At 63.1% G+C, this 112,408-nt stretch carries 108 protein-coding genes, 1 tRNA gene, 2 rRNA genes and 1 pseudogene (2 of these 112 cut by a window edge); 57 read left to right on the top strand and 55 right to left on the bottom strand.

The features are described from left to right. Together NKJ12_RS11165 and NKJ12_RS11160 are read left to right on the top strand one after the other, a co-directional pair. On the top strand, positions 1-65 hold the 3' end of the coding sequence (locus NKJ12_RS11165) for an Hsp20 family protein (RefSeq protein ID WP_023675270.1). It extends 361 nt beyond the left edge of the window; the window shows 65 of its 426 coding nt (coding positions 362-426); its start codon lies beyond the left edge, outside the window; it ends in the stop codon at positions 63-65. 63 nt (positions 66-128) lie between these two features. Next, entirely contained in the window at positions 129-386 is a 258-nt protein-coding gene (locus NKJ12_RS11160; RefSeq protein ID WP_023675269.1) for a BQ00720 family protein, read from the top strand. A gap of 111 nt (positions 387-497) precedes the next feature. Here NKJ12_RS11160 and ptsN read toward each other — a convergent pair whose 3' ends face one another. The 6 genes from ptsN to lptC form a co-directional block, all read right to left on the bottom strand. Continuing rightward, positions 498-962, bottom strand: a complete 465-nt coding sequence (gene ptsN / locus NKJ12_RS11155; RefSeq protein ID WP_023675268.1) for a PTS IIA-like nitrogen regulatory protein PtsN — start codon at positions 960-962, stop codon at positions 498-500. A gap of 59 nt (positions 963-1,021) precedes the next feature. After that, the gene (gene hpf, locus NKJ12_RS11150) at positions 1,022-1,606 is read right to left on the bottom strand and encodes a ribosome hibernation-promoting factor, HPF/YfiA family (protein WP_352506601.1); all 585 of its coding nucleotides are present in this window, start codon (positions 1,604-1,606) and stop codon (positions 1,022-1,024) included. Positions 1,607-1,897: 291 nt separating this feature from the next. Next, positions 1,898-3,424, bottom strand: a complete 1,527-nt coding sequence (rpoN, locus tag NKJ12_RS11145) for an RNA polymerase factor sigma-54 (RefSeq protein WP_352506602.1) — start codon at positions 3,422-3,424, stop codon at positions 1,898-1,900. Between the two features lie 197 nt (positions 3,425-3,621). Next, a complete protein-coding gene (lptB, locus tag NKJ12_RS11140) occupies positions 3,622-4,440 on the bottom strand; it encodes an LPS export ABC transporter ATP-binding protein (RefSeq protein ID WP_023718959.1) in 819 nt (272 codons plus the stop codon). Further along, the gene (locus tag NKJ12_RS11135) at positions 4,440-5,048 is read right to left on the bottom strand and encodes an LptA/OstA family protein (RefSeq protein WP_254816816.1); all 609 of its coding nucleotides are present in this window, start codon (positions 5,046-5,048) and stop codon (positions 4,440-4,442) included. Before NKJ12_RS11135 ends, lptB begins: the two co-directional genes overlap by 1 nt. After that, positions 5,035-5,748 (bottom strand): LPS export ABC transporter periplasmic protein LptC, encoded by a 714-nt coding sequence (gene lptC / locus NKJ12_RS11130; RefSeq protein ID WP_352476407.1) that lies wholly within the window; start codon positions 5,746-5,748, stop codon positions 5,035-5,037. Before lptC ends, NKJ12_RS11135 begins: the two co-directional genes overlap by 14 nt. Positions 5,749-6,053: 305 nt before the next feature. Between lptC and sppA the strand changes: the two genes are divergently transcribed. The 4 genes from sppA to lhpI all read left to right on the top strand — a co-directional run bounded on the left by sppA (position 6,054) and on the right by lhpI (position 8,786). Then, positions 6,054-7,010, top strand: a complete 957-nt coding sequence (gene sppA, locus NKJ12_RS11125; protein ID WP_352506604.1) for a signal peptide peptidase SppA — start codon at positions 6,054-6,056, stop codon at positions 7,008-7,010. Positions 7,011-7,091: 81 nt separating this feature from the next. Beyond that, positions 7,092-7,376 carry an integration host factor subunit beta gene (locus NKJ12_RS11120; RefSeq protein ID WP_023675261.1) on the top strand — a complete coding sequence of 95 codons (285 nt, stop codon included), beginning with the start codon at positions 7,092-7,094 and terminating at the stop codon, positions 7,374-7,376. Between the two features lie 47 nt (positions 7,377-7,423). After that, positions 7,424-7,756, top strand: coding sequence for a LapA family protein (locus NKJ12_RS11115; protein WP_352649557.1), 333 nt, complete (start codon positions 7,424-7,426; stop codon positions 7,754-7,756). A 52-nt stretch (positions 7,757-7,808) separates the two neighbouring features. Next, a complete protein-coding gene (gene lhpI / locus NKJ12_RS11110; protein WP_352506605.1) occupies positions 7,809-8,786 on the top strand; it encodes a bifunctional Delta(1)-pyrroline-2-carboxylate/Delta(1)-piperideine-2-carboxylate reductase in 978 nt (325 codons plus the stop codon). A 71-nt stretch (positions 8,787-8,857) separates the two neighbouring features. Here the strand turns inward: lhpI and NKJ12_RS11105 are convergent, their stop codons facing one another. Both NKJ12_RS11105 and NKJ12_RS11100 read right to left on the bottom strand, forming a co-directional pair. Further along, positions 8,858-9,226 carry a VOC family protein gene (locus NKJ12_RS11105; protein ID WP_352506606.1) on the bottom strand — a complete coding sequence of 123 codons (369 nt, stop codon included), beginning with the start codon at positions 9,224-9,226 and terminating at the stop codon, positions 8,858-8,860. Between the two features lie 85 nt (positions 9,227-9,311). Continuing rightward, positions 9,312-9,995, bottom strand: coding sequence for a helix-turn-helix transcriptional regulator (locus NKJ12_RS11100; RefSeq protein ID WP_352506607.1), 684 nt, complete (start codon positions 9,993-9,995; stop codon positions 9,312-9,314). 123 nt (positions 9,996-10,118) lie between these two features. On the opposite strand from NKJ12_RS11100, the gene NKJ12_RS11095 reads away from it, so the two are divergent. From NKJ12_RS11095 to olsB, 7 genes are all read left to right on the top strand, one after another. Continuing rightward, positions 10,119-10,427, top strand: coding sequence for a hypothetical protein (locus NKJ12_RS11095; protein ID WP_352702665.1), 309 nt, complete (start codon positions 10,119-10,121; stop codon positions 10,425-10,427). Between the two features lie 266 nt (positions 10,428-10,693). Next, a complete protein-coding gene (locus tag NKJ12_RS11090; protein ID WP_352506609.1) occupies positions 10,694-11,755 on the top strand; it encodes an RsmD family RNA methyltransferase in 1,062 nt (353 codons plus the stop codon). Continuing rightward, positions 11,756-12,619 carry a TrmH family RNA methyltransferase gene (locus tag NKJ12_RS11085; protein ID WP_352476400.1) on the top strand — a complete coding sequence of 288 codons (864 nt, stop codon included), beginning with the start codon at positions 11,756-11,758 and terminating at the stop codon, positions 12,617-12,619. It begins immediately after the preceding gene. Positions 12,620-12,645: 26 nt separating this feature from the next. After that, positions 12,646-13,122 carry a signal peptidase II gene (gene lspA / locus NKJ12_RS11080; RefSeq protein ID WP_352506692.1) on the top strand — a complete coding sequence of 159 codons (477 nt, stop codon included), beginning with the start codon at positions 12,646-12,648 and terminating at the stop codon, positions 13,120-13,122. Between the two features lie 51 nt (positions 13,123-13,173). After that, positions 13,174-14,163 carry an acrylyl-CoA reductase (NADPH) gene (acuI, locus tag NKJ12_RS11075; protein WP_352506610.1) on the top strand — a complete coding sequence of 330 codons (990 nt, stop codon included), beginning with the start codon at positions 13,174-13,176 and terminating at the stop codon, positions 14,161-14,163. A gap of 85 nt (positions 14,164-14,248) precedes the next feature. Further along, positions 14,249-16,537, top strand: a complete 2,289-nt coding sequence (locus tag NKJ12_RS11070) for a hybrid sensor histidine kinase/response regulator (protein WP_352506611.1) — start codon at positions 14,249-14,251, stop codon at positions 16,535-16,537. Between the two features lie 149 nt (positions 16,538-16,686). After that, the gene (olsB, locus tag NKJ12_RS11065; protein ID WP_023675251.1) at positions 16,687-17,562 is read left to right on the top strand and encodes a l-ornithine N(alpha)-acyltransferase; all 876 of its coding nucleotides are present in this window, start codon (positions 16,687-16,689) and stop codon (positions 17,560-17,562) included. A 107-nt stretch (positions 17,563-17,669) separates the two neighbouring features. On the opposite strand, the gene grpE is transcribed toward olsB, so the two are convergent. After that, positions 17,670-18,305 carry a nucleotide exchange factor GrpE gene (gene grpE / locus NKJ12_RS11060; protein ID WP_352506612.1) on the bottom strand — a complete coding sequence of 212 codons (636 nt, stop codon included), beginning with the start codon at positions 18,303-18,305 and terminating at the stop codon, positions 17,670-17,672. A 240-nt stretch (positions 18,306-18,545) separates the two neighbouring features. Between grpE and NKJ12_RS11055 the strand changes: the two genes are divergently transcribed. Both NKJ12_RS11055 and NKJ12_RS11050 read left to right on the top strand, forming a co-directional pair. Then, entirely contained in the window at positions 18,546-18,746 is a 201-nt protein-coding gene (locus tag NKJ12_RS11055) for a hypothetical protein (RefSeq protein ID WP_254816803.1), read from the top strand. A 125-nt stretch (positions 18,747-18,871) separates the two neighbouring features. After that, a complete protein-coding gene (locus NKJ12_RS11050) occupies positions 18,872-19,894 on the top strand; it encodes a fatty acid desaturase (protein ID WP_254816802.1) in 1,023 nt (340 codons plus the stop codon). A 127-nt stretch (positions 19,895-20,021) separates the two neighbouring features. Here NKJ12_RS11050 and NKJ12_RS11045 read toward each other — a convergent pair whose 3' ends face one another. The 6 genes from NKJ12_RS11045 to cysG all read right to left on the bottom strand — a co-directional run bounded on the left by NKJ12_RS11045 (position 20,022) and on the right by cysG (position 25,751). Continuing rightward, on the bottom strand, positions 20,022-20,642 hold the full coding sequence (locus NKJ12_RS11045; protein WP_352506613.1) for a DJ-1/PfpI family protein: 621 nt from the start codon (positions 20,640-20,642) through the stop codon (positions 20,022-20,024). A 126-nt stretch (positions 20,643-20,768) separates the two neighbouring features. Next, on the bottom strand, positions 20,769-21,305 hold the full coding sequence (locus NKJ12_RS11040) for a DUF934 domain-containing protein (RefSeq protein WP_254816801.1): 537 nt from the start codon (positions 21,303-21,305) through the stop codon (positions 20,769-20,771). 209 nt (positions 21,306-21,514) lie between these two features. Further along, the gene (locus NKJ12_RS11035; protein ID WP_352506614.1) at positions 21,515-22,279 is read right to left on the bottom strand and encodes a phosphoadenylyl-sulfate reductase; all 765 of its coding nucleotides are present in this window, start codon (positions 22,277-22,279) and stop codon (positions 21,515-21,517) included. Next, positions 22,254-23,924, bottom strand: a complete 1,671-nt coding sequence (locus NKJ12_RS11030; protein WP_352506615.1) for a nitrite/sulfite reductase — start codon at positions 23,922-23,924, stop codon at positions 22,254-22,256. Before NKJ12_RS11030 ends, NKJ12_RS11035 begins: the two co-directional genes overlap by 26 nt. Before the next feature lie 73 nt (positions 23,925-23,997). Next, positions 23,998-24,303 (bottom strand): DUF2849 domain-containing protein, encoded by a 306-nt coding sequence (locus tag NKJ12_RS11025; protein ID WP_352702663.1) that lies wholly within the window; start codon positions 24,301-24,303, stop codon positions 23,998-24,000. Beyond that, positions 24,300-25,751 carry a siroheme synthase CysG gene (cysG, locus tag NKJ12_RS11020; protein ID WP_352702660.1) on the bottom strand — a complete coding sequence of 484 codons (1,452 nt, stop codon included), beginning with the start codon at positions 25,749-25,751 and terminating at the stop codon, positions 24,300-24,302. Before cysG ends, NKJ12_RS11025 begins: the two co-directional genes overlap by 4 nt. Positions 25,752-26,187: 436 nt before the next feature. Here cysG and NKJ12_RS11015 point away from each other — a divergent pair, with 436 nt between their 5' ends. Further along, complete coding sequence (locus NKJ12_RS11015) at positions 26,188-26,637, top strand: baeRF12 domain-containing protein (protein WP_352506618.1); 450 nt, start codon at positions 26,188-26,190, stop codon at positions 26,635-26,637. A 177-nt stretch (positions 26,638-26,814) separates the two neighbouring features. On the opposite strand, the gene NKJ12_RS11010 is transcribed toward NKJ12_RS11015, so the two are convergent. The 5 genes from NKJ12_RS11010 to NKJ12_RS10990 all read right to left on the bottom strand — a co-directional run bounded on the left by NKJ12_RS11010 (position 26,815) and on the right by NKJ12_RS10990 (position 32,711). Next, the gene (locus NKJ12_RS11010; protein ID WP_254816795.1) at positions 26,815-27,567 is read right to left on the bottom strand and encodes an SDR family NAD(P)-dependent oxidoreductase; all 753 of its coding nucleotides are present in this window, start codon (positions 27,565-27,567) and stop codon (positions 26,815-26,817) included. A gap of 61 nt (positions 27,568-27,628) precedes the next feature. Further along, a complete protein-coding gene (locus tag NKJ12_RS11005) occupies positions 27,629-29,881 on the bottom strand; it encodes a transglycosylase domain-containing protein (protein ID WP_352702658.1) in 2,253 nt (750 codons plus the stop codon). Positions 29,882-30,306: 425 nt separating this feature from the next. Next, entirely contained in the window at positions 30,307-30,558 is a 252-nt protein-coding gene (locus tag NKJ12_RS11000) for a hypothetical protein (RefSeq protein WP_352468327.1), read from the bottom strand. A gap of 43 nt (positions 30,559-30,601) precedes the next feature. Further along, entirely contained in the window at positions 30,602-31,222 is a 621-nt protein-coding gene (locus tag NKJ12_RS10995) for a ribonuclease D (protein WP_023675237.1), read from the bottom strand. 103 nt (positions 31,223-31,325) lie between these two features. Next, positions 31,326-32,711 (bottom strand): M20/M25/M40 family metallo-hydrolase, encoded by a 1,386-nt coding sequence (locus NKJ12_RS10990; RefSeq protein ID WP_352702656.1) that lies wholly within the window; start codon positions 32,709-32,711, stop codon positions 31,326-31,328. A 443-nt stretch (positions 32,712-33,154) separates the two neighbouring features. On the opposite strand from NKJ12_RS10990, the gene polA reads away from it, so the two are divergent. Then, positions 33,155-36,103 carry a DNA polymerase I gene (gene polA, locus NKJ12_RS10985; RefSeq protein WP_352702653.1) on the top strand — a complete coding sequence of 983 codons (2,949 nt, stop codon included), beginning with the start codon at positions 33,155-33,157 and terminating at the stop codon, positions 36,101-36,103. Between the two features lie 109 nt (positions 36,104-36,212). Here the strand turns inward: polA and NKJ12_RS10980 are convergent, their stop codons facing one another. Further along, positions 36,213-36,617, bottom strand: a complete 405-nt coding sequence (locus tag NKJ12_RS10980; RefSeq protein ID WP_023675234.1) for a Fur family transcriptional regulator — start codon at positions 36,615-36,617, stop codon at positions 36,213-36,215. Positions 36,618-36,824: 207 nt separating this feature from the next. Here NKJ12_RS10980 and NKJ12_RS10975 point away from each other — a divergent pair, with 207 nt between their 5' ends. The 3 genes from NKJ12_RS10975 to NKJ12_RS10965 all read left to right on the top strand — a co-directional run bounded on the left by NKJ12_RS10975 (position 36,825) and on the right by NKJ12_RS10965 (position 40,201). After that, the gene (locus tag NKJ12_RS10975) at positions 36,825-39,026 is read left to right on the top strand and encodes a caspase family protein (RefSeq protein WP_352702651.1); all 2,202 of its coding nucleotides are present in this window, start codon (positions 36,825-36,827) and stop codon (positions 39,024-39,026) included. Positions 39,027-39,128: 102 nt separating this feature from the next. Then, positions 39,129-39,509, top strand: a complete 381-nt coding sequence (locus tag NKJ12_RS10970) for a hypothetical protein (RefSeq protein WP_352702648.1) — start codon at positions 39,129-39,131, stop codon at positions 39,507-39,509. Next, complete coding sequence (locus NKJ12_RS10965) at positions 39,506-40,201, top strand: DUF4760 domain-containing protein (protein ID WP_352702647.1); 696 nt, start codon at positions 39,506-39,508, stop codon at positions 40,199-40,201. Before NKJ12_RS10970 ends, NKJ12_RS10965 begins: the two co-directional genes overlap by 4 nt. A 160-nt stretch (positions 40,202-40,361) precedes the next feature. Here NKJ12_RS10965 and NKJ12_RS10960 read toward each other — a convergent pair whose 3' ends face one another. Further along, positions 40,362-41,444: a trypsin-like serine peptidase gene (locus tag NKJ12_RS10960; RefSeq protein ID WP_352702645.1), complete on the bottom strand. Its 1,083-nt coding sequence runs from the start codon at positions 41,442-41,444 to the stop codon at positions 40,362-40,364. A 307-nt stretch (positions 41,445-41,751) separates the two neighbouring features. Here NKJ12_RS10960 and NKJ12_RS10955 point away from each other — a divergent pair, with 307 nt between their 5' ends. After that, positions 41,752-42,924, top strand: a complete 1,173-nt coding sequence (locus tag NKJ12_RS10955; RefSeq protein WP_352702643.1) for a S1 family serine peptidase — start codon at positions 41,752-41,754, stop codon at positions 42,922-42,924. 66 nt (positions 42,925-42,990) lie between these two features. Here the strand turns inward: NKJ12_RS10955 and NKJ12_RS10950 are convergent, their stop codons facing one another. After that, on the bottom strand, positions 42,991-43,341 hold the full coding sequence (locus NKJ12_RS10950; RefSeq protein WP_254816784.1) for a hypothetical protein: 351 nt from the start codon (positions 43,339-43,341) through the stop codon (positions 42,991-42,993). A 189-nt stretch (positions 43,342-43,530) separates the two neighbouring features. On the opposite strand from NKJ12_RS10950, the gene NKJ12_RS10945 reads away from it, so the two are divergent. Continuing rightward, positions 43,531-43,860, top strand: coding sequence for a DUF2934 domain-containing protein (locus tag NKJ12_RS10945; protein ID WP_352506629.1), 330 nt, complete (start codon positions 43,531-43,533; stop codon positions 43,858-43,860). A gap of 55 nt (positions 43,861-43,915) precedes the next feature. On the opposite strand, the gene NKJ12_RS10940 is transcribed toward NKJ12_RS10945, so the two are convergent. From NKJ12_RS10940 to NKJ12_RS10905, 8 genes are all read right to left on the bottom strand, one after another. Next, positions 43,916-44,608 carry a substrate-binding domain-containing protein gene (locus tag NKJ12_RS10940; RefSeq protein WP_352506630.1) on the bottom strand — a complete coding sequence of 231 codons (693 nt, stop codon included), beginning with the start codon at positions 44,606-44,608 and terminating at the stop codon, positions 43,916-43,918. A 117-nt stretch (positions 44,609-44,725) separates the two neighbouring features. Further along, positions 44,726-45,772 carry an L-glyceraldehyde 3-phosphate reductase gene (gene mgrA, locus NKJ12_RS10935; RefSeq protein WP_352506631.1) on the bottom strand — a complete coding sequence of 349 codons (1,047 nt, stop codon included), beginning with the start codon at positions 45,770-45,772 and terminating at the stop codon, positions 44,726-44,728. A gap of 130 nt (positions 45,773-45,902) precedes the next feature. Next, positions 45,903-47,051, bottom strand: coding sequence for a Gfo/Idh/MocA family protein (locus tag NKJ12_RS10930; protein ID WP_352506632.1), 1,149 nt, complete (start codon positions 47,049-47,051; stop codon positions 45,903-45,905). Between the two features lie 12 nt (positions 47,052-47,063). After that, positions 47,064-47,810, bottom strand: a complete 747-nt coding sequence (locus NKJ12_RS10925; RefSeq protein WP_352506633.1) for a sugar phosphate isomerase/epimerase family protein — start codon at positions 47,808-47,810, stop codon at positions 47,064-47,066. 74 nt (positions 47,811-47,884) lie between these two features. Beyond that, a complete protein-coding gene (locus tag NKJ12_RS10920) occupies positions 47,885-49,015 on the bottom strand; it encodes an ABC transporter ATP-binding protein (protein ID WP_352506634.1) in 1,131 nt (376 codons plus the stop codon). Positions 49,016-49,020: 5 nt separating this feature from the next. Then, the gene (locus NKJ12_RS10915) at positions 49,021-49,956 is read right to left on the bottom strand and encodes a carbohydrate ABC transporter permease (RefSeq protein WP_352476375.1); all 936 of its coding nucleotides are present in this window, start codon (positions 49,954-49,956) and stop codon (positions 49,021-49,023) included. Next, positions 49,949-50,842 carry a carbohydrate ABC transporter permease gene (locus NKJ12_RS10910; protein WP_352476374.1) on the bottom strand — a complete coding sequence of 298 codons (894 nt, stop codon included), beginning with the start codon at positions 50,840-50,842 and terminating at the stop codon, positions 49,949-49,951. The genes NKJ12_RS10915 and NKJ12_RS10910 overlap by 8 nt, the downstream gene beginning before the upstream one ends. 107 nt (positions 50,843-50,949) lie before the next feature. Further along, on the bottom strand, positions 50,950-52,188 hold the full coding sequence (locus NKJ12_RS10905) for an ABC transporter substrate-binding protein (RefSeq protein ID WP_352506635.1): 1,239 nt from the start codon (positions 52,186-52,188) through the stop codon (positions 50,950-50,952). A 392-nt stretch (positions 52,189-52,580) separates the two neighbouring features. Between NKJ12_RS10905 and NKJ12_RS10900 the strand changes: the two genes are divergently transcribed. From NKJ12_RS10900 to NKJ12_RS10890, 3 genes are all read left to right on the top strand, one after another. Further along, positions 52,581-53,630, top strand: a complete 1,050-nt coding sequence (locus NKJ12_RS10900; protein WP_352506636.1) for a LacI family transcriptional regulator — start codon at positions 52,581-52,583, stop codon at positions 53,628-53,630. Between the two features lie 322 nt (positions 53,631-53,952). Continuing rightward, complete coding sequence (locus tag NKJ12_RS10895) at positions 53,953-54,381, top strand: YybH family protein (protein ID WP_352476371.1); 429 nt, start codon at positions 53,953-53,955, stop codon at positions 54,379-54,381. 416 nt (positions 54,382-54,797) lie between these two features. Beyond that, positions 54,798-56,516 carry an adenylate/guanylate cyclase domain-containing protein gene (locus tag NKJ12_RS10890; protein ID WP_352702640.1) on the top strand — a complete coding sequence of 573 codons (1,719 nt, stop codon included), beginning with the start codon at positions 54,798-54,800 and terminating at the stop codon, positions 56,514-56,516. 192 nt (positions 56,517-56,708) lie between these two features. Here NKJ12_RS10890 and gnd read toward each other — a convergent pair whose 3' ends face one another. The 6 genes from gnd to NKJ12_RS10860 form a co-directional block, all read right to left on the bottom strand. Continuing rightward, a complete protein-coding gene (gene gnd / locus NKJ12_RS10885; RefSeq protein WP_352506637.1) occupies positions 56,709-58,133 on the bottom strand; it encodes an NADP-dependent phosphogluconate dehydrogenase in 1,425 nt (474 codons plus the stop codon). A 139-nt stretch (positions 58,134-58,272) separates the two neighbouring features. Beyond that, the gene (locus NKJ12_RS10880) at positions 58,273-59,910 is read right to left on the bottom strand and encodes a copper resistance CopC/CopD family protein (protein WP_352691115.1); all 1,638 of its coding nucleotides are present in this window, start codon (positions 59,908-59,910) and stop codon (positions 58,273-58,275) included. Positions 59,911-59,962: 52 nt separating this feature from the next. Then, positions 59,963-60,481 (bottom strand): YcnI family copper-binding membrane protein, encoded by a 519-nt coding sequence (locus tag NKJ12_RS10875; RefSeq protein WP_352691117.1) that lies wholly within the window; start codon positions 60,479-60,481, stop codon positions 59,963-59,965. Positions 60,482-60,506: 25 nt separating this feature from the next. Beyond that, positions 60,507-61,043: a copper chaperone PCu(A)C gene (locus tag NKJ12_RS10870; RefSeq protein ID WP_352691119.1), complete on the bottom strand. Its 537-nt coding sequence runs from the start codon at positions 61,041-61,043 to the stop codon at positions 60,507-60,509. 99 nt (positions 61,044-61,142) lie between these two features. Beyond that, positions 61,143-61,499, bottom strand: a complete 357-nt coding sequence (locus tag NKJ12_RS10865) for a DUF2946 family protein (protein WP_352702638.1) — start codon at positions 61,497-61,499, stop codon at positions 61,143-61,145. Positions 61,500-61,618: 119 nt separating this feature from the next. Next, on the bottom strand, positions 61,619-62,521 hold the full coding sequence (locus NKJ12_RS10860) for a GntR family transcriptional regulator (protein ID WP_352476364.1): 903 nt from the start codon (positions 62,519-62,521) through the stop codon (positions 61,619-61,621). 256 nt (positions 62,522-62,777) lie between these two features. Here NKJ12_RS10860 and NKJ12_RS10855 point away from each other — a divergent pair, with 256 nt between their 5' ends. The 5 genes and pseudogenes from NKJ12_RS10855 (at position 62,778) to NKJ12_RS10835 (ending at position 69,300) form a co-directional block, all read left to right on the top strand. After that, positions 62,778-64,283 (top strand): UxaA family hydrolase, encoded by a 1,506-nt coding sequence (locus NKJ12_RS10855; protein ID WP_352702636.1) that lies wholly within the window; start codon positions 62,778-62,780, stop codon positions 64,281-64,283. Between the two features lie 315 nt (positions 64,284-64,598). After that, entirely contained in the window at positions 64,599-65,594 is a 996-nt protein-coding gene (locus tag NKJ12_RS10850) for an ABC transporter substrate-binding protein (RefSeq protein WP_023675208.1), read from the top strand. 104 nt (positions 65,595-65,698) lie between these two features. Next, positions 65,699-67,252 carry a sugar ABC transporter ATP-binding protein gene (locus NKJ12_RS10845; RefSeq protein WP_352702634.1) on the top strand — a complete coding sequence of 518 codons (1,554 nt, stop codon included), beginning with the start codon at positions 65,699-65,701 and terminating at the stop codon, positions 67,250-67,252. Positions 67,253-67,413: 161 nt separating this feature from the next. Beyond that, positions 67,414-68,213 (top strand): annotated as a pseudogene (locus tag NKJ12_RS10840) (ABC transporter permease). A 70-nt stretch (positions 68,214-68,283) separates the two neighbouring features. Then, the gene (locus NKJ12_RS10835) at positions 68,284-69,300 is read left to right on the top strand and encodes a zinc-binding alcohol dehydrogenase family protein (protein ID WP_352702632.1); all 1,017 of its coding nucleotides are present in this window, start codon (positions 68,284-68,286) and stop codon (positions 69,298-69,300) included. A 12-nt stretch (positions 69,301-69,312) separates the two neighbouring features. On the opposite strand, the gene phnF is transcribed toward NKJ12_RS10835, so the two are convergent. Further along, positions 69,313-70,056 (bottom strand): phosphonate metabolism transcriptional regulator PhnF, encoded by a 744-nt coding sequence (phnF, locus tag NKJ12_RS10830; RefSeq protein ID WP_352702631.1) that lies wholly within the window; start codon positions 70,054-70,056, stop codon positions 69,313-69,315. A gap of 133 nt (positions 70,057-70,189) precedes the next feature. On the opposite strand from phnF, the gene phnG reads away from it, so the two are divergent. The 11 genes from phnG (at position 70,190) to phnE (NKJ12_RS10775) (ending at position 80,035) form a co-directional block, all read left to right on the top strand. Further along, a complete protein-coding gene (gene phnG / locus NKJ12_RS10825) occupies positions 70,190-70,651 on the top strand; it encodes a phosphonate C-P lyase system protein PhnG (RefSeq protein ID WP_352691125.1) in 462 nt (153 codons plus the stop codon). Further along, complete coding sequence (gene phnH, locus NKJ12_RS10820; protein WP_352506648.1) at positions 70,651-71,262, top strand: phosphonate C-P lyase system protein PhnH; 612 nt, start codon at positions 70,651-70,653, stop codon at positions 71,260-71,262. The genes phnG and phnH overlap by 1 nt, the downstream gene beginning before the upstream one ends. A 1-nt stretch (position 71,263) precedes the next feature. Then, a complete protein-coding gene (locus tag NKJ12_RS10815) occupies positions 71,264-72,376 on the top strand; it encodes a carbon-phosphorus lyase complex subunit (RefSeq protein ID WP_352506649.1) in 1,113 nt (370 codons plus the stop codon). Next, positions 72,373-73,284, top strand: a complete 912-nt coding sequence (locus tag NKJ12_RS10810; RefSeq protein ID WP_352506650.1) for an alpha-D-ribose 1-methylphosphonate 5-phosphate C-P-lyase PhnJ — start codon at positions 72,373-72,375, stop codon at positions 73,282-73,284. The genes NKJ12_RS10815 and NKJ12_RS10810 overlap by 4 nt, the downstream gene beginning before the upstream one ends. Next, positions 73,281-74,057, top strand: a complete 777-nt coding sequence (gene phnK, locus NKJ12_RS10805) for a phosphonate C-P lyase system protein PhnK (protein ID WP_065009749.1) — start codon at positions 73,281-73,283, stop codon at positions 74,055-74,057. The genes NKJ12_RS10810 and phnK overlap by 4 nt, the downstream gene beginning before the upstream one ends. 211 nt (positions 74,058-74,268) lie before the next feature. After that, on the top strand, positions 74,269-74,976 hold the full coding sequence (gene phnL, locus NKJ12_RS10800) for a phosphonate C-P lyase system protein PhnL (RefSeq protein WP_352702628.1): 708 nt from the start codon (positions 74,269-74,271) through the stop codon (positions 74,974-74,976). Beyond that, on the top strand, positions 74,973-75,590 hold the full coding sequence (locus tag NKJ12_RS10795) for a DapH/DapD/GlmU-related protein (protein ID WP_352702626.1): 618 nt from the start codon (positions 74,973-74,975) through the stop codon (positions 75,588-75,590). The genes phnL and NKJ12_RS10795 overlap by 4 nt, the downstream gene beginning before the upstream one ends. 221 nt (positions 75,591-75,811) lie before the next feature. Continuing rightward, positions 75,812-76,660 carry a phosphonate ABC transporter ATP-binding protein gene (gene phnC / locus NKJ12_RS10790; protein WP_023721975.1) on the top strand — a complete coding sequence of 283 codons (849 nt, stop codon included), beginning with the start codon at positions 75,812-75,814 and terminating at the stop codon, positions 76,658-76,660. An 87-nt stretch (positions 76,661-76,747) separates the two neighbouring features. Next, positions 76,748-77,656 (top strand): phosphonate ABC transporter substrate-binding protein, encoded by a 909-nt coding sequence (gene phnD, locus NKJ12_RS10785; protein WP_023721976.1) that lies wholly within the window; start codon positions 76,748-76,750, stop codon positions 77,654-77,656. Between the two features lie 52 nt (positions 77,657-77,708). Next, entirely contained in the window at positions 77,709-78,665 is a 957-nt protein-coding gene (gene phnE, locus NKJ12_RS10780; protein ID WP_031194926.1) for a phosphonate ABC transporter, permease protein PhnE, read from the top strand. 2 nt (positions 78,666-78,667) lie between these two features. Beyond that, complete coding sequence (gene phnE, locus NKJ12_RS10775) at positions 78,668-80,035, top strand: phosphonate ABC transporter, permease protein PhnE (protein WP_352702624.1); 1,368 nt, start codon at positions 78,668-78,670, stop codon at positions 80,033-80,035. 23 nt (positions 80,036-80,058) lie between these two features. Here phnE (NKJ12_RS10775) and NKJ12_RS10770 read toward each other — a convergent pair whose 3' ends face one another. The 3 genes from NKJ12_RS10770 to NKJ12_RS10760 form a co-directional block, all read right to left on the bottom strand. After that, the gene (locus NKJ12_RS10770; protein ID WP_352702622.1) at positions 80,059-80,910 is read right to left on the bottom strand and encodes a sugar phosphate isomerase/epimerase family protein; all 852 of its coding nucleotides are present in this window, start codon (positions 80,908-80,910) and stop codon (positions 80,059-80,061) included. 178 nt (positions 80,911-81,088) lie between these two features. Next, the gene (locus NKJ12_RS10765) at positions 81,089-82,276 is read right to left on the bottom strand and encodes a Gfo/Idh/MocA family protein (RefSeq protein WP_352702619.1); all 1,188 of its coding nucleotides are present in this window, start codon (positions 82,274-82,276) and stop codon (positions 81,089-81,091) included. 154 nt (positions 82,277-82,430) lie between these two features. Beyond that, on the bottom strand, positions 82,431-83,486 hold the full coding sequence (locus tag NKJ12_RS10760; protein ID WP_254816745.1) for a sugar phosphate isomerase/epimerase family protein: 1,056 nt from the start codon (positions 83,484-83,486) through the stop codon (positions 82,431-82,433). A gap of 391 nt (positions 83,487-83,877) precedes the next feature. Here NKJ12_RS10760 and NKJ12_RS10755 point away from each other — a divergent pair, with 391 nt between their 5' ends. The 5 genes from NKJ12_RS10755 to NKJ12_RS10735 are packed head-to-tail and all read left to right on the top strand — an operon-like array spanning position 83,878 to position 87,970. Further along, entirely contained in the window at positions 83,878-84,765 is an 888-nt protein-coding gene (locus NKJ12_RS10755; protein WP_023675190.1) for a sugar phosphate isomerase/epimerase family protein, read from the top strand. A gap of 55 nt (positions 84,766-84,820) precedes the next feature. Further along, a complete protein-coding gene (locus tag NKJ12_RS10750; RefSeq protein ID WP_254816744.1) occupies positions 84,821-85,990 on the top strand; it encodes a mandelate racemase/muconate lactonizing enzyme family protein in 1,170 nt (389 codons plus the stop codon). 1 nt (position 85,991) lies between these two features. Beyond that, positions 85,992-86,708 carry a FadR/GntR family transcriptional regulator gene (locus NKJ12_RS10745; protein WP_254816743.1) on the top strand — a complete coding sequence of 239 codons (717 nt, stop codon included), beginning with the start codon at positions 85,992-85,994 and terminating at the stop codon, positions 86,706-86,708. Between the two features lies 1 nt (position 86,709). Beyond that, positions 86,710-87,690: a hydroxyacid dehydrogenase gene (locus NKJ12_RS10740; protein ID WP_254816742.1), complete on the top strand. Its 981-nt coding sequence runs from the start codon at positions 86,710-86,712 to the stop codon at positions 87,688-87,690. 40 nt (positions 87,691-87,730) lie between these two features. Next, the gene (locus NKJ12_RS10735) at positions 87,731-87,970 is read left to right on the top strand and encodes a hypothetical protein (RefSeq protein WP_352702617.1); all 240 of its coding nucleotides are present in this window, start codon (positions 87,731-87,733) and stop codon (positions 87,968-87,970) included. A gap of 158 nt (positions 87,971-88,128) precedes the next feature. On the opposite strand, the gene NKJ12_RS10730 is transcribed toward NKJ12_RS10735, so the two are convergent. Next, positions 88,129-89,424 (bottom strand): amidase, encoded by a 1,296-nt coding sequence (locus NKJ12_RS10730; RefSeq protein ID WP_352702616.1) that lies wholly within the window; start codon positions 89,422-89,424, stop codon positions 88,129-88,131. A gap of 117 nt (positions 89,425-89,541) precedes the next feature. Here NKJ12_RS10730 and NKJ12_RS10725 point away from each other — a divergent pair, with 117 nt between their 5' ends. Continuing rightward, positions 89,542-89,889: a GFA family protein gene (locus NKJ12_RS10725; protein WP_352702614.1), complete on the top strand. Its 348-nt coding sequence runs from the start codon at positions 89,542-89,544 to the stop codon at positions 89,887-89,889. Between the two features lie 100 nt (positions 89,890-89,989). On the opposite strand, the gene NKJ12_RS10720 is transcribed toward NKJ12_RS10725, so the two are convergent. Further along, positions 89,990-91,210 carry an MFS transporter gene (locus NKJ12_RS10720; RefSeq protein ID WP_352702612.1) on the bottom strand — a complete coding sequence of 407 codons (1,221 nt, stop codon included), beginning with the start codon at positions 91,208-91,210 and terminating at the stop codon, positions 89,990-89,992. Positions 91,211-91,301: 91 nt separating this feature from the next. On the opposite strand from NKJ12_RS10720, the gene NKJ12_RS10715 reads away from it, so the two are divergent. Continuing rightward, the gene (locus NKJ12_RS10715) at positions 91,302-92,273 is read left to right on the top strand and encodes an AraC family transcriptional regulator (protein WP_352702609.1); all 972 of its coding nucleotides are present in this window, start codon (positions 91,302-91,304) and stop codon (positions 92,271-92,273) included. Positions 92,274-92,306: 33 nt separating this feature from the next. Here the strand turns inward: NKJ12_RS10715 and NKJ12_RS10710 are convergent, their stop codons facing one another. The 8 genes from NKJ12_RS10710 to NKJ12_RS10675 all read right to left on the bottom strand — a co-directional run bounded on the left by NKJ12_RS10710 (position 92,307) and on the right by NKJ12_RS10675 (position 99,586). Beyond that, positions 92,307-92,588, bottom strand: coding sequence for a hypothetical protein (locus NKJ12_RS10710; protein ID WP_352702608.1), 282 nt, complete (start codon positions 92,586-92,588; stop codon positions 92,307-92,309). 247 nt (positions 92,589-92,835) lie between these two features. Next, a complete protein-coding gene (locus NKJ12_RS10705; RefSeq protein ID WP_352702605.1) occupies positions 92,836-93,939 on the bottom strand; it encodes an ABC transporter ATP-binding protein in 1,104 nt (367 codons plus the stop codon). Continuing rightward, positions 93,939-95,042, bottom strand: coding sequence for an ABC transporter ATP-binding protein (locus NKJ12_RS10700; RefSeq protein WP_352702603.1), 1,104 nt, complete (start codon positions 95,040-95,042; stop codon positions 93,939-93,941). The genes NKJ12_RS10705 and NKJ12_RS10700 overlap by 1 nt, the downstream gene beginning before the upstream one ends. Continuing rightward, positions 95,039-95,260 carry a hypothetical protein gene (locus NKJ12_RS10695; RefSeq protein ID WP_352702600.1) on the bottom strand — a complete coding sequence of 74 codons (222 nt, stop codon included), beginning with the start codon at positions 95,258-95,260 and terminating at the stop codon, positions 95,039-95,041. Before NKJ12_RS10695 ends, NKJ12_RS10700 begins: the two co-directional genes overlap by 4 nt. Beyond that, the gene (locus NKJ12_RS10690) at positions 95,257-96,216 is read right to left on the bottom strand and encodes a carbohydrate ABC transporter permease (RefSeq protein ID WP_352476335.1); all 960 of its coding nucleotides are present in this window, start codon (positions 96,214-96,216) and stop codon (positions 95,257-95,259) included. The genes NKJ12_RS10695 and NKJ12_RS10690 overlap by 4 nt, the downstream gene beginning before the upstream one ends. Before the next feature lies 1 nt (position 96,217). Continuing rightward, positions 96,218-97,123, bottom strand: a complete 906-nt coding sequence (locus tag NKJ12_RS10685) for a carbohydrate ABC transporter permease (RefSeq protein WP_254816733.1) — start codon at positions 97,121-97,123, stop codon at positions 96,218-96,220. A gap of 92 nt (positions 97,124-97,215) precedes the next feature. Further along, positions 97,216-98,532 (bottom strand): ABC transporter substrate-binding protein, encoded by a 1,317-nt coding sequence (locus NKJ12_RS10680; RefSeq protein WP_352448404.1) that lies wholly within the window; start codon positions 98,530-98,532, stop codon positions 97,216-97,218. Between the two features lie 358 nt (positions 98,533-98,890). Further along, entirely contained in the window at positions 98,891-99,586 is a 696-nt protein-coding gene (locus tag NKJ12_RS10675) for a TetR/AcrR family transcriptional regulator (RefSeq protein WP_502901422.1), read from the bottom strand. A 109-nt stretch (positions 99,587-99,695) separates the two neighbouring features. Between NKJ12_RS10675 and NKJ12_RS10670 the strand changes: the two genes are divergently transcribed. The 3 genes from NKJ12_RS10670 to NKJ12_RS10660 are packed head-to-tail and all read left to right on the top strand — an operon-like array spanning position 99,696 to position 102,196. Next, on the top strand, positions 99,696-100,892 hold the full coding sequence (locus NKJ12_RS10670; protein ID WP_352702598.1) for a Tm-1-like ATP-binding domain-containing protein: 1,197 nt from the start codon (positions 99,696-99,698) through the stop codon (positions 100,890-100,892). A gap of 11 nt (positions 100,893-100,903) precedes the next feature. Beyond that, positions 100,904-101,743: a phosphoenolpyruvate hydrolase family protein gene (locus tag NKJ12_RS10665; RefSeq protein WP_352702596.1), complete on the top strand. Its 840-nt coding sequence runs from the start codon at positions 100,904-100,906 to the stop codon at positions 101,741-101,743. Between the two features lie 24 nt (positions 101,744-101,767). Beyond that, positions 101,768-102,196 (top strand): cupin domain-containing protein, encoded by a 429-nt coding sequence (locus NKJ12_RS10660; RefSeq protein ID WP_352702594.1) that lies wholly within the window; start codon positions 101,768-101,770, stop codon positions 102,194-102,196. On the opposite strand, the gene NKJ12_RS10655 is transcribed toward NKJ12_RS10660, so the two are convergent. Continuing rightward, complete coding sequence (locus NKJ12_RS10655) at positions 102,193-103,380, bottom strand: M24 family metallopeptidase (protein ID WP_352702592.1); 1,188 nt, start codon at positions 103,378-103,380, stop codon at positions 102,193-102,195. The genes NKJ12_RS10660 and NKJ12_RS10655 overlap by 4 nt on opposite strands. Before the next feature lie 363 nt (positions 103,381-103,743). On the opposite strand from NKJ12_RS10655, the gene NKJ12_RS10650 reads away from it, so the two are divergent. The 6 genes from NKJ12_RS10650 (at position 103,744) to NKJ12_RS10625 (ending at position 109,560) form a co-directional block, all read left to right on the top strand. Beyond that, positions 103,744-105,354: an ABC transporter substrate-binding protein gene (locus tag NKJ12_RS10650; protein ID WP_352702590.1), complete on the top strand. Its 1,611-nt coding sequence runs from the start codon at positions 103,744-103,746 to the stop codon at positions 105,352-105,354. Positions 105,355-105,625: 271 nt separating this feature from the next. Further along, the gene (locus NKJ12_RS10645; protein WP_352702588.1) at positions 105,626-106,612 is read left to right on the top strand and encodes an ABC transporter permease; all 987 of its coding nucleotides are present in this window, start codon (positions 105,626-105,628) and stop codon (positions 106,610-106,612) included. Beyond that, entirely contained in the window at positions 106,609-107,439 is an 831-nt protein-coding gene (locus NKJ12_RS10640; RefSeq protein ID WP_352702585.1) for an ABC transporter permease, read from the top strand. Before NKJ12_RS10645 ends, NKJ12_RS10640 begins: the two co-directional genes overlap by 4 nt. After that, a complete protein-coding gene (locus NKJ12_RS10635) occupies positions 107,436-108,269 on the top strand; it encodes an ABC transporter ATP-binding protein (protein WP_352702583.1) in 834 nt (277 codons plus the stop codon). Before NKJ12_RS10640 ends, NKJ12_RS10635 begins: the two co-directional genes overlap by 4 nt. Further along, the gene (locus tag NKJ12_RS10630; RefSeq protein ID WP_352691525.1) at positions 108,266-109,057 is read left to right on the top strand and encodes an ATP-binding cassette domain-containing protein; all 792 of its coding nucleotides are present in this window, start codon (positions 108,266-108,268) and stop codon (positions 109,055-109,057) included. The genes NKJ12_RS10635 and NKJ12_RS10630 overlap by 4 nt, the downstream gene beginning before the upstream one ends. Then, positions 109,054-109,560 (top strand): L-2-amino-thiazoline-4-carboxylic acid hydrolase, encoded by a 507-nt coding sequence (locus NKJ12_RS10625; RefSeq protein WP_352702580.1) that lies wholly within the window; start codon positions 109,054-109,056, stop codon positions 109,558-109,560. Before NKJ12_RS10630 ends, NKJ12_RS10625 begins: the two co-directional genes overlap by 4 nt. Before the next feature lie 563 nt (positions 109,561-110,123). Here NKJ12_RS10625 and NKJ12_RS10615 read toward each other — a convergent pair. From NKJ12_RS10615 to NKJ12_RS10605, 3 genes are all read right to left on the bottom strand, one after another. Next, positions 110,124-110,200: transfer RNA gene (locus NKJ12_RS10615), tRNA-Met, on the bottom strand. A gap of 130 nt (positions 110,201-110,330) precedes the next feature. Further along, a 5S ribosomal RNA gene (gene rrf, locus NKJ12_RS10610) occupies positions 110,331-110,445 on the bottom strand. Positions 110,446-110,541: 96 nt separating this feature from the next. Beyond that, a 23S ribosomal RNA gene (locus NKJ12_RS10605) occupies positions 110,542-112,408 on the bottom strand; it runs 940 nt beyond the window's last position.

Here is a 112,408-nt window from a genome sequence, read left to right as displayed (position 1 = left end):
TCGATCTCGATCGGCCGGAGTCCGAACGGCTGGTACGAAAAATAAACATATCGGTGAAAGACTGATTTTTGCCGATAGCTCTCATGCGGGATGGCCTTGAGCGGCGTCTCGCGGCAAGGAGGCTTGAAATGACCAGAACTAACGAAAATATCATCATGACCAGCGGCGAATTCGCCCATCTCGGCGAAGGTTCGGTCGCCTATCTCAGGAAAGTGTCGAGCGACGATCTGCGCGGCCGTTTCCCGGGCCTCGGCGAAATCGCGCCCGGGCTGGAACTGTGGGCCCTGTTTGCCGCCAATGGCCAGCCGATCCTGCTTTCGGACGCTCGCGACCGGGCACTGGCTGGCGCGCTGGAAAACGATCTGACCCCGGTCGCTATCCACTAACGTCGTTATCCACTGACAACGGCGCCATCAACTGACAAATATGGCGCGGCGATCTGGTTGGAAACGGACAGGGCCGTACACGGCGGCCCTTCAAGGGATTTAATCAAAACCTCAGGCGGCGTGCGAGGCCTGCGTGTCCGACAGCAGCGCGTGGATGGCTACGGCGTCGCGCGTGCCTCTGATCTTGGCAACCGTGTCGGCATCGCGCAGCACCCGCGCGATGCGCGACAGCGCCTTGAGATGGTCGGCGCCGGCACCTTCGGGAGCCAAAAGCAGAAACACCAGGTCGACCGGCTGATCATCGAGGGCCTCGAAGTCCACCGGTGTCTCCAGCCGGGCAAAGACACCGGCGATCCGCTTCACCCCAGCCAGCTTGCCGTGCGGAATAGCGATGCCGTTGCCGACGCCGGTCGAGCCGAGGCGCTCGCGTTGCAGGATGGTGTCGAACACCTCTCGCTCCGGAATACCGGAAATCGCCGCCGCCCGTTCGGACAGCAATTGCAGCAGCTGCTTTTTGGAGTTCGCCTTCAACGCCGGCATGATTGCCGGAACGCTGACGAGATCGCTCAGATCCATGCTTGAAATCCCTTGTTCGCCTGCCGTCGCCAGTCCCCACGCTCGCGTGCAGCTGGTTTTTACCCCTGCGCGACCTTGGCCGTGGACGGGTCGATCCAGCCGATATTCCCGTCCGGCCGGCGATAGACGATATTGAGATGGTCGTTTCCGGCATTGCGGAAGACCAGGACCGGGCTGTCCTTGGTGTCGAGTTCGATCACCGCTGACGCCACCGACATGGTCCGCAGCGTCATGGTCGATTCGGCGACGATGGCCGGCGCGAAATTCTCCGGTATGTCCTCCTCGTCGTCGGTAAGCGGCGCCATCACCGTATAGGCGACGTCGGTGAGCTCGCCGTTGCTATTGCCTGAATTGTGCGACTTCAGCCGGCGTTTGTAGCGCCTGAGGCGTGTTTCCAGACGGTCTGCCGCGGTATCGAAGGCAAGCGTTGGATCCTGGGCATCGCCGGTCGCCTGCAGCGAAGCACCGGAGTCCAGCCGGATCATGCAATCGGCCGTGTAGCGCGACCCCGATTTGACGACTACGATTTGCCCTGAAAAGCCCCGATCGAAATATTTCCCGATCACTTCCCCGACACGGTCGTTGATGCGCGTACGGAACGCATCGCCGATATCCATGTGTTTTCCCGATATGCGCAGTGTCATCTGAAAACTGACCTTCCTTGCTCAGGCTTCAAACTGTCCCGAGTTTATACTCGTGGTCCGCGCGCACAAGCTTTTGCGGCGTCACTTGCGCCGATTTTAGATCCGAACTTTCCGGTTGATCACAAGCCGCCTTCTTGGCCGTCCCGTGGCCTACGTCGTGACGGACCATCTCTCGTGCGGGCATCGGCGAACTCAAATCCACTCGCTAGCCCGTCTCATGCGGGCGGGCTTCTAGCCACTTCGTTGCCGCTTGTCAATGAACTGCGAAAGCTGTGGAAATTCCGTCGGAGCTCAACGGCCGGCGCTGGCCAAAGCGCGTTTTTCGCGCCGCCGCTGCACCGAAGAGGGTATGTTCATGCCTTCCCGGTATTTGGCCACCGTGCGTCTGGCAATGTCGACGCCGCTTTCCCGCAGCATGTCGACGATGGCATCGTCGGAAAGCACATCGACGGCTTTCTCCTCGTCGATCAGCTGCTTTATGCGGTCGCGCACCGCTTCCGACGAATGCGCATCGCCGCCACCTGACGAAGCGATCGAGGCGGTGAAGAAATAGCGCAGCTCGAACACACCGCGCGGCGTCAGCATGTATTTGTTTGCCGTGACCCGGCTGACCGTTGATTCGTGCATGCCGATGGCGTCCGCCACCGTACGCAGGTTGAGCGGCTTCAGGTGCCGCACGCCGTGGACGAGAAAAGCGTCCTGCTGGCGCACGATCTCAGAGGCCACCTTGAGAATGGTCTTCGCCCGCTGGTCGAGGCTGCGCGTGAGCCAGTTGGCGTTCTGCAGGCATTCGGCGAGGAAATCCTTTTCCGCCTGGTTTTTCGCATGTGGCGTGACCTGGGCGAAATAGATGTGATCGACCAGCACGCGCGGCAGCGTCTCGGCATTGAGCTCGACCGTCCAGCTGCCGTCATTGGCTGCGCGCACCTCGACGTCGGCCACGACTGCGTCGCTGGCACCGCACGAAAATGCCATTCCTGGCCGCGGGTCGAGCGCCCGGATCTCGGCCAGCATGTCGAGCAGATCCTCCTCGTCGACGCCGCAAATCCGCTTCAGCGTCTGGAAATCGCGCCGTGCCAGGAGTTCGAGATTGGCGATCAGCGCCTTCATCGCCGGATCGAGCCGGTCGCGCACGGCAAGCTGCAGCAACAGGCATTCGGCGAGGTCGCGGGCGAAGATGCCGGCGGGCTCGAATGTCTGGCAGACCGCCAGGACCCTTGCCACCGCCGTGGCGTTCGTGCCGAGGCGGGCCGCGATCTCGGCCATGTCGGCACGCATGTAGCCGGCCTCGTCGAGGCCGTCGGCAAGCTCGCTGGCGATCAGGCGGGCCGCCGGATCGGCAAAGGCGAGCGCTACCTGCTCGCCGACATGGTCGCGCAGCGTGATGGCAGCCGCCGCCATGTCCGCGACGTCAAAGCCGTCGGAGGAAGAGGTGGAACCGTTGCCGGACGCCGATTTCCATTGCGCCGTCAGGTCGGGCCCCAGCCGCTCGCTCGTACCAGGATCATCGGGAAACAGGTTTTCCAGCGATGTATCGAGCTTTTCCGAGATCGCCTCGGCGCTCCACGCCGTCTCCGCTTCGAACCAGTCGCCGTCGGCAGCTGGTTCTGGTGCAGCGTCGCCCTTCTGCGCCTGGTCGCTGGCGGCGTCCTCCTGCGGTTCGGCACGTTCCAGCAGTGGATTGCGTTCGATCTCGTCGTCGATGAAGCGTTCCAGCTCGAGATGGGTGAACTGCAGCAGGCGGATTGACTGCATCAGCTGCGGCGTCATCACCAGCGACTGCGACTGTCGTAGCTGTAGTTTTGCCGCCAACGCCATGGTTCGGTTTCAAACGCTCCGTCTACACACCCGCACTGCTGGAAGGAATTTTCCAGGCCAGCATAGAAACTGGCCCGGCTTTTGCTTGTCAAGGCGAGGAGCGGTAAAACTCGCCTGCCGACACGTTTTCAGGCAGAAAATTGAAGAAAAAGCTGCTGGACTACGCCGGAAATCCCGCTCGAACCGGAATTTCGCACTTAGAGCGTAAATCCCTCGCCGAGATAAAGCCGCCGCACATCGGCATTTGCGACTATCTCGTCGGCCCGGCCATGGGTCAGCACCTGACCGGCATGGATGATGTAGGCGCGGTCGATCAGGCCAAGTGTCTCGCGGACATTGTGGTCGGTGATCAGCACGCCGATGCCACGTGCCGTCAAATGGCGCACGAGCTGCTGGATGTCGGCGACGGCGATCGGATCGATGCCGGCGAACGGTTCGTCGAGCAGCATGTAGGCAGGGCGGGTTGCCAACGCACGGGCAATTTCGAGGCGTCGCCGCTCACCACCGGAGAGCGACAGCGACGGAGCCTTGCGCAGATGGCTGATGTGAAATTCCTCGAGCAATTCGTCGAGCAGCCGCTCACGCTCCTTGCGGCTCTTTTCGACCACTTCGAGCACGGCCCGGATGTTTTGCTCGACATTCAGGCCGCGAAAAATTGACGCTTCCTGCGGCAGGTAGCCAATGCCGAGACGGGCGCGGCGATACATCGGCATCGATGTGACGTCGAAACCGTCGATTTCGATGGTGCCTTCATCGACCGGCACCAGGCCGGTCACCATGTAGAAACAGGTCGTCTTGCCGGCGCCGTTGGGGCCGAGCAGCCCAACCGCCTCGCCGGCGCGCACGCCCAGCGTCACGCCGCTGACGACTTTGCGGCCCTTGTAACTTTTGGTCAGCCCTTTGGCGATCAAGGTTCCCTTGAACTTTGCCGCTTCGACGGTGACCCTGGCCGGTGCCGCAAGTTTGCTGGCGGCGCGCCCTGGAAGACGCGCCAGCAGCGACGATATGCCGGTCATCAGGGTTTCGCTGCTCCAGACTTCGCCGGCGGCGTGATCGACATCATGACGCGGCCGCCGCAAGCGTCGACCTGGGCAAGGCCGCTCTTCATCTGCACGGTAAGCTTGCAGCCGACAAGCACGTTGTCGCCTTGCGAGAGCACGACCTTGCTGCCCGAAAGCACCAGCACTTCGGTCTTCATGTCGAAGGTGCCGCGGTCGCCGGTGGCAACCTGATCGTCCGATTTGATGTAGACCTTATCGTCGACCTCGAGATGGTCGATGTTGGCGGATCCGGTCATTGCCGCGGCACCCGCGGGCTGGGCGCCTTTGGCGGCGCCTGCATCCCTGACGTAATAGACCGTCATTTTGCCGGCCTTGAGCACGGTTGGACCCTGGACGACGTTGACGTTGCCGGTGAAGACGGCGACGCTTTCCGCCTGGCGCACCTCGAGCTTGTCGCTTTCGATCTGGATAGGCTTGTCGCCCGACAGCCTGAGGCCGGACATTTGGCTGGTGGCACTGGATTGCGCCAGCGACGGCGCCGTCCCGAAGGTCAGCCCCAAGGGCAACCCAAGCGTTAACGCCGAGATCGCGGCGAGGCGCCGTGCCGAACTACTGAACCGCATTGGTCTCTCCGCTCTTTGCCTCTGCCGCCTTCAAACTGGCGGGATCGATGTCGACGCGCACCTTGTTCTCGAAAATCAGGACCTTGCCATTGTCCTGGACCGACATCGAATCCGCCCTGATCCGCGACCCGCCGCGGCTGACATCGACAGGTTCGCTTGTCTTCATAGTGCCTTCGGCCATGTCGAGATAGACTGATTTAAATTTTGCCACCACGCCATCCGTGGTCGACACGGTCACGTCGCTGGTCAGGCTGAATGTGTTGCCGTCGCGATCGTAGGTGCCGTGCGCAGCACCGATGGCGGCGGTGTTGTCGGCCGCAATCGGCAGCTTGGCCTTGATACCTTCCAGATCGATGATGCCCTGTTTGCTGACATCCTGTATGGCGCGGAGCGCTGTCATCGAATAGGGCAGGTTTTGCTTGGTGAAGCCGTTGAGCTTGGGATTGGCCATCACCAGCTTGCCATCGGCAAAGGCGCCGCCGTCGGCCTGCACCTCGATTGCAGCGGGTGCCATGAGATAGGAATAGACCGGAAACGCGACCGCGATCACGGCGGCGACCAGCGGTACGGCCAGCTTCAGGATCCGGACCCGGCGCGAATGACGCTGCGCAATGTCAAACGCGTCGACCCGCGCCCGGCCTGCGGCCTTGGGAGCCAACTCCGTCTCGGTGTTGGTCGGTTCGATTGGTCCCGCTAACATGACTGCTTCTTCTAAACCCCTGCCCGCCAGGCCGCCCTATAGGTGGGATGCCGGCGCCCTCAAGCAAGCAAAAGCCGAGGAAAACCGCAAAAATGTGACAGCCGCCCCTGTACAACGAAAATGGCCCCAGCGCAGCCTGTACCTCATACCAGATATAGGCGCACAGTGTTAGAGCCTGTGGAACGCGACAGGTTGAGGCTTGCCGCGAATGCCTGAGGCCTTTGTCGCAAGCCCGTCAGGAAACGGTAGCCGGGCGCGAATGGTTGCTTTAAAAGCATCTGCTCCCACCGACTACGAGGCTGACCATGGCATTGAGAGCCGACGACCTGATCGACCGCCGCCGCTTGCGCCGCAAGCTGACATTCTGGCGTACCGCGGCGATTATCGTCGCCGCAGCCGGGCTGATCGCCTTTTCGGCGTGGATCTATGGTGACGACTTCACCAGCGCGGCAGTCGACCACATCGCCAAGGTCAAGATCGAAGGTACCATCACCGAAGACGAAGAACTGATCAAGCGGCTGGAGGCCATCCGTCAGTCGCCGCGCGTCAAGGCTGTGATCCTGTCGATCGATTCACCCGGCGGCACCACCGTCGGTGGCGAGTCGATCTATGAGGCAGTGCGCAAGCTCGCCGCCGACAAGCCGGTGGTGGCCGAGGTCGGCACGCTCGCGGCTTCGGCGGGCTACATGATCGCCACCGCGGCCGACCATATTGTCGCACGCAAATCCTCGATCGTCGGCTCGATCGGCGTGCTGATCCAGTACCCGGACGTCAGCGGCCTCATGGACAAGCTCGGCGTCAAGCTGGAGGAGGTGAAATCCTCGCCCTTGAAGGCGTCGCCTTCTCCCTTCAAGCCGACCAATGACGATGAGCGCGCCATGGTCCGCAAGCTCATCCTCGACAGCTACGACTGGTTCGTCGGCATCGTCGCCGAGCGCCGCAACATGACCAAGCCGGAGGCGCTGGCGCTCGCAGACGGGTCGATCTTCACCGGCCGGCAGGCGGTCGCCAACAGATTGATCGACGCGGTCGGCGGTGAAGCCGAAGCGATCGACTGGCTTGCAGGCAAGGGTGTCGATGCCAAGCTCAAGGTGCTGGAATGGAAGGACACGGAAAAACGCGGTGGTTTCCTGTTCTCCAAGGCGATGGCGCAGACCGTCGGCGCTGCGCTTGGCCTGCCCGGCCATGGCGGCGACGTCCTTCACGAAATTGGAGCGGACCGCTTGTTTCTTGACGGTCTCGTTTCCGTCTGGCACCCTTGAGGAACCGCTTGGGACGAGTGAAAAACCAAATAAAATCATTCTGATAATTTCGGCGGCACTGCTTTCACGGGGAGCCTTTTCATGATCAAATCCGAACTTGTTCAGATCATCGCCACGCGTAATCCGCATCTTTTCCTGCGCGACGTCGAAAACATTGTCAGCGCTATCTTCGATGAAATCACCGACGCGCTTGCCGAGGGCAACCGGGTCGAGTTGCGCGGCTTCGGCGCGTTTTCGGTGAAAAACCGCCCTGCCCGCACCGGCCGCAACCCGCGCACCGGCGAATCCGTGGAGGTTGAGGAGAAATGGGTACCGTTCTTCAAGACCGGCAAGGAATTGCGTGAAAGGCTGAACGGAGGCAAATAGGCGCGGCACGCGCCACCGCTCCTGCCTTTTCTTCCGAACGGAAAAACATGTTCAATCGCTTCATTCTCATCGTGGTTTTCGTGCCGCTGGCCGTCATCCTGATTGCGCTGGCCGTCGCGAACCGCGAACCGGTAGCCTTCACACTCGATCCGTTCAATCCCGGCAATCCGGCGCTGACGCTGACCGTGCCGCTCTTCATTTTCCTGTTCCTGGCGCTGGCTATCGGCATGATCGTCGGCAGCCTGGCGACCTGGATCAAGCAGGGCCGCTACCGCAAGCTGGCGCGCCAGCGCGGCGCCGAGGCCGAGAACCTGCGCCAGGCGGTCAGCCGCGCGCCCACCGCGTCGCAGAGCCCAGTCTTGCCGAAGCCGACGAACTGAGCCGCGGCTCGGGCCTGAGGCACAACCGGCCTAGTCCTCCACGGAGCCTTTCATGCTGACCATTTCCGCCGCCGAGGTCGACCGCGCGCTGACCTTTTCCGGGCTGGTCGAGACGTTACGCACCGCCTTTCGCGATGGCGCCGTGCAGCCGGTCAGGCACCATCACACTGTCGAGCGGCCCGATGGCGCCGCCTCGACGCTGCTTTTGATGCCGGCCTGGACCGACTTCAACGCAGCCGGCACCTCGGCCGATGGCCATATCGGCGTCAAGATCGTCACCGTGTCGCCTGACAACAATGCTGTCGGCAAGCCCGCGGTGATGGGGCTTTACCTCTTGCTCGACGGCGCCACAGGCGAGCCTCAGGCCTTGATCGATGGCCAGAGGCTGACACAGTGGCGCACGGCCTGTGCCTCGGCGCTGGCTGCCTCCTATCTGGCCCGCGAGGATGCATCGCGGCTGCTGGTGGTCGGCGCCGGCGCGCTGTCGCCATTCCTTGCAAAGGCTCATTCGGCGGTGCGTCCGATCAAGAACATCCGCATCTGGAACCGCACGTCGTCGAATGCCGAAAAGGTCGCGGCAAAATTGCGTGCCGAGGGTTTTGCGGCCGAAGCAGCAGGCGATCTCGACGCCGAACTCGGAAAGGCCGATATCGTATCGTCGGCGACCATCACCACCATGCCACTGATCAAGGGCGCACTCTTGAAGTCCGGCACCCATGTCGATCTGGTCGGCGGCTTCACGCCGGCGATGCGCGAAAGCGACGACGACGCGATTGCACGCGCCCGCGTCTATGTCGACACCCGCGCCGGCGCCACCAAGGAAGCCGGCGATATCGTCCAGCCGCTGGCCTCCGGCGTTCTGAAGCCGGAAGCCATTGTCGCCGACCTCTATGAACTGGCGCGCGGCCAGAAAAAAGGCCGGCAGAACGACGACGAGATCACGCTGTTCAAGTCGGTCGGCGCAGCCCTCGAGGACCTCGCCGCCGGCATTGCCGTGTATCGGGCAAGCGAAAGGGGAGTAGGGGAGTAGGAACCGCACTGATCGTGCGGCGCCGCGCCAGCTATGTTTCCTGTCACGTACTCCCCTACTGCCCTACTGCCCTACTCCCTTTGCCAATAAACCCGCAGCCGGTGGCTGTCGGGATCAAGCGCGACGAAGGTGCGGCCGAAATCCATGTCGGTCGGCGTCTGCAGAATTTTCAGCCCGCGGCCGGCCCACTCGGCATGGGTGGCGTCGACGGCACCCGGCGTGTCCAGCGCAAAGACGATCTCGGCGCCGCCGCCCGCTGCCGCGGCAGCCGGCTCCACGGTGTGACGCGACCAGAGGCCGAGCTTGAAGCCGTTGTCGAGCACGAACAGCACGAAGGTCGGCGAGGTCTCGACCGGTTGCCGCCCAAGCAGCGCGCTATAGAAGGCGCCGCTTTGCTCAGGCTTGTCGACATAGAGGATGACGAAATTGGGCGGTGTCATGAATTGCTCTCCAGATGGTTTCGACTGGAGGACATAGCGTATGCCACTGCCAGATTCTGGCAGCAGTCTCAACTGAGCAGCAGCCTTAGCTTGGCGTGTCGAGCGTCGCCCGCCATTCTTTGAGCAGCACCTGACGGCGGCGCGGATAGCGCATCTCGGTGGCGTTGAGGCCGGATATCCGATCGGCGCGAAAGTGCCTGAAATCCTGGCGCATCTCGCACCAGGCCGCGACGACGCGCACCTTGTCGAAGAAGCCGAGTGCGAACGGCCAGACGGTGCGCTCGGAGGCAGCGCCGCCGGCGTCGCGATAGACAAAGCTCAGCTTGCGCTCCTCGCGGATGGCCTGCCGCACCACGCCGAGATCGATGCCTTCTGTGACCTCGGTGCGCGACCCGACCAGCAGCGTCGAGGCATCGAGTTCCTCGCGCAAATCGTCCGGCAGCACCGCCGCGATCTTGGCCAGCGCGTCGGTGGCGGCGTTCGCAAGCCGCCAGTCCGGCTGCTTGGCCACCCAGCGCGAACCGAGAACGATCGCCTCGATCTCCTCATCGGTGAACATCAAGGGCGGCAGCATGAAACCTGGCCTGAGCACGTAACCCAGCCCCGCCTCACCCTCAATCGGCGCACCCTGCCCCTGCAGCGTGGCGATATCGCGATAGAGCGTGCGGATCGACACACCCATTTCGTCCGCGAGGCTGCGGCCGCTGACCGGCCGGCGATGCCGGCGCAGGATCTGGATCAGGTCGAGCAGGCGTTCGGCGCGGGACATGGATCGCAACCCGGTTTGATGGATGCCCAATTTGAATGGACGATAGTGCGCCTGCCCTTTCGACGGCAAGCAAGACGATCGCCGACCGGAACGTCTGCGCCCTGACGCCGTTGTCTGGCCATTATGGATATACGCGGTTTTCTGTTGTTCTGGTCGGTTTTGACCGCCATCGTCGCGGCGCTCAGCCTTGGGCCGTCTTTCGCCCATGTGCTGGAATCGGTGCCGCGGCTGACCAGATGGCGGCCTTCGCTCTGGCGTGAAACCACTGTCTTTAACGCTCAGTTCCAATTCTTCGCGATTATCGGCGCACCGCTGGACCTGGCGGCAATCGTCTGTCCGGGCCTCCTCGCCTGGATGCTGCGCAGCGATCGTCCGGCATTCTGGTGGGTCTTGGCCGCCACCGTGCTCTACCTGCTAGCGCTTGGGGCGTGATTTGCGCTGGTCAAACCGGCAAACGATGTCCTGGCCACTTGGGTACCTGGACCGATCCCAGGCAATTTCGAAACCATCCGGAGCCGCTGGGAAACCGGCCATATGGTCGTCACCGGCTTCAAGGCCGTTGGTTTCATAGCGCTCGCAATCGGCCTGCTGTCGATCAGGCGCGGCTGATCCGGCTGCGCACGTCGGCAGCCCTTTTGTTGCGCCGGTCAATGTGCTGTGGCAGAAGCGGCCAAGCCGCCGTCCGGAGATGCGCCTTCTTGAAACCTTTTCGCGACAGACGCCGCGACAGCCGACCGCCCGCAAAAGGCGGGGCGGAGCATGTCCGGCGGCGCGACGCCAGCCCAACCGCCGGTCCGGAGCCTAAACCGCAAGACCGGTCCGAGCCAAAAGCCGCGCCGCGCATGCTCTCGCGCCGCGATGGCGCGCTGCCCGCCGAACATCTGCCGCTGATCCTCGAAGTCGGCCCCAATCAGGACTACGCGCTGCTAGACAGTGGTGCCGGAGAAAAACTCGAGCAATACGGCCCCTACCGCATCGTTCGGCCGGAGGGCCAGGCGATCTGGCAAAAGGCATTGGCGGCCAGGGACTGGGAACGCGCCGACGCCATCTTCACCGGCGATACCGACGAGGAAGGCATCGGCCGCTGGCGCTTCCCCAAGACGCCGCTCGGCGAGACCTGGCCGATGAAGCATGACGGCATCGACTATCTCGGCCGCTTCACTTCGTTTCGCCATGTCGGCGTCTTTCCCGAGCAGGCCTCGCACTGGGACCACATGGCCGGACTGATCGCGGCGGCAAAACGGCCGGTGAAGGTGCTGAACCTGTTCGGTTACACCGGCCTTGCCTCCCTGGTGGCGGCGCATGCCGGCGCCGAGGTCACCCATGTCGATGCTTCCAAGAAGGCGATCGGCTGGGCACGCGAAAACCAGGAGATGGCGGGCCTATCGAAAAAGCCGATCCGCTGGATCGTCGACGATGCCGTGAAATTCGCCGAACGCGAGGAGCGCCGCGGCAGCCGCTACGACATCATCCTGTTCGACCCGCCCGCCTATGGCCGCGGACCGAAAGGCGAGGTCTGGCAGTTGTTCGAGGACCTGCCGGCGCTGACCGATATCTGCCGCGCGATCCTGACGCCGAAGCCGCTCGCCGTGGTACTGACCGCCTATTCGATCCGCGCCTCTTTTTTCGCGATCCATGCCCTGATGCGCGACACCTTCGCCGGCATGGGCGGCACGGTCGAGTCGGGCGAATTGATCATCCGCGAGAAATCTGCCGGTCGGGCGCTTTCGACCTCGCTGTTCTCGCGCTGGGTGGCCTGAATGAGTGCGTACGAACGGCACGCAGGCGCGCCAGGGCAGGTGAAGGAAGTCACCAGCCTCGCCAACCCGCTGATCAAGGACATCAAGGCGCTCGCGCTGAAGAAATTCCGTGACCAGCAGAATGCCTTCATGGCCGAAGGCCTGAAGCTGGTCATCGACGCGCTCGATCTCGGCTGGTCGATCAGGACATTGGTCTTCGCCAAGGCCGGACGTGGCAACGCGGCAGTCGAAAAGGTCGCGGCGCGCACGGTCGCCGCCGGCGGCACGGTACTTGAAGTCTCGGAAAAGGTGCTGGTCGCCATCACCCGCCGTGACAATCCGCAAATGGTCGTCGGCGTGTTCTCGCAGAAATTGCTGTCGCTGAAGGACATCCGCGTCGAGGACAGCGATGTCTGGGTAGCACTCGACCGCGTTCGCGACCCCGGCAATCTCGGCACCGTCATCCGCACGGTCGACGCTGTCGGCGCCAGGGGCGTCATCCTGGTCGGCGAGACCACCGATCCCTTTTCGGTCGAGACGGTGCGCGCCACAATGGGCTCGATCTTCGCCGTGCCCGTCGCCAAGGCGTCGCCCGAGGCTTTTCTCGCCTGGCGAACGAGCTTTCCCGGCCTCGTCGCCGGCACTCATCTGAAGGGTGCGGTCGACTACCGCTCGGTCGATTTTTCAAAAGGCCCGGTGCTTTTGGTGATGGGCAACGAGCAGCAAGGCCTGCCTGACGAGCTTGCCGCAAGCTGCGACAAGCTGCTGCGGATACCGCAGGCCGGCCGCGCCGATTCGCTCAACCTTGCGGTGGCCACCGGCGTCATGCTGTTCGAGATCCGGCGCGACGCGCTGAAGCTCGGCCCGGAGGACGCCAGATCGTGACATCTCAAACCGTGAAACTGCAAACCATGAAGTCCTGGAGGCCGTACGCTCTTCTGGTCGTCGCCGCGATAGCGCTCGACCAGTGGCTGAAATACCTGGTCGAAACCGGCCTCGCCTTTCAGGAACGGCTCGACCTGCTGCCGTTCCTGGCGCTGTACCGCACCTACAACACCGGCATCGCGTTCTCGCTGTTTTCGTCCTTCGGCGACACCGGCCTGGTGGTCGTCGCGGTTCTGGTGGTCGCTTTCGTGCTCTATCTTGCGGCCCGCACGCCGCCCGGCCACCTGCTTGCCCGCATCGGCTTCGCACTGATCGTTGGCGGCGCGCTCGGCAACCTGATCGATCGCGCAATCTACGGCCATGTCATCGACTATGTCCTGTTCCATACGCCGGTCTGGTCCTTCGCCGTCTTCAACCTCGCCGACGCCTTCATTTCCGTTGGTGCCGTGCTGGTCGTCTTCGATGAGCTCATTGGTTGGCGGCGCGGAATGTCGAGCGATTGACCTCACTCGCCTGGCGCCGCACATTCTGATCTGCAAGCCCGAGGAGAAAACATGCCCGAAACCTTCAAAGCCATCCTCGTTTCGCGCGACGCCGAGAAAAACCAGTCGGTCGCGGTGACCGAGCTTACAGAGGCAGACCTGATGGAGGGCGACGTCACCGTCGCGGTCGAGGCGACGACGGTGAACTACAAGGACGGCCTTGCAATTACCGGCAAGGCGCCGGTAATCCGCCGCTGGCCGCTGGTGCCGGGCATCGATTTCGCCGGCACAGTCATCTCGTCCTCCAATCCTGACTGGCGCAAGGGTGACAAGGTCATATTGAACGGCTGGGGCGTCGGCGAGACGCATTTCGGCGCCTTTGCCGGGCGCGCCCGTGTCAAAGGCGACTGGCTGGTGCCGCTGCCGGACGGAATGAGCCCGCACGATGCGATGGCGATCGGCACCGCCGGCTACACCGCCATGCTTTGCGTCATCGCGCTGGAGCGCCACGGCATCGTGCCCGATCGTGGTCCGGTGGTGGTGACCGGCGCTGCCGGTGGCGTCGGCTCGGTCGCGATCTCGATCCTGTCCAGCCTCGGCTATCACGTCATTGCCTCGACCGGCCGCGCTGCCGAAAGCCCCTATCTGATCGACCTCGGCGCCGCGGAAGTGATTTCACGCGACGAGCTTGCGCAGCCGGCAAAACCGCTCGCCAAGGAACGCTGGGCCGGCGGCGTCGATGCCGTCGGCAGCCACACGCTGGCCAACGTTCTGTCGATGACCTCCTATGGCGGCGCCGTCGCCGCTTGCGGCCTCGCCGGCGGCATGGACCTGCCGGCCAGCGTCGCCCCCTTCATCCTTCGCGGTGTCTCGCTGCTCGGCATCGATTCGGTGATGGCGCCCAAGGCGGTCCGCCTCGAGGCCTGGCGCCGCATCGGCACCGATCTCGATCACGCAAAGCTTGCCAGTCTGTCGACGAGCATCGGCTTCGACGGCATCATCGGCGCCGCGCATGACATCGTCGAGGGCAAGATCCGCGGCCGTGTGGTGGTGGACATGTGAGCCTCTTGGGGAAAAAGAGCGCGACCGCTAAAATTCGAACGATCAATCACAACCTTCGATAAGCTCTGTCTGGCAGGAGTTCCGTATGATTGCGGAACCCGGCATCAGAGCGGCGGAACCAGCCGAACGGGCCGACGGGACGGCCCCCGATACGCCAGCACGGCAGCTTGTCGCCGCGCCACCGCTGGCGCCGGAATTGCCCGACGCCAACCGCGAAGGCCTGTCCTTCCTGACGCTGGTCGCCATCGTCGTGCTGGCGGGCCTGTCGCATTTGACCGGAGCGCCGATCTTCATCACCATCGGCCTTTTGGCGACAGCCATGGCCGGGCTCGCCATGCATCTGCGCAACAGGCGCACCGAGCGCCGCGCAGTGGCCCTGCTCGATGCCACCACCGCCCGCAGCCGCGCCGAAATCGAGACGCTGGCCGACCGCATGTGGGAGATGCAGGAGAGCGAGGAGCGCTTTCGCGGTCTGATCGATGCACTCGGCGATCTCGTCGTCCACCGCGACCGCGACGGCCACATTGTCTACGCCAACAAGGTTTTCGCCGACCTTGTCGAAACCGACCAGCGCGAGCTTGCCGGCAAGGCCCTGGCCGAACTAGGCATCGATGTCGGCATCGTCCCCGACGCCGCCTTTTCCGACCATGAATGCCTGAGTTCCACCGACGTCGCCATTCGCACGCCGGACGGTCCACGCTGGTTCTCTTGGATCGAGCTGTCGGTGCGCGACAAGGACAGCGGCGCCGTTTCGCATCGCGCCATCGCCCGCGACATCACCGCCCGCAAGCGCGCCGAATCCTCGCTGATCACCGCCCGCGAGCGGGCCGAATATGCGAGCCAGGCCAAATCGCGTTTCCTCGCTACCGTCAGCCACGAGATCCGCACGCCGATGAACGGCATCATGGGCATGGCCCGGCTTCTCGCCGACACCAGCCTTTCGCCCGAGCAGCGGACCTATGTCGGCGCCATCTCGACCTCGGCCAGCGCGCTGCTGGCGCTAATCGAGGACCTGCTCGACTACTCCAAGATCGAGGCCGGCCGCTTCGATCCCGAACCGCAGCCGATGTCGGTGCGTGAGATCGCCGACAATGTCGTCGAGCTTTTGGCGGCGCGGGCTTTTGCCAAGGATATCGGCCTCGGCTGTCATGTCGAACCCGACGTGCCGCAGCTGATCACCGCCGACCCCGGCAGGGTCAGGCAGGTGCTGCTCAACCTCATCGGCAACGCCGTCAAGTTCACCGACAGCGGCGGCGTCCTGGCAAGCATCGCCCGCGTCCGCACCGAAATCACCGACCGCATCCGCTTCACCATCACCGACACCGGCCCCGGTCTGCGCGAGGAGGACATGGAGCGTATCTTCGAGGACTTTGAACAGGCTGACGGCACCTCGACCCGTGCGCATGGCGGTGCCGGCCTCGGTCTTGCCATTTCCAAGCGCCTGGTGACCGCCATGGGCGGCACCATCTCTGTGTCGAGCCGCCTTGGTCAGGGATCTGAATTCGTCTTCGAGATTCCCGCTATTTCCGCCGTCGAGGCGCCGCAGATCCGCGAGAACCCGCTGTCGGGCCGGCATGCGGTGATCGTGTCGAAGAACCCGGTCGAGGCCGAAGCCATCGCCCGCACCATTCGCGCCAATGGCGGCACGGTCGATCTGGCCACCGCCGCCGCCCAGGCCACCGCTTTCGCCGAGGGCTGTGACGTGCTGCTGATCGATGCTGCCATGGAGCAAAGCGACGGCAGGCTGCTCAGGCGCCTGCGCCAGAGCGGATTTGCCGAGTGCGAGGCAGTGACGCTGATCGCGCCGACCGACCGCGGCATGCTTGGCGAATTCCGTGCCAATGGTTACGCCACCTTCCTGGCGAGGCCGGTGCGCGGCGAGACACTGCTGCGCGTGCTTTTGACCAGCCACGCGCCGGTCATCGCCGAGCCGCAACTGCAAAGGCGCGGCGCGCAGGCGGGGCATGCCATTGGCGCCCGCCAGCAGGGCCTGTCGGTGCTGATCGCCGAGGACAACGACATCAATGCCATGCTGGCCCGCGCCACGCTGCTGAAGGCCGGGCATCGCGTGAAAGTGGTCGGCAACGGCAAGGCCGCGGTCGAGGCGGTCATCAGCACCGGCCACAAGCACCGCTACGACGTGGTGCTGATGGACTTGCACATGCCTGTCATGGACGGCCTGGACGCCATCGCCGCCATCCGCCGCCATGAGGAGGAGACCGCGGTGCCGCCGGTGCCGATCATGGTGCTGTCGGCCGACAGCCAGGAAAAGACCCGCCACGCCGTGCTCGCTCACGGTGCCAGCGGCTTCGTCACCAAGCCGCTCGACCCCGATGCCCTGGTTCATGCCGTCGAGGGGCAAGTGGCCGCCTGAGGCACAACATAGACGGTTGATAGATTACCCAGCCGACGAAGTATTGCCCGCAGAGCCGTATCACGGTACTGTCACAATCCTGTTGCACCTACACCGTATCCCCGTGCCAAGAGGGATGGCTCGAAGGAGAATCACTCGTGCATACAGTCATGCCGGAATGTGATGCTCGGCCGAACGCCAGCGGGCCTTTGCTCGTCGGCCGGAACGCCGATGCCGTCATAAAAGGCGCATCGCTCGGCCGCATCGGCAATCTCGAAGTGCGGCTCGCCCGCAACGAGGCCGAGATCGCTGCCGCGCAGGAAGTGCGCTACCGGGTGTTCTACGACGAGCTTGGTGCCAGGAAGGACCTGTTCCAGATGCAGGACCGCCGCGATGCCGATCGCTTCGATCCCCTCTGCGATCATCTGCTTGTGTTCGATACTTCGCTTTCCGGCCCCGAGCATCGCCGCATCGTCGGCACCTACCGCCTGCTGCGGCAGGAGATTGCCGCAGCGGCCGGCGGCTTCTATTCCGAAGGCGAATTCGAGCTGACCAAGCTGATCGCGCGGCATCCCGGCCAGCGGTTCCTCGAGCTCGGCCGCTCCTGCGTTCTGCCGGAATACCGCTCGAAGCGCACCATCGAGGCGCTGTGGCAAGGCATCTGGGCCTATATCAACCATTACGGCATCGGCGTGATGACCGGCTGCGCGTCGTTCCACGGCACCGTGCCGGCGGCACATGCCGAGGCGTTGACCTATCTTGCCCACCACTGCCGGACGAATTCATCCTGGGACGTGCGCGCCGTCGCCGGGCGCTATTGTTCCATGGACCTGATGCCGATCGAGGCCGTCAACACCAAGGCGGCGATCGCCGCGATGCCGCCGCTGGTCAAGGGCTATCTGCGCGTCGGCGCGCGCATCGGCGACGGCTGCGTCATCGACCGTGAATTCTCGACCGTCGACGTGTTCGTGGTGATGCCGGTCAAGGAGATCGGTGCCCGCTACGTCAATTATTATGGCGGAGAAGCGCAGCGGTTTGCGGCCTGAGTAGGGGAGAGAAGGCAACGGCCGGAGTAGGCAAGTGCTCTGCTCTATTTTACCCGACGTAGCGGTATTCCCTACTCCCGTACTGCCTATTCCCCTACTCTCCTAACTTACGCATCCTTCTCAGCTTGCTCATTCACCGGCCCCGGCTCCACCGGCGCTTCGCTCGCCACATGCTTGGGGCCGCCCTTGGCGACGCCGACCATGGCCGGCCGCAGCACACGCTCGCCGATCGAATAGCCGGGCTGCACGACCTGCACGACTGTGTTGGCCGGTACGTCGGGATTGGGCACCTCGAACATCGCCTGGTGGAAATTCGGATCGAATTTCTCGCCCTCGGGCTCAAGCTTCTTCACGCCGTGACGTTCAAGCGCCGACAGCATGGCGCGCTCGGTGATCTCGACGCCGTCGATCAGCGCCTTGAAACCGGCATCGTCCGAAGCCTTGGCCTCCTCCGGGATGGCATCCAGAGCGCGGCGCAGATTGTCTGACACCGAAAGCATGTCGCGGGCAAAGTTGGCAACCGCATAGGCGCGCGCATCGTGCACGTCGCGGGCGGTGCGGCGGCGCAAATTCTCCATGTCGGCCGCGACGCGCAGCGCGCGATCCTTCAGCTCTTCGTTTTCCTTCAGAAGCCGCACAAGCGCTTCATAGTCGCTGTCGACGCCGCCTTCCCTTGGCTCCGCGGCAGCCTCGGTCTTCTCGGCTTCATCGGGCGCGCGTTCGTCTTTTGCCTGGTCGCTCATCGCCGTTTCCCGTCATTTTCGAATGGTGTGGATTTGCGCCCGATATCGAGGTTTGGCGGCCAAAAATCAAGGGGCAAGCGATACTGCAGCCGCTGGCCACGGCTTGAGGGCGAACAGCGGAGACTTTTCGATTTTAATTCAAACTTTACCGTATCCGACGGCTTTGCTTGCCAGGCTACTACAATGCGGGAACCATTCCTCCTGTGGAAGAGTTTCGAAGCCGACACAGGATTTTGGAAGATGTCCCGCACCAATGGCGAAAAGCACGACGCGCTCGCCGTCGATATCCGGCGCCAGCTCGGCAATGAGACCACCAAGCGCTTCCTGCGCACCCTGCCGGCATTCCGCACGGAGACGGATATTCCCGACCGCCTGAAGAAATTGCTCGACCGCCTGGATGGCATCGAAACCAACATGGTCGCAGGCGGGCGCCGTCGGTAGGCGCCGTTGCCGGCGACGCGCCCGGCGACTGTGGCCGGGATTCGTCGCATCGCGCGACATTTACCCGCAGTAACTTTGCGTGATCTCCGTCTTGCGGCAGCGCCCTGCTCCGCCTATGTTTCATGATGAACATGATTTCCCCCGAAGCTGTGGCAAACAGCAAGCGCGCCTGGTTGAAAATCCTGTCGCGCTATAAAAAGCCCGACAGGCGTCGCAGCGCCGTCGAACTCGCCATCACCCTCATCCCTTTCGCCACGCTGTGGGCATTGTCCTCGGCCGCCTATGCCTATGGCCATTGGTGGGGTCTGGTCCTCATCCTTCCGGCCGCCGGCTTTCTGGTGCGGATCTTCATGATCCAGCACGATTGCGGTCACGGCTCCTTCTTTGCCAATCGCTATGCCGACGACTGGATCGGCCGTGTGCTTGGCGTGCTAACGCTGACGCCCTACGATTGCTGGCGCCGCGCCCACGCAACCCATCACGCCAGCGCAGGCAATCTCGACGAGCGCGGCACCGGCGACATCAAGACACTGACCGTCGCTGAATACCGGCAACTGTCGTGGCGAGGCCGGCTCGCCTATCGCCTCTATCGCCATCCGCTGGTGATGTTCGGCCTTGGCCCGATATGGATTTTCATGTTCGAGCAGAGACTGCCCTTGGGCATGATGCGGGGCGGTTTCACCCCCTGGGTGTCGTCGATGTCGACCAACCTCGCCATCGCCGTCATCGCCGCGCTGCTTATCTGGTTCGTTGGCCCCGGCGCGTTTCTGGTCGTGCATCTGCCGATCGTCATCCTCGCCGGATCGGCCGGCATCTGGCTGTTCTATGTCCAGCATCAGTTCGAGGAGACGGAGTGGACAAAGGACTCAGAGTGGGAATTCCAGCACGCTGCCCTGCACGGTTCGTCCTATTACGACCTGCCGCCGGTGCTGAACTGGATCACCGGCAATATCGGCGTCCACCACGTGCACCACCTTTCGGCCAAGGTGCCGTGCTACCGGCTTCCGGAAGTGCTGAGGGACTATCCGGAATTGCGTGAGATCGGCCGCGTCACGCTCCTCGACAGCCTGCGCTGCGTCAAGCTGGCGCTGTGGGACGAGACCCGCAGCAAGCTGGTATCGTTCCGCGAAGCGCGGATGGCCGTGTAGGCGCACCGCCGCACCTAAGGCGCGTCGCGCTCGACCAGCCTCATGCGACGCGCTCTTTATCGCAAAACCGCTGAACACACTTTTGCGCGACATGCGTTAGGGGTGCGGCAGGCTCCAAATTCCGAGCTTAAGCCGCCTGGCGTTGGTCGCGCATCAGGATCTCGCCTTGGCGGATCTCGGTGGCCAGCACTTTCAGGCATTCGCGCATGAACGCGGCAAGGCCCGGCCAGCCCTTGGCCGACACCAGATTGCCGTCGACATGGGCGCCGGTCGGCGCAACATCGATATAGATGCCGCCGGCCAGCGTGACTTCCGGCTCGCAATATTGCAGTGCCGCGACTTCGCGGCCGCGCACCACGCCGTCGACTGCGATCAGGATCTGCACGCCGTGGCAGATGGTGAAGATCGGCTTTCCCGTCTCATGGAAATGCCGCACCAGCGCCTGCACGCGTTTGTCGATGCGGATATATTCCGGCCCGCGCCCGCCCGCCGCGTGGACGGCATCGTAGTCGGCGGGATTGACCTCGGAAAACGTCTTGTTGAGGATGTAGTCGTGGCCGAGCTTTTCCGTATAGGTCTGGTGGCCCTCGAAGTCGTGCAGCGAGGTCTTCAGGATATCGCCCGCCTTCTTGTCGGGGCAAACGACATGGACGGTGTGGCCGACCGCATGCATGGCCTGTTCAAAGACGAAAATCTCGTACTCCTCGCTGAACTCGCCAACGAGCATCAATATCTTCTTGCCAGCCATATCCTCCCTTGTGGCCACATTTATTCGGATCACGAAACAATGGGCCTATCCTAAGGCGGAGAGGCGCAAAAAGGCTGAATCGGGAATGTGGTCCGACCAGACAGGCTTCTGGCCCTCTGGAGCAGATCAGCCGGGGCGCACCCGCCGCCAGGAATATTTCGGGCCTTTGGGCTCCGGCTTCACCGCCGGCTGATAGAACAGCGGCAGTCCGCCTGTGCGGCCTTGCTCGAGCCGCTTCAGCAGCACCGGGTGCGAGATCTCGAATTCGTCGAAGCCGAGGCGCAGCATATGCGGCAGCTGGTCGATAAGCACCTGCCCGGTGGCGCGCATGGCGCCGGTGAAGTGGTAACGGCTGCGCAGCAATTCGCCCTTGGAGAACGAGCGGCCGTCATTGAACGCCGGAAAGGCCAGCGCCACCAACGACAGCTGGTCGAGCAGGCCGGCGATCTTGTCGAGCTGGTCGCCGGGCTGCAGCAGCACGCCGATGCGTTCCTTCGCCGACCGCCGCACCTCCGGATCGAGGCCGAGAAACGCCTGCAACGGCAGGATGAAACGGCCATTGCCGACCAGCGCCTCGGCGCTTTCGGCATGAACCCACTCGTCCTCGCGGAACCCATCCGGTGTCCACAGCCGCGTGCCGTTTTCGGCTATCAAGTCGCTCATCAAGAAAATTCCCAAGTCCAAAGAGTCTAAAGTGCGAAGCACCTCAGGGTGCGTTGAGATTCAGGTCAGGCCGAGCCGGAGCCGAAGGCGGGCGCGAAGCGACCAAACTGCGTTGCTTCCGAAAACCGGAGCGGAGCGTACTCTTTGGTACGCGAGCACCGGAAGCGCAGGAAGCCGCCATTTGCAGGCCGGCTGAATATCAATATGCCCTAAAGTGAGGCGTCAGTCAGCGACCTTTCCAAACCCGACAAGTGGATGCCGCATTCGGTCTTGGCGTGCCCGGCCCAGCGGCCGCTGCGCGCGTCGTCGCCCGGTTGCACCGGCTGCGTGCATGGGAAGCAGCCGATCGACAGATAGCCATAGGCGACCAGCGGGTTTTCACGCAGCGCATGCGCGCGCATGTAGCCGGCCTGGTCCGATGTCGTCCAGTGCGCCAGCGGATTTATGCGGATGCGCGAGCCGACCGCCTCGAACACCGGGAGCGCTGCCCGGGTCGCCGCCTGGAAGCGCTTGCGGCCGGTGAACCAGGCGCGGAACGGCTCGACGCCGCGCGCCAGCGGCTCGACCTTGCGCACGTCGCAGCAGGCGTCGGTGTCGGTCTCGTTCAGATTGCCGGTCGGGTCGATCCTTGCCAGCGCCGCATCGTCGGGCCTGATCACCCGGATATCGGTCAGCCCGAAATCGGCGGCCAGCGCGTCACGATAGCCGAGCGTCTCCTCGAAATGCTTGCCGGTGTCGAGAAAGATCACCGGCAGCGTGCGGTCGATCTCGGCGATCATGTGCAGCAGCACCGCCGAATCCGCGCCGAAGGACGAGACGGCGGCGATTTCGCCGTGAAAGAATTCCCGGGTTGACCGCTCGATGATCTCCAGCGGCTTCAGATGGCCGTAGAGCGCGTCGAGACCCGCCGCTTGGGCGGCGATGCCGGCCTCGACGTCGACAATACGGTCAAGCGGCCTTGGCTTCGCCAGCATAGAGCGCCTCCTTGAACGGCGCAGGACCGACACGGCGGTAGGCGTCGATGAATCTTTCGTTTCTGTCCAGCCGAAGCCCGAGATAGGTCTCGACGATCTGCTCGATGGCATCGGTGATCTCTTCCGAACTGAAGCCGCGGCCGATGATCTCGCCGACCGAGGTGTTCTCGTCGGCCGAGCCGCCGAGCGTCACCTGGTAGAGCTCGGCGCCTTTCTTCTCGACCCCGAGGATGCCGATATGGCCGACATGGTGATGGCCGCATGCATTGATGCAGCCGGAAATCTTCAGCTTCAATTCGCCGATCTCGCGCTGGCGCTCCAGTGAGGCGAAGCGCCGCGAGATTTCCTGCGCCACGGGAATCGAGCGCGCCGTCGCCAGCGCGCAATAATCGAGGCCGGGGCAGGAGATGATGTCGCTGATCAGGTTCGAATTGGCCGTCGCCAGCCCGATATCGACAAGCGCGTCATAGACCGCCTTGAGGTCGGCCCGCGCGACATGCGGCAGGATCAGGTTCTGCTCGTGGCTGACGCGCAGCTCGTCGAATGAATATTTTTCGGCAATGTCGGCGACCGCTTCCATCTGGCTGTCGGAGGCATCGCCCGGCGTCTCGCCGATGCCCTTGAGCGAGATGGTCACCGCCGCGTAGTCGGGATGGCGATGGGTGACCACATTCTGGTCCAGCCATTCGGAAAAGCTCTTGGAGTCGAGGCGGGCAAGCTTGACCGCCTCGTCGCCTTCCGGCCGATCGACAAGCGGAGGCGGCGCGAAATAGGCGTCGATGGCGCGGATGTCTTCTTCCGGCAGCCTCAGCTCGGCGTCCTTCAACGCCTGCCATTCGGCCTCGACCTGGCGGGTGATCTCCTCGACGCCGGTCTCATGGACCAGGATCTTGATGCGCGCCTTGAACTTGTTGTCACGACGGCCGTAGAGGTTGTAAACGCGCAGGATCGCCGTGCAGTAGGACAACAGATCCGCTTCGGGCAGGAAATCGCGGATCTTCTTGGCGACCATCGGCGTGCGGCCCTGGCCGCCGCCGACATAGACGGCGAAACCAAGCTCACCGGCGGCGTTCTTCTTCAGGTGCAGGCCGATGTCATGCGTCTGGATGGCGGCGCGGTCGCGCTCGGCGCCGGTCACCGCGATCTTGAATTTTCGCGGCAGGAACGAGAATTCCGGATGCACCGACGACCATTGACGCAGGATTTCGGCATAGGGGCGCGGATCGGCAACCTCGTCGGCGGCGGCGCCGGCGAAGTGGTCGGCGGTGACGTTGCGAATGCAGTTGCCGCTGGTCTGGATGGCGTGCATCTCGACGCTTGCCAGATCCGCCAGGATCGCCGGGATGTCCGACAGCGCCGGCCAGTTGAACTGGATGTTCTGGCGCGTCGTGAAATGCCCATAACCCTTGTCGTATTTGCGGGCGATGTGGCCGAGCATGCGCAGCTGCTTGCTGTTCAGCGTGCCATAGGGCACCGCGATGCGCAGCATATAGGCATGCAGTTGCAGATAGACGCCGTTCATCAGCCGCAGCGGCCGGAACTGGTCCTCGGTGATCTCGCCGGCAAGGCGCCGCGCGACCTGGTCGCTGAACTCGGCGACGCGGGCTTTGACGAAATCGTGGTCGAACTCATCGTAACGGTACATATTCAGATCTTTCCGGGCGCGTCCGCCCGTTATTTTCTTCGTTCGAGCATGATCGGGATCATGCTTGTGTCATCTATGCCGCGCGCGCGGCATGCGGACGGGCCTGCTTGCCCAGATCGTTGCGGGTGGTTGGGCCGGCGGCACGGATCTTTTCGCGCAACCGGACCGCTTCGACCGTGCCGTTGGCCACGGTCACGTCTATCAGGTTGACGTCGACCACTTCGTTGGCGGCGGAGGCCTTGGCGCCGATCGCCTCCAGCCGGTCCTCGGCCGCCTTGTCATGGGCGATGTCGGCATGGTCGATGGTCTCGGCCCAGCCGCCATTGGCGTACCAGACGGCTATGCCGTCGGCGAGGCGGTTCGCGGTCAGCACTTTCATTGGCTCACTCCTTGCGCCGCAGCACGGGCCACGCTTTGCTGCCTGTGTGCCGCCAGCGGCTCGGACCGTTCGAAATTGGCGCCGGCCACCGCGTCGCCGATGATGGTCATCACCGGGCCGCTGAGGTCGGCGCGCGCCTCCAGCGACGGCAGGTCGGCGAGTGTGCCGTGGAAACGGCGGCGGTTGGCAAGGCTGGCATTCTCGACCACGGCGACGGCCGTATCCGGCGACAGGCCGGCTTCGATCAGCCGGCCGGCGACCTCGGCGGCGACCGAGCGGCCCATATAGACGGCGACCGTCGCGCCGGAAATGGCGAGCTTTGCCCAGTCGGGCAGCGAATTGCCCTTGAGGTCATGGCCGGTGGTGAACACCATCGACGACGACACGCCGCGCAGCGTCAGCGGCAGCTCGAAATCGGCGGCGGCGGCGAAGGCGGCGGTGACGCCCGGAACCACTTCGTAGGCGACGCCGGCATCGCGAAGCGCCGCCATCTCCTCGCCGGCCCGGCCGAACACCAGCGGGTCGCCGGACTTCAGCCGCACGACACGCTTGCCGGCGTGGCCAAGCTCGACCAGCAGCGCATTGATCTCGGCCTGGCTCTTGGAATGGCAGCCCTTGCGCTTGCCGACCGGCAGGCGCTCGGCATCGCGGCGGCCCATGGCGACGATCGCCTCCGGCACCAGCGCGTCATGGACGATCACGTCGGCTTCCATCAGCAGGCGATGGGCGCGCAGCGTCAAAAGGTCCTCGGCGCCTGGACCGGCGCCTACAAGCGCGATATGGCCCGATGCCGGTTCTTTCGAAAGCAGCAGGCCGACGGCCGCATCATGCGCCTGCGAAAGCTCGCCGGCCTCGACAGCGCGGGCTGGCGCGCCGCCAAAGAAATCGCTCCAGAAGCGGCGGCGGGCATCGCCCTTCGGCAGCAGTCTTTCGGCGGTATCGCGAAACGAGGCGGCGAGCGCTGCGAGCGGACCGAGCGACGGCGACAGCATGCGGTCGATGCGGCTGCGCAGCATCTGCGCCAGCACCGGGCCGGCACCTTCCGTGCCGATGGCAATGGCGACCGGCGCGCGGTTGACCAGCGCCGGCGTGAAGAAATCGCATAGCTCCGGCCGGTCGACGGCATTGACCGGAATGCCCAGCCGGCGCGCATCCCCGGCAACGCGGCGATCGAGCGCCTCGTCGCCGCTGGCGGCAAACACCATCACCGCACCATTGAGATGTGCTGCATCATAGGCGTCGGCGATGTGGGCGGCCCCCGTCTCGGCGATAAAGGCCAGCAGCTCCGGGCTTGTTTCATCGCTGATGATGCGCAGCACAGCGCTCGACTGCCCGAGCAGCCGCGCCTTGGCCAGCGCTTCCTCTGCGCCGCCGACAATGGCTATGGCTTCGCCCTCGACCCGCATGAAGACGGGAAAGGCATTGAGCTTGGGCGTGGCTTGCGGCATGACGAGCGGAATCCTGGAACCTTTTGTCAGTTCTACGCGGGGGCGCGAAAAACCAGAAGGCACCCACTCGCGCATCGCTTCGTAGCAGGCAATCTCTTTTCTGCAAGCATGAAGGCCAAGAGAAAAATATTCCACATTCAAATGCGGAGCAGATTGAAGCTGCTGTTGCAGCCCTTGATCCGCTGCCTTTTTAGCGGCCGGAGGAGCTAACCACAAACCAGATTTTTCTAAATTCTATCAATTTAGTAGATTAAGCCGCCGGATGCTGACCGAGCGATCGACGGCAGCCCGCGCTCTCGCCGACCCTGTCGGAGCACCGGGTCCGAGTGCCGGAACATTCCCGCCTCGGTACGCGTTTGCCCTATGGACCCGGGCCGGTCACACCCCTGCGGCAAAGGCCCGGCGGTGGGTTCGAAAATCAAAAAAGGAGCGCCCCATGAGCAACGTCAGACTGAAACGCGGACTGTGGATCGTGGTGGCAGATGGCGAAAAGGCGCTGTTCCTCGAGAACCGTGGAGACGTCCAATATCCCGACCTTCAAGTCGTGCACGAGATGGAACAGGAAAATCCGGCAACCCGAGAACAAGGCACGGACCGCCCCGGCCGCTACAGCGACGGCCCTTCAATCCACCGCAGTGCGGTCGAGGACACCGACTGGCACCGTCTCGGCAAGGAGCGTTTTGCCGAAGAGATTGCCGACAGGCTCTACAAGCTCGCCCATCGCGGCACATTCAAGGAGATCGTGCTGATCGCGCCGCCGCCGGTGCTGGGCGACATGCGCAGGAAACTGCACAAGGAGGTCACCGACAAGTTAACGGCCGAAATTCCAAAGACGCTGACCAACCACAGCATATCCGATATCGAGAGCCTGCTGCAGGCGAGCTGATCGGGCATCGGCGGCGTGCAATTTCCTTATTAATCCCAGGCTGGAGCAGGTCCTCCCGTCAAGGATGGGGAGAGGGGGTCGCCAGCGCTGGGGATCCCCCTTCTCCCCGTTCTTCACGGGGAGAAGGTCCCGGCAGGGAATGAGGGGCAGCGCCGACGATTGACAAAACTCAGCCGCTCAAACGTGCTGGCCGCCGTTGATGTGAATTTCCGAGCCGGTCACGTAGGACGCCTGCTGCGAGCACAGGAAGAAAATGATGTCGGCAACTTCCGCCGTGGTGCCCAGCCGCCTCAGCGGGATCGTCTCGACGATTTTTTCCGTGCCCGGCGACAGGATCGCCGTATCGATCTCGCCCGGCGCAATCGCATTGACGCGGATGCCGTGCGGGCCGAAATCATGCGCCATTTCGCGCGTCAGCGAGCCGAGTGCCGCCTTCGATGTCGCGTAGGCGGTGCCGGCGAAAGGATGCACGCGGGTGCCGGCGATCGAGGTGACGTTGACGATCGAGCCCTTGGCCGAAGCCAGCTCCTTGAACAGACCGCGCGCCAGCATGATCGGGGCGAAGAAATTCACCTGGAAGACGTCGCGCCAGACATGCATCGGCGTGTCGATCGAGTTCATGCGGCTGTTGCCGTCCTTGAGCTTCGGCGAGATGCCGGCATTGTTGACCAGCGCGTGCAGCTGCCCGCCATGCGCCTCCAGCCGGTGGCGGATCTCGGAGATCGCGATGCCGACATCCTCCTGGTCGGCGAGGTCGACCTTGATATGGTCTTCCGGGCCGGCCGGCCACGGGCAGTCCTCGGCAAAGGCCTGGCGCGAGCAGGTGATGACGCGCCAGCCCTCGCGTGAAAAGCGCTTGACCGTGGCATGGCCGATGCCGCGGCTGGCGCCGGTCAGCACGATCGTCTTTCTGGTGTCGAGTTCAGCCATGTCGCTTGTCTCCAGGCGGACATGTAGCCGAACACGGTCGCGGTTGCGAGGGGGATCAGCCTCAGCCGCCTGTCAGAATATCCAATATCGAGGTCTGCCGCTTCTTGACCGGGCCGCCGACTTCGCCGGGCGGCACCCGGTGCTTGATCGATGCGGTGGCGCTGTCGACGCCCGGCATGGCCAGGCCGCCGGCATCGACCGTCTCGGCAGGACGCACGGGACGCGAGTCCGGCTGGGTAGCTGCTGTTGGCGGCGCCGATTGGCCGACGGAAGCAACCGGCGCCGGCGGCGCCGTGTCGGACGGTATGTCATCCGGGACGATGGTGTCGGGCGGCGTCGATTTCCAGGTTCCAGGCAGCGGCCGCACCGGCACGCCCTCATGCGCGGCGACCATGAACTCGTGCCATGCCTGCGCCGGCAGCGCGCCGCCGGTGACCTTCTTCATCGCGCTGCCGTCATCGTTGCCGAACCAGACGCCGGTGGTCAAATTGGCTGTATAGCCGATGAACCAGGCGTCGCGCGAATTCTGGCTGGTGCCGGTCTTGCCGGCCGCCGGCCAGGCGAACGCCGCCTTCCTGGCAGTGCCGATCTCGACCGTGCCGGTCATCATCGAGTTCATCATACCGACGACATCGGGCTTGACGACGCGCGGCGCACCGCCGCCATTGTTTTCGTAGAGCACCTTGCCGTCACTCGTCGTGACCCGGCGGATGAAATGGATGTCCGGCTTATACCCGCCATTGGCGAAGGGAACATAGGCCGAGGTCAGTTCCAGCGGCGTCACTTCCGAGGTGCCCAGCGCGATCGAGGTGTTGGCCGTCAGCTCGGACTGGATGCCCATGCGGTGCGCCGCCTCGACCACCGCATTCGGCCCGACTTCCATGGTCAGCTGCGCGGCAACCGAGTTCAGCGATTTTGCCAGCGCCGTCGCCAGCGTCACCTTGCCGAAATATTTGCCGCCGTAATTGTCGGGCGTCCAGTTGCCGATCTTGATCGGCGCGTCGTTGCGCACGCTGTCGGGCGTGCGGCCGGATTCGAGCGCCGCCATATAGACGAACGGCTTGAACGCCGAGCCCGGCTGCCGGCGCGCTTCCGAGGCGCGGTCGAACTGGCTGGTCGAATAGTCGTAACCGCCGACCATCGCGCGCACCGCGCCGGAATTGTCGATCGACACCAGCGCGCCCTGTCTGACATTGAGTTTCTTGCCGCTCTGGTCGATCAGCCGGCGGATCGATTGCTCGGCGAGCTTCTGCAGCGTCAGATCGACGGTCGTGTCGACGACGATATCGCGGCGCACGTCGCCGATCAGATCGGGCAGTTCTTCCATGATCGTATCGGCGACGTAGTTTTCCGAGCCGGTCCAGTAGGACGGCGCGCGTGTCGCCGGCGCGCTCATTGCCGTGGTCTGCTCCTTGGCGCTGATCTTGCCCTCGTCGCGCATCGCGGCGAGCACCAGCTGCGCGCGCTGCTCGGCCGCCTTTGGATCGCGCGCCGGCGACAGCCGCGACGGCGCCTTGAGCAGGCCGGCGAGAAGTGCCGCCTCCGACAGCGTGACGTCACGCGCGCTCTTGCCGAAATAGCGGCGCGAGGCCGCTTCGACACCATAGGCGCCGGAGCCGAAATAGACCCGGTTGAGGTACATTTCGAGGATCTGGTCCTTCGTATGCTTGTGCTCCAGCCACAGCGCCAAGAGCACTTCCTGCACCTTGCGTTCCAGCGTGCGGTCCGGCGTCAGGAACAGGTTCTTGGCCAGCTGCTGGGTCAGCGTCGAGCCGCCCTGCGAAAAATGCCCGCCCAGCACATTGGTCACCATGGCCCGGGAAAGGCCGATCGGGTCGATGCCGAAATGCGAATAGAAGCGGCGGTCTTCGATGGCGATGACGGCCTCGGGAATATAGGGCGACATTTCGTGCAGGCCGACGGCCTCGCCGCCGCTCATGCCGCGATTGCCAAGCAGCTGGCCGTCGACCGAGACGATCTTGATGTTGGGGGCGCGATCGGGAATGGCCCAGGTGGTGGCCGCCGGCATTTTCGCGCCGTAATAGACGACGATGCCGGCAGTGGCGATGCCGCCCCAGATGGCCAGCACGAAGCACCAGTAGAACAGCCGGCCAAGCACGGCGAACACGCCGCGCCGGCCTTTGCCGCGCCCGCCGCGTGACGGCTTGGCCTTGGACGATTTGCGCTTTGCAGCGGCTTTTCGGTTGCTCGGCACGACGCGGTCCTCCTCGCTCACCGAATAACCGGCCGAGGATCTCGCCCCCGGCGATGCCTCGAAGCTGGGCTCGATGCGGTTGTCTTTCCGGTTCGCCATGCGCTGTGCTGTCTTCCCGATGCTTATGGCGTTGGGGTTGAAGACTAGATGCGGCGATTTAAGGGCGGGTTAAGTCGGGAAAAATCGAAGTCAAGTGTATTCAACCGTTTGCGGAGCAGGCGCGGCCCGCGACAGCGCCAAAGCCGGAAATGAAAAAACCCGCCTCGGCGGGCGGGTTGTTGGAGCCAATGAGCACCATAGCGACATTAGTAGCATAGTTGCCGGCACAAAGCAAGAACAAAATACGCGTTGCCGCACAATAGTCGTTCGGTTGCGCTGCCCCTCACCCTTACCCTCTCCTCGTGAAAGACGGTGCGAGGGGAGATCGCCGGCGTTGCGGCCAAGCCCCTTCTCGCCGTTCTCACGGGGAGAAGGTCCCAGCAGGGGTTGAGGGGCAGCGCCGAGTTCGACCGTTGCGACAACCCTCAGTCGTCCGCGTCCGGGTCGTCGGAGGCCGGCCGCCAGCTGATTGGCTCGATCTTCCTTTGCGTATGGCCGTCCGTATAGGCCCACCAGCCGGCATCGCTTTCGTCCCAGTCGCCGCCGGCCGCCTTCAGCCGGTCGAGCGAACGGTATTGCGCGATGCTCTCGTTCATCACGCCGTCGCTGTCCTGCCAGTAGACGGTGATCTTGGAACCGTCCTTGGGTGCCGTCTCGATTGGTTTTCGCGCAGCCATTTCAATTCCTCCCGGCCGACGGCGTTAAAGTGCCAGAAGGCCATTAGCTGTGGGCGAAGATGTCCTCTTCATCCCAGCCCATCAGGTCGAGTTTCGCACGCGTCGGCAGGAAGCGGAAGCAGGCATCGGCCTCCCTGGTCCGGTTGTCGCGCGCCAGACGCGCGCTCAGTACGTCGCGCAGCCGGTGCAGGTAGAGCACGTCGGAGGCGGCATATTCGAGCTGCTCAGGCGACAGCGTCTCGGCTGCCCAGTCGGATGATTGCTGCGCCTTCGACAGGCCGACCCCGAGAAGCTCGAAGCAGATGTCCTTCAACCCGTGCCGGTCGGTGTAGGTGCGCGTCAGCCGCGACGCGATCTTGGTGCAGAACACCGGCTCCGGCATGACGCCGAAGGCGTTGTAGAGCACGGCGAGATCGAAGCGGCCGTAATGAAAAAGCTTGGTAATGCTGCGGTTCTTGAGCAGGCTGACGAGGTTCGGCGCCTTCTTCTGGCCGGGCGCAATTTGGATGACGTCGGCCGAGCCGTCGCCCGGCGAGATCTGGACGACGCAGAGCCGGTCGCGATGCGGGTTCAGCCCTAGCGTCTCGGTGTCGATGGCGACCGCCCCGACATCGTAATGCAGCAGGCCGGGCAGATCGTTTTTGTGGAAACGTATGTCGCTCATCGTCTTCTCCGGTCGCGGCCCCGTGCAGCGATGCGCGACGGACCGTGCCCGTCCTTGCCGCGATCCGGCGAAAAATCAACAAAAACTTGAGTCTGGCGCAATTTCAGCGTGTCAGCGCCTCGAGAAGGCGCGCCCAGGAGCGCTGGCCCTTGTGGAAGGAGCTCATCTCGTACTTCTCGTTCGGCGAGTGGATGCGGTCGTCGTCGAGGCCGAAACCGACCAGCAGCGATTCCATACCGAGATAGGTCTGGAAATCGCCGACCACCGGGATCGACCCGCCGCCGCCGGTCACCACCGCCGGCTTCGGCCATTCGTCGGACAGCGCCTGCTTGGCCTTGGCCAGGAAGGGCGAGTCGTAGGAAAGCTGGATTGCCGGCGAGCCGCCATGCGGATGAAATTCGACCGAGCAGTCCGCTGGCACGCGCTGCCTGGCAAATGCCTGGAAAGCGGCGCGGATTTTTTCCGGATCCTGTTTGTGGACCAGGCGGAAGGAGACTTTTGCCGAGGCTTGCGCGGCGATCACCGTCTTGAAGCCCTTGCCGGTATAGCCGCCGATAATGCCGTTGAACTCGGCCGTCGGTCGCGCCCAGGTGAGCTCGAGCACCGAGCGGCCCTTTTCGCCGGACGGAATCGACAGGCCGATCGGGCCGAGGAAGGTCTCGGCCGTCTCGCCGAGCGACAGCCACGATTGCAATATCTGCGACGGCGTTTCCTCGACGCCGTCATAAAAACCTGGAATGGTGACGTGACCATCCGCATCGTGGATGTCGGCCAGGATCTTTGCCAGGATGCGGATCGGATTGGCGGCCGCACCGCCATAGAGCCCGGAATGCAGGTCGCGGTCGGCGGCAGTCACCGTGATCTCCTCGCCGACCAGCCCGCGCAGCGAGACGCAGATCGACGGCGTATCACGGTCCCACATGCCGGTGTCGCAGACGAGCGCGAAATCGGCCTTGAGCTCATCCGCATTCGCCTCGAGAAACGGCTTCAGCGACGGCGATCCGGACTCCTCCTCGCCCTCGAACAGGATTGTGATTCGGCACGGCAATCCGCCATGCACCTGCTTCCACGCGCGGCAGGCCTCGACGAAGGTCATCAGCTGGCCCTTGTCGTCGGCCGCGCCGCGGCCGGTGATCACCTTGTGGCCGGGCTCGATCTCCTTGACCGCCGGCGCGAACGGGTCGCTTTCCCACAGCTCGATCGGATCGACCGGCTGGACGTCGTAATGGCCATAAAACAGCAGATGCGGCGCGCCCGCCGGCCCATCGTGATGCGCGACCACCATCGGATGTCCCGGCGTGTCGCGCAAGCTGGCGTCGAAGCCGATCAGCTTGAGCTCGGCGACTAGCCATTCGGCGGCCTTGCGGCAGTCGGCGGCGTAGTCCGAATCGGTGGAGATCGACTTGATGGCGAGCAGGCCGAACAGGCGTTCCAGGCTCTGGTCGAAGTTCTTGTCTAGGCGGTCGAGAACAGGGGAAACTGCGGACATCTGGCGGGCCTTTCGATTCTGGCGGCGAATCTAGAGCCCATGCGGTGAAACGGAAAGCCCGCGACCGTTGGGCCACAGCTTCCTGTCCAACGGCAAAAAAATGCCGCCGTGGTGGAGGGGAACCACGGCGGCCTTTACTCGAAACGATGCGGCAGCCCGGAGAGGGGGGATAGGCTGCCGCAAGTGTCCGGGATAGGCGGGGGACGGGCCTTGCTCCGGACTTCGGCGAAAACTGCCGATGGCGTTTATCTGTGTCTGCGAACGTGGCGATTCAAGGGCACAAAAATTACACTTTTGTAACATAGGCGTGAGCGAACAAAGCTGCGGCCAGGCCGGCAGGGCCGGCCAAGCTCGCACGCCATTTGTCAGGGTGTTGCCGGAACCCTTGGCGCAAGCCGCCTTTGGCATGGACCGCGGCGCTGCGCCGCGCTATCCCTCGTGCCATGAAAAAAGGCGATCATCTCTTCCTTGTCGACGGCTCCGGCTACATCTTCCGTGCCTATCACGCGCTCCCGCCACTGTCCCGCAAGTCCGACGGGCTGCCGACCAGTGCCGTGCTCGGCTTCTGCAACATGGTCTGGAAGCTGACGCAGGACGCCCGCAACACCGATGTCGGCATCGTGCCGACGCATTTCGCCGTGATTTTCGACTATTCGTCGAAGACCTTCCGCAACGACCTCTACCCCGAATACAAGGCCAACCGCTCGGCGCCGCCGGAAGATTTGATCCCGCAATTCGGCCTGATCCGCCAGGCGACCAGGGCATTCAACCTGCCATGCCTTGAGACGGAAGGCTACGAGGCCGACGATTTGATCGCCACCTATTGCCGGCTTGCCTGCGAAGCCGGCGCCGACACCACCATCATCTCCTCCGACAAGGACCTGATGCAGCTGGTCGGCCCGACGGTTGCCATGTACGACCCGATGAAGGACCGCCAGATAGGCGTTTCCGAGGTGATCGAGAAATGGGGCGTGCCGCCGGAGAAGATGATCGACCTGCAGGCGCTGACCGGCGATTCGGTCGACAATGTGCCGGGCGTACCCGGCATCGGGCCAAAGACGGCGGCGCAATTGCTCGAACAGTTCGGCGACCTCGACACGCTGCTCGCCCGCGCCGGCGAGATCAAGCAGGACAAGCGGCGCGAATCGATCATCGCCAATGCCGACAAGGCGCGGATTTCGCGTGACCTGGTGAGGCTGAAGAACGACGTGCCGGTGACCGAAGGGCTTGACGAGTTCGTGTTGCATGCGCCGGACGGCCCCAGGCTGATCGGCTTTCTCAAGACCATGGAATTCTCGACGCTGACCCGCCGCGTGGCCGAAGCGACCGGAACCGACGCGGGCGATGTTCCAGCCACCCCCGTCACTGTAGAGCGTGCCGATACCGCGCACGGCCCCGATATGGGTTTTGGCCTGCCCGCGGCCGCCGAGAGCGCACCGCCGCCGGACGAAGCGGCGCTCGAGGCTCCGGCTGCAGCCAAGCAAGGCGACACCCCATCGCTGCTTTCGGCGCTTCGCCTGGAGGCTGCGACCACCCGCAAGATCGACACCAGCGCCTACGCCTGCATCCGCGACGCCGCGACGCTGAAGGTCTGGATCGCCGAGGCGATGGAGAGAGGCATCGTCGCCTTCGACGTTAAGGCCTCCTCGCCCGATCCGATGCGGGCCGAACTGATCGGCCTTGCCATGGCCGTCGCGCCTGGCCATGCCGCCTATGTGCCGCTTGCCCATAAAAACGGCAATGGCGACCTGCTCGGCGGCGGCGCGGTCGAAAACCAGATCCCGGTCCGCGACGCGCTGGCGTTGCTCAAGCCGCTGCTCGAGGACAAATCCGTCCTCAAGATCGTGCACGACATGAAATACCGCCTTGTCGTCATGAGCCGTCACGGCATCGAGGTCGGCCCCTATGACGACACCATGCTGATCTCCTACGTGCTCGAGGCCGGCACCCACGGTGGCCACGGCCTGGAGGCGCTGGCCGATAAATGGCTCGGCCACGCGACCATTCCGCTGAAGGAACTTGCCGGTTCGGGAAGAAGCTTCGTCGGCCTCGATCAGGCCGACCTCGGCAAGGCGACGGCTTACGGCGCCGAGCACGCCGACGTCGCGCTCAGGCTCTGGCAGGTGCTGAAGCCACGGCTTGCCGCCAAGGGCCTGGTCTCGGTCTATGAACGGCTGGAACGGCCGCTGGTGCCCGTATTGGCGCGGATGGAACAGCGCGGCATCTCCGTCGACCGGCAGATCCTGTCGCGGCTCTCCGGCGAACTGGCACAGGGTGCCGCACGGCTTGAGGACGAAATCTACCAGCTGGTCGGCGAACGCATCAACATCGGCTCGCCAAAACAGCTCGGCGACATCCTGTTCGGCAGGATGGGCCTGCCCGGCGGTTCTAAAACCAAGACCGGCCAGTGGTCGACCTCGGCGCAGCTTCTCGAAGACCTCGCCGCCGAAGGCCATGAATTGCCGCGCAAGATCGTCGACTGGCGCCAGCTGACCAAGCTGAAATCGACCTATACCGATGCGCTGCCCGGCTTCATCCATCCCGACACCAAGCGCGTCCACACCTCCTACGCGCTTGCCGCAACGACGACCGGGCGGCTGTCGTCCTCGGATCCCAATCTGCAGAACATTCCGGTGCGCACCGTCGAAGGCCGCAAGATCAGGACGGCCTTCATTGCCGACAAGGGCAACAAGCTGGTTTCCGCCGACTACAGCCAGATCGAGCTGCGCGTGCTCGCCCACGTCGCCGAAATCCCGCAGCTCAAGCAGGCCTTCGCCGACGGCGCCGACATCCACGCGATCACCGCGTCTGAAATGTTCAACGTGCCGGTCGAAGGCATGCCTTCGGAAGTGCGCCGCCGTGCCAAGGCGATCAATTTCGGCATCATCTACGGCATTTCCGCTTTTGGCCTCGCCAACCAGCTGTCGATCGCGCGCGAGGAAGCCGGCGACTACATCAAGAAGTATTTCGAGCGTTTCCCCGGCATCCGCGACTATATCGATGCGACCAAGGCCTATGCCCGCGAGCACGGCTATGTCGAAACCATTTTCGGCCGCCGCATCCATTACCCGGAGATCAGATCGTCAAATCCCTCGGTCCGCGCCTTCAACGAGCGCGCCTCGATCAACGCCCGCCTGCAGGGAACCGCCGCCGACATCATCCGCCGCGCCATGATCCGCATGGACGAGGCGCTGGAAAAGGCCAGGCTTTCTGCCCGCATGCTGCTGCAGGTGCATGACGAACTGGTTTTCGAGACCGTCGAAGCCGAGGTCGAGGCGACGATCCCGGTCGTCTGCCACGTCATGGAGAACGCCGCCATGCCGGCGGTGTCGATGTCGGTGCCGCTGCACGTCGACGCCCGCGCCGCCGACAACTGGGAAGAGGCGCATTAGCGTGCGGACGTCCGCGGCCGACCAATTGTAATCTGTAGCGATCTTTCGCGCCCCCTCTGTCCTGCCGACATCAAAAGGTCGCCACCGCTATGTTGCGGCCTAACCGGCCTCAAGCCGCCTCGGCCAAGCACTTCGCACATGTCCCACGAAACTCGATCACCGCCTTCTTGGCGGCGAAGCCGGTCGAGCGCACCCATTCGTCGAGCCGGTGGCCGACATCATGGTCGGAGAACTCGGTCACCTGGCCGCAGGTGTCGCAGATGGCAAACGCCGTCATCGAATGGCTGTGGTCGTGCGGCTCGGCACAGGCGACGAAAGAATTGAGGCTTTCGAGCCTGTGCACGAAGCCGGATTTCACCAGCGTGTCGAGCGCCCGGTAGACCTGCAGCGGCGCGCGAAAACCGCGCTCGCGCAATTGGTCGAGCAACGTATAGGCGCTGAGCGGTCCGCTGGCGGCCTCGAGTTTCTCGAGCACGCAAAGCTGGTTCTTCGTCAGTACATCCCTTGCCGCCATGATCCCGTTCCAAGCCGCTCCGTGCCGATCGCTGCCATTAGGCATGCAATCCGGCCTCTTCCACTGAGATAGCGACGAACTGCCTTTTTTGCTACTGTTTGTATCGCAGCCGATGGTCGGCAGACCGGCGACGCCATATTCAAAATACTGACATCCTCGGCCAGGCTGGCCGTGCTTGGAAATTCGATCGGGCTTGGGGAAGCAATCATGATCAAAGTGACGCGGCGGACGCTGCTTGCCGGCACGTCCGCGCTGGCCGCTGCCGGCCTGGTGCCGTTTCGGGCATTCGCAGCGGCGCGCACCTACCATGCGCTGCTTGTTGCCTGCACCGATTATCCGAACCTGCCGAAGAAGAACTGGCTGATCGGACCGAAGAACGATGCCGGCCTGGTGCGCGATTACCTCCTGAAGTACACGCCCGCGCCGGTGAAGTTTTCAGCCGAAAACGTCGCGCTGCTCGCCAAGGATGTCGAAGGCGCCAACGGACCGCCGACACATGCGGCGATCAAGGCAGCACTCGCCGATCTTGCCGCCAAGGTCCAGCGTGACGATTTCGTCTACCTGCATTTGTCCGGTCACGGCGCGCAGCAGCCGGCGGCGAACAAGGGCGACGAGACGGACGGCCTCGACGAGATTTTCTTGCCGTCCGACATCGACAAATGGGTCAACCGCGAAACGGGCGTGCCCAATGCGCTGGTCGACAACGAGATCGGCACCGCACTTGACGCTATCCGCGACAAGGGCGCCTTTATCTGGGCCGTATTCGACTGCTGCCATTCCGGCACTGCGACGCGCGCCGCCGAGGCCGATGACGAGCTGGAACGCAAGGTCGAGTTCGCCGATCTGGTCGGCGGCGACGACGCTGCCAGGGCGGCTGCGGTGAAAGCCTATGACGAGATTGCGTCGGCCGCGCCACGCGGCTTTGACGAGGACGGGCAGCGCAAGCCGGCCTTCAAGCTGACGCCGACCGGCGCCGCGCCGACCACCAAGGGCAAATTGGTCGCCTTCTACGCGGCGCAAACGGTGGAGACGACGCCCGAGATGCCGCTGCCCAAGGGCACGGCCGATGCGCCTCGATTCGGGCTGTTCACCTTCACCATCCTGTCGAAACTGGCCGAGAATCCCAACATCACCTACCGCCAGCTCGGCCAGGCCGTGCTGCAGCAATATTCGGCGGACGGCCGCACCCGGCCGACGCCGCTGTTCGAAGGGGAACTCGACGCCCGCGTCTTCGGCACCGACAAGACAGACGCGGTCATGCAATGGCCGATCGTCATCGAGAACGACAAAGCCACGATCGGCGCCGGACTGCTGCATCGGCTCACCCCTGGCAGCAGGCTCGCAATATTGCCCTCGGCGCTGTCGCCGCTGTCCGACGCGCTTGGCTATCTCCAGGTACAGTCGGCGAAAAACCTGGAAAGCCGGGTCAAGCCGGTCGAGTTCGGCGGCAAGCCGGCGATCAAGCTGGCCGACATCCCCGCCAATGCCTATGCCCGGCTCGCCGAGCTCGCCGTCGACTACAAGCTCGTGATTGCGCGGCCGGCGGCGACCAACGGCCTCGAGAAAGAGGCCGCGCTGGCGAACTCGGTTCTCGACGATCTGGCGGCCAGGGAGAACTCAGGGTTCCACATCGCGCTGGTCGAGCCGGGCAAGAGCGCAGATCTGCGTCTCGCCGTGCTGCGCGAGAACGCCATTGCCGGCGCTGCAGAAGATGCCACCGACGCGTCGGCACTGTGGTTCCTGCCGGCTTCGGGCGACATGACGCTCAAGGACGGCAGCAAGCCGCCGCTGATCGTCATTCATCCGGACGGCCGCGAAAAGTTGGTCGATGCAGCGGCCAAGAACCTGACGAAAATCTTCCGCGCCATCGGCCTGTCGAGGCTGGCCGCCGCTTCCGATTATCGGCCGGAAGAGGTCAGCGTCGAGTTCCGGATCAAGCGTTTTGACACCGACACGCTGCAGCCGATCGAACCGTCGAAGGTGCCGCGTGTTTCGCCCGACGATCAGGTCCACGTGCTGGCCAGGAACGGTTCGACCAACCTGGTCGACATCAACGTGCTCTACGTCGGCTCCGACTATTCCATCCAGCATTTTCTTGCCGAGCGCCTGACCGAAGGCGCCGTGCTCGAGGAAGGCCTGTTCAAATTCACCGATACCAGCTTCGGCATGGAGCGGATGATCGCCGTCTTGACCGAGGCGCCGCCGCAGAGCGAGAAGCAGGATCTGAGTTTCCTGGCGCAAGAGGGGGTTGTCTCTGTAACGCGCGGACTTGGACAGCCAAGCTTCTCCGATATGCTGGCCGATATCGGCATGGCGCCGGCGACGCGTTCGGCCATGCGGCTCACCGACGACAAGGGGTCGAAGGGCGCCGTGATGATCTTCCCGATGGAGACGGTGCCGCGCGCCTGAGGCGGGGTCAGGTGCCCGGCCGGGCCTCTTGCCTAATCGGCTGATAATGAACATTCTTCGACCGCCGTTGTCGGCGGCCGAACGGAACGGATGAGGGCGTTCGTGAACAGGACCGTATTTTCGTGGCGCGCAACAACCGCCGGCCTTGTCGCCGGGCTGTTGCTGGCCGCCAATGCTTCGGCGGACGAGGCTTGCGGCCTCTGCGCCAAGGAGGTCGTCATCAATTCCGAACTGGCGAGCTGCTTTCTCGACCAGTACGACCAGATCGCCAAAACCGGCAACGCCGCCGTCATCGTCGATCTCAGCAGCTGCACCTCACGCGGCGTGGTCGAACCATTGCCGTCGCCGGGCAAGGCGCAGGTGGCGCCTGACGTGCAGTTCATTGTTTCGCGGGCGCAGCTGGATTGCCTGAAGAAGAAGCTGGAGACGCCGGGCATCGTGCTCGACCCGTCCGCCACCATAGAACTGGACAGCTGCGGATGACGAAAGCGGGGGGCAACGCAACGCAGCAGGCAGTGACCGCGCCGGTACCGCAAAAGAAGCCGGTGTCGCTGCCGGAAACCGTCGAAGGCCTGCCGTGGGTGAGCAATCACGAGGTCAAGAAGGAGGCGAACCCATTCACCGATCGCGACTGGCGCATGCTCGTCTATGCCTGGTCCGGATTGCTGGTGCGCCTGGCGATCATCCTCACCTTGATCTTTTCGGTCTACCAGTTCCTGGCGAACCAGGAGCAGAAGCGCGTCGAGCAAACGATGTCGCTGGTCGAGCTCTGGGAAAGCAAGGATTACCAGCAGGCGCAACGGGCCCTCAAGCAACGCCTGGCGGCGCTCAACGCCAAATACGGCAATCTGCTCAATGCCAATCCGACGCCGACCGAGGAACAGGTGTTCAGACAACGCATCGGCATCGAAGCGATGAGCGCAACCGGCGGCGACATGCCGCTTGCCGAGTTCAGCGACAATTTCGACCGCATCGTCTATTTCCTCAACCGCCTGTCCTTCTGTGTCGAAGGCGGGCTGTGCTCGCGTGAGGTCGCCGACTCCTATTTCCGCGACTATGCCGCTTCCTTCTGGAGCTATTTTGCCGGCTATATCGACAGGGAGCGCAAGGCCGGTTCACCGACTTTCGCCCAGCCGATCGAGAACTATGTCCGCCAGGCGCCACCCTCGGCCTAGTCCAGATAATCCCCGAAAAATGCGAAGCCAGCGACGGAAATGCTCCGCCGCCCCTTTGATTGGAGCATTTTGCAGCCAAGTGTGATCACACTTGGCGTCGCAGAAATGCAGCTGAATAGATAACCCACCCCCCGACGATCGCGGCGGAAACTCTGCAGGCCTATTTGTACAGGCTGTTGATCCACTGGACGTTGATGGCGTTCAGACGCACGGCGGTGTTGGCATCCGGGCTCTCAGCCACGTTCACGCCGGTGATGACGCGCTGCTTGGAGCCATTGTCATAGGCGTAGACCGAGCTGCCGCTCGATCCCGGATAAGTGTCGCAGTCATACTGGAAATACTCGATGGCGATGTGTTCGGCGAGCACTTCGCAGGTCGCCTTCCACATCGTGCCCATCGGCTTGTCGCCAGGATAGCCGACGATGTTGGCGGTGAAGTCGCCGAGATCCACATAATTGGCATAGCCCAGCCAGCCGAGATTGGTGCCGACATCCTGCTTCAAGGTGACGATGCCGAGATCCCATGGCACGACCGAGCCGTAAAAGCCCTGATAATTGTCGATGAAGCCCTGGACGATATAGGCGCTTTCATAGGTGAAGGCGCCGAACGGTGCGTCGTCGGCAGTCTTGCCGTTGAGAGCCGGCACGAACAGGATATCGTCCAGCCAGGCCTTGTCTTCGTGGCTGTAGAGGCAGTGCGCCGCGGTGAGCACCGTGCGCGGGCCGATCAGCGTCGCCGAGCAGCTGCCATAGCTGCCGCTCTTCGATTTGCCTTCGAGGTAGCCGATCGCGGTGAACGGGTAGGTCTTGGTATTCTTGATCTGCTCCCGGTCGTCCGTCCCGAACACCTGGCGGCCTGCCTCGTCGCCTCCGCTCAGCCCGGAATTCTCGGACTTCTGTCCCTCGGCGGGCGCGTTCATTTCCTTGATGACAAGGTCCTTCAGCGTCTCGTTCGGATCGATCTTGATGTCCTTGCCATCGGCGGAGCGGCCGACGATGCCATAGGATTTGACGGCCGTTGCTTCGTCGGTGAGCGGCGCGGCACGGTTGGCCTCGTCCTCTGTCAGTTTCGGCGGGGCGATCGGTTTCGCCCGGCCAGGCTTGTAACCGCCCGATGTTACGTCACGCATGCTTTCGCCGTTGCCGGCATTGGCGGAACCTGGCTCGGCAGCCAAGGCAGGAACCGCCCACATTGCGGTGGAAAGCAACGCAGACGCAATAATGCACTGTGTCAGTTTTGTCATGGTGAGACTCTCCCAAAAGTCAGCAAGGACTGGATCAAGATACAGAAATATTGTCTAGATCGTGGTGGCGCCGAAAAATGAAATGGGTTGCCGGCGCCTTTACCAGGCCATTATTCAGTGCAGCCAGTTTAGGTCCCCGCCAAAAATGCCCGCAACGTATACTGCCTAAAATAATCCAACATTGGCAACGATAAATTGCCTCCACATAGCCCGTGGGGGATTATAGATTTGGGCGGGTTTGGCTCGACACCACGATTTAGCAAAAGTGGTACTCGGTTTTGTGACGGATCACGCTCCACATCGGCGCATGATCGGCTCACCGGCCGGTTCCCATTTCAGTGGATCGCGCGTCGAGGCCGATCTGTCGGAACATCGTCTCAGGGGGTTCGAGGTGAAGATCATCCACAGGTTCAGACCGATTGCTGCCGCCTCGCTGCTTGCCATCGCGGCGGCCTTGCCGGTCGTCAATTCCGTTCATGCCAGGGACGCGGCCGCCCGGCCCGAGGCGGCGATCTCGCCGATGAAACGCGTGGCCGAGGCCAGGGCAAAAGCCAAGGCGGAGAACCCCGGCGGCGCCGATCGCGTCTACGGCGGCAAAGAGGCCGAGAAGGGCGCCTACCCGTTCCAGGTGGCGTTGCTGACCACCGGCAAACTGGACGAAAGTCCGGCCTCGCAGGCGAATGCGCAGTTCTGCGGCGGCAGCCTGATCGCGCCGCAATGGGTGCTGACGGCGGCGCACTGCCTCAACGACGACGGCGAGCCGATTTCGCCTGACGTGGTCACCGTGCTCACCGGCGCCACCGATCTCAGCGAGGGCAAGCGCTACAAGGCGGTGGAGATCATCGTCAACGAGGGCTACAGCGAGCAGACGCTGGACAACGATCTCGGCCTGATCCGGCTGGCCGAGCCGGCCGATGCCCCGACCATCAAGATTGCCCGTGAGCCGCCCCCCGACGCCGGCAAGACCACGGTCACCGGCTGGGGCAAGATGCAGGACGGAACATTTCCCACCGCGCTGATGGTTGCCGACCTGGACCTCCAGCCGAACGCAACCTGCAACAACGGCATCAAGGCGATTTATGCGCGTGATTTGAAGGCTGCGCTCGGCGAGCTCGCCCGCCGCATGCGTTACTCGGAAAGGAGCATCGAGGCGGCCGCCAATGCAATTGCTGCTGATATGGCCGATCCGCTGACCGGCAACATGATCTGCGCCGGCACCGCCAGCGGCGAGCGCGACGCCTGCAATGGCGACAGCGGCGGACCGCTGTTCATGACCGGCGCCGATGGTCCGGTGCAGGTTGGCGTCGTCAGCTGGGGCGAAGGTCCGGCCGACGGCAGCACCGCCTGCGGCCACAAGAACGCCTACGGCATCTACACGCGGCTGGCCAATTACACCGGCTGGATCGAGGAGAAGATGAAGACGGCAGCGCCTGCAGCGCCCAAAGCCCTCGGCACGGCGCAGAAGCCCGCCACGCCCTGACCGGTGTCATTTGCTGAATGACGGGGGAGCAATCCCGCCGTTTCTGCCCGGAACCTTAGGTTGGGACTAGAACCAGCGATCGCGGCGCTGGTCTGTGGCGGCCAAGGTGAGGCCCAGTAGCGCCCCTACGGCCGCTCCGAGTATGAATGCGGACGATACCGTGCCGGGATTCTCCTGGACGACCCCGGACACCGTCTGCGCCCTGTTGCGCAGGGCTTGTGCCGTCCGAGAGGCGCGCTCGGCAGCGCTGTCATACCAGTCGCCGGCGTCTTCGATCGCCTCTTCCGCGCGTTCGGCCAAGGTCCGATTGATCTTGCTGATCTCGCGCTTCAGCTGCGCGACCTGCTTCTCCAGGGCTTCCTGAGCTTCACGTTGAGTCATCTTCGGTGTTGCGGATTCGTTCGGTTCGTCGGCCATGGTAATCTCCTTTGCTCAGGTTCGGCTCAACGGCCGGCCCGCTATCTAGGTTCCTCCGCAAAACGCATCTGTCCGGTGTTTGTTCGATGAGAGACCGGGTTTTGTCCGGCAGTGTGCGAAATCGGCCTGAACATAGGATCGTTCCGGCGCTCCCCGCGTTGGTGAAAACGCCACAAGGGAGGAACCGTCATGGACAACGATCGGCATGAAAAGATTCGGCAGCGAGCCTATGAAATCTGGATGCGCGAGGGCCGCCCGGATGGCGCGCATGAGCGTCATTGGCAGCAGGCGAAGCAAGAGCTTGGCTACGATGAGACGACGACCGGCCAGGCTGATGATGACGCGGCCGAGCACGGTCCCACTGGAACGATCGCCAGTTCCGACGTTCTGACGGTCGAGGCACTGGCGATGCGCACCGGGATAACCGGTGATCAGGCGCAAGAGCTGATCGACAGGCTTGGCAACGACAGGGCGACGCTCGAGCAAGCCGCGCGGAACATCAAGGCAGCCGAAAATTAGAGCCTGTTTGAGGAGAAATCCCCAACGTGCCTCTGGCGTGATTCATCGCACGCTCTTAGCGGCGCTCGACACCCTTTGCCGCCAGCATGTCGTCAACGGCTGCCGACATCAGAAATTCCGACAGCCGCTCGGCAGCTTCTGCGTTCGTTGAACCGGCACTGATGCCAATGGCGAAGTCGACGTAACTTTGGAGTTCTGCCGGAAACCGACCGACAAGCACGACCTCGGGAGCGGCCGCGAAAATCGAAGTCACGGGAACGACCCCCAACTCGGCTTCCCCACGGCCCACGGCTTGCGCTGTCTGTCCTCCTGGTATGGCTACCAGCTTGGGCTTCACCTCATCCGCTATCCCCAAACGTTCCAGCAAACCGGAGAAGTAGCCACCGCTGGTTCCTTCACTGGCGTAGGCGATCGATCTGGCGCTCTTCAACGCCTGTTCGAATGCTTCCACGGACCCGATATCGAGCGGTCGACTGCCTGCCTTGGCTGCCACCCCCATTGCTATCCGGCCAAACGCCACCTGGCTCCCCGCCTTGACCTTTCCCGAGGCAGTCAGATCCTGAACCAGGTCCGGATTGGTGATGACGAGGTCAAAAGCTTCCCCAGCTTCAATCTGCTTCTTTACTGTCGGATTGAGCTCCCACCTGACCGCAACCGTGAATCCTGTGGCCGTTTCGAACTGGGGTATGAGGGATAGGATGGCGGGGCGGACCGCAATAGCGCCAAAAAGCCGGGTTTCCTGATTCATCGCCTAACCCCGAATCGGGCGAAACGACCTTCTTGCAATACCCATCCAGCTGCCCGGCCATTCCATGCTCAGCGTCCCGGAAGCCGTCGCCCTTCGGCCACCGGATACCGTCGTCGCCTACTTCCTCGGCGGCCCCTTGCGCTCGGCCGATGCCGCCCAGAGGTTGATGTCGGACTCGCGGGCAAAGGTGTCGATCTCGGCGAGCTCGGCATCGCTGAAGTCGAGCGCCTTCAGCGCCCCGACGCAATCCTCGACCTGTTCCGGCCGGCTGGCGCCGATCAGCGCCGATGTGACCCTGCCCCTGCGCAGCACCCAGGCCAGCGCCATCTGCGCCAGCGTCTGGCCGCGGCGGCGGGCGATGACGTTCAGCGCCTCGATATTGGCGATCGATTTGTCGTTGATGAATGCCGGGCGCAGCGACTTGCCCTGGCTGGCGCGGCTGCCATCGGGGATGCCGCCGAGATATTTGTCGGTCAGCATGCCTTGCGCCAGCGGCGAGAACACGATCGAGCCGACGCCAAGCCCCTCCAGCGTATCGAGCAGGCCATCATCCTCGACCCAGCGGTTGAGCATCGAATAGCTCGGCTGATGGATCACGCAAGGCGTGCCGAGCTGCTTCAAAATGTCGGCGGCCTCGCGGGTGCGCTGCGAATTATAGGAGGAAATGCCGGCATAGAGCGCTTTGCCCGAGCGCACCGCGTGATCGAGTGCGCCCATCGTCTCTTCCAGCGGCGTGTCGGGGTCGAAGCGGTGCGAATAGAAGATGTCGACATAGTCGAGTCCCATCCGCTTCAGGCTCTGATCGAGGCTGGCCAGCACATACTTGCGGCCGCCCCATTCGCCATAAGGTCCTGCCCACATTTCGTAGCCGGCCTTGGTCGAGATGATCAGCTCGTCGCGATAACCGGCAAAGTCCGTCCGCAGGATCTCGCCGAACGCCCGCTCCGCCGAGCCGGGCGGCGGGCCGTAATTGTTGGCGAGATCGAAATGCGTGATGCCCAGATCGAAGGCCCTGCGCGTGATCGCCTGCTTGGTTCTATGCGGCGTGTCGTCGCCGAAATTGTGCCACAGCCCAAGCGAGATCGCCGGCAGCTTCAGGCCGGACCGCCCGCAGCGATTGTAGACCATCTTTTCGTAGCGGTTTTCGGCGGGAACATAGGGCATGGGAAATCCTCATATCGAAACGAGCCGACAGCTGCCGCCGCGATGACGGGCAAGTCGAGGCCGGCCCACCCTTAGCCTCTCCCCGCGCAAACGGGGAGAGGCTTTTTGCGGTGCTTGGGAGGTGCGCCGCCTACTTGGTTTTCTTCTTCGCCAGCAGCTCCTTCGCCGCCTTGACGCCGAGTGCCGCGGGCCGCTCGCAGCTGGTCTGCATGGCGACGAACTTTCCGGTTTCGCCCGAACGCAACAGGCCGGTCATGACGTCGACGGCATGCAGCGCCAGTTCCATCGAGCAGCGATGCGGCCGGCCTTCTCTGATCGCGATCGCCATGTCGGCCAAACCGGCGGTGCGGTAGTTGGCCATCATGCCTTGCGAATGCATCTCGTTGGGCACGCCGAACGGATGCGGCCATTTCGGCAGCTTCTTCACCGGCTTGGCGGCTTCGGTGTAGCGCACCTCGCCGCCGAAGAAGTTCGGATCCGGCACGAACACCGTGCCCGCCTCGCCATAGAGCTCCATCGGAGCGTGGCCGTGGCTCCAGACATCCCAGCTGGTGTTGAGCGTCACAACGGCGCCGTTCTCGAATTCCAGCACGCCATGGATCGTCGTTGGCGTGGAGACCGGTATCTTTTCGCCGGCGCGCGGCTTCGAGCTGATGATGCGTTCCGTCATCGGGATCGAAGCGAAGGCAGCGACCCGCTTCACCGGCCCGATCAGCTGGATCAGGTTGGTGATGTAATAGGGTCCGATATCGAGCACCGGCCCGGCGCCCGGCTGGAAGAAGAAGTCCGGATTGGGGTGCCAATGCTCCATGCCATGGCTCATCACATGACAGGTGCCGCTGGTGACCTTGCCGAGCCTGCCGGTGTCGATCAGGTCGCGGACAAGCTGGTGCGCGCCGCCAAGGAAGGTGTCGGGGGCAGAGCCGATGCGCAGCCCCTTGTTTTCCGCCCGTTTCTTCAGGTCGAGCCCTTCCTTGACCGACAGCACGAAGGGCTTCTCCGAATAGACGTGCTTGCCGGCGTCGAGGATCTGCTTCGACACCTCGTAATGCACCGCCGGAATGGTCAGGTTGACGATGATGTCGATATCGTCGGCCTTGAGCAGCCCCTCAACGGTCTCGGCGCGCAGCTTGAACTCCTTTGCCCGCGCTTTCGCCGCTTCCATGTTGATGTCGGCGCAGGCGCGCATCTCGATGCCGCGAAACAGCGGCGCCAGCGAGAAATACGCCTTCGAGATGTTGCCGCAGCCAATCACGCCGATGCCAAGTTTTGTTGCCATGCTGATGTGCTCCTAATAGGTCTTGGCGGCTGCGATGGAGCGGCGGGCGAAGCGCTCGATGTCGTTGGGATTGTCTTGTTCCATGACGTAGTATTTCGCAGCGCTTTTGGCGCGCAGCGCCTTGATCAGGCCGGGCCAGTCGATGGTGCCGTGGCCGACGTCGGACCAGCCGTCCTCGTCGAGGCCCTCGCCCGGCTTGGCCAAGTCCTTGACGTGGACGGCTACGATGCGCTTGCCGTGCTTCTCGATCCAGGGCAGCGGATCGACGCCGCCCCGCACCACCCAGGCGACATCCATCTCCCAGCCGATGTCGGGCGCGGAGGACAGGATATGGTCCTGCGGCACCGAGCCGTCGGCGAGCGCCTTGAATTCGAAATCATGATTGTGCCAGGCAAAACCATAGCCGGCTTTCCTGGCCGTCTCGCCGACCTTGGCCAGGCGTTCGCCGAAGCCGCGCCAGCCGGCCGCGTCGGCCGGCCTGAACTCGGCGTTCAGGAAGGGGCAGATGAGCAGCGTGATGCCGAGCGCATCGGCCGTCCTGCGCACGCCGTCGAAATCCTTCTCGAGCGCGTCGATCGAGAAATGCCCGGTCGGCATGGCAAGGCCGTTCTTGTCGAGCTCGGCACGGAACGCCTTGGGATCGTCATAGACGCCACCGAACCCTTCGACTTGGCTGTAACCAAGCTCGCCCAGCATTTTGAGCACGCCCTCCCAGGGCTGGAAATTACGCGCGCTGTAAAGTTGGAATGACCAGTTCATCGTCTCTGTCCGTTTCTTGGGGATGGTTAGTCTTGGGGGGAAATGGAAAAGTCTTGGGAGGCTAAAATCAGGCTCTAGAGGCGGTTACCTGTGGCGGCGTCGAACAGCGAGGCCCGCATCGGGTCGAAACCGATGCCGACCGCCTCCGCGTTGTTTGGCGTACGCTCGGCTGTCACCCGTACCGTGAAATTCTGGCCGGCGAGCTTCAGCCAGACCAGCGTGTCGGAACCCATGGGCTCGACGACCTCGACATTTGCCGTGGCTGCGAACGGCCATCCCGTGCCGCTGTTGAACGCCACGTGCTCGGGGCGGATGCCGAACACGGCCGGCCCTGGCACCGGGTCCTTCTCGAAAGCATAGGTGGCCAGCGGTATCCGCACATCCTCGGCGACGAAGTGCCAGTCGCCTGCCGCTTGGTCAAGTCTGCCGTCGAGGAAGTTCATTGCCGGCGAGCCGAGGAAGCCGGCGACAAACCGGTTGACCGGCCGGTTATAGATGGTCTGCGGCGCATCGAGCTGCTGGATGACCCCGCCCTTCATCACCGCGATACGGTCGGCCAGCGTCATCGCCTCGATCTGGTCGTGGGTGACGTAGATCATGGTGTTCTCAAGCTTGCGATGCAGCAGCTTGATTTCGACGCGCAATTCTGCGCGCAGCTTGGCGTCGAGGTTGGAGAGCGGTTCGTCGAACAGAAAGACATCGACGTCACGCACAAGTGCGCGCCCGATCGCCACACGCTGGCGCTGGCCGCCGGACAGGGCCGCCGGCTTGCGATGCAAAAGCGGTTCGATCTGCAGGATCTCGGCGGCCCGGGCGATGCGCTTGGCGATCTCGTCCTTGGCGAGACCGGCAACGCGCAGCCCAAACGACAGGTTCTTCTCCACCGTCATCTGCGGATAAAGCGCGTAGGACTGGAACACCATGCCGATGCCGCGATCCTTGGGCTCTTCCCAGGTGACGTTCTTGCCCTTGATGAAGATGCGGCCTTCGGAAACGTCGAGCAGCCCGGCAATGCAGTTGAGCAAGGTCGACTTGCCGCAGCCGGACGGGCCGAGCAGCACGATGAACTCGCCTTCGGCGACATCGAGGTTGAGCGTCTGCAGCACTGATATCGCGCCGAAATTCAGCGACAGGTTCTGGATCGAGACGCTGGTGCCGTTTGCCCCGTTGCTGCCGTTTGCCGCAACGCTGCCGTTTGCGTTCATCGCCATCATCCTTTCACCGCGCCGGCGGCGATGCCGCGCACAAACAATTTTCCGGACAGGAAATAGACGATCAGCGGCACCAGGCCGGTCAGGATGGTGGCTGCCATGTTGACGTTGTATTCCTTCACGCCTTGCACCGAGTTGACGATGTTGTTGAGCTGCACCGTCATCGGATAGGTGTCGGGGCGGGTGTAGACGACGCCGAACAGGAAGTCGTTCCAGATGCCGGTCACCTGCAGGATGATGGCGACGACGAAGATCGGCAGCGACATCGGCAGCATGATGCGGAAATAAATGCCCCAGAAGCCGGCGCCGTCGACACGCGCTGCCCGGAACAGCTCCTCCGGCATGGAGGTAAAGTAGTTGCGGAACAACAGCGTGAGGATCGGCATGCCGAAGATGGAATGGACGATCACCAGGCCGCTGAGGCTGCCGTAGAGGCCGACTTCGCGCAGGATGATGACGATCGGATAGATCATCACCTGATAAGGGATGAAGGCGCCGACGATCAGGATGATGAAGAAAGTGTCGGCGCCTTTGAAGCGCCAGTTGGCAAGCGCATAACCGTTCACCGAGGCGAGCGCGATCGACAGGATCACCGACGGGATGGTGATGCGCACCGAATTCCAGAAGCCACGCGACAGCCCGTCGCAGTTGAGCCCGGTGCAGGCGCTCGACCAGGCCTTGACCCAGGGCTCGAAGGTGATCTCCATTGGCGGCGAGAAGATGTTGCCGAGGCGTATCTCGGGCATGCCTTTGAGCGATGTCACCACCATCACGTAGAGCGGCAAAAGATAGTAGAGCGCCACCACGATCAGCGTGCCGTAGAGGAAGATGTTACGGCGCGAGAATGTGTGGCGCGGCTTCGGCCCGCTCGGCCCGTAGGCTTCGAGCCCGCCGGCGCCGGCAATGGCGGGCAATGAAACGGTATGGTCAGACACGCTTCTTGCCTCCGAACTCGAGATAGGCCCACGGCACGATGACGATGATCACCGACAGCAGCATCATCGTCGAGGCGGCGAACCCTTGGCCGAGGTTCTGGGCGAAGAACATGTAATCATAGACATATTTGGCCGGGACTTCGGAGGCGATGCCGGGCCCGCCGCTGGTCTGGGCGACGACAAGGTCGTAGACGCGAACGATGTTGGAGGCGACGATGACCAGCGTGGTGATGAAGACCGGCCGCATCATCGGTATGATGATGAACAGATAGGTCTTCCAGGTCGGTATCCCGTCGACCCGCGCGGCCTTCCAGATATCCTCGTCGATGCCGCGCAGGCCGGCCAGCATCAGGCACATGATGAGCCCGGTGCCTTGCCAGAGAGCGGCGATCAATATGCCGTAGATGACGATGCTGGAATCATAGAGCGGATTGAAGCTGAAGCTCGTCCAGCCGAGGCTGCGCACCACTGCCTGGACACCGAATTCGGGGTTGAGCAGCCACTGCCAGACCAGACCGGTGACGATGAAGGACAGGGCGAAGGGATAGAGGAAAATGGTCCGGAACGTGTCCTCGAACCGGATCTTCTGGTCGAGCAAGGCAGCAAGCAGGAAGCCGATGACAAGCGAGAACACCAGCGACAGCACGCCGTAGATCAGCAGGTTCTCGATCGAGATCAGCCAGCGCGGCGTCGCCCACAGCCGATAGTACTGGTCGAGACCGACGAAGTGCAGCCGCGGCAGCAGCTTGGAATTTGTGAAGGAATACAACACCGTCCAGAGGGTGCCGCCGACAAAAATCACCAGCGCGGTGAAAATCATCGGGATCGAAGCGACTTTCGCATTGAGGTTGCGAAAGAGTTGGCTCGGGCGTTCGCTCTTGCTCATCTGCACAGCCGCGCTGGATCGGGGAAGGGCCGGAGGGTCAAGAGGCCTTGACCCAAGCTCCCGACCCTGCGTTCGCAGGGGCGGGAGTGAGGCGGTTGGTCGATCGCTCAATCGGCCGAACCGACGATGGCGGCGAAGCGCTTCTGCGCATCTTCCACGGTCATGTCCTGCTTGGCGAAGAACTCGGAGAACAGATCCTCCTTCTGCTTCTGCGTATCCTGCGAAAGCAGCTGGTCGGTCCAGGGCATGACATTGCCCTTGGCGAGAATTTCGAGCCCCTTCTTCATGCAGTCGTTCGCCGCCTTGAGGTCGACGTCGCCGCGCACCGGCAGCGAACCTTTCTTGAGATTGAAGGCGACCTGCGTCTTGGGATCGAGCAGCGTGTGGGCCAGCACTTCCTGTGCCTTCGATTTTTCGGGATCCTTCAGCAGCGGAAAGTAGAAAGCGTCGCCGCCGGTGGCGATGACCTCGTTGAGACCGAGGCCCGGAAGGCAAGTATAGTCCTTGCCGGCGGTCTGGCCGGCAACCTGGAACTCGCCCTGCGCCCAGTCACCCATGATCTGGCCGCCCGCCTTGCCGGTGATGACCAGATTGGTGGCCTGGTTCCAGTCCTGCACATTGGTGTTCTTCGCCATCTTGCGGGCGTCGTCCGCGGCCTTGAAGACCTTGGCGACTTCGGGCCCGGCGGCGAATTCGGCGTCCTTGTCCTTGTAGACCTTGAGGAAGGCGTCGGTGCCGCCGACCGCCGCAAGCAGCACGTCGAAAGCGCCGGAGGCCTGCCAGGGCTGGCCGCCGACCGCGAGCGGCTGGATGCCTGCCTTTTCCAGCGCGGGCGCCGCAGCGACGTATTCATTCCAGTTCTTCGGCACGGGCACGCCGGCCTTTTTGAAGGCGGCGTTCGACAGCCACAGCCATTGCCAGGAGTGGATATTGACCGGCACGCAATAGATCTTGCCGTCGAGGGTACAGCCGTCGAGCAGGCTCTTCGGCTGCACGATTTCCGTCCACTTTTCCTTGGTGGCGAGATCGGTGAGGTCGCGCATCAGCCCGGCCTGCACCAATTCTTCCGCCTGCCGGCCGTGATTGAACTGGGTCGCGCCCATCGGGTCGCCGCCGGTGATGCGGCTGATCATGATCGGCCGCGCCGTGCCGCCGGAACCGGCGATGGCGCCGTCCACCCAGTGATTGCCGGTTGCGTCGAAAGCCTTGGCGAGTTCTGCGACCGCTGCCGCCTCGCCGCCGGAGGTCCACCAATGGGTGACTTCCAGATCCGTCGCGGCCGCCGGGCCGGCGAATTGCAGCGCGACCGTCGCAGCCAGCGCAGCAGTCATGAGTTGGTATCGCATTTCGTTCCTCCCAGAATCTGAAACGTTACAGATTTTCGATACGGCAATTGCTTGAGGCGCGCAACCCCTCAGGCGAAGGTGGCATCAAGTTTTTTCGAAGCGCGAATAAAATCGCGCGGCTCGCTGGCCTACCGCATCGCAACCAGAGAGGTTGCACTGCAAAATAGAATGCTGCGGCGCCGAAAAATCGGAAAATCCCGTTCCAATCGCTGTTTTGCGCCGATTGCAGCGCCGCTCGTTCTGCATCTGTCACCAGTGGTGTGGCAATGGTCGTGACAATCTGTAACGTTTCAGTATATAGCGGTCTCATTCGGTGAAGGCCGCGGCGTGCCCGCGGCCGGCCGATTGCCGGGCTGTCCGGCAACTGCTATGCGCCTGACGGGGCGGGACGAATGAACAGGCATCAAAAAGAGAAGGCCGACGACGCGTCGGGCCAGGGCCGGCCGACGCTGAAGACGCTCGCCTTCATGACCGGGCTGGGCGTCACCACCGTGTCGCGTGCGTTGAAGGACGCCCCCGAGATCGGCGCCGAGACCCGGCGGCGCGTCCAGCTTGTCGCCAAGCAGATCGGCTATCGCCCCAACCGTGCCGGCGTCCGCCTGCGCACCGGCAAGACCAATGTCATCAGCCTGGTGCTCAACACCGAGCACGAGATCATGAGTTTTGTCTCCGACATCATCTACGGCGTTTCGGAAGTCATCGCCGACACGCCCTATCACTTGATCGTGACACCCTATTCGCGCTCCCAGGATCCGCTCGACCCGATCCGTTACCTCGTGGAAACCGGTTCAGCCGACGGCGTCATCATTTCGCGCACGCAGCCGAACGATCCGAGAGCCCGCTATATGCTGGAGCGCGGCATCCCCTTTGCCACGCATGGCCGCACAGACATGGGGCTGATCCATCCCTATCACGATTTCGACAATTACGCTTTCGCAGCCGAGGCGGTGCGCCATCTGGCCGGCCTCGGCCGCCGCCGGATGGCTCTGTTGGCGCCGCCGGTCGAGCTGACCTATCACGGCCACACGCTCGCCGGCTTTGCCGATGCGCTGAGCGAGGTCGGCGCCAGCGAGATCCCGTTCAACACCGTTTCGATCGATCATTCGATCGAGCAGATCAGAATGCGGACGGCGCAGTTGATGCGCCGCGATGTCAGGCCGGACGGTTTCATCAGCAGCGCCGCCGCCGCGACGCTCGCCATCGTCGCCGGCATCGAAGACGCCGGCCTCAAGCTTGGCCGCGATGTCGATGTGGTGTCCAAACAATCGTCGGAGCTTCTGCACCTGTTTCGCAGCGAATTGCTGGTCGTCAACGAGAACTTCCGGCTGGCCGGCGCCGAACTCGCCCGCTCGGTGCTGGGCTGGATCGGAGGCGCCGCACCTGGCACCCTGCAGAGCCTGAGCGAGCCAGGCGAAGTCCAGGCCTATCGCCGCCCCGACTAGGGCGGGATATGTTCAAATTGAAATGGGCTCCATCTATTTGCCTTAGCCGCATTTCTGCGACGCCAAGTGATTCCACTTGGCTGGAAAATGTGCGCTGCCGACGGCAACCTTGGGACCGAATGCTGTCCGTCCGATATGGGGACGAGATCACCAAAGAGCGGCCGTAGGAGCACGCGGCAGTCACGTTTCGGGACTAAGGGGCTCATCACTCTTAATACCACGATGCAACAGCAGCTTGGACCGGCCATATTTGTTACGAATAGTGTCGATGTCGGATTGATCGCCCCGGCCTCGTCGTTCCAGAAAATGAAGGAGCAACGATATGTCTGAAAAGGAAGTCTTGTCTGTCATCCGGGGCCAGGAAGACGCAACTGCCAAGGGGGACGCCCGCGCCAACGTCGATGCCATGGACCCGGATGTCGTGGTTTTCGATCTGCCGCCGCCGCTCGCCTATAGAGGCGAACAGGCACGCGACATCGAAGGGATAAATGCTTGGTTTGCAACTTGGCGCAACGGCGTCACCGTTCACATGGCTGACCCGCAGCTCATGATCGACGGCGATCTTGCAGTGGCCTTCGGGCTGTCGCGCATGACTGGCATTAAGACGGATGGCACAGAGGTCGACTCCTGGAGCCGGCGAACCATCGTGCTAAGGCGCATCGGCGGTTCTTGGAAAATCATCCACGAACATGCCAGCTTCCCTATGGCAATGGACGGAAGTGGGCGCGCTGTGACGGATCTCTTGCCGTAGTTCCGGAACGCCTAACGTCCTCAACAGGGATGTCGGCTTCACGTGGCAAGGGTTCGTAGGCGAACGGTCGAATTGGCGGCCCGTTGCTGACAGTCAATCTTCGGGCCGAAAGCGGATTGGCAGCTCCGGGCCGCAGATCTTTAATTGCGGACATTTAGGTCGGCGTGGGCATCGTCGTGACCTGGCCCGAAGCGGTCACGGGTCCGGTTGAGAGGCAACTGCCGCGAACAAGCGGTAGGGATAGATGGGACTCGCTCGTCAGTGGCGCTGCGCAGGAGAGCCAAGGCGTCGCGCGAGTCATACTCTCAAGAAGCGTGATCTGTGGTATAGAGGCCGGTGAGGGCACGCCGGAGGCGCCGGTCCTACCTGCCTCTGACCTGCGCCTGGCGTGTCGCGAATCTGAACTGAGGCTCAACATGGAGCGGAAGCTCGCTGCCATCCTTGCCATTGATGTTGTCGGTTACTCGGCGCTCATGGAGGTGGATGAAGCGGGCACCTTCGACCGGCTGAAACGGGGCCGCAAAGAGTTGTTCGAGCCGGAAATCGCGACGCGACACGGGCGAATCTTCAAGCTTATGGGAGACGGCCTGCTGGCGGAGTTCGGTAGCGTGGTGGATGCGGTCGAATGCGCGGTCACGCTTCAGCGCGGCATGACGGAACGTAACGCGAGCGTCGCCGAAGACCAGCGCTTCGAAGTCCGGATCGGAATCAACCTTGGGGAAATGATCGTCGAAGGGGACGATCGCTATGGCGAGGGCGTGAATGTAGCGTCGCGCCTCCAACAACTCGCCGAGCCCGGTGGCATCTGCGTTTCGGAGAAGGTGTCCAAGGAGGTCAGGCAGAAGCTGGCGTTTGCGTTCGAGCCTATGGGCGAGCAGCGGGTGAAGAACATAGCCGAGCCGATATACTGCTATCGCGTCAACCTGCAGCTTCCGAGAGCCGCTCAGGTCGGGCGACTGGCATCGCTGGAATTGCCCGACAAGCCCTCGATCGCGGTCTTGCCTTTCACCAACATGAGCAACGATCCGGAGCAGGAAACCTTTGTCGACGGCTTGACCGAAGACCTGATCACCGACCTATCTCGCTGCGCCGGCCTCTTCGTCATCGCACGCAACTCGACCTTTGCTTACAAAGGGCGGTCGGTCGATGTGCGTTTGGCCGCGCGTGATCTTGGGGTGCGCTATGTGGTTGAAGGCAGCGCCCGGCGCGCCGCGGGGCGCGTGCGCATCAATGCGCAGCTGATCGACGCGATCGGCGGCGATCATATCTGGGCCGAGCGCTACGACAGCAGCCTCGAGGATATCTTTGCAGTGCAGGACGAGGTCACGGCCAAGATCGTCGAAGCCCTGGTCGGCCGATTGGCCGGACAGCCGGCGCGCAAACGGCCGACGAGTCTCGAAGCCTATGACCTCTGTGTACAAGCCCGCGGCGTCAGTTTTCAGACCGGGTTAGGCGCGCAGGAAGCGCGCATGCTGCTGGAGAAGGCGATCAGACTCGATCCCGACTATGCCGAAGCGCATAGCTTGCTGGCCCTCAATCTTTGGCTCGGCTGGCTGTTCTGGAACGAGCCGAAGGAAACCAACCAACCTCGCTCGCTCGCGGAAGCGCAGCAGGCAGTGGCGCTCGACCCTAACGATGCCGGGAACCGGTGGGTGCTGGGCATCATACTTGGTCACGAACGGCGTTTCGCGGAATCGGATGCAGAGTTCGAGGCGACTTTCAAGCTCGATCCCAATCATGCCGATGCCTGGGCGATGCGCTCGGATCTCATCACCTTGAGGGGCGATGCGGTCAAGGGCGTCGAATTCGTGAAGCGGGCGTTGCGGCTCAATCCGCGCCCTCCGGGGTGGTACCATTGGATGGCGGGCCAAGCCTATTATGCGCTCGGCGACTATCAATCCGCGGTCGAGGCTTTACGCAAGCCGGAAACCTACCGCACCACGTCGCGGCGCATGCTTGCGGCAGCCCTCGCGCAGCTCGGACGCCTGGATGAAGCCCGTCAGGAGGCGGAGTTCTTCATGATGAGCAATCCCCATTTCAGCATCAGGCACTGGGCGACATCGCAGCCATTCGACGACGAGGAAGTGCTCCAGCGCTTCGTCGAAGGCTACCGCAAGGCTGGCCTTCCCGACTAAAGAGCGCATCGCTTTGGATCGCCGGCTTGCTCTCGTCAGGACATAGGCTCGTCTTTTGGCTGTGAGGGCAAATGCCCGTGGGTTCCCTCGATCAATGTCCGTTGATGGCGCAACCACGATCTCCAGCGTGATCGCCAGCAAGGTCCGCTTTCAAGAAACTGCGAAGCCGATCTCTACGGCCGAGACCGGGCGCTAACCAGCCGCCCCACTTCCCCACGGGCCATGGAAAGCGCCCTGCCCATCGATGCGCTCGAAGCCGTGCGCGCCGAAGAAATCGCGCTGCGCCTGGATCAGGTTCGAAGTGCCGCGGCCCTGCCGGTAACTGTCGAAATAAGCAAGTGCGGATGACAGGGCCGGCACCGGCGAGCCGGCTTCGGCCGCCCTTGCCACGACACGGCGAAGCGACGGATGTGCCTCCTGCATCAACGAGACGAAAGCCGGCGCCATCAACAGGTTGGTGGCCGCGCCGCCGGCGCCGAAGGCCTCCGCCATCGTATCCAGCAATTGCGAGCGGATGATGCAGCCGGCCCGCCAGATCTTGGCGATGACCGGCATCGGCAGGTTCCAGTTGAATTCCTTCGACGCGCCGCTCATCACCGCGAAGCCTTGCGCGTAGGCGGCGATCTTGCCGGCAAACAGCGCCAGTTCGAGATCGGCGAGCAGGGCGTCCCTGTCTCCGGAAATCTTGCTCACGCCGGCGCCATAGACCTTTTCGGCGGCCAGCCGCTCGTCCTTGATCGACGACAGCACGCGTGCCGCCACCGCCGCTTCGATCGCGGTGGCCGGGATGCCTAGCTGCTGCGCCTCGATCACCGACCATTTGCCGGTGCCTTTCTGGCCGGCGCGGTCGAGGATGATGTCGACCACCGGTTTGCCGGTCTTGGGATCGTCGGCGGCGAGCACCTTGGCGGTGATCTCGATCAGGTACGAATTGAGCCGGCCCGTGTTCCACTGCAAAAACACCTCGGCGATCTCTTTCGGCCCCATGCCCAGGCCGTCGCGCAATATGCCGTAGATCTCGGCGATCATCTGCATGTCGGCATATTCGATGCCGTTGTGGATGGTCTTGACGAAATGGCCGGCGCCGTCGGTGCCAAGCCACGCCGCGCAAGGCTCGCCCTTGAACTTGGCCGAGATCGCGGTCAGCACCTTTTCGACGCGCTTCCAGGACTCTTCGGTGCCGCCGACCATGATCGAGGGACCGTGGCGTGCGCCCTCCTCGCCGCCGGACACGCCCATGCCGATGAAGGTCAGGCCCGAATCGGTAAGCTCTGAGAAGCGCCGCATCGTATCGCGGAAATTGGCATTGCCGGCGTCGATGACGATGTCGTTGGCCGACAGCACGCCGCGCAATGCCGCGATCTGCTCGTCGACCGGCTTGCCGGCCAGCACCATGATGATGATCGGCCGCGGCGGCCGGATCGCGGCGGCCAGTTCTTCGAGGCTGTAGCAGGGCACCACCCTATCCCTGAGCGCGCCGGCATTTTCGACAAAGGCATCGGTGCGCGCCGCGGTGCGGTTGAAGACGGCGATGCGGTGCCCCTTCTCGGCGATGTTGAGCGCCAGGTTGGAGCCCATCGTGCCAAGGCCGATCAGGCCTATTTCGGCTTTTTCCATCGTTTCTTCCCTGCTTTCGGATCTTGTTGGTTGAGCCCGCGATTGGGTTGGACGCCCATTCTTGATGGCGATGATTGACGGGGGTTCTCGGCCGCGTCAACCGCCTCGCCGAATTGTCTTGCGTGGACCAGCGCTCTCGTCACGGCCTGATGTCGATCGGCGCCTCAATCTTCACCATCTCGAAATCCGAGACCAGGATATCGAGCCGCGCCGTCCACCGGCCGGCGACCGGAATGACGAGATCGTCGACGCGCCAGGTGCCGTCGCCAAGCCTCGTCGCCGGGCGCTTGATGGGTTCGATGCCGGAATCGGGCTTTGACAGCACCAGTGTTACCTGCTTGGCGTCGAGCGGGCCGAAATCGCCGGTCATGATGAAGATCGAAGCGGCAACAGGCCCGGCATGGCCGGGCGCAATGCTGAGGTCGGCCATCGCTTGCAGCGTGTGGATATGCACCGACGCCGGCTGTGCCGCGGCGATCGCCAGCGCGCGCGGCGGCGGCGTGAAGCGCCAGCCGGCGGCAACGCCGAAGATCGCCAGCACGATCAGCACCTCGATGGCGATCGAGCGGGCCAGCCGCCGCTGGACTTCCGTTTCGCCCGCCTCAGCCGGGGCCGTAAGCTTGAAGCGATTGACGGCGGCGAGCGTGAACAGAAAGACGAGCAGCACCAGCTTGAGCAGCAGCAGCCGGCCGTAAGCGGTATGGACCAGCGCCGACGGCGTTTGCACCTGGATGACGGCGAGCACGATGCCGGCTGCCGCAAGCACCGCCACGACGAACAGGATCGCTCGTGAAAACCGGCGCAGCAACGGCCCGGCTTTGTCCGGCTGCCGTTTCAAGGCAAGACCGAGCGGCGCCAGCGCCCCGGACCAAATCGCGATACCAGTGGCGTGCAGAAACACCATCGGCCGGGTCAGCCATTGCGGCTCGGCGGCACTGGCATGCCCGCTGGCGGCAAGTGCTGCGCCAACGCCAACCAGTCCGGCCAGGGCGAGCGGCCTTGCGTCGGCGCGCGGCACGACCAGCGACAACAGGCCAAGGCCGAGCGCCATCAGCGCGATCAGCACTGTCCAGCCGAAGCTGGTGCCGAGCCCGGTCTGCCAGATGACCGGCTGCGCCAGCCGGGCAAGCGGCGCGCCAAGCGCATCCAGGCCCTGGAAACCAAGCGACAGCGGTGCGGCGGCCAGGCCGCACAGGATCGCAGCGACGATCATGTTCTGGCCTGATCGGCCGCCTTGCGCCAGCCAGGCCTGCGCAAAGGCACCGCCGACCCCGAAAAACAGGCCGACATACAGAAAAACCTTGCCGATCCAGATCGCCGTTCGAAGCCCCCGGTCAACGGCATCGGAGGCGGCCGGCGCGGCACTCGGTGTGCCGACCGAGAACAGCACCGAGCCGCCGACCGGATGCCCGTCGGCGGAGATTACCCGCCAGCTCAGCACATGCGTGCCGGATGTCAGCGCCTGCGGATTGTCGATCTCGACGGCCTGGCCGCTGAGCCGGAAAGAGCTCAGCGGGATCGACGTGCCGTCGGGCCGCACCAGCGTCAGCACCAGCGGCGAAACCGGCTCGCTGAAGGTCAGCGACATCTGCGACGGGCTCTGCGCCAGCACCGCACCGTCAGCCGGCTCGGCCTTGATCAGCGCTGCATGGGCGAAGGCGGGATCAGGCATGGCGATTACGGCGAGCAGCACGATGGCGGCCAGCAGGCCAGCCACAAGCCGGCCAGAACAGTTGCCGGCCATGCAAGCTTGCCGCAGGAAGGATGGCGCGCTCATATCACCGCCAAGAGCAGCGGCGCGCCCATCCGCCAAAGCGCGCCGCCGGAGCTCACTTCTTCGGCAGCAGCTTGAGGCCGGGCGCCGGAAATTCCAGCGCATCCTCAGCCTGCCCGGCCGCCGGAATCTCGATCCAGCGATCGGCAACGCCGTCACATTCCTGTACCACCGGAAAATGCAGCATCTGGCCTGCCGGCAGGTCGGATGCCAGTGTCGCGCGAAAGACGAATTCGTCGTAGAATTCGTCCGGCAGGCTGCCGGCGCTCCAGTCGATCTCCTTGACGCCGCTGGTCACTGCCTGGCCGTAGAGCTGGTAGGACTTCTCGTATTTGCCGTTCTTGACCTGCAGCGTCCAACCCGGCTTCGGCATCGGTTTGACCGAGAGCACCCCTTCCGGGATCTGCACGCGCACGGCGGTCGTCGCCTTGCCCTCGCAGCCATGCGGCACCCGAAGAACCGCCTTGTAGGTCGAGCCCACCGCCGCCTCCGGCGTTTCGAGCGTGATGTGGGCAAAGGCCGCGCCGGTCCCGAGGATAAGAAGCACGCAGCCGGGCAAAAGAGATTTCTTCATGATGGTACCTCTCGAAGCGGCCAAGTCAGTGGTCGTCCTGCGGCGCCGCGCTGCCGATGCCTTGCACGGCGAATTCAATCTGCACGGGCCCGGCTTTTTCGAAGGTCAGCGTGGCGGAGAACATTTCGCCCTCCTTGGGCTGCCGCTTCAAATCCATGAACATCAAATGATAGCCGTTAGGCGCCAGCGCGACCTTGCCGCCAGCCGGGATTTCGAGGCCGCCGGTGACCGGCCGCATGGTCATGACGCCATTGCTGACGCCCATCTCGTGCAGTTCGGCCTTGGCCGAAATGTCGGAGGTGATCGACAGCAGGCGATCCGGCGCACTGCCGGTGTTGGTGATGGTAAAGTAGCCGCCGGCTACCTTGGCGCCGGCTGGCGTGGCGCGCGACCAGGGGTGCCCGATCTCGAGATCGCCAAGCTTGAACTCGTGTGCCAACACCGTCTGGGCGCTGGCGAACAGGAGGGCAAGAACGCAAAGGGCGATGCCGAGACGCTGCTCGAAACGACCCAGTGCGAAGCGCCTGCGGCTGGATGCGGCGGCGCGAAAAGAGTGAGACATGATTGCTCCGTGGACTTTAAGGGACCGCGCCGACGGCCGGTCGCGAACGATGTCGATAAACGCGCCGGCAAAGGGTTGCGCGGCGCGAACCAGAACGGATCAGGCCGTCGCCGGTGGTGCGCGCGGATTGGACGGAGTGCGGGCGCGGGCGAAATCGCGATGCCGGAAGGCCGGCAGAAAAAAGGCGATGGTTTCGACGGAGAGGCTGCGAGACAGGCTCCCGGTGGCATCGGGCGGCGCGTAGACCGCCGAAACGAGGTTGCAGCCAAGCATGCAGCAAGCCGGCATGTGCTGCTGATGCGGATCCCCGGCCGGGAGTTGCGCCGCACCGTCATGGGTGCAGATCGTGTTGCCGAAAGCATCGAATTGCGAGGCGTTCGGCTCGCCGCCTGAAGCAAACGCGCCGAACATCGACTGGAGCACGAAAAGCCACGCCGCGGCGAACGCGACCGGCATGCTCCATCGTCTCCGGCGTATGGTCAAGAACCAGCCTCTTCACGCAGCAACGTCAGTTCTCTAGCACGGAGCCGGCGGCCGGAAAATCGCCAAAACGTTGCTGCGGCAACGCAACACAATCACGCGCGTTGCGGCTGCCTGCCCTCGGGAATGGACGTCAGCAGCGTGTGGCGGGCCGATTTCAGGTGCTTGCGGCAGGCGGCGTCGACCTTGGCGAGATCGCGCGATTTGAGCGCGGCGATATAGGCGAGATGCTCCTGGACCGCGACTTCGTTGCGCTCGCGCTCCTGCGCCTTGTTCCACTGGTAGTGGTAGTGGAAGATCATGGCGATGACGTCGTAGAAATCGACAATGAAGCGGTTGTGCGACGCCCGGTGGATAAGCCGGTGAAAGCGCTCGTCGAGCTCGGAGAATTCGTTGAACCGCACGGCGATCTCGCGCGCCAGCAGGCGATGCTCGTCCTCCAGGCGGTCGAGGTCGGCCCACACCGGGCTGTCCTCGGGCAGAGCGGCAAAGGCTGCGGCCGAGCGCAGTTCGAACATTTCGCGGATCTCGGTCAACTCCAGCGCGAAGGCGCGGGTAAAGCCTTTCAGCACCCAGTGGCTGTTGCGGCGCTTCTCGATCAGGCCAAAGCGCGAGAAGCGGATCAGGAATTCGCGCACGCTGGTGGTGCCGACGCCGATCTCTCGCGCCAGCTCGAGCTCGTTGATCTGCATTCCGGCTTCGGCACCGCTGGCAAGCAGCCGCCGCATGAAGGAACGCTCGATGATCTCGGCCAGCGTGTCGGTTTCTTCCTCGGGGAAGAAATCATCCGGCCGCGGCTCGCGCAGAACCGTCTTGCTGCGCTTGTTCCAGTCTATCAGCCCGGTCTCTTCCATGCGCGCAAGGATAGTGCGGACCGTCGTGCGGCTGACGCCGAGCAGCGTACCCAGCTCCGGCTCCGAAGGCAGGCTCCTGGTTTCGTCGAGCAGCCTCAGACCGCGATTATAAGCGTCCTTGTAAACGTTGTTGCTCTTCGACATCCCCTGCCCCGTGGCGCATTGGCGATTGCGGCCGGATTGAAGCGTTTCGCGCGCATGAAATCGGAATCGCTTCGCAAAATACCATGCGCAACGCTAGTCTTGGTTGTAGAGCCTACTTCTCGCATCCAAAAGACGCGTCGCGCTCTGGCGAAAAAACAATTGACGCAAAAATGTTTTTTCACGATAAAAGACATTATATGTTAAGAGCCGCGTGTCAATCCGCTCGCGCACCCAGGAACACACCCAGGAAGCTCCCGTGAACGCCGCAAACAGCATTCTTCTGTCTCCCGCCGACAATGTCGCGGTCGCCAATGGCCGCATCGAGATCGGCACCGTGCTGCCGGGCGGCGCCGTCGCCGCCGCGCTGATCGAGCCGGGCCACAAAGTGGCGATCAAGCCGATTGCGGCTGGCGAAGCCGTGGTCAAATACGCCCAGGCGATCGGCCGCGCCACGCAGGACATCGCGCCCGGCGAGCATGTCCATTCGCACAATCTGGTCTTCGAAAGCGGGCGTTTGCCGGTGGTGCCGCCGAGCGAGGCAGTGCATGCGACCGAGGCCGACCGCGCCCGCACCTTCATGGGCTACCGCCGCGCCGACGGCCGCGCCGGCACGCGCAACTTCGTCGGCATTCTGGCCAGCGTCAATTGCTCGGCAACCGTCTGCCACGCCATCGCTGACGCGGCGAACCGCACGCTTCTGCCGCAATATCCCGGCATCGACGGCTTCGTCCCGATCGTCCACGGCCAGGGCTGCGGCATGAGCGCCACCGGCGACGGCATGATGGTGCTGCATCGCACGCTGGCCGGCTATGCCCGTCATCCGAATTTCGGCGGCGTGCTGATGGTCGGGCTCGGCTGCGAGGTCAACCAGCTCACCCTCTATGGCCAGAAGGGCGTTGCCGCGGGAAAACGTCATTTCAACATCCAGGAAGCCGGCGGCTCGCGCAAATCGGTCGAGAAGGCGCTGGTCGTGCTGGCCGAGATCGCCGAGGAGGTCGGCAAGCTTCAGCGTGAGCCGATCCCGGTCAGCGAGATCGTCGTCGGCCTGCAATGCGGCGGCTCCGACGGCATGTCCGGCATCACTGCCAATCCGGCGCTGGGTGCCGCGGTTGACATCCTGGCCGGCGTCGGCGGTGTCGGCATCCTCTCCGAGACGACGGAGATCTACGGCGCCGAGCACCTGCTTGCCTATCGTGCCGCCACCCCCGAGATCGCCGCCAAGCTCGACGGTTACGTGAAATGGTGGGAAGACCATGTCGCCAAGCATGGCGCTTCCATCGACAACAACCCCTCGCCGGGCAACAAGCGCGGCGGCCTGACCACCATCCTGGAAAAGTCGCTCGGCGCGGTCGCCAAGGGCGGCCAGACGCCGCTCAACGGCGTCTTCGGCTATGCCGAAAAGGTCACCGGGCACGGGCTGGTGTTCATGGACACGCCCGGCTACGACCCGGTCTCGGCCACCGGCCAGGTGGCGGGCGGCGCCAACGTCATCGTCTTCACCACAGGCCGCGGCTCCTGCTTCGGCTGCCGGCCGACGCCGTCGATCAAGGTCGCCAGCAACTCGACCATGTATCACACGATGGAGGAGGACATGGACGTGAATTGCGGCGTCATCGCCTCGGGCGAAAAGACCATCGCCGGCATGGGCCGCGAGATCTTCGAACTGATCGTCGAGACGGCTTCGGGCCGCAAGACCAAGAGCGAAGAGTTCGGCTACGGCGACAACGAGTTCGTGCCGTGGCACCTCGGAGCGACGCTCTAAGCCGGTCGCAAACACCTGACGTGATTGCCAGGTGTCACAGTTCGTACACCCCGAAAAAGAATGAACATTCCATATTGACTGTATGATGGAATTAATATTCCATGCGACATATTGGAGGAGATTGGCAGCGGAGTTCCGAGGGAGCAAGCTTTCCCGCCCAGCCATTCGAGCGGCCATCAAACATCGCTTGCGCCGACCGAGGTGATGCACTATCAAAATGCGGTAAATGTTTTTTATTGATAAAGTTCCGTTTGGGCCGCGCCATCCGAATGGAGCTTCCGTAACATTCACCGGGCGACTTAGGGAGGACTCCTAATGAAATTCGTGACCAGCATTCTCAATCGCCGCGCCTTCGTGGCACTCGCAGCCGCCTCGATGCTTGCCGGCGTGATGCACTCGGCCCCGGCATCCGCGGCCGACGCGACCATTCCGATCATCGTCAAGGACACCACGTCCTTCTACTGGCAGATCGTTCTGGCGGGAGCCCGCAAGGCCGGCAAGGACCTCGGCGTCAACGTGCCGGAGCTCGGCGCCCAGGCCGAGACCGACGTCAACGGCCAGATCTCGATCCTTGAAAATGCCGTCGCCGGCAACCCGGCGGCCGTCGTCATTGCGCCGACCGAAGCCAAGGCGCTCGGCAAGCCGATCGACGAGGCCGCCACCAAGGTCAAGATCATCGGCATCGACTCTGGCGCCGACTCCAAGGCCTTCACCTCGTTCCTGACCACCGACAACATCCAGGGCGGCCGCGTTGCCGCTGACGGCCTTGCCGCAGCCATCGGCGAAGCCAATGGCGGCAAGGTCGAGGGCGACGTCGCCCTGATCACCGCTCTTCCGGGCGCCGGCTCGCTCGAACAGCGCGCCCAGGGTTTTAAGGAACAGCTCGCTGCCAAATATCCGGGCCTCAAGCTGGTCGCCGACAAATACGCCGACGGCCAGGCCACCACCGGCCTCAACATCGCCACCGACCTGATCACCGCCAACCCCAACCTCAAGGGCATCTTCGCCTCCAACCTGATCATGGCGCAGGGCGTCGGCCAGGCGATCGCCGAGAACAGTCTTGCCGGCAAGGTCGGGCTGGTCGGTTTCGACAGCGACGAGAAGCTGATCAAGTTCCTCAACGACGGCGTCATTTCGGCTCTCGTCGTCCAGGATCCGTACCGGATGGGCTATGACGGCATCAAGACGGCGCTCGCCGCCTCGAAGGGCGAGAAGGTCGAGGCCAATGTCGATACCGGCGCCAATTTGGTTACCAAGGCCAACATGAAGGATCCGAAGATCGACGCGCTGCTCAACCCGAAGCTCGACTGAGCATAGCCGCAAGTGAACTGTTTCCGGGGCCTTTTCGCCCCGGAAACATCCCACTCGTGCCAATCGCGAGGCCAATCTTTGGGGGCCAATCTGGGAGGATTGTCATGATGTCGACGGCGCAGGAACTCCATCCGGCCCCAACGCTTGAACCGGGCAGGACCATCCTCGAACTCCGCGGGCTGGAAAAGCGCTATCCCGGCACCCATGCGCTGAAGCCGGTCGATCTCGCCTTCAAGGCCGGCGAGATCCACGCCATCGTCGGCGAGAACGGCGCCGGCAAATCCACCCTGATCAAGCTTCTGACCGGCGTCATGCCGCGCACCTCCGGCGACGTCATCTGGGAGGGCAAGCCTGCCGCATTGGCAACGCCGCATGAGGCGATGGCGCTCGGCATCAATGCCGTGCATCAGGAAGTCGTCCTATGCCGCCATCTCACCGTCGCCGCCAACATGTTCCTCGGCGAGGAGGATTCCCGCTTCGGCATCCTGCAGCAGCGGGCGATGGTCAGGCAGGCGCAGAAGATCATCGACGATCTCGGCTTCGACCTGCCGGCGCATGTCATGCTGGGTGACCTGACCATCGGCCAGCAGCAGTTGATCGCCGCCGCCCGCGCCACGGTGCGCGGCACCAAATTCCTGATCTTCGACGAGCCGACCGCCTATCTTACCCGCAAGGAGGCCGACCAGCTGTTCACGCTGATCCGCCGGCTGAAGGGCGAAGGCGTCACCATCATCTACATCAGCCATCGCATGGAAGAAGTGTTCGAGCTCGCCGACCGCGTCTCGGTGCTGCGCGACGGCACGCTGGTCGGCACCAGGAACATTGCCGAGACCAATGACGCCGAGCTGGTCAAGATGATGATCAACCGCTCGATCGAGCAGGTCTACCACAAGGAGCATTTCACCCCCGGCGCGACCATCGTCGAAACCAGGAACCTGTCCGGCAAGGGTTTCGAAAATGTCTCGATGTCCGTCCGCGCCGGCGAGATCGTCGGCCTCTACGGCCTGATCGGCGCCGGGCGCAGCGAGTTCGTCACCACGCTCTATGGCCGACACCGCAAATCGGCCGGCCAGATCCTCTGGGAGGGCAAGGAGGTCAAGGTCAATTCCGAACATGACGCGATCAGGCTCGGCATGGCGCTGGCCCCGGAAAGCCGCCGCGACCAGGGCCTCTGCCTCAACCTGCCGGTCGGACTCAACCTCAATCTGCCGATCTACAAGCGCATCTCGATCAATCTGCTGATCTCCCGCGCGCAGGAAAAGGCGCAAGCCGATCGCCAGGTCGCCGACCTGCGCATCAAGACGCCGACGCGCGGCGCGCTGGCCTCCAGCCTGTCCGGCGGTAACCAGCAGAAGATCGTCATCGGCAAATGGCTCGCCCATGGCGCCAAGCTATTCATCTTCGACGAGCCGACTGTCGGCGTCGACGTCGGCACCAAGGCCGAGATCTACCGCCTGTTCGGCGCGCTGTTGTCCAAGGGAGCCGGCATCATCCTGATCTCGTCCTACCTGCCCGAGGTCTATGAACTCGCGGACACGCTGCACGTGTTCCGGCGCGGCAAGCTGGTGGCCACGCACGGCTTTCGTACCGCTGATCACGAGGAGATCCTCACCCAGGCGCTGGCCGAGAAACAAGAAAGACCGGGAGGGAAGATATGAGCACCGAGGCGATCGCTGCCGAAAGGCCGAAACGCAACTACAACGCCCTGTTCGGGCTGACACTGCTGGCGCTGCTGGTTCTTTTATGGATCATCCTGTCGGTGGCGACGCCGAGCTTCGCCTCCGCCAACAACATCTCCAACCTGTTGCGGCAAGGGTCGATGATCGCCATCCTGGCGGTCGGCCAGACCTTCGTCATCATCACCGGCGGCATCGACCTTTCCGTCGGCGCCGTGGTCGGCTTCGCCACCGTCATCGTCGCGATGCTGATCAACGCCGGCACACCGGTTTTCCTCGCCATCCTGATCACTTGCTGGTCGGCGTCGCCATCGGCATGTTCCATGGGTTCGGCATCGTCAAGATGGGCCTGCCGCCCTTCATCATCACCCTGGCAACGCTGACCTCGCTGCGCGGCATCGGTCTGTTGATGACCAATGGCAACTCGATCTCGATCAACAACGACGCCTTCCAGACGTTCTCGCGCAGTTCCTTCGCCGGCGTCCCCAATCTGTTCTGGATGGTGATCCTGGTCGGCATCCCAGCCTACATCTTCCTGCACCACAGCCGCTGGGGCCGCTATCTGTTCTCGGTCGGCTCCAACGCCGAGGCGTCGCGCCTGTCAGGCGTCAACGTCCAGCGCACCATCTACATGGCCTACACGCTGTCGGGCCTGTGTGCGGCCTTCGTCGGCGTGCTGCTTGCCTCGCGCATCGGCATCGGCAATCCGACGCAGGCCGAGGGCTGGGAATTGCAGGCGATCGCCTCCTCGGTGATCGGCGGCACCTCGCTGTTCGGCGCTGTCGGCTCAGTGCACGGGCCGCTGCTCGGCGCCTTCATCCTTGCCACCATCAACAACGGCGCCAATCTGCTCAACGTCAACGCCTTCTGGCAACGCATCATCACCGGCGTGCTGATCATCGTCATCGTCTATTTCGACGGGCTGCGCCGCCGCGGCAAATAGACCGCCTCCCCACAACCGCCGGCCTCGCGACAGCAGAGCCGGCGGTGCCATGAACCGACTGGATTGAAGCATGAAAGCCGTCGTCTGCCGCTCGCCCGGCGAACTTGTCCTCGAAGATCGTCCGGCGCCTGGCGCGCCCCCGGCCGGCTGGGCGCTGGTCGCCGTCAGCCATGTCGGCATCTGCGGCACCGACTATCACATCTTCGAAGGCAAGCACCCGTTCCTCGCCTATGCCCGCATCATGGGCCACGAAGTTTCCGGCACCGTGATCGAGGTTGGTGAGGGCGTCGATCTGGCAATCGGCGAACCGGTGGTCGTCAATCCCTATCTCGCCTGCGGCAAATGCATCGCCTGCCGGCAAGGCAAGCCGAATTGCTGCGTTAAGATCGAGGTGCTCGGCGTCCACCGCGACGGCGCCATGTGCGAGCAAATCCTGGTGCCGGCGCAAAATCTTTATCCGGCAAATGGCCTGTCGCTGGCCGATGCTGCTGCCGTCGAATTCCTGGCGATCGGCGCCCATGCCGTACGGCGCTCGCTCGCAGATCCAGGTGCGCGCACGCTGGTCATTGGCGCCGGCCCGATCGGGCTCGGCACGGCGCTGTTCGCCCGCATCGCCGGGCTCGACGTGACGCTGCTCGACATGAGTGCGGAGAGGCTGGGTTTCGCCGAAAGCGAACTCGGCTTCGCGACCCTCGACGGCTCGCAGGGCGCTGCTGCGGACCTGGTGCGGCAAGCAACCGACGGCCATGGTTTTGACATGGTTTTCGATGCCACCGGCAACACCCAGTCGGTGCAGTCGGCCTTCGCCCATGTCGCGCATGGCGGGGCGCTGGTCCTGGTCAGCGTCGTCAAGGACGACATCGCCTTTTCCGATCCCGAATTCCACAAGCGCGAGATGATGCTGATCGGCAGCCGCAACGCGCTGCGTGCCGATTTCGACCATGTCGCCGCCTCGATCCGCAACGGCGCGGTGCCGTTGGCAAAGCTCGTCACGCACCGCACGACGCTTGGCAAAACGCCGCACGACCTCGCCCGCTGGGCACATGAGAAATCCGGCCTGATAAAGGCCGTTATCCAGGTCGGGTGATGCTGGCGCACCTCAAGGCGCCGACAGTTTGAGCTCGATCCGCTCGGCCGGGAAGCGCGCCTCCGAAAACTGGATCGGCTGACCGTCGGGCGTGACGTTGACGGCGACCGTCACCAGCACGATGGCGCCGGGCTGCAGGTCGAGGTCCGCAAGGTCGGCGGCATCGGCATGGCGCGCCGACAGCACCGTCGATTGCCGCAGATAGTCGTCGATGCCGAAACGTGCCAGTGATGCCGTGATCGAACCGGTTTCCGCCATGGCGGCATCGATGCCGGCAAAGCGCCTGGCATCGAACCAGCCGGCAGCGCGCGACACCGGCATTCCATCGGCTTCGCCCCGCGTTTCCAGACGTATCACGTCGGCCCCCTTTGCAAGGCCTAAGCTCTCTGCGACACGACGGTTGGCAGGCTCGACCGATGACGCAAGCAAGGTGATATGCCGCTCGGACGCCTGTCCTTGCAATCCTTCGGAAAAGCGGGTGCGGGCGCCGATCGGATATGACAGCCGCCTGCGCGACAGCACGAAGGTGCCGCGCCCCTGCTCTGCCCTGAGCACACCCTCCTGCACCAGCGCTGCAATGGCGCTGCGGACGGTGTGGCGGTTGACGCCATAGCGCTCGGCAAGTGCCACCTCCGGCGGCAACGCCGCATTTTCGGGAAAATCGCCGACGGAAATCGAATGCAGTATCTGATCGGCGATCTGCCGCCACAGCGCGACACCGCTGCGCCGCTCGATGCTGTTGGCTTGTCCGATCATTTTCTGCCCCAACCTTTGCGCCCCCTCTTCTCGCCCTTGTCATGCACCGTCATAGACACGCATTAGATAATAGGTATAATTTGTATAATTGTCTATATCAATAGACAAATTTCGATGCAAGGGAATGTTAACCATGCGAGGACAGGAAGCCCGCGATCAGGCTGGGCGCAAGGCCGTTATGGCAACGCTGGCGCAATCGACCGGCGACGATATCGTCCGTCTGTGGAACGAAGCCGGCCTGCCTTCGGAGGCGGAACTCCTGCGCGGCCCCGAAACCGGCCTGGTCACCGTGCGTGGCCGCATCGGTGGCGGCGGCGCGCCGTTCAACGTTGGCGAGACGACGGTCACCCGCGCCACCGTCCGGCTCGCCTCCGGACAGGTCGGCCACTGCTATGCGCTCGGCCGCGACAAGCAGAAGGCAAGGCTGGCGGCAATCGCCGATGCGCTGTGGCAGGACCCGGCTCACCGCAACGAGGTCGAGACCAGGCTCGTCGCGCCCTTGCAGGCGGCACTGGCCGAGGCCCGTGACCAGCGCCGCGCCGAGACGGCGGCGACCAAGGTCGATTTCTTCACCATGGTACGCGGAGAAGACTGATGGACATCGTAACCCAAGCGATCGAAGGCGGCTTTGCCGATCCGGTGTTCGACGCCCAGACGGTCTTCCGGGCAGTGATGGACGCGATGGCCCGGCCGGGCACACTGCAGCCCCTGCCGGTCTTTACCCGTCCACCGACGCCGCTGTCAGCCACCGCGGGCGCCATTGCGCTGGCGCTGTGCGATAACGACACGCCGCTCTGGCTCGACCCCGCCTTGCAGGCTTCAGCGACGGTGAAATCCTGGCTTGGCTTCCATACCGGCGCGCCGCTGGCCAACACCCCGGCCGACGCGCATTTCGCGCTGATCGCCACGCCGGCCGAGATGATGGCGCTCGACGGGTTTTCGCAAGGCACCCAGGATTATCCCGATCGCTCCACGACGCTGATCCTCGAGATCAGCGATCTTGTCTCCGGCGCTCCGCTGCTGCTCGAAGGCCCGGGCATCGAGAAGACGGCGACGATTGCGCCGGCGCAAATGCCGCGCCATTTTGTCGAGCAATGGAAGCAGAACAACCAGCGCTTTCCGCGTGGCGTCGACATCATCCTCGCCACGTCCGAAGCAATTGCCTGCCTGCCGCGCACGACGCGCATCAAGACGATGGAGGCATAGGATGTATGTCGCGGTAAAGGGTGGCGAAGCGGCCATTCGCAACGCCCACAAACTGCTCGCCGACCGCCGGCGCGGCGATCGTTCGGTGCCCGCACTTCGCCTCGACCAGATCGTCGAGCAACTGGCGCTCGGCGTCGACCGGGTGATGAGTGAAGGTTCGCTCTACGACAGGGAATTGGCGGCACTCGCCATCGTCCAGGCGCGCGGCGACATGATCGAGGCGATCTTCCTCATTCGCGCCTATCGCACCACGCTGCCGCGTTTCGGCTACACCAAGGCGGTCGACACCGGCACGATGCTGGTCGAGCGGCGGGTGTCGGCGACCTACAAGGACCTGCCCGGCGGCCAGTTGCTCGGCCCGACTTTCGACTACACCCACCGGCTGCTCGATCCCGAGCTTGCCGCAGGCGGCGAAGTCGCCGAGCCGGAGCAGCGTGCAGGCGAGCCGGAAGCCATGCCGCGCGTGTCGGCCATCCTCGCCCGCGAGGGCCTGATCGAATCCGACGGCGACATGCCTGAAGACCATGTCCCCGGCGACATCACCCGCGAGCCGCTCGAATTCCCGATGGCGCGCGACATCCGCCTGCAGGCGTTGTCGCGCGGCGATGAGGGGTTTTTATTGGCGCTCGGCTATTCCACCCAGCGCGGCTATGCGCGCAACCATCCCTTCGTCGGCGAGGTCCGTATCGGTGAGGTCGAGCTGGAGCTCGACGTGCCGGAACTGCCTTTCGCAGTGCCGCTCGGCAGTATCCGCGTCACCGAGTGCCAGATGGTCAACCAGTTCAAGGGCTCGGCCAAGGCGCCGCCGCAATTCACCCGCGGCTACGGCCTCGTCTTCGGCCAGAGCGAGCGCAAGGCGATGGCCATGGCGCTATGCGACCGCGCGCTGCGGGCGGCGGAGTTGGGTGAGGATGTCGTCGCCGCCGCCCAGGACGAGGAGTTCGTCATCTCGCATTCCGACAATGTCCAGGCGACCGGCTTCGTCGAGCATCTGAAGCTGCCGCACTATGTCGATTTCCAGGCCGAGCTCGACCTCGTGCGCCGCATGCGCGCCGAGCACGACGCCCGCGAGAACGCCGGCAAGGCCGAAGAGAAGAGAGAGGCCGCGGAATGACCGCACAACCAACCGACATCGCCACCTACAACTTCGCCTATCTCGACGAGCAGACCAAGCGGATGATCCGCCGGGCGATCCTCAAGGGCATCGCCATCCCTGGCTATCAGGTGCCGTTCGCCTCGCGCGAAATGCCGATGCCCTATGGCTGGGGCACCGGCGGTGTGCAGGTCACCGCTTCGATCATTGGCCCCCTCGATGTGCTCAAGGTCATCGACCAGGGCGCCGACGACACCACCAATGCCGTCTCGATCTGCGCCTTCTTCAAGAAGGTCGCCAATGTCGCTGTCACCACTGAGACGGCGAAGGCGACCATCATCCAGACTCGCCACCGCATCCCCGAGCATCCGCTGAGTGCGGGTCAGGTGCTGGTCTATCAGGTGCCGATCCCCGAGCCGCTGCGCTTCCTCGAGCCACGCGAGACCGAGACGCGCAAAATGCATGCGCTGGAGGAATATGGCCTGATGCATGTAAAACTCTACGAGGACATCGCCAAACATGGCCGCATCGCCACCACCTATGCCTATCCGGTCAAGGTCGAGGGCCGCTATGTGATGGACCCGTCGCCGACGCCGAAATTCGACAACCCGAAAATGCACCGTTCGCCGGCTTTGCAATTGTTCGGCGCCGGCCGCGAAAAGCGCATTTATGCACTGCCGCCCTTCACCGACGTGGTCAGCCTCGACTTCGAGGACCATCCGTTCGAGGTGCAGACCTTCGACCAGCCCTGCGCACTGTGCGCGGCCGAGAACGTCTATCTTGACGAAGTTATCCTCGACGACCATGGCGGCCACATGTTCGTTTGTTCCGACACCGACCATTGCGAGAAGCGGCGCGAGCAAGGCCATCGCGGCCACCTTGCGCCTGAAACCCCTCTTGCCCTGGAAAAAACGGAGCCGGCGCAATGACCGACGAACCGCTGCTGCGCGTCTCTGCGCTGTCCAAATTCTACGGCTCGCGCGTCGGCTGCGAGAACGTCACCTTCGATCTGTGGCCGGGCGAAGTGCTGGCTGTCGTCGGCGAATCCGGTTCCGGCAAGACGACTTTGCTCAACTGCCTGTCGACAAGGCTACTGCCCAGCTCCGGCACCGCCAGCTACCGCATGCGCGATGGCCAATTCCGCGAGCTCTACCGCATGAGCGAGGCCGAGCGCCGCTTTTTGATGCGCACCGACTGGGGCTTTGTCCACCAGAACCCCGCCGATGGTCTGCGCATGACAGTGTCGGCCGGCGCCAATGTCGGCGAGCGGCTGATGGCGGTCGGCGACCGCCACTACGGAAAAATCCGAGCCACGGCGGTCGACTGGCTGTCGCGCGTCGAGATCGACGAGGACCGCATCGACGACGAGCCGCGCGCCTTTTCCGGCGGGATGCGCCAGCGCCTGCAGATCGCCCGCAACCTCGTTACCGGCCCACGGCTGGTGTTCATGGACGAGCCGACCGGTGGTCTCGACGTGTCGGTGCAGGCACGTCTGCTCGATCTGCTGCGCGGGCTGGTCACCGACCTCGGCCTGGCGGCCATCGTCGTCACCCACGATCTCGCGGTGGCGCGGCTGTTGTCGCAGCGCATGATGGTGATGAAGGACGGCCGCGTCGTCGAAAGCGGCCTCACCGACCGCGTCCTCGACGATCCGCGCGCCCCCTACACCCAGTTGCTTGTCTCCTCGATTCTGCAGGTATGACGATGATTGCTCCGGCGTACCCCCCTCTGGCCTTCCGGCCATCTCCCCCTCAAGGGGGGAGATCAGCAGCTTTTATGTCCCGCCCGTTCTGCGACACAGGAGAATGGCGAAACCGAATGCGACAGCCAATCTCCCCCCCTGAGGGGGAGATGGCCGGCAGGCCAGAGGGGGGTGTTGGCCCGCAGACGAATGACGATTGGAGAACCCTCTGATGGTAACCCCGCTCGTTGTCTCCGATGTCGCCAAGAGCTTCACCATGCATCTGCGCGACGGCATCAAACTGCCGGTGGTCGCCAGCGTCTCGTTCGCGATCAGGGCCGGCGAATGCTCGGTGCTCGGCGGCCCGTCCGGCGCCGGCAAGAGCTCGATCCTGAAAATGCTCTACGGCAATTATGCCGCCGACGAAGGCCAGATCATCGTCCAGCACGAGGGCGGGCTGATCGATCTCGCAACTGCCAGCCCGCGCACCGTGCTTGCCGTGCGCCGGCTTACCATCGGCTATGTCAGCCAGTTCCTGCGCACCGTGCCGCGTGTCTCGGCGCTCGATGTCGTCGCCGAACCGCTGGTCGAGCGCGGCGAGGAGCGCGAAGCTGCGCGCGGCAAGGCACGCGACTTGCTGGCCCAATTGAACCTGCCGGAAAAACTCTGGGCGCTGCCGCCGGCGACGTTCTCCGGCGGCGAACAGCAGCGCGTCAACATCGCGCGCGGCTTCATCACCGAGCATCCGATCCTGCTGCTCGACGAGCCGACCGCTTCGCTTGATGCGAAGAACCGGGACGTGGTGATTTCCCTGATCGCCGCCAAGAAGGCGGCGGGCGTCGCTTTGCTCGGCATCTTCCACGATTACGACGTGCGCGAAGCCGTCGCCGATCGCATCATAGACGTGACCGCCTTCGCCGCTGGGAAAATCGCCGCATGACCAGGAAATTGTCGGAGGCCCCGCTGGTCCACGAGACGGCGGAGATCGAGAACTCGACGCTCGGCCGCTGGACCGAGATCGCCGACCGAAGCCGGGTTTCGGAAAGCATGATCGGCGACTATTCCTACATGATGCAGGACTGCAGCGTCTGGTGCGCGACAATCGGCAAATTCGCCAACATCGCCGCCAGCGTCCGCATCAATGCCACCAATCATCCGACCTGGCGGCCGACGCTGCACCATTTCACCTATCGCGCCTCCGACTATTGGGACGACGCCGAGCACGAGAGCGAATTCTTCGCTCAGCGCCGCGCCAAACGCGTCACCATCGGCCACGACACCTGGCTCGGCCATGGCTCGACCGTCCTGCCCGGCGTCATCGTTGGCGACGGTGCGGCGGTCGGTGCCGGCGCAGTGGTATCGAAGGACGTCGCTCCCTACACCATCGTCGGCGGCGTACCGGCCAAGCCGATCCGCGAGCGCTTCGACCGCCGCACCGCGGAGCGCTATCAGGCGCTCGCCTGGTGGGATTGGGATCATGCAAGGCTGCGCGCCGCGCTCGACGATTTCCGGGAGCTGTCGGCGGAGGCTTTTCTGGAGAAGTATGGTGGCTAAGGATCGTGAATGGTAATGGCGGGCAGCGAATAAATTTCGAGGCTCAGGAAAGCCTTTCTTATCACCATTCACCATTCGAGCTTCTCGCGCCGAGTTGATCCCGCCCCGCTCCAGGCTGTGGGCGGTAACAAAACTGACATCAATCAGACACCGCAGGTTCACGTAGCTGCGCTAGCGAGGGTTAACAGACCTTCAATTGCGATTGGACTGGAGCCTGCACCATGTCAGCTACGCTCGAAATCCGCGGCGTCACCCGCCGGTTCGGCAAGAACACCGCCGTCAGCAATGTTCACATCTCGATCCCGCAAGGACAGATGGTCGGCGTCATCGGCCGCTCCGGCGCCGGCAAATCGACCCTTCTGCGCATGATCAACCGCCTCATCGATCCCAGCCAGGGATCCATCCTGTTCGACGGCGTCGAGGTTTCCGGGTTGCGCGGCTCGCCGCTCCGGCGTTGGCAACGCGACTGTGCCATGATCTTCCAGCAGTTCAATCTGGTGCCGCGCCTCGATGTGCTGACCAATGTGCTGCTCGGCCGGCTCAACCACCGCTCGACCCTGTCCAACCTGTTCGGCATGTTCTCCCGCAACGAATGCGCCGAGGCGGTTGCAGCCCTCGAGCGCCTGGACATCGCCCGCACCGCGCTGCAGCCCGCCGGCACGCTTTCCGGCGGCCAGCAGCAGCGCGTTGCGATCGCGCGTGCCATGATGCAGCAGCCGAAGGTGTTGCTCGCCGACGAGCCGATTGCCTCGCTCGATCCGCTCAACGCCAAAGTGGTGATGGATTCGCTGCAGGATATCAATTTGCGCGAGGGTATCACTGTCATCACCAATCTGCATACGCTGGATACGGCCCGCAACTATTGCAACCGCATCATCGGCATGGCCGCCGGCAAGGTCGTCTTCGACGGCCCGCCCGAAGACCTCAATCGCGAGGCGGTGCGCATGGTCTATGGCGCCGACAGCAATGGCGGCGAAATCTCCGAGGCCATCACCTCGACCAGTGTCGCCATCAAACAGAAAATCGCTGCATCCGCCGGACCGCTCGAGCCAGCGTTTCCTGGTTATTGAGAACGGCCTGATCGCCGCCCGCGTCAAAGGCACTCGTCAAAATTCGATCGCAACCGGCGCGAGGCCGGATCAAAGGAGAGAGACCCAATGTTCAGGAAGATGGTTTTTGGCGCGGTTTCATTGCTCGCCATCGCGGCCAGTGCCGCTCACGCCCAGGATATCAAGGAATTCCGCATCGGTATCCTTGGCGGTGAAAATGAAGCGGACCGGCTGCGCAATTTTCAGTGCCTCGCCGATCACCTGACGTCCGAATTCGGCTTCGAGAAGGTCTCGCTGTTCCCGGCCGCCGACTACGACGGCGTCATCCAGGGCCTGCTCGGCGGCACGCTCGATTTCGCCGAGCTTGGTGCGTCGGGCTATGCCAGCGTCTACCTCAAGGATCCGAACGCGGTGACCCCGATCCTCACCACCCAGCAGACCGACGGTGCGACCGGTTATTATTCGATAGGCCTGGCGCTGAAGTCGTCCGGCATCACCGACATCAAATCGGCCAAGGGCAAGAAGCTCGGTTATGCCGACCCGGATTCGACGTCGGGCTATCTGATCCCGCTGACCCAGATCCCGAAGGACACCGGCGCTTCGAACGAAACCTTCTTCGCCTCGACCCAGTTCAATGGCGGCCACGAGAACAACCTTCTCGCCGTCCGCGACGGCAAGGTTGACGTGGCGGTTGACGACTCCTCGGGCATCGGCGACTTCAAGAACGGTTACACGTCCGGCACCTTCCACAAGGAAGTCGCCAAGGGCGCCGTCGACCCCAACGACTTCGTCGAAGTCTGGCGCTCCGGCCTGATCCCGAATGGCCCGCTGGTCGTGCGCACCGCGCTCGGCGGCGATATGAGCGCCAAGCTCGCCAACTTCTTCACCAGCTTGCCGGCCAAGGACAAGCCTTGCTTCGAAGCCATCGAAGGCGGCGATTTCACTGGCTACGTTCCAGTGAAGCCGGACTTCTACAGCGTCATCGTCGAAGCCCGCAAAGCGGCGATCGGCGGGTGAATGCAATTGAAAAGGGCGGCCTTACCAGCGCCGCCCTTTTTGCATGCCGATCATGACCATCTCAGCCACGATCCGTTCAGACGCGACCCGGCGGACGGCCGACACCTGGCGACGCCAGACGTCCTTGCGCCGGTTCTACACCGCGCTCGGCATCGGCTTGCTGCTTGTTGCCATGTGCACAGCCATGTGGTTCGCCGACGAGGCCAATGCCGGACATTTCTTCGATCGGCTGCCGCACATACTGGATTTCCTTAGCTGGCTTGTTCCCAAGGACTGGAATGACGTCTGGCGCGCGCTGTTCGACATCGCATCGCCGCACGACAAAGGCAGCCAGGAGTTCAACTTCCCGCTTGGCCGCGTCTATCTCTGGCGCGGCTTTTATCTACCCGAATATTTCGAGCTGATGCTCACCACGCTCAACGTGGCGCTGGTTTCCACTTTCATCGGCTTCGTCTTTGCGGTGCCCTTCTCCTTCATCGCGGCGCGCAATTTGACGCCCAGTCCGGTGCTCAGGCTCGTCGTCAAGCGCTTCATGGAACTGCTTCGCGCCTTCCCGGAGATCGTCATTGCCGGCCTGTTTGCAGCCATCCTCTCGACCGGCCCGGTCGCAGCCATCATCGCCATCGGCCTGCATTCGATCGGCGCCCTCGGCAAGCTCTTCTACGAGATCAACGAAAACATCGACATGCGCGCCGAAGAAGGCCTGCGCGCCGTCGGCGCCAACTGGTTCGAGCGCATGCGCTTCGCTGCCCTGCCGCAGGTGCTGCCCAATTTCACGTCCTACACGCTGCTCAGGATCGAGATCAATGTCCGCATCTCGACCATCATCGGCGCGGTCGGGGGTGGTGGCATCGGCGAGGAGCTGAAGCTCTCCATCTCGCGCGGCTTCGGCGCCAAGACGCTGGCTCTGGTGCTGCTGTTGTTCACCACCATCTTCCTCGTCGATCAGTTCTCTGCCTGGCTTCGCCGCAAGCTCGTCGGCGAGCAGGCTTTCATGATGGGCGCCTGAGCATGGCCGCAATGACCGCCGATGAGATGCAGTCGATCGAGGAGCGCTTCCCCCATGTGTTCCGGCGGCCCCTGTACAAACGCTTCGGCCCGCTGGTCCTGTTCGCCGGCATCCTGCTCTACCTCGTCTACACCTTGTGGTTCTTCAGCCTGCCGCAAGTTCTGAGGGAATCCCACTGGGAGCGCCTGCCGCTCTTTCTGACGCAATGGATCAGCTACGATCTGCAGCCGGAATTCCGTCTCGATCAGCCTCAGATCACGCCCAAATACCCGCGTTTTTCCGCGCTCGGCGAAGATCCTCATCCCGACTGGGTCATCACCAGTGCGAACGGCTCCTACACCATTCTGATCGACGGCCGGGCCAAATCGGTTACCTTCGACAAGACCGAGGCGATGCTGGTCGCCAATGGCCAGACGGTGCCGGTGTCCCTGGCCAGCGGCAAGCCGGTGATATCCGGCCTGGTGCCGGACTGGATCACCGCACACGACGACGAAATCGTCGCCAGGATGGGCTTTGCCGGCGAGGTCCGCATAACCGTCGATCGCGTCAAGGTCCGCAAGCGCTTCCTCGGCTGGGCGAATTTCGTCTTCGACACACGCTCGCCCTTCTTCGGCAAGTCGCCCGGCGAGGTGGTCTCGTTGCTGATGTCCGGACCCCAGCTCAAGCCGGGCACATCTAACATCACGCTGGCCGCCGACAATATCTGGTACAACGCCCAGTGGCAGCATGGCGATGTCTGGACGAAGCTGTTCCAGACCATCGTCATGGCATTTCTCGGCACCTTGCTCGGCGGCATCGTCGCCTTCCCGCTCGCCTTCTTTGCCGCCCGCAACATCACCCCGAGCGGCGTGATCAGTCAGGTGCTCAAGCGCTTCTTCGATTTCATGCGTTCGGTCGACATGCTGATCTGGGCGCTGTTCTTCACCCGCGCCTTCGGCCCGGGCCCGCTTGCCGGCAGCGCCGCGATCTTCATTACCGAGATCGGCACGCTCGGCAAAGTCTATTCGGAAGGCCTCGAGAACATCGACGACAAGCCGCGCGAGGGCATCCAGTCGACCGGCGCCAACGGCTTGCTGGTGCAGCGCTATGGCGTGCTGCCGGAAGTGATTCCGGTCTTCATCAGCCAGACGCTCTACCAGTGGGAATCCAACACCAGGGGCGCAACGATCATCGGCGCCGTCGGTGCCGGTGGCATCGGCCTGAAGCTCTGGGAGGCGATGCGCACCAACTCCAACTGGGCCAACGTCTTCTACATGGTGCTCTTGGTCCTGCTCGTCGTTTTCATCTTCGACAACATTTCCAATTTCCTGCGCCGCCGCCTGAGCAGGACGATCCACGACTACAACAGGATCCAGGCCGGCCAGGGGTGACGGCCGCGTTGCGCCGGCGGCAGTTAGGCCGCCTTCTTCCAGCCGCTCCTGATGTGCCTGTAGCCGTCGCGGTAAACAGCTTCCGGGCCTTCGGAAAAGTCGCGCCACACCTTGGTGGCCGCGGCCAGATCCTTCAGCGAGCGGCCGAACGCCTCGATCGTCAGCCAATCGTCATAGTCGCTCTCGCGGATGGCGGAGAAAGTCTCCTTCCAGGGGATGTGACCGCGGCCCGGCACGCCGCGGTCGTTCTCCGAAATGTGGATATGGACGACGTTCTTGCGGTTGCGTGTATAGGCGCCGATCGGGTCGGCCTCTTCGATGTTGGCATGGAAGGTGTCGTACATCGCCTTGATGTGCGGCCGGTCGATCGCGTCGATATGCTCCGACAAATCGTCCATCGTGTTGAGCAGATAGCATTCGAAGCGGTTGAGCGCCTCCAGCCCGATGGTGACGCTCTTGTTGCCGGCATGGTCGCCAATAGCGCGTTGCGAAGCGATCGAACGTTTTTTCTCGGCCGCCGTCGGCCCGCTGCCCGAGAAGGCCCCGAGCGTCGAATGCAACGGGCCGCTCAACGTGTCTGCGCCAAGCGCCTGCGCGCAGTCGATCGCCGATTTCATGTAGTCGATACCGGCTTTGCGCGTCGAGGCATCCGGCGAGATCAGGTTCATCGCCGGATCGCCCATGGCCGAGACGGCGGTGCGTTGCAGCCCGATACGGTCGAGCAGTTCGCCGAGTTTCCTGTAGTTGTCCGGCGTGCCGGAGAAGACCGGTATTTCGACGCCGTCGAAGCCGGTCGCCTTGATGTCCCTCAGCAACGGCTCGTGTTTTTTCGAGACACTGGTCGTCCACAACAACATGCACATGCCGATTTTCATCGACGCCCCCTCCCTTCATTCGCCCGATCGCCGGAGGGGTGGTGAGATTCAGGTCAGGCCGATCCGAAAGTGGTGGGTTCCAAGAGCCGGAGCGGAACGTACTTTGGTACATGAGCACCGGAAGCGCAGGAAACTGGCATTTGCCAGACCGGTCTCACCTGACTATCACCACCACCCTTCAGAGCTTCGTCCATGCCCCATTCTTCTTCGACGACTTCACGCAGGCCTCGATGAAGGCCATGCCCTCGACGCCGTCCTGCACTGTCGGGAAGACGACATCCTTAGCCGGCTTCCCGCCCTTCCGGCGCGCTGCACGAATCGCCCGCGCGGCTTCCTGATAGATGTTGGCGAAACCTTCGAGATAGCCTTCCGGATGCCCTGGCGGAACGCGGCTGACGCGCCCGGCGACGGGGAGCGCGCCGGCGCCATTACGGGTAATCAACTGCTTCGGCTGGCCGAACGGCGTGTACCAGAGATAGTTCGGGTCGGCCTGCACCCATTCGAGGCCGCCCTTCGAGCCGTAGATGCGCAATTTCAACCCGTTCTCGTGGCCGGGCGCCACCTGGCTTGCCCAGATCATTCCCTTGGCCGGGTGCGACCCGCCGACCGGCTTGAAGCGCAGCAGCACATTGATGTTGTCGTCGAGCAGCCTCCCCGGCACGAAGGCATCGAGATCGGCCGACAACGAATCGAGCTCCAGCCCGGAGACGAAACGGGCAAGGTTGTAGGCATGCGTGCCGATATCGCCCAGTGCACCGCCGGCACCCGCCTGCTTCGGGTCAGAGCGCCACGCAGCCTGCTTCTGGCCGGTGGCGGCCAGGTCTTCGGTCAGCCAGTCCTGCGGATATTCCGACTGCACGATGCGGATATCGCCGAGCTGTCCCTTGGCCACCATCTCGCGTGCCTGCCGCACCATCGGATAGGCGGTGTAGTTATGCGTCAGCACGAACACCTTGCCGGTCTTTTCGACCAGCGCCGCCAGCCTCTTTGCCTCGGCTAGCGTCGTCGCCAGTGGCTTGTCGCAGATGACGTGGATGCCGGCCTCGAGAAAAGCTTTGGCGGCCGGCACGTGCACATTGTTCGGCGTGACGATGGCCACCACTTCGATGCCATCCGGCCGCTTGGCCTCCGCCTTGGCCATCTCGGCATAGGAGCCGTAGCTGCGTGCCGGATCGAGCCCAAGCTCGGCCGCCGAGGCCTTGGCGCGCTCCGGATTCGACGAGAGGGCGCCAGCAACCAGCACGAACTCGTTATCCATGCGTGCCGCGATGCGGTGCACCGCGCCGATAAAGGCGCCTTGTCCGCCGCCAACCATGCCGTAGCGGATCGGACCGCCTCCCGTTTCCGTCTTCGATGCGCCAACCACGATTTTCTCCCTCGTTGTCTGAGATACCCCTCCCCCTTGAGGGAGGGTGGCCCGAAGGGCCGGGAGGGTCGGTCAATGCCGAGCTCAACCCAGCGACCCCACCCCGATCCGCTGCGCGGATCGACCCTCCCCTCAAGGGGGAGGGAAAGCTGTGTTAGATCCCCATCATCCCGCGCAGCACCTTTTTGTCGGTCGTGCCGCCGGCGAAATCGTCGAATGCCTTTTCCGTAACCCTGATGATGTGGTGCTGGATGAAGGGAGCGCCTTCGGCCGCACCATCCTCCGGGTGCTTGAGGCAGCATTCCCATTCCAGCACCGCCCATGAATCGTAATTGTATTGGGTGAGCTTGGAGAAGATGCCGCCGAAATCCACCTGCCCGTCACCGAGCGAGCGGAAACGCCCGGCACGGTTGGTCCAGCTCTGGTAACCGGAATAGACGCCTTGCCGCCCGGTCGGATTGAACTCGGCATCCTTGACGTGGAACGCCTTGATCCGCTCGTGGTAGATGTCGATAAATTCGAGATAATCGAGCTGCTGCAGCAGGAAGTGCGACGGGTCATAGTTGATGTTGCAGCGCTTGTGGCCGCCGACCGAATCGAGGAACATCTCGAATGTCGCGCCGTCGAACACGTCCTCGCCCGGATGGATTTCGTAGCCGACATCGACGCCGTTCTCGTCATAAACGTCGAGGATCGGCGTCCAGCGTTTGCCCAGTTCGGCAAATGCTTCCTCGATCAATCCCGCCGGCCGCTGCGGCCAGGGGTAGAGGTATGGGAAGGCCAACGCTCCGCAAAACGACACCGACGCCTTGAGCCCGAGATTCTTCGACGCCTTGGCGGCGAACTTCATCTGTTCGACCGCCCATTGTTGCCTGGCTTTTGGATTGTTGTGCACCGCAGCCGGCGCGAAGCCGTCGAACTGCGCGTCATAGGCGGGATGCACCGCCACAAGTTGCCCCTGCAGATGCGTCGACAGTTCGGTGATCTCGACGCCGGCATCGGCGCAGATGCCCTTCACCTCGTCGCAATAGGCCTTGGAGGAGGCTGCCTTCTCGAGATCGAACAATCGGGCGTCCCATGTCGGGATCTGCACGCCCTTGTAGCCCAGACCAGCCGCCCATTTGGTGATCGACGCCAGCGAATTGAACGGCGCGGCGTCGCCCGCAAACTGCGCCAGGAACAGACCAGGCCCCTTCATCGTCGTCGGCATCAGCATCTCCCTATGTTTCACGACCAAGCATAGCGCCGATTGAAAACAGGGCCAGCGTCTTTGGTCTCTTTGCACAGCGCGCTCAGCGCCGCTATTCTGGTATTACCAAATGCCGAAATCTGGTCAAGCCATTTGACGCGCTGCCGCAGTCCTGCAACCATGCCGAGTTAAGCCACATGTTTAAGTATAATCAATAGCATAGGCAGGAGCCAACGCTTGATGGCAGCACTTCTTGCCGTCCAGATGAAATTACTGTAGACCTCCCATCAAGCCCAATTGGTCGAACCAGTTTGCAAAAAATGCTGGGACGCCTTGGGGAGGAACCATGCGGCGGCTTCGGCAGAGTGCGCCGCAGGCAAACTGGTACAGGCGATTCTGGGAAGGATAGACCATGCATCTTTCGACGCACAATTGGATGCGGGCGGAGCCGCTGGAAACGACGCTCAAGCGCATCAAGAAATTCGGCTATGAGTCGATCGAGATTTCCGGCGAACCCGAACAATACAAGCCCAAGGAGACGCGCGCACTGTTGAACGAGTACGGCATTCGCTGCTGGGGAGCGGTGACGCTGATGCTGGGCGAGCGCAATCTCGCCGCCAAGGACCAGGGCCAACGCGAGCGCTCGGTGCAGTACGTCAAGGACGTGCTGACCATGGTCAGCGAGCTCGACGGCGAGATTATCACGCTGGTTCCCGCCACCGTCGGCAAGGTCGTGCCGGACGGCACCGAGGAAGAGGAATGGAAATGGGTGGTCGATGCCACCCGGGAATGCTTCACCCACGCCAAGAAAGTTGGCGTCAAGATCGCGGTTGAGCCGCTCAACCGCTTCGAGACTTATCTGTTCAACCGCGGCGCCCAGGCACTGGCGCTGGCCGATGCGGTCAGCCCCGAATGCGGCGTCTGCCTCGACGCCTACCACATCCACATGGAAGAATTTAACGTCTACGACGCCATCCGGCAGGTCGGCAAGCGCCTCTACGACTTCCATGTCGCCGACAACAACCGCTTCGCCGCCGGCCTCGGGCAGATCGACTGGCCGAAGATCGTCGGCACGCTGAAGGAGATCGGCTATGACGGCGCGCTGACCAATGAATTCGTCGCCCCCGTCGACCGCACGCCGGCTGCTCCCTATCCCGACATGGTCGAACGCAACCCCGTCGACATCTCGCCGGAGCAGTTGAAGTTCATTCAGGACCACGGCTCCAGCGTGCTCACGGAGAAATTCTACACCGACCAGATGCGCATCAACGCGGAAACGCTGCTGCCGCTGATCAAGTAGCCGAGCCATTTGGAAAGAGCCCTTCCGCCTCACCGCGGCCGGGCCGAGGATGAACATGCGCATCAAGACGGTCCAAGCCTGGTGGGTCCGCATACCGATCGAAGTCGCGAAGCAGCACCGCAGCGACTTCGGTCAGGTGGCGACGTTCGACGCCGCCATCCTGCGCATCGAAACCGACGACGGGCTGGTCGGCTGGGGCGAAGGCAAGAATGCCGCCGGCAGCGCCGGCAGTTACGGCGCTCTCGTTCATTTGCTGAACTACGAGGTCGGCCCGCAGCTGGTCGGCCGCGACCCGGCCGACATCGGCGTCATCTGGGAGATGCTCTATAATGGCACGCGCCACGACAGTGCCGCTCGCGCCGGCCATGCCATGCCGCAACTGGCACGACGGGGCATGAGCATCGCCGCCATCAGCGCCGTCGACATCGCTTTGTGGGACATTCTCGGCAAATCGCTCGGCGTTCCGGTCTGGCGGCTGCTCGGCGGCCGCAAGCTGGACCGCATGCCGGCCTATGCTTCCGGCGGCTGGGCCACTGCGGAAGCCATCGGCGACCAGCTGCAGTCCTACATCGCCAAGGGCGGCTTCAAGGCGCTGAAGATGCGCGTCGGCGCGATGGACGGCGCCCCACATATCTCGGCCGCTCGCGTCCGCGCCGCAAGACAGGCGCTCGGTCCCGATATCGACCTGATGGTCGACGCGCACGGCACTTACACGGTGGCCGAAGCCAAGCGCTTCATCCATCTCGCCGGCGACCTCGATCTCGCCTGGTTCGAGGAGCCGGTGATCGCCGACGACAAGCCCGGCATGGCCGAGGTGCGCGCCTGCGGTTCGATCCCGATCGCCACCGGCGAAAGCGAGGCGACACGCTATGCCTTCCGCGACCTCGCCGTGCTCAAATCCGCCGATATCTTCCAGCCGGATCCGGCCTTTTGCGGTGGCATCAGCGAGGCGATGAAGATCGGCACCATCGCCAGCGCCTTCAATCTGCGCTTTGCGCCGCATCTTTGGGCCGGCGCGCCCTGCTTCTTTGCCGGGCTGCATGTCTGCGCTGCTTCACCGGCGAGCTTCACCGTCGAATATTCGCTCGGCGCCAACCCGATGATCCACGATCTGATCGAAGAGACTGTCGAAGCAAAGGACGGTATGGTAGCGATCCCTGATAGACCCGGGCTGGGATTCACTATTTCGGAGCGGTTCCTGGAGGCGCACGCGCAACACGGCTGATATGAAAGAAAAGAACCTTCTCGCGGAACTCGCCGCCTATCTGTTCTCCCATTCCGACAAGGAGACGGGCCGCACGCCGTCGGAGCGCGAACTGGCAGAGCATTTCAGCGTCAGCCGCGGACAGATCCGCGAGGCGCTGGCCATTCTCGAGGCGATGCGCATCGTCGAGCGACGGGCGAAATCCGGCATCTACATCGATACGAAGCAGGCGAGCGTCGAGGCGATGGCGCTGTTCGCCCGCGCGGGCCTGCCGCTCGATCCCGTCCAGATCTACGAGACGGTCGAGTTGCGCAAGATCCACGAGATCAAGGCCGCCGAACTGGCCTGTTCACGCGCCACCGAGGAGAATTTCGAGCGGCTGCGCGAGATCCTGAAGGCCTCCGAGGATCGCATCGCCGCCGGTGAAGGCCTTGCCCGGGAAGACCGCGAGTTCCACCTCGAGATCGTGCGGGCGACCAAGAACAGCGTCTTCCACAATATCTGCAGCGTCTACTACATGATGGGTGAGCTGCGCCTGCCGATCTATTTCAACGATCCCGAACGCAGCGTGCGCTCCCATGCCGAGCATATCCAGATCTACGAGGCGCTGCTGCGCCGCGACGGCAATCTCGCCCAGGCGCTGATGAGCGCCCATCTGCAAGGCGCCGAAAGCTACTGGAAGGGGCTGATCGAGGGGCGTGGGGCGGAACCACAAAGCCCAGCGCTCGAAAAGGCCTGAAATGCCCAAGATCCTGTCTACACACAGACTGCACCCCCGTGCCTCTTCCATGCTGACAGGGGCCGGCGAACTCGTCGTTGCTTCCGCCCTCGATGCGCATACGCTTGCCGCCGAGGCAAGGGACGCCGATGTCATCATCGTTCGCGCTCCCTTGCCTGCGTCGCTTTTCGAAGGAGCGAGGAGGCTCAGGGCCGCGATCCGCCACGGCGCCGGGCTGGACATGGTACCTATGGAAGCGGCCAATGCGGCCGGCGTGCTGGTGGCGAACGTACCGGGGGTGAACGCGCGATCCGTCGCCGAATACGTGATGTTCGCGGCGCTGGCGCTGCTTAGGCGCTTTCGTGTGTTGGACCGCGACCTGCGTGCGAAGGGCTGGCTGGCCGGCCGCGAACACACTGTGGTGGCCAGCGAGCTAGCGGGCAAGACGATCGGCATTGTCGGTCTCGGCGCGATCGGCCAGGCGGTTGGCCATATCGCGGCACATGGGTTCGATCTGAATGTGGTGGCGACGACGCGCAGCATGCGGCCGGCGCCGGACAGGGTCGGCTTCCTGTCGATCGATGCGCTGATCGAACAGAGCGACATCATCGTTCTGTGCTGCCCGCTGACGCCCGAAACACGGGGGCTGATCAGCCGCGAGCGCATTGACCGGATGAAGCCGGATGCGCTGCTGATCAATGTTTCGCGCGGGCCGGTGATCGACGACGACGCGCTGATCGAGGCCTTGCAGAAGGGCCGTATCGGCGGCGCCGCACTCGATGTTTTTGCAACACAACCGCTGCCGCCCAACCATCCTTATTTCGGCTTCGACAACGTCATCGTCACCCCGCACATGGCTGGGATCACCGAGCAGTCGATGATGCGCATGGGCGTCGGCGCGGCTGGCGAAGCCTTGCTGGTGCTGGCCAACAGATTACCGGTCAATCTGCGCAACCCGGAAGTGGTCGAGCACTACCGGCGACGGTTCCCTGTCGATCTCTGAGCGCCTCAATTTTCCCGAACTCGCCGGCGATGGTGCCGGCATGGTAAACGTCACAAAATTCCTGCTGACCGCTGGCTTCTGCGTGGCGACGGCGCAAGTCTTCGCCAACGGACAGGGCAGCTACGTGTTCTGCGACAACGGCTTGCGCTGCGTGGCGGCACCCTGTCCATCGAACAGCGCACTCGACCTCGCTGCTGGTAAGCTCATCAAAGGCGTTTCAATCGACATCGATCGCCTGCCGCAGCAAGACAAAGCCCTCGATCTTTCGGACAAGCTCTAAGCCGGCGAGGTCGTTGTTGTCGGATCGATCGAGAACCGCACCCGGACCTTCAACGGCAAGCGGTACACCCTGCCTTGGCTGGTTGCCACCGGCATCGAACGCGCCGCCAAGGACAGCGAACGCGGCCACTGCTCGTCGCGCTGACACGCGCTGTCGGATCAATTTGCAAGCAGCGCCTCCACGCCGGCTGCGATGCGCAGCAGGTGGTGGTCATGACCATTGCGCGCCACCAGCATCAGCCCGGCCGGGCGCGCCTTTCCCGGCATGGGCAGCGAGATTGCTGACAGATCGAACTGGTTGGCGACCTGCGTGTTGCGCAGCAGAAGACCCTCGATCCTGTTGCAGAGGGCCTCGTCGCCGGTCATCGAGACGATCGTCGGCGCCGTCACCGGCGTGGTCGGTAGGGCCAGCACGTCTACCCCTGCCAGCCGCTCATCCATTGCGGCGGCAAGTGCTGCGCGACGGCGCATTGCCCTGATATAGATCGTAGCCGGAATGGCGGCGGCGCGCGACAATGGTCCGCTTACCCGCGGGTCGACCGGCGTCGGCGCTCCCGTCGCCAGCCAGTCGGCATGGATCTCCGCCCCTTCCATCGCCGCGATCGAGGCGCGCTTGGTTGCCGCGCGCAGCTCGGCAAGCAGGTCGTCGATCGACAGTTCCGCAAGCCGTGCGCCGCTAAGCTCCATCTTGCGAAGACACCAGTCGAACGTCGTCGCGACCTCTTCCTGCGTATCATCGAACAGCACGCCGCGCGCAATGCCGATGCGCAGGCCATCCAGTGGAAGCGGCAACAGTGCCGCCAGGTCTTCGCCCGACATCACTGCATCGGCCGCCGCACATTCGGCGACGGTGCGGGCCAGCGGACCGATCGAGTCCAGCGTGGCCGATAGCGGAAACGCACCCGCGAGCGGCACGCGCCGCGCGGTCGGCTTGAAACCGACGACGCCATTCAGCGATGCCGGAATGCGCACCGAACCACCCGTATCGGAACCGATGGAGATTTGGCTGGTGCCTTCGCCGACCGAAACGGCGGCGCCTGAGGACGAGCCGCCTGGAATACGGCTGGCATCGCTTGCATTGCCGGGGGTGCCGTAATGTGGATTGACGCCGATCGCGGTGAAGGCGAACTCGGTCATGTTGGTCTTGCCGAGGATGACTGCACCGGCCTGACGCAGCCGTCGCACGACAATGGCATCCCGCAGCGCCGGCGCTGCGGTGGCGAGCAGCAGAGAGCCCGCCGTGGTCGGCTCGCCAGCGACATCGAACAGATCCTTGATCGAGACGATCGCCCCATCGAGCGGCCCGAGCGTGACGCCGGCTTTTCGCCGCGCATCGGCGGCGTCGGCCGCCGCCCGTGCGGCTTCCGGGTAGAGCTTTACGAAAACGCTTTCGTCGTCGACGCGAGCGGCAAGACGCGAAAGAATTGCTTCGAGGCTATCACGGGCTGATTGCATTTTCGGTGTCGGACTCCGCACGCTTGCAACGTCTTAAGATAGCTGCCGCAACTGCCGCAGGAGACATAGCCCGGCACGGTCGGATTTGCACCTGTCGAACCGAAGGAGGAAGGCCCGATGTTCTACCAAGGCAGCTGCCACTGCGGCAAGGTCGCGTTCGAGGTCGAAGGCGAGCTGACCGGAGCCGTACGGTGCAATTGCTCGATCTGCTCGCGCAAGGGTGCACTGCTATGGGCAGTGCCGCATGGAAGCATGCGGGTGCTTGCCTGGGGCGATGATCTCGGCCGCTACAGCTTCGGCAACCATGTCATCGCCCACCGCTTCTGCCGCAGCTGCGGCATTCACCCCTTCGCCGAGGATGTCGGCGAAGGGAGCGGGCGAAGTGCCTATATCAATATTCATTGTATCGAGGCGTTGGACGTCGCCGCCGTGCCGGTCTTCGACTTCGACGGCCGTTCCGTTTGATGCATGTCGCGCAAAACTGTGCAGCGGTTTTGCGATAACGACATGCATAAAAACAAGAATCTAAGGCGCATCGCGTGAGGCCGATCGAGTGCGATGCGCTTTAGGCCTTGGGATCGTCGATCGGCTTGGGGCCAAGGAAGAACGCCGCCAGTGCCGCAAGCAATGTCGCCGCCGCGCAATAGGCGAAGGCGCTGGCAACGCCGGCATTGTCGACCAGCAGGCCGCCGAAGACGGCGCCCAACGCGATGGCGACCTGGAACGTCATAACCATGAGCCCGCCGGCGCTTTCGGCCTGATCGGGGGCGGCCCGCACCAGCCAGGTCTGCAGTCCGACTGGGACGGCGCCGAACGCAAAGCCCCAGCTAGCCACTGCTATTGCCACCACGGGTGAGCCTCCGACGACCAGCAGCAAGAGCGCCGAAAACGCGATCAGCAGAGGCGCCAGGCTGACGGCTGCCTTGAGGCTGCGTTCGGCAATGAAGCCGCCGGCAAAATTGCCGAAGAAGCCACCAATGCCGTAGGCGAGCAGCACAAGCGAGATCGTCTCGATGTCCAGCGCGGGCACCTTCTCGAGAAACGGGCGGACATAGGTGAAGCCGGCAAAATGTCCCGAGGCGACCAGCAGCACCACCAGCAGTGCCACCCTGATCATCGGCCGCTTCATCACCTCCAGCAGCGTGCGAAAACCTGCCGTACCTGCAGGCGGCAGCTTCGGAATGGTAGCCACCTGCACCAGCAGCGCCAGCGCACCGACCACGGCGGCGATCATGAACGCCGTCCGCCAGCCCCAGATGTCGCCGACATAGGCGCCGACCGGAGCCGCGCAGACCGTCGCCACCGAAACGCCGGTGAGAATGATCGACATGGCGCGCGGCATCAGCCGCATCGGAACGAGCCGCATCGCCATGGCTGCCGACATCGACCAGAAGCCGCCAAGACTGATCCCGAGCATGATGCGGGCAATCAGAAGAACGGGAAGCGAGGACGCAAACGCGGCCACCAGGTTTGACAGCACAAGCAGCACCGTCAGCGCCCACATGACCAGCCTGCGGTCCAGCCGCTTGGTGACAATAGCCATGGTCGGCGCCGCAATCGCGCCAATGACGGCGGTGGCCGTTACCGCCTGCCCGGCGGCGCCTTCGGTGATGCCGAGATCCTGCGCAAGCGGCGTCAGCAGGCTGGCAGGCAGAAATTCCGCGGTCACCAGGCCAAAGACTCCGAGCGCCAGGGAGACCACCGCCCCCCATGCGGGCTCGGATCGTTCGCCGGTTTCCGATGGGTCGAGAACGGCGTCCATGACGCCTGTCGCGGGTTCGGTCATGAGGGATCTCCGATCTGGTTGCAGCGCAGCATCTGGCTGCAGTGCAACATAGGGAGTGACTGTCTGGAGTTTCCATGCTAGAAACACCATTATGCTTGACCGTTCGTCCAAAATCCCCGTCACCGGTGATCCGCTGACAGACATATTGCGCGGATTGCGCCTCGAAGGCGTCGATTACGGCCGTTGCGAGATGAAGGAACCCTGGGGCATCCATTTTCCGGCTCAGGCGGCGGCACGGTTTCATTTCATCGGCCGCAAAGGCTGCTGGTTGCTGCAGCCGTCCGGCGAATGGGTGGAACTGAAGGCGGGCGACGCGGTATTGTTGCCGCGCGGCTCAGCCCACACGCTGGCAAGTGAGCCGGGCACCGAGGCGGCGCCGATCCACGGCTATGAGGTCGAGGAAATCTGCAAGAATGTCTATTGCATGTCGAATGACGGCGTGCCCGGCTGCCGTCCGGGGACCTTGCTGTTTTTCGGCAGCATGTATTTCAATCTCGATGGCTTGCACCCCTTGCTCGGCATGATGCCGGACGTGATGCGCGCGCATGAGTTGGAAGCCTATGAGCCAGGCATCCCGCATTTGCTGGAGGCGATGGCTCGCGAGGTGACGATGGAGCGCGTCGGCTCCGGCGGCATCCTGGCGCGGCTGGCCGATGTGCTCGCCGCGACCGTCATCCGCTCATGGGTCGAGCGCGGCTGCGGCGACTCTTCCGGATGGATCGCGGCGGTGAGGGACCGCGAGATCGGCCGAGTGCTGGCCGCGATCCATCTGGAACCGAGCCGCGACTGGACGGTAGACGCTCTGGCAAAGATGATGGGCTCCTCACGATCAGGTTTCGCCGAGCGCTTCGCAACCATTGTCGGCGAAACACCGGCAAAGTACGTCACGCAGGTGCGGATGCACCAGGCGAGGCAATGGCTGGTCCGCGACCGGCTCAAGATTTCCGTCGTCGCGGCTCGTCTCGGCTACGAATCCGACGCCTCCTTCAGCCGCGCCTTCAAACGGGTCATCGGATCGCCGCCCAGCCATTTCCGGGCCGAGGAACAGGCGCAGAACCGCTAGGCCAGCTAAACGTTGGCCGGCTTATTGCTCGGTTTATTGCTCGGTGATGCAGGCCGAGCCGGCACTGCTCTTGCAATATTTGCCGGAGGCCCCGCACCTGCCATCCGAGACTTCGACGACGGTGCCGCTCAACAACAGTTTGCAGTCGCTGGTGGACAGATTGACCGTGCCGTTGAGGCCCTTGATCTTCTTGGCGTCGACCTTCGCACCGGCGACGACTTTCTTGGCTGCCTGAGCCTCGCCCAGATGCGCCGCCAACAATCCCATACCGGCGACAAGCAGGATCATCGCAAAACTGCGGAACAGATTTCCCATAGCCAACCCTCCATTTCGGGCCTCCAAAATTGGGCTTGCAAAGCCCGTTTGGGACCAAAGGATCAGCCTATTCGACAAATCGGAGCATCCGCATCCCCCGCACGGGGGATGACGGGAAGACTCGAGCATTTCGCACCAAATGGAGTCACGTAGCGTCGCACAAATGCGGCTAAAACACATAGATAGAGCGGGATACACGGTTCGTGTTGAACGCATCCCGCTCCAGCTGCAGTAAAGAGGCTTGTACTTAGCCGGCGTGACGCAGGCTTATTCCGCTGCCCTTGTCGAACAGCACCACCTTGTCCGGATTCCAGGCAAAGCGCACCGGCTGCTCTATCTGGACGTCGGTCCTGGCCGGCACGGTGGCGCGCAGCATGGCGTCGCCGACCCGCAGCGTCAGGATCTTCTCGACGCCATGGTTCTCGACATCGTGGACCCGCGCCTCGACCGGCGCGCCGGTCTCGAGATAGACGTCTTCGGGACGAATACCGAAGACGAGCGGGCGACCGTCGGTCGCCCCGCCCGTCTTGGCACCCCCGCAAGTCTTGGCACCCCCCGCAAACGGGAATTCGAATTTGAGCGGCGCCATCACCGCACGTCCGTTGACGAGCTTGCCGTCGATGAGGTTCATCGGCGGCGAGCCGACGAAGCTTGCCACGTAGGTGTCGCGCGGATTGTTGTAGATCTCGTACGGCGTGCCGGTCTGGACGATGCGGCCATGGTTGAGCACGCCGACCTTGTCACCCATCGACATCGCCTCGATCTGATCGTGCGTCACGAACAGGAAGGTGGCGCCAAGCTGCATCTGCAGGTTCTTCAATTCGGTGCGCAGCGCCTCGCGCAATTTGGCGTCGAGCGCCGACAACGGCTCGTCCATCAGGAATACCCGCGGCTTGCGCACGATGGCGCGGCCGATCGAGACGCGCTGCATCTCGCCGCCTGAAAGCCTGTCGGTCTTGCGGTCGAGCAGATGCTCGATGCGCAGCGTCCTGGCCGCGCGGTCGACACGATCCTTGATCTCGGCATCGGGCAGCCGGCGGATCTTCGGCTTCAGCGGAAATTCGAGGTTCTGGCGCACCGTATAGCGCGGATAGAGCGAATATTGCTGCAGCACCAGCGCCACGTCGCGCTCGGCCGCGCCCCAGTCGGCGACATCGACGCCATCGATGAAGACCTGGCCTTCGCTCGGTTTTTCCAGGCCGGCAATCATGCGCAGCGTCGTCGTCTTGCCGGCGCCGGTCTCGCCAAGCAGGACGAAGAACTCGCCATCGGCGATGTCGAGATCGAGCCCGGTCAAGGCGGTGTGATTAACGAACTTCTTTGAGATGTTCTTGAGCTGGATGTGGGCCATCAGAGTCTCACTCCCAGCGATTTGCCGCTCGCCGTGTCGAAGAAATGCGCCTGGCTGGGATCTATTCTGACGAAGACCCTTTCGCCGGGGCCGCTGATGAAGCCGCTCTTGGTGCGCGCACGCAGCATCTTGGAGCCGACCTTGAGGTCGACGATGTCGAAGGACCCGAGCGGCTCGACGATCTGCGTCTCCACCGGCAGGAACCCCTCGGCGGCTTCGCGGCGGACGAGGACGCCTTCCGGCCGTATGCCGAGCGCGAGTTGGCTGCCGGCATGGCCGTTGAGCTTCGACAGCAAGGCGCGCGGGAATTCGAAGCCAGCGGCCGCATCGCCGACCGTGACCGAGGCCGATGAGGGTTTCTCGGTCACCGAAGCGTCGGCGACGTTCATCACGGGGCTGCCGACAAATTGCGCGACGAAAAGATTCGCCGGATGCGAATAGACCTCGTCCGGCGAGCCGACCTGCTGCAGTACACCTTCATGCATGATGACGATGCGGTCGGCGAGGCTCATCGCCTCGATCTGGTCGTGGGTGACATAGATGCTGGTCGAACCCTGCTTGATGTGCAGCCGCTTGATCTCGGCCCGCATCTCCTCGCGCAGCTTGGCATCGAGCGCCCCGATCGGCTCGTCCATCAGCATCGCCTTCGGCCGCCGCACCAAGGCCCGGCCGATCGCCACGCGCTGCATGTCGCCGCCGGACAGCGCCGACGGTTTCTTGGCGAGGAGATCGCTGATCTGCAGGGTTTTGGCGACCGAGCGCACCTCGTTGTCGATCTCGGCCTTGCTCTTGCGCGTCGCTCTCAGCGGAAAGGCGATGTTCTCGTAAACGCTCATATGCGGATAGAGCGAAAACGATTGGAAGACCATGGCGATGTCGCGGTCGGCGGCCTTGAGGTGCTGGACCGGCTTGCCGTCGATGAGGATGTCGCCGCCGTCGATCGTCTCCAGTCCGGCAACGGCCCTGAGTGTCGTCGTCTTGCCGCAGCCCGACTGGCCGAGCAGCACGATGAACTCGTTATCGTCGATCTTCAGGTTGAGGTCCTTGATGACCTGGACGGCGCCGAAATATTTCTGGACGCCGCGAAGCTCGATCTGGGTCAATGCTGTGCCCCCGGATTTGCCCCTTGCCCGGTGCCGGCCTTCTCCTCCGGCGCGATCTTGGAGGTGATGTTGAAGCCGACCAGGCCCATCAGGATGATGGTCACGCCGTAGCTGTGCAGCAGCATGTTCCACGGCTGGCAGAGCGCGATGATACCGAGCACCATCAGCACCTGGCTGCCCGGTTCGAGATATTTCTGGTTGATGTCGCGAAAGCTCATTTGCGGATCGCTCCGAAGGACATGCCGCGCAACAGGTGGTTGCGGAGCAGGAAGGTGAAGATCGCGACCGGCAGCAGGAACAGGAAGGTTCCGGCGGCGATCACCGTCCAGTCCGGCAGGCCGGAACCGACCTGGCTGGGGATGAAGGGCGGTGCCGTCTGGGCACGGCGGCTGGTCATGATCAGTGCGAAGGCATATTCGTTCCACGCCGTGATGAAGCAGAACACGGCGGTGGCGGCGATGCCGGTGGCGGCCTCGGGCAGCACGATCTTGAAGAAGGCCTCCATGCGCGTGTAGCCGTCGACGAGCGCCGCCTCTTCATACTCCTTCGGGATTTCGTCCATGAAGCCCTTCATCAGCCAGACCGAGAAGGACAAGTTGAAGGCGGTGTAGAGAATGATCAGGCCGACATGGGAATCGTTGAGCCCTACCGCCCGGTACATCAGGAACATTGGGATGGCGACGACCACCGGCGGCAGCATGCGCGTCGACAGGATGAAGAAGAGCAGATCCGCCTCTCCCTTCACCTTGAAGCGCGAGAAGCCATAGGCGGTGAAGGTGCCCATGCCGACGGCCAGGACGGTCGAGGTTATGGCGACGATCAGCGAGTTCATGAAACGGCTCGGATAGCCCGACCACTGCACCTGGCCCTTGCCGTCGCGCACGATCTTTTCGCCGCCATTGAAGACGACGCGCTCCCACCACGGCGCAGCCGCGTACTCCTCCGGCGACGGCGGGCTGCGCAGCTGCGAACGCTTGGTGAACAACTTGACGAAGGGCGATATCTCCGGCTGGAAAACCACCGTCGGCGGAATGGTGGTGGCGAGGTTGCGCGGCTTGAAAGCCGTCGAGGCGATCCAGTAGATCGGCGCCAGGAAGATGATCGTCACCAGCAGGACAGCGACGATGGCGACCCGGTTGAAGGTGATTTCGGAAGAAGTGCGGACTGCGGCCATCTCAGCGCTCCTTCACCTTGTTGAGGTATTTGACATAGATGTTGGTGATCGCCAGCACCATGATCAGCACGATGTAGGCGAGCGCGCAGGAACGCCCGGTCTGCCATTCCTGAAACGCCATCTTATAGAGCCGGATCGAGATCAGCTCGGCCGTCGGCTGGCTGGTGAGAATGTAGGCGAGGTCGAAGGTCTTGAACGCCTCCATGGTGCGGAAGATGACCGCGATCATCAGGATCGGCGCAACCAGCGGCAGCGTTATGCGGAAGAAGGTGTAGAACGGCCCGGCCCTGTCGATCGCGGCTGCCTCGTAGAGATGCTTGGGCACAGCCGACAGGCCGGCCAGCGACAACAGCATGACAAAGGGCGACCACATCCAGATGTCGGTCAGCGCGACCGCATAGAGCGCCATTTTCGGATTCGACAGCCATTCGAAGGTGCCGAGGCCCAGCGCATAATTGATGATGCCGAAGGACGGATCGTAGAGCAGCTTCCAGAACAGGCCGACGACGGCCATCGACAGCATCATCGGCAACAACAGAAGCGTCGTCAGCAGGCCCTTGAGCGGAATGTCGCGGTTGAGCAGCATGGCCACGCCGAAGCCGACGAGCAGCTGGCCGGCGACCGAGATGATGACGTATTTCGCGGTGATGGCGAAGTTGGACCAGACATAGGGATCGCTGAGCAGGTCGCGATAGTTTTGCAGCCCGACGAAATTCGCCGCCGCGCTGGTCGAGGCGCGGAAATCGGTGAACGAATAGCCCAGCGAATAGATCAGCGGGAAGATGTTGAAGACGATCAGAAACAGGATCGTCGGGATGATGAAGAGATTGCGGATCGAAATGTCGCTTAGACCGCGAGCGGCGGCCCGCGAGGACCTGTCCAGCGTGGTGATCATTGTGGTCGCCAAGACCCTGCTCCCAGTTCAGAAATCAGAAAGATTTCAAAAATCAGAAAAAGAAACGGAGGAGGCACGAACGCCCCCTCCGTGAAACTTCATGCTTATTGGCCGCGGCCATATTTCTTGAAGGTCGCGTTCCAGTCGGCTGCCAGTGCGTCCAGCGTCTCCTTGGCGGTGCCTTCGCCGCCGATCATGTAGGGATAGATGCGCTGGTTGAGCTGCTGCAGCAGTTCGGCATATTCCGGAACCGCCCAGAAGTCCTTGACCTTGAACATGGTCTCGTAGAACGCCTTGTTATAGGGCGTGGCGTTCTGGAATTCGGGCGATTTGAGCACGGCGGCACTGCAGGTGTAGCCGCCAAGCGCTGCCCATTTCTTCTGGGTCTCGTCCTTGATGAACCATTCCAGGAACTTCGTCGCCTCTTCCTGCTTCTGCGAGTAGGAAACGATGGAGATGCCCTGACCGCCGAGTGCGGCGAACTGGTCGCCGCCAGGTCCGGCTGGATTGGCGAAGAAGCCGGTGTTCTTGGCGTTCGGGTTCGACGCCTCGTTGATCAACGAGGGGAAGAACGCGAAGTAGTTCATGCTCATCGCGGCCAGGTTTTCAGTGATCGCCTGGTTGTCCTCGACGAAGAACGACTTGGCCCAGCCCGGAGGCGTGAACTTGTAGAGTTCCTTGTAGGCGTCGAGCGCCGCGATCGCCTTGTCGGAGTTGATGAAGCCATCGACCTTGTAGGTCTTATAGTCACCCAGCTCGCCGCCAAAGGAGAACAGCGCGTTTTCGAAGCCCATCGCCATCGCGTCATAAGAATTGTCGGTGTAGATGGCGATGCCGTATTTTTTCTGGTCCGGCCGGTAGAAGAATTCGGCGATGTCGCGTAGCGCCTTGAAATCCTTCGGCACGTCGAGATCGTAGCCATACTTGGCCTTGAAGGCTTCCTTTTCCTTGGGGTCTTCGAACCAGTCCTTGCGATAGGACCAGCCGACGGCGTCGCCTTCGAGCGGAATGGCCCAGTACTTGCTGCTGCCGCCCGGATATTCGGCATAGTATTTCACCGTGGCCGGTGCCATCACTTCACCGACCTTGTGCTTGTTGAAGAAGTCGGTCAGGTCGACATAGTGGCCACCGGTCGAGCCGGCACCAAGCCATTGCGAGTCGCCGACGACCATATCGTAGGCGTCGCCATGGGCGTTGAACTCGGTGAAGGCCTTGGTCTGGAAGTCGGGCCACGGTGTGGTTTCCACCGTGATCTTGACGCCGGTCTCCTTCTCGTACTCGTTGCCGAGTTCCTGCAGGTAATTGGCCGGATCCCATTCCGCCCAGAAGATTGTAAGTTCCTTTTCCTGCGCGTAGACGGACGTTCCGCAGGCGAGCACTAGGCCGATACCAGCAAGCAAGCTGGTCATTGTCTTGCGCATAATGATTTCCTCCCTTGTGCGCATTCTACCGCGTCATGCGAGCCGGCGGCGAGGCCGGCCCTGGTAGTCCTCCCGTGACGGCACCGTTCCGGTTTTTGAGCCTCCTCGCTCGACCGAAACGGATCTCAGCCTTCACCTTTGATCCGCTTTATTTGTCCTGATCTGGTATTACCAATTTAAGAGGAACGTCAAGCCCTTTCTTGGACGGTGGCGGACACGCAGACAAGTTGGCTTCTGCGATATCTGCCTGTTTTCCCTGAATTTTCCTACTCCTTGATACATGAATGCCTTACTTGGGCCGCTGCATCGCTAGTAGCATGAATAGCCAGGTTGAAAATCTGGTCGAACCAGATTGGCGTCATCTCACGGCGGTCGTCGGCGCGATCCCATCTCCTTCAATCATCGATTCGGTCATAGCCGCGCGCACAAGAGCGCCGGCCGCCCATTGCGCAACCGACATCATACTGCGGCTATCCAATCCCCATATATCCTTTAAAACGATCAGCACCTCAACACCGAAGATCAATGACAGCGCCTGCGCGAGCCGCTTGAATTCGCGCGGCGGCAACCGGCCTTTGAGTGGCGCGATCGCATCTTTCAAAAGATCGACGCGATGGCCGCGCGTGAAGGCAGGTTCGCCGTCAAGCGTGCCTGCCTGTCGCTGCGCCCACTGGTCGAGCGACAGTTTCAGCGCCGCCTTGAACGTCGCTTCGAAGACCTCGATGCGCGGCATGGCGGTCTCGAACAGCTCGGCGACCCGGCGCTCGGGATCGGCAGAGCTCGATTTCCACGTAAGGATCGGCCCAAGCCCCTCATCGACCACCGCCTGCACCAACGCCGCTTGGCTCGGAAAATACCGATAGGCGGTGGCGCGCGAGACCTCCGCTGCCTCCGCCACCTCGCTGACGGAGGGCGTGGCGCCCGCCTGCATCAGCTTTGTCGCCGTCTCAAGCATGAGACGCCTGGTGCGCGCGCGGGCCCCGCGCTCTACTTGGGGGTTCGGCCCTTGGCTGGCATCGTCGTCCATTGCCGCTTGTTGACGTGAGACATTCATGTCAATACGATACGCGTGTCTCAAAAAATTGCAATGGCCCTTCGCGCCGTCGAACGGCCGGGCAAAAAGGGGCGGCAGCGCCGAGCACGCCCAAGACCGGGGAAACGCGATGAAGCGCATCTATGTGGTGGGCACCGCCGACACCAAGGGCGAGGAACTCGCATTTCTGGCCGATGCGGTCGCGGCTACCGGCGCTTCGATTGCCCGTGTCGACATCGGAACACGCGGCGCGACCGTGCCGGTCGATGTTTCGGCAGACGAGGTCGCCAGCCACCATTCCGAGGGTCGCAATGCCGTGCTCGGCGTCGACGATCGCGGCACCGCTGTGGCGGCAATGGCTGCCGCCTTTGCCCGGTTTGTTCAATCGCGCAGCGACATTGCCGGGATTGTCGGTATCGGCGGCGGTGGCGGCACCTCGATCATCACCGCAGGCATGCGCACGCTGCCGCTCGGCCTGCCCAAGATCATGGTTTCGACCTTGGCTTCCGGCGACACCGGACCTTATGTCGACATCTCCGACATCATCATGATGCCGTCGGTGACCGACATGGCCGGCCTCAACCGGCTTTCCCGTGTCGTGCTGCACAATGCCGCCCAGGCGATATCAGGCATGGCGGCAAAGCCGGCGCCGCCGGCCGACGGCAGACCCTCGATAGGCCTGACCATGTTCGGCGTCACCACGCCATGCGTGACCGCGATCGCCGATGAGCTTCGTTCGACCTATGACTGCATGGTCTTTCATGCCACCGGAACCGGCGGCCGCACCATGGAAAAATTGGCCGACAGCGGCCTGTTGTCCGGCGTCATCGACATCACAACAACCGAAGTCTGCGACTTGCTGCTTGGCGGCGTGCTGCCGGCGACCGAAGATCGCTTTGGTGCCATCGCCCGCACCGGGCTGCCTTATGTCGGCTCGGTGGGCGCGCTCGACATGGTCAATTTCTGGGCGTCGCCGACAATTCCGGAACGCTATCGCGGCCGGCTGTTCTATGAGCACAATCCAAACGTCACACTGATGCGCACCACTGCCGACGAAAGCAGAACGATCGGCGAATGGATCGGTACAAGGCTGAGCCTCTGCCCGGGTCCGGTTCGTTTCCTCATTCCGGAGAAAGGCGTGTCGGCGCTCGACATCGAAGGCGGCGCCTTCTTCGACCCTGAAGCCGATGCCGCATTGTTCGAGGCGATCGAGCGTACCATCAAACCCGCCAAAACGCGGTGCGTGCTGCGCCTGCCGCTGCACATCAACGATCCGGAATTCGCCTGGGCCGCCACAACGGCCTTCCTCGACATCGCCAGACAGTGAGACACCAAGACATGGCCGCCATACCGCGCAAGAAAATCCTGGAGAAATTCCGCATGATGATTGCGGATGGCGTGCCGATCGTCGGCGGCGGTGCCGGCACCGGCCTGTCGGCCAAGGCCGAGGAAGCCGGCGGCATCGACCTGATCATCATCTACAATTCCGGCCGCTACCGCATGGCCGGGCGCGGCTCGGCCGCCGGCCTGCTCGCCTATGGCAACGCCAACGAGATCGTCAAGGAGATGGCCTACGAAGTGCTGCCGGTGGTGAAGAAGACGCCGGTGCTGGCCGGCGTCAACGGCACCGATCCCTTCGTCATCATGCCGCTGCTTTTGGCCGAGTTGAAGACGATGGGCTTTTCCGGCGTGCAGAATTTTCCGACCATCGGCCTGTTCGACGGCCAGATGCGGCGGAGTTTTGAAGAAACCGGCATGGGCTTCGGGCTCGAGATCGACATGATCGCCGAGGCTCACAGACTCGACCTGTTGACCACGCCCTATGTCTTCAACCCAGACGAGGCGCGCGCCATGACAACAGCCGGCGCCGACATCGTCGTCGCCCATATGGGGGTGACCACTGGCGGCTCGATCGGCGCGACGGCGGCTAAATCGCTGGACGACTGTGTCAGCGAGATCGACGCCATCGCCAAAGCGGCACGCTCAGTGCGCGAGGATATAATCCTGCTTTGCCATGGCGGGCCGATCTCGATGCCGGACGACGCCAGATATATTCTCGAGCGCTGCAAGGGCCTGCACGGGTTCTATGGCGCCAGTTCGATGGAGCGGCTGCCGGCGGAAGCCTCGATCGCCAGGCAGACGGCGGATTTCAAGGCCGTCACATTCGGCGCCGCATAGAGACTAGCAAAAGAAGGTGGGACGATGACCGACAGCAGCAAGGTGTTCGTATATCCAAAAGACGTCAGTGCCTTCGGCTTCGACTGGGGCAGGCTGTCGCTGACGGTCGCTCCCGAAGTGAACGGCGCAAAGCGATTTTCCGGTGGTGTCGTCGACCTCCCGTCGGGCAAGGGCCATACGCGTCATAACCATCCGGGTTCGGAGGAGATCATCTTTGTCATCTCAGGCGATGGCGAGCAAATGGTCGAGGACGAGAAAGGCAACCCGGTCGTCGAGAAAGTCGGCCCCGGCTGCACCATCTATGTGCCGGAAAGCCGCTTCCACTCGACGCTCAATACCGGCGATGGGCCGATGCAGCTTTTCGTCGTCTATTCGCCGGCCGGGCCGGAACTGGCGTTGCGGGAGTTGCCGGATTTCAGGTTGATCCCGCCGGGCGGGGATAGAAGCGCCTAACCCCCGCCCGCGTTCCAGCCCCGGCCCCGATCGCCGAACATAACGTACCCTGTGTCGGTGACCGCCACCGTGTCCTCCAGCTTGATGAAGCCGCGCGTCGGGTGGAGCATGGTCGTCTCGACCGAAAGCACCATGTTCTTCTCCAGCGGCTTTGCGGCATAGGTGCCTTCATAGGTCACCGGATGGTTGGTCATCAGGAACGGCGCTTCATGCGTGATCAGCCCCATGCCATGCGCGAAGAAATCGGTGTAGGGCGCTACCTTCGACTTCTTCAGCACGCCTTCGGCATGAGAAATCATGTCACCACCAAGCGTGCCCGCCTTGACCTTGGAGAAGGCCGCCTGCTGCACTGTCTCGATCTCGGCCAGCAGATCTTCGAGTTCGGCGTCAGGCTCGCCCAGCACGCCCATGCGGCAAAGGTCGCCGATATAGCCGTGGTAGTTGCCGCCGGAATCGATCGACATTACCTCGCCCCTTTTCCACGCCTGCGGCGAGGCGGCCCGGTTGTGGCTGGAGCCTAGCGTCAACAGGCAATATTCGAAATGCGCGCCGCGATTGGTCTCCTCGCGCCTGAGCTGTTCGATGATCTCGCTCTTGGTCGTGCCTTCGCGTGCCCAGCCAATGGTCGCCAGCATGGAATCGGTGATCAGCTCGGAGGCGATGCGCAGCTTCTCCAACTCGGCCTCGGTTTTGATTGCCCGCATGCGCTCCAGCATATCAGTCGCATCGATCAGCTTGGCATTCGGCAGCGCGTCGCGGATTAGCATATAGGCGTCGGACGGCAGGAAGGCGGGCTCGATGCCGATGCGGGCATTGCCCTTGCCGATCTTTCGCAAATGCTCGACCGCCAGGTTGGCGGCATCGAGCGTGCCCCAGCAGGCGGCATGCAGTGTCGGCGTCCAGAATGGATGGTTCTGGTGCTCGCCGCCTTCCATGCGGTTGCCGATATAGGCGGCATGCTCCGGCCCACCCTTCTCATAGACGACGACAGGCAGATAACGGCTGTGGCCGATCGCATCCATGGCGGCGAAGAAGATGAACTTGTAGCCACCAAGCAGATATTGCGTGTTGTGCTTGGAGGTGGCGAGCAGCACGTCGATGCCGGCCTCCTCCATCAGCCCGTCCACCCTGGCCTGGTCGAACGGCACGCTGCCGACGGCATTCTTGCCTGGGGCAATGTTCATGTCTCTCTCCCTGAAATCCTTAGCTGGCCGCTCGCCGGCACCGGCTTTTCCGGCTCTGAACCTCGGCTATGCTTAAATCTGCATCATTTTGCCCGATCTGGTCCAGCCAGAACGGGCGAACCGGCCCAAAGCTGGTCCACCTGCTGCACTTTACTCCAGTCTGGGTCCTGCCAGAACCGCGCATCGAACCGTTTCTGTACAACTGGTCCAACGGACGGAAATTTCAAAGCCACGTGAGGATGCGCCAATTCCGTCTTTGGCGAAACCCCGCACAAGGCCCATAATCAGCCGTGCAGGATGCTTACGAGCGTCCGAGGGGTACGGCGGACCCGGCCGGGTCCGCGGAGAGGACGGAGTTCGATCATGCCAGAGTTCACCATTTCCAGACGTACGATGCTTGCGGGTTCGGCATTGCTGCTGGCCTCCACCGCCATGCCGACGATCGGCTCGGCGCAGACGCCGAAAAAGGGCGGACGACTGGTCGTCGCCGCTGATTCCGAGCCGCGCAATCTCAATCCGGCGATCGTCGCCTCGAACGGCGTCTTCTTCATTTCGAGCAAGATCGTAGAAACCTTGGCTGAGGCCTCCTTTGACGGCAAGGACGGGCTCGATCCGCGCCTGGCGCTCAGCTGGGAAGGTGCCGCCGACGGCCTGTCGGTGACGTTCAAGCTGCGTGAGAGCGTCAAATGGCATGACGGTAAACCCTTCACCTCCGCCGATGTCGCGTTCTCGGCGCTGCATATCTGGAAGCCGCTGCAGAATCTCGGCCGCACCGTGTTCAAGGATCTGGAGGCGGTCGACACGCCGGACGAAGCCACCGCCGTGTTCAAATTCGCCAAGCCGACACCGTTCCAGCTGATCCGCAACGCCTTGCCGGCGCTGAGCAGCGTGGTGCCCAAGCACATTTACGAGACCGGAAAGATCGAGGACAACCCGGCCAACAACGCCCCGGTCGGCTCCGGTCCGTTCAAATTCGCCGAATACAAACCCGGCGAATATTACCGGCTGGAGAAGAACACGGATTATTGGGGCAAGGACGAGCTCTATCTCGACGAGATCATCTATCAGGTGCTGCCGGACCGCACAGCAGCGGCCAGCGCGCTCGAGGCCGAAGAGATCCAGCTCGCCGCCTTCTCCGCCGTGCCCCTCGCCGATCTCGACCGCATATCCAAAGTGCCCAGCCTCAAGGTGATCACCAAGGGTTATGAAGGGCTGACCTACCAGCTCGTCGTCGAGATCAACCATCGCCGCAAGGAGCTGGCCGACCTGAAAGTGCGCCAGGCGATCGCTCACGCCATCGACAAGGATTTCGTCGTCAAGACGGTGTTTCTCGGCTATGCCGCCACCGCCACTGGCCCGGTGCCGAAAAACGACCCGCAATTCTACACCGCCGACGTGCCGACGTACGCCTTCGACGTCGCCAAGGCCAACACCTTGCTGGACGAGGCCGGCTACAGCCGAGGCGATGACGGCAAGCGTTTTTCACTGAAACTGCTGCCGGCGCCCTATTTCAACGAGACCAAGCAGTTCGGCGACTATCTGCGCCAGGCGCTCGCCGCCATCGGCATCGACGCTCAGCTGGTCAACAACGACTCGGCCGCGCATATCAAGGCTGTTTACACCGACCACGCCTTCGACCTTGCGGTCGGGCCGCCGGTGTTCCGCGGCGATCCTGCGATCTCGACCACCATCCTGGTGCAGAGCGGCATTCCAGACGGCGTGCCCTTCTCCAACCAGGGCGGCTACAAGAACGCCGAACTCGATGCCCTGATCGCCAAGGCATCGGAGACGCTCGACACCGCCGCCCGCACCGAACTCTACAAGGAGTTCCAGAGAAAAGTTGCCGCCGACCTGCCACTGATCAACGTCGCCGAATGGAGTTTCATCAGCGTCGCACGTGATACGGTCAGGAACATCGCCAACAACCCGCGCTGGGCGGTATCGAACTGGGCGGACACTTGGCTGAAGGGGTAAGGAAGTCTCTCCAGACTTGCGCCCCGCTTGTGTGGGTGCTCAGCTTCAACGATGAGAGCTTTTTCGCGCCCCCCTCTGTCCTGCCGGACATCTCCCCCACAAGGCGGGAGATCGGCTGTCATTGTCGCTTTCGCCAATCTCCAGCGTTGCAAGACGGCCGGCAACGCCGAAGCTGCCAATCTCCCTCCTTGTGGGGGAGATGTCCGGCAGGACAGAGGGGGCGCCGTAGAGCGCGGCACCGAAGACTTGGCTCTCCTATCGGCGTTACGCCATGACCCGCGCTGTCATCCTGCTTCGCCGCCGTCTCGTCGGCAGCATCTTCGTGCTGCTGATTGTCGTCATCGGCACCTTCCTGTTACTCGAAGCCGCTCCCGGCGACGCGGTCGATGCCTACATCGTCTCGACCGGCGGCGACGCCGGCATGATCGAGCTGTTGCGTCACCGCTGGGGTCTCGACCAGACGGAGCTGACGCGGCTCGCCAATTATCTTTGGGCGCTGCTGCATCTCGATCTCGGCCAATCGGTCACCTTTTCGCGGCCGATCCGCGACGTCATCCTCGAGCGCCTGCCCAACACGCTGCTGTTGATGGGCAGCGCCACCGCGCTCTCCTTCGGTCTCGGCTCGGCGCTCGGCATCTATGCCGGCGCCAGGCCCGGCAGTTTTCGCGATCGCTTTCTGTCCGTCGGTTCGCTGGCGCTCTATGCCGTGCCGGGCTTCTGGCTTGGGCTGGTGCTGATCATCGTCTTTGCCGTCGACCTGCGATGGTTTCCGATCGGCGGCATCGAGAGTATCGCCTCGGCCCGGACCGGCCTCGATCGCGCCGCCGATATCGCCCGCCATCTCGTCCTGCCGGTTTCGGCGCTCGGCTTCATCTATCTCGCGCTCTATCTGCGCATGATGCGCGCCGGGATGGCCGAGGTCTGGCGACAGGATTTTGTGCTGGCCGCCCGCGCCAGGGGACTTTCCCGCCGCCGCATCGTGCTCGCTCACGTCGCCCGCAATGCGCTGTTGCCGCTGGTCACCATGCTTGGCCTGCAGTCCGCGCAGATGTTGGGCGGCAGCGTCGTTATCGAAAGCGTCTTTTCCGTGCCAGGCCTTGGCCGGCTGGCGCAGGAAGCGGTGGCGGCACGCGACACGCCGTTGCTGCTCGGCATCATTCTCATCAGCGCCGTCCTGGTCGTCATCATCAACCTTCTCGTCGACATCGCCTACGCCGTACTTGATCCGCGCGTCGGGGCCAGTGAGGCCGGCGCGTGAGCCCGCTTCGCCGCTTTCTTCGCACGCCGGAAGCGATCGCCGGCGCGGTCATCCTGACGGCGCTGTGTGCCGTGGCGCTTGCCGCACCTTTGTTCTTTCCGAGCGATCCGCAGGCCATTGCCGGGCCGGCATTGCTGTCGCCGTTCCAGGACTGGTCGCTGCCACTCGGTACCGACCGCCTCGGCCGTGACGTGCTGGCCGAGCTTTTCCACGGCGCCCGCACCTCGCTCGCGGTCGGCCTGGCAGCAGCAGCCACCGCGCTTGTCGTCGGCGCCGTAATCGGCACGTTGGCCGGTTTTGCCGGCGGCCTTGTCGACGAGGTGCTGATGCGCATCACCGACGCTTTCCAGACCGTCCCAGCCTTCCTGCTGGCTTTGGCTTTCGTCAGCATTGTCGGGCCGTCGCTCGGCGTCGTCGTCACTGCGATCGCGCTGGGCGCCTGGACCGGACCGGCACGCGTGACGCGGGCCGAAGTGCTGTCGATCCGCGAGCGCGATTTTGTTGCCGGCGCCCGCGTCATCGGCATGCATCCGCTGGAGATCGCCTTTCGCGAGGTGCTGCCCAACGCGCTGCCGCCGGTACTGGCCTTGTCGTCGGTGATCGTCGCCGCGGCTATTCTCACCGAAGCGGCATTGTCTTTTCTCGGCCTCGGCGACCCCAACCGCGTGACCTGGGGCGGCATGATCGCCGAAGGCCGCGCCGTGCTGCGCACCGCGCCCTTCCTCTCGATCGTTCCGGGAATAGCACTCGTGCTGACCGTGCTCGGCGTCTATCTCGCCGGCGAAGGCGTCGTCGAGACGACATCGGTGAGGAGGAGCCTGTCGTGACGGCGCTTGCTTCGATCCGCAATCTGACGGTGACCTATCGCCGCGACGGCGCCGAGGTGGCGGCGCTGAAACATATCAGCTTCGATGTCGCCGCCGGCGAGCGCCTCGCCATCATCGGCGAGAGCGGCTCGGGCAAGAGCACGTTGGCGCTGGCGATTGCTGGGCTGCTGCCGGCCAGTGCCAAGATCGGCGGAGCGATCGAGTGGCAGATGACGGAATTTCGATCGTCTCATTCGAAAGATCATCAATCTTTCCTTGTTCTCAATAGCCTTCCTCTCGGAGGCCGTGATATCGGCTTCGTTTTCCAGGACCCATCCGCCAGTCTCGATCCGGTCATGCCAATCGGCAAGCAGATCGCGGAAGTCGCGCGCACGCATCTCGGACTTGACTGGCGACACGCCTATGCCAGAGCAAAAGCCTTGCTCGAACGCGTCCGTCTGCCCGACCCCGATGCCGCTCTGCGCGCCTTTCCACATCAGCTCTCCGGCGGCCAGAAGCAGCGCGTGGCGATCGCCGCCGCGATCGCGGCCGGGCCGAAACTGCTGATCGCCGACGAGGCGACCAGTGCCCTGGACACCATCGTGCAGGCCGAAATCGTCGGGCTGATCCGGCGACTCGTGACCGAGGACGGCATGACGCTGCTGTTCATCAGCCACGACATCGGGCTGGCCGCTGAGCTTGGAGAGCGCATCGCCGTGTTCCGGCATGGCGAGCTGCTCGAGCTCGGTGCGACGGCGCAGGTGGTCAGTGCGCCGCGTCACGCGTACACAAGGGCGCTGCTCGACGCCAATCTCGGCCTAGACGCCGAGCCGCTGCTGCAGCGAACATGACCAGTCCGCTGCTCGCCGTTTCCGGCCTGACCAAACGATACAGTAGCGGCGGCAAGATCATCGCCGCGGCCGACGATGTTTCCTTCCACATCGAGTATGGCGAGACGCTGGCGCTGGCCGGACCTTCCGGCAGCGGCAAATCGACGATCGCTCGGCTCATACTGCGGCTCATCGAAGCCGATGCTGGCCGAATCGAATTTGAAGGCAGTGATTTCCTGTCGTTGAACGGCGCTGCGTTGCGCGACCGGCGCGCTCGTCTGCAGACGGTGTTTCAGGATCCGCTCGCCGCCTTGAACCCACGCGCCACGGTGGCACGTGTGCTCGACGACCCCTTGCGCATCCATCACATCGCCTCTCGCGCCGAACGCCCGCGCCGTATCGTCGCTCTGCTGGAACGCGTCGGCCTCAGCGCCGGTCTCGCCGGCCGCGCCATTCACGAAATCTCCGGCGGTCAGCGCCAGCGCGTTGCAATCGCCCGCGCCATCGCCACGAAACCGTCGCTGGTCGTGCTCGACGAGGCGGTGTCGGCGCTCGACGTTTCGGTGCGCGCGCAGATCCTGCGGCTGCTGCTCGACCTTCAACGCGAGGAGCGCATCGCCTATCTCTTCATTTCGCACGATCTCGGCGTCGTCCGTGCCATCGCCCACCGCATCGCCATTCTGGACGGCGGGCGGATTGCCGAGAGCGGCGATGCCCGCACCGTCATCGACGCGCCGCAATCCGCGATCGGCAAGGCGCTGGTGGCGGCAGCGCCAAGACTGTCGAGGATCGAACGGGACGCATCATGACCGACGCCGAAGCCCGAGCCGAAAAACTGTCACGCGAACTCGATTCCGCCTTCCGCAACCGTGCCGATCTCTATCGTCTGTTGCTCGACGAGCTAACCGCGGAAGTTGGCGCGGAAAAGGCTGAGGCGATCATGATCCGCACCATTGAACGGCGAGGCAGGGAGGTTGCGGCGGCGGCCTTCGCCGATTTCGGCCCCAACGACGCACCGGCGATCGGCGAGGCGTTCCTGGCCGTCAGCCCGGATGGCGGTCGCATGTATCCGACCGACGTCGAACGCGGTCCGGACCGCATTGCCTTCAAGGTCAGGCGCTGCCCGCTGAAGGACGCCTGGGTCGAAGCCGGCGTCGACGACGAGAAACTCGCCACGCTCTGCCGCATCGCCGGCGCCTTCGATCGCGGCCTGTTCGAGGCTACCGGGGTACGCTTCGACAATGTCACCTGGACACCGGGCCACGGTTTCGGCTGCTGCCACATCGCTTTGACCAACCGGGATGCCGGTTAGAGCTACAACTCGAGCCATGTCGGCGAAGACGTAGAGTTCCGTTCCGTTGGGCAGCACAGAGCCAACAAAAACTCCCAGCGGCGTAAGGCCACGGCAATCAAATCAATCCGAGACTTGTCGGAATTGCGGCATCCTTGTTCGTCTTCCGTAGGGAGTTCCTGGAGGTGAATTATGAGCGAATTGCCGGTGGTCAAAACGAGACGCAAAGGCAAGACCCTTATGCAGAGCATGCTGATCCCAACCGAGAAAATGGTCGCTGACGAGCTCCGGGCTGCACGACCTGGCCACTTATCGGACCTTGCAGAGTTGCGACGTAAGCTCGCGGCAAAATACGGAGCAGACGCCTGCTGCCGGTGACCGTGCGGCGGCATTTGGTGCATATCAGTCAAGACGGCAGCGCGCCCTTTTGGCGCGTCGTAAATCCCGATCGGCCATTCGCCCGACGTATGAGAGGTGGATCGGAGCACATACGCGAGAAATTGGCCGCGGCATGCTAAGTGTCCCGTCGCCGCACTTCAGCGCATACGAAAACGGCCCGCACAAGGCGGGCCGTTTTCGAATTTTGGTTGCGGGGACAGGATTTGAACCTGTGACCTTCAGGTTATGAGCCTGACGAGCTACCGGGCTGCTCCACCCCGCGTCAACCCTAAAGGTAAGCCTTGGCTCACCGAATTCAAGCTTCCGCCAAATGAAAGGGCCGCTTGCGCGGCCCGGAGTCCCGTTGGCGGGCCTGTTCGTAAGGAGAAGATTAAACAACGTGCGCTTGGCAGACCTGGCAGCGACCTACTCTCCCGCGTCTTGAGACGAAGTACCATCAGCGCTGGAGCGTTTCACGGCCGAGTTCGGAATGGGATCGGGTGCAGCCGCTCCGCCATAACCACCAGGTCGGCAAAACGCACGTTGCTCGAGAAGCTGTTTTCTGTGCCATCCATCTCGGCGCAATCCAGGGATTGTCGCCAAAAATGGGCATTAGGAATGAGAACGATCAAGCCGATCGAACTATTAGTACCGGTAAGCTTCAAGCGTTGCCGCTCTTCCACACCCGGCCTATCAACGTGGTCGTCTTCCACGGTTCTCAGGGAATACTCGTTTTAAGGTGGGTTTCCCGCTTAGATGCCTTCAGCGGTTATCCCGTCCGGATATAGCTACCCTGCTATGCGGCTGGCGCCACAACAGGTCCACCAGAGATCCGTCCATCCCGGTCCTCTCGTACTAGGGACAGATCCTTTCAATATTCCTACACCCACGGCAGATAGGGACCGAACTGTCTCACGACGTTCTGAACCCAACTCACGTACCGCTTTAAATGGCGAACAGCCATACCCTTGGGACCTGCTCCAGCCCCAGGATGCGATGAGTCGACATCGAGGTGCCAAACAACCCCGTCGATATGGACTCTTGGGGGTCATCAGCCTGTTATCCCCGGCGTACCTTTTATCCGTTGAGCGATGGCCCTTCCACGCGGGACCACCGGATCACTATGACCGACTTTCGTCTCTGCTCGACTTGTCAGTCTCGCAGTCAGGCAGGCTTATGCCATTGCACTCAGCGAACGATTTCCGACCGTTCTGAGCCCACCATCGCGCGCCTCCGTTACTCTTTAGGAGGCGACCGCCCCAGTCAAACTACCCACCATACATTGTCCCGGACCCGGATAACGGGCCGCGGTTAGACATCCATAGTGATAAGGGTGGTATTTCAAGGGTGGCTCCACCTGAGCTGGCGCCCAGGTTTCAAAGCCTACCACCTATCCTACACATGCCACTACGAATGCCAATGTAAAGCTATAGTAAAGGTGCACGGGGTCTTTCCGTCTAACCGCAGGAACCCCGCATCTTCACGGGGAATTCAATTTCACTGAGTCTATGCTGGAGACAGCGGGGAAGTCGTTACGCCATTCGTGCAGGTCGGAACTTACCCGACAAGGAATTTCGCTACCTTAGGACCGTTATAGTTACGGCCGCCGTTTACTGGGGCTTCGATTCAGAGCTTGCACCCCTCCTCTTAACCTTCCAGCACCGGGCAGGCGTCAGACCCTATACGTCGTCTTGCGACTTCGCAGAGCCCTGTGTTTTTGATAAACAGTCGCTACCCCCTGGTCTGTGCCACCCTCCCATGCTTGCGCATGAAAGGGTCACGCTTCTTCCGAAGTTACGCGTGCAATTTGCCGAGTTCCTTCAGCATAGTTCTCTCAAGCGCCTTGGTATACTCTACCAGTCCACCAGTGTCGGTTTCGGGTACGGTCTATAAGGAGGAGCTATTTCCTGGAACCACGCAGCAGCCCTTTCAATCCGATAAGATTGGACTACCTCAATGATCCGTCACTTCCTCCAGGCCCACGAATATTAACGTGGTTCCCATCGTCTACGCATTTCTGCCTCGACTTAGGGGCCGGCTAACCCTGCTCAGATTAGCTTTAAGCAGGAACCCTTGGACTTTCGGCGGGGGAGTCTCTCACTCCCCTTACGTTACTCATGTCAGCATTCGCACTTCTGATACCTCCACCATCCCTCACGGGTATGGCTTCATCAGCTTACAGAACGCTCCGCTACCGCTTGCATTGCTGCAAACCCTAAGCTTCGGTGTATGGCTTTAGCCCCGTTACATTTTCGGCGCAAAGACCCTTATTTAGACCAGTGAGCTGTTACGCTTTCTTTAAATGATGGCTGCTTCTAAGCCAACATCCTGGTTGTTTTGGGATCCTCACATCCTTTCCCACTTAGCCATAACTTGGGGACCTTAGCTGTAGGTCAGGGTTGTTTCCCTTTTCACGACGGACGTTAGCACCCGCCGTGTGTCTGCCGACTATTACTCCCAGGTATTCGGAGTTTGGTTAGGTTTGGTAATC

The sequence above is a fragment of the Mesorhizobium sp. M0195 genome, from assembly GCF_040322115.1.
GTDB lineage: Bacteria > Pseudomonadota > Alphaproteobacteria > Rhizobiales > Rhizobiaceae > Mesorhizobium.
Note: the sequence above shows the minus strand (reverse complement) of the source record. Positions and strands in the feature narration are given on the sequence as shown.

Bases quoted from the DNA above. Each gene is read 5' to 3' on its own strand.
- NKJ12_RS10865 (WP_352702638.1), bottom strand. From the start codon at position 61,499: ATGCCGGTCGCGTTCGCCGCGGCGTGGCTTTTCGTGCTCCAGTCGATG.
- NKJ12_RS10875 (WP_352691117.1), bottom strand. From the start codon at position 60,481: ATGAAGAAATCTCTTTTGCCCGGCTGCGTGCTTCTTATCCTCGGGACC.
- NKJ12_RS10980 (WP_023675234.1), bottom strand. From the start codon at position 36,617: ATGGCGGCAAGGGATGTACTGACGAAGAACCAGCTTTGCGTGCTCGAG.
- NKJ12_RS11010 (WP_254816795.1), bottom strand. From the start codon at position 27,567: ATGGCTGAACTCGACACCAGAAAGACGATCGTGCTGACCGGCGCCAGC.
- NKJ12_RS11030 (WP_352506615.1), bottom strand. From the start codon at position 23,924: ATGTACCGTTACGATGAGTTCGACCACGATTTCGTCAAAGCCCGCGTC.
- ptsN (WP_023675268.1), bottom strand. From the start codon at position 962: ATGGATCTGAGCGATCTCGTCAGCGTTCCGGCAATCATGCCGGCGTTG.
- acuI (WP_352506610.1), top strand. From the start codon at position 13,174: ATGCCCGAAACCTTCAAAGCCATCCTCGTTTCGCGCGACGCCGAGAAA.
- NKJ12_RS10720 (WP_352702612.1), bottom strand. From the start codon at position 91,210: ATGACCGAACCCGCGACAGGCGTCATGGACGCCGTTCTCGACCCATCG.
- NKJ12_RS10655 (WP_352702592.1), bottom strand. From the start codon at position 103,380: ATGAACATTGCCCCAGGCAAGAATGCCGTCGGCAGCGTGCCGTTCGAC.
- NKJ12_RS10645 (WP_352702588.1), top strand. From the start codon at position 105,626: ATGACCCGCGCTGTCATCCTGCTTCGCCGCCGTCTCGTCGGCAGCATC.
- NKJ12_RS11115 (WP_352649557.1), top strand. From the start codon at position 7,424: ATGTTCAATCGCTTCATTCTCATCGTGGTTTTCGTGCCGCTGGCCGTC.
- NKJ12_RS10670 (WP_352702598.1), top strand. From the start codon at position 99,696: ATGAAGCGCATCTATGTGGTGGGCACCGCCGACACCAAGGGCGAGGAA.
- NKJ12_RS10960 (WP_352702645.1), bottom strand. From the start codon at position 41,444: ATGACAAAACTGACACAGTGCATTATTGCGTCTGCGTTGCTTTCCACC.
- NKJ12_RS10850 (WP_023675208.1), top strand. From the start codon at position 64,599: ATGAAATTCGTGACCAGCATTCTCAATCGCCGCGCCTTCGTGGCACTC.
- NKJ12_RS10895 (WP_352476371.1), top strand. From the start codon at position 53,953: ATGTCTGAAAAGGAAGTCTTGTCTGTCATCCGGGGCCAGGAAGACGCA.
- NKJ12_RS10920 (WP_352506634.1), bottom strand. From the start codon at position 49,015: ATGAACGCAAACGGCAGCGTTGCGGCAAACGGCAGCAACGGGGCAAAC.
- phnF (WP_352702631.1), bottom strand. From the start codon at position 70,056: ATGATCGGACAAGCCAACAGCATCGAGCGGCGCAGCGGTGTCGCGCTG.
- NKJ12_RS10950 (WP_254816784.1), bottom strand. From the start codon at position 43,341: ATGGCCGACGAACCGAACGAATCCGCAACACCGAAGATGACTCAACGT.
- NKJ12_RS11045 (WP_352506613.1), bottom strand. From the start codon at position 20,642: ATGGCTGGCAAGAAGATATTGATGCTCGTTGGCGAGTTCAGCGAGGAG.
- NKJ12_RS11085 (WP_352476400.1), top strand. From the start codon at position 11,756: ATGAGTGCGTACGAACGGCACGCAGGCGCGCCAGGGCAGGTGAAGGAA.
- NKJ12_RS10665 (WP_352702596.1), top strand. From the start codon at position 100,904: ATGGCCGCCATACCGCGCAAGAAAATCCTGGAGAAATTCCGCATGATG.
- NKJ12_RS10945 (WP_352506629.1), top strand. From the start codon at position 43,531: ATGGACAACGATCGGCATGAAAAGATTCGGCAGCGAGCCTATGAAATC.
- NKJ12_RS11000 (WP_352468327.1), bottom strand. From the start codon at position 30,558: ATGGCTGCGCGAAAACCAATCGAGACGGCACCCAAGGACGGTTCCAAG.
- NKJ12_RS10940 (WP_352506630.1), bottom strand. From the start codon at position 44,608: ATGAATCAGGAAACCCGGCTTTTTGGCGCTATTGCGGTCCGCCCCGCC.
- gnd (WP_352506637.1), bottom strand. From the start codon at position 58,133: ATGGAAAAAGCCGAAATAGGCCTGATCGGCCTTGGCACGATGGGCTCC.
- NKJ12_RS10930 (WP_352506632.1), bottom strand. From the start codon at position 47,051: ATGGCAACAAAACTTGGCATCGGCGTGATTGGCTGCGGCAACATCTCG.
- NKJ12_RS10710 (WP_352702608.1), bottom strand. From the start codon at position 92,588: ATGGGAAATCTGTTCCGCAGTTTTGCGATGATCCTGCTTGTCGCCGGT.
- NKJ12_RS10690 (WP_352476335.1), bottom strand. From the start codon at position 96,216: ATGGCCGCAGTCCGCACTTCTTCCGAAATCACCTTCAACCGGGTCGCC.
- NKJ12_RS10650 (WP_352702590.1), top strand. From the start codon at position 103,744: ATGCCAGAGTTCACCATTTCCAGACGTACGATGCTTGCGGGTTCGGCA.
- NKJ12_RS10725 (WP_352702614.1), top strand. From the start codon at position 89,542: ATGTTCTACCAAGGCAGCTGCCACTGCGGCAAGGTCGCGTTCGAGGTC.
- NKJ12_RS10975 (WP_352702651.1), top strand. From the start codon at position 36,825: ATGATCAAAGTGACGCGGCGGACGCTGCTTGCCGGCACGTCCGCGCTG.
- NKJ12_RS10905 (WP_352506635.1), bottom strand. From the start codon at position 52,188: ATGCGATACCAACTCATGACTGCTGCGCTGGCTGCGACGGTCGCGCTG.
- NKJ12_RS10810 (WP_352506650.1), top strand. From the start codon at position 72,373: ATGACCGCACAACCAACCGACATCGCCACCTACAACTTCGCCTATCTC.
- mgrA (WP_352506631.1), bottom strand. From the start codon at position 45,772: ATGCCCTATGTTCCCGCCGAAAACCGCTACGAAAAGATGGTCTACAAT.
- phnG (WP_352691125.1), top strand. From the start codon at position 70,190: ATGCGAGGACAGGAAGCCCGCGATCAGGCTGGGCGCAAGGCCGTTATG.
- phnE (WP_352702624.1), top strand. From the start codon at position 78,668: ATGGCCGCAATGACCGCCGATGAGATGCAGTCGATCGAGGAGCGCTTC.
- phnK (WP_065009749.1), top strand. From the start codon at position 73,281: ATGACCGACGAACCGCTGCTGCGCGTCTCTGCGCTGTCCAAATTCTAC.
- cysG (WP_352702660.1), bottom strand. From the start codon at position 25,751: ATGCCGCAAGCCACGCCCAAGCTCAATGCCTTTCCCGTCTTCATGCGG.
- lptC (WP_352476407.1), bottom strand. From the start codon at position 5,748: ATGTTAGCGGGACCAATCGAACCGACCAACACCGAGACGGAGTTGGCT.
- NKJ12_RS11025 (WP_352702663.1), bottom strand. From the start codon at position 24,303: ATGAAAGTGCTGACCGCGAACCGCCTCGCCGACGGCATAGCCGTCTGG.
- NKJ12_RS10860 (WP_352476364.1), bottom strand. From the start codon at position 62,521: ATGTCGAAGAGCAACAACGTTTACAAGGACGCTTATAATCGCGGTCTG.
- NKJ12_RS10870 (WP_352691119.1), bottom strand. From the start codon at position 61,043: ATGTCTCACTCTTTTCGCGCCGCCGCATCCAGCCGCAGGCGCTTCGCA.
- phnL (WP_352702628.1), top strand. From the start codon at position 74,269: ATGGTAACCCCGCTCGTTGTCTCCGATGTCGCCAAGAGCTTCACCATG.
- NKJ12_RS10965 (WP_352702647.1), top strand. From the start codon at position 39,506: ATGACGAAAGCGGGGGGCAACGCAACGCAGCAGGCAGTGACCGCGCCG.
- NKJ12_RS10995 (WP_023675237.1), bottom strand. From the start codon at position 31,222: ATGAGCGACATACGTTTCCACAAAAACGATCTGCCCGGCCTGCTGCAT.
- hpf (WP_352506601.1), bottom strand. From the start codon at position 1,606: ATGACACTGCGCATATCGGGAAAACACATGGATATCGGCGATGCGTTC.
- NKJ12_RS10890 (WP_352702640.1), top strand. From the start codon at position 54,798: ATGGAGCGGAAGCTCGCTGCCATCCTTGCCATTGATGTTGTCGGTTAC.
- NKJ12_RS10880 (WP_352691115.1), bottom strand. From the start codon at position 59,910: ATGAGCGCGCCATCCTTCCTGCGGCAAGCTTGCATGGCCGGCAACTGT.
- olsB (WP_023675251.1), top strand. From the start codon at position 16,687: ATGCCGGAATGTGATGCTCGGCCGAACGCCAGCGGGCCTTTGCTCGTC.
- NKJ12_RS10695 (WP_352702600.1), bottom strand. From the start codon at position 95,260: ATGAGCTTTCGCGACATCAACCAGAAATATCTCGAACCGGGCAGCCAG.
- NKJ12_RS10835 (WP_352702632.1), top strand. From the start codon at position 68,284: ATGAAAGCCGTCGTCTGCCGCTCGCCCGGCGAACTTGTCCTCGAAGAT.
- NKJ12_RS11070 (WP_352506611.1), top strand. From the start codon at position 14,249: ATGATTGCGGAACCCGGCATCAGAGCGGCGGAACCAGCCGAACGGGCC.
- NKJ12_RS10815 (WP_352506649.1), top strand. From the start codon at position 71,264: ATGTATGTCGCGGTAAAGGGTGGCGAAGCGGCCATTCGCAACGCCCAC.
- grpE (WP_352506612.1), bottom strand. From the start codon at position 18,305: ATGAGCGACCAGGCAAAAGACGAACGCGCGCCCGATGAAGCCGAGAAG.
- lptB (WP_023718959.1), bottom strand. From the start codon at position 4,440: ATGACCGGCATATCGTCGCTGCTGGCGCGTCTTCCAGGGCGCGCCGCC.
- NKJ12_RS11120 (WP_023675261.1), top strand. From the start codon at position 7,092: ATGATCAAATCCGAACTTGTTCAGATCATCGCCACGCGTAATCCGCAT.
- sppA (WP_352506604.1), top strand. From the start codon at position 6,054: ATGGCATTGAGAGCCGACGACCTGATCGACCGCCGCCGCTTGCGCCGC.
- rpoN (WP_352506602.1), bottom strand. From the start codon at position 3,424: ATGGCGTTGGCGGCAAAACTACAGCTACGACAGTCGCAGTCGCTGGTG.
- NKJ12_RS10730 (WP_352702616.1), bottom strand. From the start codon at position 89,424: ATGCAATCAGCCCGTGATAGCCTCGAAGCAATTCTTTCGCGTCTTGCC.
- NKJ12_RS11055 (WP_254816803.1), top strand. From the start codon at position 18,546: ATGTCCCGCACCAATGGCGAAAAGCACGACGCGCTCGCCGTCGATATC.
- NKJ12_RS10675 (WP_502901422.1), bottom strand. From the start codon at position 99,586: ATGAATGTCTCACGTCAACAAGCGGCAATGGACGACGATGCCAGCCAA.
- phnD (WP_023721976.1), top strand. From the start codon at position 76,748: ATGTTCAGGAAGATGGTTTTTGGCGCGGTTTCATTGCTCGCCATCGCG.
- NKJ12_RS11160 (WP_023675269.1), top strand. From the start codon at position 129: ATGACCAGAACTAACGAAAATATCATCATGACCAGCGGCGAATTCGCC.
- NKJ12_RS10795 (WP_352702626.1), top strand. From the start codon at position 74,973: ATGACCAGGAAATTGTCGGAGGCCCCGCTGGTCCACGAGACGGCGGAG.
- NKJ12_RS10745 (WP_254816743.1), top strand. From the start codon at position 85,992: ATGAAAGAAAAGAACCTTCTCGCGGAACTCGCCGCCTATCTGTTCTCC.
- NKJ12_RS11035 (WP_352506614.1), bottom strand. From the start codon at position 22,279: ATGCTGGCGAAGCCAAGGCCGCTTGACCGTATTGTCGACGTCGAGGCC.
- NKJ12_RS10735 (WP_352702617.1), top strand. From the start codon at position 87,731: ATGGTAAACGTCACAAAATTCCTGCTGACCGCTGGCTTCTGCGTGGCG.
- NKJ12_RS10625 (WP_352702580.1), top strand. From the start codon at position 109,054: ATGACCGACGCCGAAGCCCGAGCCGAAAAACTGTCACGCGAACTCGAT.
- NKJ12_RS11015 (WP_352506618.1), top strand. From the start codon at position 26,188: ATGAGCAACGTCAGACTGAAACGCGGACTGTGGATCGTGGTGGCAGAT.
- phnE (WP_031194926.1), top strand. From the start codon at position 77,709: ATGACCATCTCAGCCACGATCCGTTCAGACGCGACCCGGCGGACGGCC.
- lspA (WP_352506692.1), top strand. From the start codon at position 12,646: ATGAAGTCCTGGAGGCCGTACGCTCTTCTGGTCGTCGCCGCGATAGCG.
- NKJ12_RS10630 (WP_352691525.1), top strand. From the start codon at position 108,266: ATGACCAGTCCGCTGCTCGCCGTTTCCGGCCTGACCAAACGATACAGT.
- NKJ12_RS10705 (WP_352702605.1), bottom strand. From the start codon at position 93,939: ATGGCCCACATCCAGCTCAAGAACATCTCAAAGAAGTTCGTTAATCAC.
- NKJ12_RS10760 (WP_254816745.1), bottom strand. From the start codon at position 83,486: ATGCCGACGACGATGAAGGGGCCTGGTCTGTTCCTGGCGCAGTTTGCG.
- NKJ12_RS11040 (WP_254816801.1), bottom strand. From the start codon at position 21,305: ATGAGCGACTTGATAGCCGAAAACGGCACGCGGCTGTGGACACCGGAT.
- NKJ12_RS10955 (WP_352702643.1), top strand. From the start codon at position 41,752: ATGATCGGCTCACCGGCCGGTTCCCATTTCAGTGGATCGCGCGTCGAG.
- NKJ12_RS10740 (WP_254816742.1), top strand. From the start codon at position 86,710: ATGCCCAAGATCCTGTCTACACACAGACTGCACCCCCGTGCCTCTTCC.
- polA (WP_352702653.1), top strand. From the start codon at position 33,155: ATGAAAAAAGGCGATCATCTCTTCCTTGTCGACGGCTCCGGCTACATC.
- NKJ12_RS10900 (WP_352506636.1), top strand. From the start codon at position 52,581: ATGAACAGGCATCAAAAAGAGAAGGCCGACGACGCGTCGGGCCAGGGC.
- NKJ12_RS10990 (WP_352702656.1), bottom strand. From the start codon at position 32,711: ATGTCCGCAGTTTCCCCTGTTCTCGACCGCCTAGACAAGAACTTCGAC.
- NKJ12_RS11005 (WP_352702658.1), bottom strand. From the start codon at position 29,881: ATGGCGAACCGGAAAGACAACCGCATCGAGCCCAGCTTCGAGGCATCG.
- NKJ12_RS10770 (WP_352702622.1), bottom strand. From the start codon at position 80,910: ATGAAAATCGGCATGTGCATGTTGTTGTGGACGACCAGTGTCTCGAAA.
- phnH (WP_352506648.1), top strand. From the start codon at position 70,651: ATGGACATCGTAACCCAAGCGATCGAAGGCGGCTTTGCCGATCCGGTG.
- NKJ12_RS11105 (WP_352506606.1), bottom strand. From the start codon at position 9,226: ATGACACCGCCCAATTTCGTCATCCTCTATGTCGACAAGCCTGAGCAA.
- NKJ12_RS11095 (WP_352702665.1), top strand. From the start codon at position 10,119: ATGGATATACGCGGTTTTCTGTTGTTCTGGTCGGTTTTGACCGCCATC.
- phnC (WP_023721975.1), top strand. From the start codon at position 75,812: ATGTCAGCTACGCTCGAAATCCGCGGCGTCACCCGCCGGTTCGGCAAG.
- NKJ12_RS10680 (WP_352448404.1), bottom strand. From the start codon at position 98,532: ATGCGCAAGACAATGACCAGCTTGCTTGCTGGTATCGGCCTAGTGCTC.
- NKJ12_RS10910 (WP_352476374.1), bottom strand. From the start codon at position 50,842: ATGAGCAAGAGCGAACGCCCGAGCCAACTCTTTCGCAACCTCAATGCG.
- NKJ12_RS10660 (WP_352702594.1), top strand. From the start codon at position 101,768: ATGACCGACAGCAGCAAGGTGTTCGTATATCCAAAAGACGTCAGTGCC.
- lhpI (WP_352506605.1), top strand. From the start codon at position 7,809: ATGCTGACCATTTCCGCCGCCGAGGTCGACCGCGCGCTGACCTTTTCC.
- NKJ12_RS10750 (WP_254816744.1), top strand. From the start codon at position 84,821: ATGCGCATCAAGACGGTCCAAGCCTGGTGGGTCCGCATACCGATCGAA.
- NKJ12_RS10845 (WP_352702634.1), top strand. From the start codon at position 65,699: ATGATGTCGACGGCGCAGGAACTCCATCCGGCCCCAACGCTTGAACCG.
- NKJ12_RS10925 (WP_352506633.1), bottom strand. From the start codon at position 47,810: ATGAACTGGTCATTCCAACTTTACAGCGCGCGTAATTTCCAGCCCTGG.
- NKJ12_RS11135 (WP_254816816.1), bottom strand. From the start codon at position 5,048: ATGCGGTTCAGTAGTTCGGCACGGCGCCTCGCCGCGATCTCGGCGTTA.
- NKJ12_RS11100 (WP_352506607.1), bottom strand. From the start codon at position 9,995: ATGTCCCGCGCCGAACGCCTGCTCGACCTGATCCAGATCCTGCGCCGG.
- NKJ12_RS11050 (WP_254816802.1), top strand. From the start codon at position 18,872: ATGAACATGATTTCCCCCGAAGCTGTGGCAAACAGCAAGCGCGCCTGG.
- NKJ12_RS10715 (WP_352702609.1), top strand. From the start codon at position 91,302: ATGCTTGACCGTTCGTCCAAAATCCCCGTCACCGGTGATCCGCTGACA.
- NKJ12_RS10755 (WP_023675190.1), top strand. From the start codon at position 83,878: ATGCATCTTTCGACGCACAATTGGATGCGGGCGGAGCCGCTGGAAACG.